General features: G+C 64.2%; 111 protein-coding genes and 2 pseudogenes (2 of these 113 only partly in view). 57 read left to right on the top strand and 56 right to left on the bottom strand.

The window, feature by feature from the left end; genetic code table 11:
• The 5 genes from thrC to AAIH46_RS09880 all read left to right on the top strand — a co-directional run.
• A protein-coding gene (gene thrC, locus AAIH46_RS09860) for a threonine synthase (RefSeq protein WP_430305680.1) crosses the window boundary here: on the top strand, positions 1-1,277 show its 3' portion. 130 nt of this gene lie to the left of the window's left edge; the window shows 1,277 of its 1,407 coding nt (coding positions 131-1,407); the start codon falls outside the window, past its left edge; the stop codon is at positions 1,275-1,277.
• Between the two features lie 28 nt (positions 1,278-1,305).
• Positions 1,306-2,604: a M16 family metallopeptidase gene (locus AAIH46_RS09865; protein WP_430305681.1), complete on the top strand. Its 1,299-nt coding sequence runs from the start codon at positions 1,306-1,308 to the stop codon at positions 2,602-2,604.
• 75 nt (positions 2,605-2,679) lie between these two features.
• On the top strand, positions 2,680-3,291 hold the full coding sequence (locus AAIH46_RS09870; protein WP_430305682.1) for a GNAT family N-acetyltransferase: 612 nt from the start codon (positions 2,680-2,682) through the stop codon (positions 3,289-3,291).
• Positions 3,288-6,191, top strand: coding sequence for an EAL domain-containing protein (locus AAIH46_RS09875; RefSeq protein ID WP_430305683.1), 2,904 nt, complete (start codon positions 3,288-3,290; stop codon positions 6,189-6,191). Before AAIH46_RS09870 ends, AAIH46_RS09875 begins: the two co-directional genes overlap by 4 nt.
• Before the next feature lie 142 nt (positions 6,192-6,333).
• The gene (locus AAIH46_RS09880) at positions 6,334-7,254 is read left to right on the top strand and encodes a DUF1003 domain-containing protein (protein ID WP_430305685.1); all 921 of its coding nucleotides are present in this window, start codon (positions 6,334-6,336) and stop codon (positions 7,252-7,254) included.
• A gap of 31 nt (positions 7,255-7,285) precedes the next feature.
• Here AAIH46_RS09880 and AAIH46_RS09885 read toward each other — a convergent pair whose 3' ends face one another.
• The 3 genes from AAIH46_RS09885 to AAIH46_RS09895 form a co-directional block, all read right to left on the bottom strand.
• On the bottom strand, positions 7,286-8,359 hold the full coding sequence (locus AAIH46_RS09885; RefSeq protein WP_430305686.1) for a zinc-binding metallopeptidase family protein: 1,074 nt from the start codon (positions 8,357-8,359) through the stop codon (positions 7,286-7,288).
• Positions 8,360-8,450: 91 nt separating this feature from the next.
• Positions 8,451-8,642, bottom strand: a complete 192-nt coding sequence (locus AAIH46_RS09890; RefSeq protein ID WP_430305687.1) for a CsbD family protein — start codon at positions 8,640-8,642, stop codon at positions 8,451-8,453.
• A 78-nt stretch (positions 8,643-8,720) separates the two neighbouring features.
• Positions 8,721-9,326, bottom strand: a complete 606-nt coding sequence (locus AAIH46_RS09895; protein WP_430305688.1) for a YqgE/AlgH family protein — start codon at positions 9,324-9,326, stop codon at positions 8,721-8,723.
• 149 nt (positions 9,327-9,475) lie between these two features.
• On the opposite strand from AAIH46_RS09895, the gene AAIH46_RS09900 reads away from it, so the two are divergent.
• The 3 genes from AAIH46_RS09900 (at position 9,476) to AAIH46_RS09910 (ending at position 12,742) form a co-directional block, all read left to right on the top strand.
• Entirely contained in the window at positions 9,476-10,321 is an 846-nt protein-coding gene (locus AAIH46_RS09900) for a protein-disulfide reductase DsbD domain-containing protein (protein WP_430305689.1), read from the top strand.
• Between the two features lie 62 nt (positions 10,322-10,383).
• Complete coding sequence (locus tag AAIH46_RS09905; protein ID WP_430305690.1) at positions 10,384-10,869, top strand: peroxiredoxin; 486 nt, start codon at positions 10,384-10,386, stop codon at positions 10,867-10,869.
• A gap of 184 nt (positions 10,870-11,053) precedes the next feature.
• Positions 11,054-12,742 (top strand): FAD/NAD(P)-binding protein, encoded by a 1,689-nt coding sequence (locus AAIH46_RS09910; RefSeq protein ID WP_430305691.1) that lies wholly within the window; start codon positions 11,054-11,056, stop codon positions 12,740-12,742.
• Here AAIH46_RS09910 and AAIH46_RS09915 read toward each other — a convergent pair.
• From AAIH46_RS09915 to AAIH46_RS09945, 7 genes are all read right to left on the bottom strand, one after another.
• Positions 12,727-13,464, bottom strand: a complete 738-nt coding sequence (locus AAIH46_RS09915; RefSeq protein ID WP_430305692.1) for an MOSC domain-containing protein — start codon at positions 13,462-13,464, stop codon at positions 12,727-12,729. The two genes, AAIH46_RS09910 and AAIH46_RS09915, sit on opposite strands and share 16 nt — an antisense overlap.
• Before the next feature lie 111 nt (positions 13,465-13,575).
• Positions 13,576-13,884, bottom strand: coding sequence for a Dabb family protein (locus AAIH46_RS09920; protein ID WP_430305693.1), 309 nt, complete (start codon positions 13,882-13,884; stop codon positions 13,576-13,578).
• Positions 13,885-13,939: 55 nt separating this feature from the next.
• Complete coding sequence (gene rnhA, locus AAIH46_RS09925) at positions 13,940-14,380, bottom strand: ribonuclease HI (RefSeq protein ID WP_430305694.1); 441 nt, start codon at positions 14,378-14,380, stop codon at positions 13,940-13,942.
• Positions 14,377-15,351, bottom strand: coding sequence for a homoserine kinase (locus tag AAIH46_RS09930; RefSeq protein ID WP_430305695.1), 975 nt, complete (start codon positions 15,349-15,351; stop codon positions 14,377-14,379). The genes rnhA and AAIH46_RS09930 overlap by 4 nt, the downstream gene beginning before the upstream one ends.
• A gap of 116 nt (positions 15,352-15,467) precedes the next feature.
• Positions 15,468-15,836 (bottom strand): VanZ family protein, encoded by a 369-nt coding sequence (locus AAIH46_RS09935; RefSeq protein ID WP_430305696.1) that lies wholly within the window; start codon positions 15,834-15,836, stop codon positions 15,468-15,470.
• A gap of 205 nt (positions 15,837-16,041) precedes the next feature.
• On the bottom strand, positions 16,042-17,046 hold the full coding sequence (gene ispH / locus AAIH46_RS09940; protein WP_430305698.1) for a 4-hydroxy-3-methylbut-2-enyl diphosphate reductase: 1,005 nt from the start codon (positions 17,044-17,046) through the stop codon (positions 16,042-16,044).
• Between the two features lie 163 nt (positions 17,047-17,209).
• Complete coding sequence (locus tag AAIH46_RS09945; protein ID WP_430305699.1) at positions 17,210-17,617, bottom strand: winged helix-turn-helix transcriptional regulator; 408 nt, start codon at positions 17,615-17,617, stop codon at positions 17,210-17,212.
• 71 nt (positions 17,618-17,688) lie between these two features.
• On the opposite strand from AAIH46_RS09945, the gene AAIH46_RS09950 reads away from it, so the two are divergent.
• Entirely contained in the window at positions 17,689-18,513 is an 825-nt protein-coding gene (locus AAIH46_RS09950; RefSeq protein WP_430305700.1) for an NAD(P)H-binding protein, read from the top strand.
• Between the two features lie 6 nt (positions 18,514-18,519).
• Here the strand turns inward: AAIH46_RS09950 and AAIH46_RS09955 are convergent, their stop codons facing one another.
• From AAIH46_RS09955 to coxB, 8 genes are all read right to left on the bottom strand, one after another.
• On the bottom strand, positions 18,520-19,293 hold the full coding sequence (locus AAIH46_RS09955) for an SURF1 family protein (RefSeq protein WP_430305701.1): 774 nt from the start codon (positions 19,291-19,293) through the stop codon (positions 18,520-18,522).
• A complete protein-coding gene (locus tag AAIH46_RS09960) occupies positions 19,262-19,645 on the bottom strand; it encodes a DUF983 domain-containing protein (RefSeq protein ID WP_430305702.1) in 384 nt (127 codons plus the stop codon). Before AAIH46_RS09960 ends, AAIH46_RS09955 begins: the two co-directional genes overlap by 32 nt.
• Before the next feature lie 105 nt (positions 19,646-19,750).
• Positions 19,751-20,626 (bottom strand): cytochrome c oxidase subunit 3, encoded by an 876-nt coding sequence (locus tag AAIH46_RS09965; RefSeq protein WP_430305703.1) that lies wholly within the window; start codon positions 20,624-20,626, stop codon positions 19,751-19,753.
• Positions 20,627-20,682: 56 nt separating this feature from the next.
• Positions 20,683-21,294, bottom strand: a complete 612-nt coding sequence (locus AAIH46_RS09970) for a cytochrome c oxidase assembly protein (protein ID WP_430305704.1) — start codon at positions 21,292-21,294, stop codon at positions 20,683-20,685.
• A gap of 23 nt (positions 21,295-21,317) precedes the next feature.
• Positions 21,318-21,455 carry a hypothetical protein gene (locus AAIH46_RS09975; RefSeq protein ID WP_430306573.1) on the bottom strand — a complete coding sequence of 46 codons (138 nt, stop codon included), beginning with the start codon at positions 21,453-21,455 and terminating at the stop codon, positions 21,318-21,320.
• Entirely contained in the window at positions 21,452-22,408 is a 957-nt protein-coding gene (locus tag AAIH46_RS09980) for a heme o synthase (RefSeq protein WP_430305705.1), read from the bottom strand. The genes AAIH46_RS09975 and AAIH46_RS09980 overlap by 4 nt, the downstream gene beginning before the upstream one ends.
• Positions 22,409-22,473: 65 nt before the next feature.
• Positions 22,474-24,180 carry a cytochrome c oxidase subunit I gene (gene ctaD / locus AAIH46_RS09985; protein WP_430305706.1) on the bottom strand — a complete coding sequence of 569 codons (1,707 nt, stop codon included), beginning with the start codon at positions 24,178-24,180 and terminating at the stop codon, positions 22,474-22,476.
• Between the two features lie 14 nt (positions 24,181-24,194).
• Positions 24,195-25,079, bottom strand: a complete 885-nt coding sequence (gene coxB / locus AAIH46_RS09990; protein WP_430305707.1) for a cytochrome c oxidase subunit II — start codon at positions 25,077-25,079, stop codon at positions 24,195-24,197.
• A 296-nt stretch (positions 25,080-25,375) separates the two neighbouring features.
• Between coxB and AAIH46_RS09995 the strand changes: the two genes are divergently transcribed.
• The 3 genes from AAIH46_RS09995 (at position 25,376) to AAIH46_RS10005 (ending at position 28,031) form a co-directional block, all read left to right on the top strand.
• Positions 25,376-25,975, top strand: coding sequence for an invasion associated locus B family protein (locus AAIH46_RS09995; RefSeq protein WP_430305708.1), 600 nt, complete (start codon positions 25,376-25,378; stop codon positions 25,973-25,975).
• A 197-nt stretch (positions 25,976-26,172) separates the two neighbouring features.
• Positions 26,173-27,588: a metalloprotease TldD gene (tldD, locus tag AAIH46_RS10000; RefSeq protein ID WP_430305709.1), complete on the top strand. Its 1,416-nt coding sequence runs from the start codon at positions 26,173-26,175 to the stop codon at positions 27,586-27,588.
• Complete coding sequence (locus tag AAIH46_RS10005) at positions 27,585-28,031, top strand: bleomycin resistance protein (RefSeq protein WP_430305710.1); 447 nt, start codon at positions 27,585-27,587, stop codon at positions 28,029-28,031. The genes tldD and AAIH46_RS10005 overlap by 4 nt, the downstream gene beginning before the upstream one ends.
• Here the strand turns inward: AAIH46_RS10005 and AAIH46_RS10010 are convergent.
• Together AAIH46_RS10010 and AAIH46_RS10015 are read right to left on the bottom strand one after the other, a co-directional pair.
• Positions 27,989-28,450 carry a type II toxin-antitoxin system HicB family antitoxin gene (locus AAIH46_RS10010; RefSeq protein ID WP_430305711.1) on the bottom strand — a complete coding sequence of 154 codons (462 nt, stop codon included), beginning with the start codon at positions 28,448-28,450 and terminating at the stop codon, positions 27,989-27,991. The genes AAIH46_RS10005 and AAIH46_RS10010 overlap by 43 nt on opposite strands.
• 40 nt (positions 28,451-28,490) lie before the next feature.
• Positions 28,491-28,712: a type II toxin-antitoxin system HicA family toxin gene (locus tag AAIH46_RS10015; RefSeq protein WP_430305712.1), complete on the bottom strand. Its 222-nt coding sequence runs from the start codon at positions 28,710-28,712 to the stop codon at positions 28,491-28,493.
• Between the two features lie 211 nt (positions 28,713-28,923).
• On the opposite strand from AAIH46_RS10015, the gene AAIH46_RS10020 reads away from it, so the two are divergent.
• The gene (locus tag AAIH46_RS10020) at positions 28,924-29,604 is read left to right on the top strand and encodes an HAD family hydrolase (RefSeq protein WP_430305713.1); all 681 of its coding nucleotides are present in this window, start codon (positions 28,924-28,926) and stop codon (positions 29,602-29,604) included.
• A gap of 126 nt (positions 29,605-29,730) precedes the next feature.
• Positions 29,731-30,786, top strand: coding sequence for a polysaccharide deacetylase family protein (locus AAIH46_RS10025; protein ID WP_430305714.1), 1,056 nt, complete (start codon positions 29,731-29,733; stop codon positions 30,784-30,786).
• 27 nt (positions 30,787-30,813) lie between these two features.
• On the opposite strand, the gene pdxH is transcribed toward AAIH46_RS10025, so the two are convergent.
• Positions 30,814-31,428, bottom strand: coding sequence for a pyridoxamine 5'-phosphate oxidase (gene pdxH / locus AAIH46_RS10030; protein WP_430305715.1), 615 nt, complete (start codon positions 31,426-31,428; stop codon positions 30,814-30,816).
• Positions 31,429-31,528: 100 nt separating this feature from the next.
• Here pdxH and AAIH46_RS10035 point away from each other — a divergent pair, with 100 nt between their 5' ends.
• From AAIH46_RS10035 to AAIH46_RS10050, 4 genes are all read left to right on the top strand, one after another.
• The gene (locus AAIH46_RS10035; protein WP_430305716.1) at positions 31,529-31,951 is read left to right on the top strand and encodes an RT0821/Lpp0805 family surface protein; all 423 of its coding nucleotides are present in this window, start codon (positions 31,529-31,531) and stop codon (positions 31,949-31,951) included.
• Between the two features lie 196 nt (positions 31,952-32,147).
• Positions 32,148-33,326, top strand: a complete 1,179-nt coding sequence (locus tag AAIH46_RS10040) for a J domain-containing protein (RefSeq protein ID WP_430305717.1) — start codon at positions 32,148-32,150, stop codon at positions 33,324-33,326.
• Between the two features lie 131 nt (positions 33,327-33,457).
• Positions 33,458-34,276: an enoyl-ACP reductase FabI gene (gene fabI / locus AAIH46_RS10045; protein ID WP_430305718.1), complete on the top strand. Its 819-nt coding sequence runs from the start codon at positions 33,458-33,460 to the stop codon at positions 34,274-34,276.
• A gap of 23 nt (positions 34,277-34,299) precedes the next feature.
• A complete protein-coding gene (locus tag AAIH46_RS10050; protein WP_430305719.1) occupies positions 34,300-34,890 on the top strand; it encodes a histidine phosphatase family protein in 591 nt (196 codons plus the stop codon).
• A gap of 43 nt (positions 34,891-34,933) precedes the next feature.
• Here the strand turns inward: AAIH46_RS10050 and AAIH46_RS10055 are convergent, their stop codons facing one another.
• The gene (locus AAIH46_RS10055; RefSeq protein ID WP_430305720.1) at positions 34,934-35,197 is read right to left on the bottom strand and encodes a DUF1344 domain-containing protein; all 264 of its coding nucleotides are present in this window, start codon (positions 35,195-35,197) and stop codon (positions 34,934-34,936) included.
• Between the two features lie 270 nt (positions 35,198-35,467).
• Between AAIH46_RS10055 and AAIH46_RS10060 the strand changes: the two genes are divergently transcribed.
• From AAIH46_RS10060 to AAIH46_RS10075, 4 genes are all read left to right on the top strand, one after another.
• A complete protein-coding gene (locus AAIH46_RS10060) occupies positions 35,468-38,011 on the top strand; it encodes an EAL domain-containing protein (RefSeq protein WP_430305721.1) in 2,544 nt (847 codons plus the stop codon).
• A 128-nt stretch (positions 38,012-38,139) separates the two neighbouring features.
• The gene (gene aroC, locus AAIH46_RS10065; protein ID WP_430305722.1) at positions 38,140-39,237 is read left to right on the top strand and encodes a chorismate synthase; all 1,098 of its coding nucleotides are present in this window, start codon (positions 38,140-38,142) and stop codon (positions 39,235-39,237) included.
• A 30-nt stretch (positions 39,238-39,267) separates the two neighbouring features.
• A complete protein-coding gene (gene ribB, locus AAIH46_RS10070; protein ID WP_430305723.1) occupies positions 39,268-40,368 on the top strand; it encodes a 3,4-dihydroxy-2-butanone-4-phosphate synthase in 1,101 nt (366 codons plus the stop codon).
• Between the two features lie 188 nt (positions 40,369-40,556).
• On the top strand, positions 40,557-41,063 hold the full coding sequence (locus tag AAIH46_RS10075; protein ID WP_430305724.1) for a DUF1993 domain-containing protein: 507 nt from the start codon (positions 40,557-40,559) through the stop codon (positions 41,061-41,063).
• Positions 41,064-41,170: 107 nt separating this feature from the next.
• Here AAIH46_RS10075 and AAIH46_RS10080 read toward each other — a convergent pair whose 3' ends face one another.
• Positions 41,171-41,590, bottom strand: coding sequence for a GNAT family N-acetyltransferase (locus tag AAIH46_RS10080; protein ID WP_430305725.1), 420 nt, complete (start codon positions 41,588-41,590; stop codon positions 41,171-41,173).
• Between the two features lie 23 nt (positions 41,591-41,613).
• A complete protein-coding gene (locus AAIH46_RS10085; protein ID WP_430305726.1) occupies positions 41,614-42,801 on the bottom strand; it encodes a winged helix-turn-helix domain-containing protein in 1,188 nt (395 codons plus the stop codon).
• Between the two features lie 158 nt (positions 42,802-42,959).
• On the opposite strand from AAIH46_RS10085, the gene AAIH46_RS10090 reads away from it, so the two are divergent.
• From AAIH46_RS10090 to AAIH46_RS10115, 6 genes are all read left to right on the top strand, one after another.
• The gene (locus tag AAIH46_RS10090) at positions 42,960-43,640 is read left to right on the top strand and encodes an energy-coupling factor ABC transporter ATP-binding protein (RefSeq protein WP_430305727.1); all 681 of its coding nucleotides are present in this window, start codon (positions 42,960-42,962) and stop codon (positions 43,638-43,640) included.
• On the top strand, positions 43,634-44,239 hold the full coding sequence (locus tag AAIH46_RS10095; RefSeq protein WP_430305728.1) for a CbiQ family ECF transporter T component: 606 nt from the start codon (positions 43,634-43,636) through the stop codon (positions 44,237-44,239). The genes AAIH46_RS10090 and AAIH46_RS10095 overlap by 7 nt, the downstream gene beginning before the upstream one ends.
• 34 nt (positions 44,240-44,273) lie before the next feature.
• Entirely contained in the window at positions 44,274-44,837 is a 564-nt protein-coding gene (locus AAIH46_RS10100; RefSeq protein WP_430305729.1) for a biotin transporter BioY, read from the top strand.
• Positions 44,838-45,083: 246 nt separating this feature from the next.
• Complete coding sequence (locus tag AAIH46_RS10105) at positions 45,084-45,311, top strand: hypothetical protein (RefSeq protein WP_430305730.1); 228 nt, start codon at positions 45,084-45,086, stop codon at positions 45,309-45,311.
• 39 nt (positions 45,312-45,350) lie between these two features.
• Positions 45,351-45,587, top strand: a complete 237-nt coding sequence (locus tag AAIH46_RS10110) for a hypothetical protein (RefSeq protein WP_430305731.1) — start codon at positions 45,351-45,353, stop codon at positions 45,585-45,587.
• A gap of 66 nt (positions 45,588-45,653) precedes the next feature.
• Positions 45,654-46,547, top strand: a complete 894-nt coding sequence (locus AAIH46_RS10115) for an SAM-dependent methyltransferase (RefSeq protein WP_430305732.1) — start codon at positions 45,654-45,656, stop codon at positions 46,545-46,547.
• A gap of 15 nt (positions 46,548-46,562) precedes the next feature.
• Here AAIH46_RS10115 and AAIH46_RS10120 read toward each other — a convergent pair whose 3' ends face one another.
• Entirely contained in the window at positions 46,563-46,964 is a 402-nt protein-coding gene (locus tag AAIH46_RS10120) for an acyl-CoA thioesterase (RefSeq protein ID WP_430305733.1), read from the bottom strand.
• A 143-nt stretch (positions 46,965-47,107) separates the two neighbouring features.
• Here AAIH46_RS10120 and AAIH46_RS10125 point away from each other — a divergent pair, with 143 nt between their 5' ends.
• From AAIH46_RS10125 to AAIH46_RS10135, 3 genes are read left to right on the top strand one after another with little or no spacing between them, the layout of a single operon-like run.
• Positions 47,108-48,043, top strand: a complete 936-nt coding sequence (locus tag AAIH46_RS10125; protein ID WP_430305734.1) for a histone deacetylase family protein — start codon at positions 47,108-47,110, stop codon at positions 48,041-48,043.
• Between the two features lie 2 nt (positions 48,044-48,045).
• Positions 48,046-48,300 (top strand): exodeoxyribonuclease VII small subunit, encoded by a 255-nt coding sequence (locus tag AAIH46_RS10130; protein ID WP_430305735.1) that lies wholly within the window; start codon positions 48,046-48,048, stop codon positions 48,298-48,300.
• Positions 48,301-48,357: 57 nt separating this feature from the next.
• Positions 48,358-48,483, top strand: coding sequence for a hypothetical protein (locus AAIH46_RS10135; protein ID WP_430305736.1), 126 nt, complete (start codon positions 48,358-48,360; stop codon positions 48,481-48,483).
• A 32-nt stretch (positions 48,484-48,515) separates the two neighbouring features.
• Here AAIH46_RS10135 and AAIH46_RS10140 read toward each other — a convergent pair whose 3' ends face one another.
• Positions 48,516-49,775, bottom strand: a complete 1,260-nt coding sequence (locus AAIH46_RS10140; RefSeq protein ID WP_430305737.1) for an ROK family protein — start codon at positions 49,773-49,775, stop codon at positions 48,516-48,518.
• 190 nt (positions 49,776-49,965) lie between these two features.
• On the opposite strand from AAIH46_RS10140, the gene xylF reads away from it, so the two are divergent.
• From xylF to blaOXA, 7 genes are all read left to right on the top strand, one after another.
• Positions 49,966-51,006, top strand: coding sequence for a D-xylose ABC transporter substrate-binding protein (gene xylF / locus AAIH46_RS10145; protein WP_430305738.1), 1,041 nt, complete (start codon positions 49,966-49,968; stop codon positions 51,004-51,006).
• A gap of 110 nt (positions 51,007-51,116) precedes the next feature.
• Positions 51,117-52,433 carry a sugar ABC transporter permease gene (locus tag AAIH46_RS10150; protein WP_430305739.1) on the top strand — a complete coding sequence of 439 codons (1,317 nt, stop codon included), beginning with the start codon at positions 51,117-51,119 and terminating at the stop codon, positions 52,431-52,433.
• A gap of 13 nt (positions 52,434-52,446) precedes the next feature.
• Positions 52,447-53,232: an ATP-binding cassette domain-containing protein gene (locus AAIH46_RS10155; protein WP_430305740.1), complete on the top strand. Its 786-nt coding sequence runs from the start codon at positions 52,447-52,449 to the stop codon at positions 53,230-53,232.
• A 153-nt stretch (positions 53,233-53,385) separates the two neighbouring features.
• Complete coding sequence (locus AAIH46_RS10160; RefSeq protein ID WP_430305741.1) at positions 53,386-54,345, top strand: TAXI family TRAP transporter solute-binding subunit; 960 nt, start codon at positions 53,386-53,388, stop codon at positions 54,343-54,345.
• Between the two features lie 295 nt (positions 54,346-54,640).
• Positions 54,641-56,758: a TRAP transporter permease gene (locus AAIH46_RS10165; RefSeq protein ID WP_430305742.1), complete on the top strand. Its 2,118-nt coding sequence runs from the start codon at positions 54,641-54,643 to the stop codon at positions 56,756-56,758.
• Positions 56,755-57,141 (top strand): DUF1850 domain-containing protein, encoded by a 387-nt coding sequence (locus tag AAIH46_RS10170; RefSeq protein WP_430305743.1) that lies wholly within the window; start codon positions 56,755-56,757, stop codon positions 57,139-57,141. Before AAIH46_RS10165 ends, AAIH46_RS10170 begins: the two co-directional genes overlap by 4 nt.
• Before the next feature lie 120 nt (positions 57,142-57,261).
• Positions 57,262-58,062, top strand: coding sequence for a class D beta-lactamase (blaOXA, locus tag AAIH46_RS10175; RefSeq protein WP_430305744.1), 801 nt, complete (start codon positions 57,262-57,264; stop codon positions 58,060-58,062).
• Between the two features lie 88 nt (positions 58,063-58,150).
• On the opposite strand, the gene AAIH46_RS10180 is transcribed toward blaOXA, so the two are convergent.
• The gene (locus AAIH46_RS10180) at positions 58,151-60,187 is read right to left on the bottom strand and encodes a DEAD/DEAH box helicase (RefSeq protein ID WP_430305745.1); all 2,037 of its coding nucleotides are present in this window, start codon (positions 60,185-60,187) and stop codon (positions 58,151-58,153) included.
• Positions 60,188-60,388: 201 nt separating this feature from the next.
• On the opposite strand from AAIH46_RS10180, the gene AAIH46_RS10185 reads away from it, so the two are divergent.
• A complete protein-coding gene (locus AAIH46_RS10185; protein WP_430305746.1) occupies positions 60,389-61,312 on the top strand; it encodes a pirin family protein in 924 nt (307 codons plus the stop codon).
• A 104-nt stretch (positions 61,313-61,416) separates the two neighbouring features.
• The gene (gene dxs / locus AAIH46_RS10190; RefSeq protein WP_430305747.1) at positions 61,417-63,336 is read left to right on the top strand and encodes a 1-deoxy-D-xylulose-5-phosphate synthase; all 1,920 of its coding nucleotides are present in this window, start codon (positions 61,417-61,419) and stop codon (positions 63,334-63,336) included.
• 1 nt (position 63,337) lies between these two features.
• Here the strand turns inward: dxs and AAIH46_RS10195 are convergent.
• Both AAIH46_RS10195 and AAIH46_RS10200 read right to left on the bottom strand, forming a co-directional pair.
• Positions 63,338-63,421, bottom strand: a pseudogene (locus AAIH46_RS10195) (AbrB/MazE/SpoVT family DNA-binding domain-containing protein); the annotation flags it as partial.
• 66 nt (positions 63,422-63,487) lie between these two features.
• Entirely contained in the window at positions 63,488-64,450 is a 963-nt protein-coding gene (locus AAIH46_RS10200) for a DUF4424 domain-containing protein (protein ID WP_430305748.1), read from the bottom strand.
• Between the two features lie 205 nt (positions 64,451-64,655).
• On the opposite strand from AAIH46_RS10200, the gene AAIH46_RS10205 reads away from it, so the two are divergent.
• Positions 64,656-64,814 (top strand): hypothetical protein, encoded by a 159-nt coding sequence (locus AAIH46_RS10205; RefSeq protein ID WP_430305749.1) that lies wholly within the window; start codon positions 64,656-64,658, stop codon positions 64,812-64,814.
• A gap of 103 nt (positions 64,815-64,917) precedes the next feature.
• Here the strand turns inward: AAIH46_RS10205 and AAIH46_RS10210 are convergent, their stop codons facing one another.
• A complete protein-coding gene (locus AAIH46_RS10210) occupies positions 64,918-67,008 on the bottom strand; it encodes a methyl-accepting chemotaxis protein (RefSeq protein WP_430305750.1) in 2,091 nt (696 codons plus the stop codon).
• A gap of 266 nt (positions 67,009-67,274) precedes the next feature.
• Here AAIH46_RS10210 and AAIH46_RS10215 point away from each other — a divergent pair, with 266 nt between their 5' ends.
• Positions 67,275-68,051 (top strand): TlyA family RNA methyltransferase, encoded by a 777-nt coding sequence (locus AAIH46_RS10215; RefSeq protein ID WP_430305751.1) that lies wholly within the window; start codon positions 67,275-67,277, stop codon positions 68,049-68,051.
• Positions 68,048-69,307, top strand: a complete 1,260-nt coding sequence (locus AAIH46_RS10220; protein ID WP_430305752.1) for a class I SAM-dependent RNA methyltransferase — start codon at positions 68,048-68,050, stop codon at positions 69,305-69,307. Before AAIH46_RS10215 ends, AAIH46_RS10220 begins: the two co-directional genes overlap by 4 nt.
• A gap of 2 nt (positions 69,308-69,309) precedes the next feature.
• Here the strand turns inward: AAIH46_RS10220 and AAIH46_RS10225 are convergent, their stop codons facing one another.
• From AAIH46_RS10225 to AAIH46_RS10235, 3 genes are all read right to left on the bottom strand, one after another.
• Entirely contained in the window at positions 69,310-69,567 is a 258-nt protein-coding gene (locus tag AAIH46_RS10225; protein WP_430305753.1) for a hypothetical protein, read from the bottom strand.
• Positions 69,568-69,650: 83 nt separating this feature from the next.
• Positions 69,651-70,406, bottom strand: coding sequence for a crotonase/enoyl-CoA hydratase family protein (locus AAIH46_RS10230; RefSeq protein WP_430305754.1), 756 nt, complete (start codon positions 70,404-70,406; stop codon positions 69,651-69,653).
• A gap of 12 nt (positions 70,407-70,418) precedes the next feature.
• Entirely contained in the window at positions 70,419-72,209 is a 1,791-nt protein-coding gene (locus tag AAIH46_RS10235; RefSeq protein ID WP_430305755.1) for an acyl-CoA dehydrogenase, read from the bottom strand.
• 268 nt (positions 72,210-72,477) lie between these two features.
• Between AAIH46_RS10235 and AAIH46_RS10240 the strand changes: the two genes are divergently transcribed.
• Complete coding sequence (locus tag AAIH46_RS10240) at positions 72,478-74,418, top strand: PhoX family protein (RefSeq protein WP_430305756.1); 1,941 nt, start codon at positions 72,478-72,480, stop codon at positions 74,416-74,418.
• A gap of 87 nt (positions 74,419-74,505) precedes the next feature.
• Complete coding sequence (locus AAIH46_RS10245) at positions 74,506-75,504, top strand: transporter (RefSeq protein WP_430305757.1); 999 nt, start codon at positions 74,506-74,508, stop codon at positions 75,502-75,504.
• Between the two features lie 73 nt (positions 75,505-75,577).
• Here AAIH46_RS10245 and AAIH46_RS10250 read toward each other — a convergent pair whose 3' ends face one another.
• From AAIH46_RS10250 to AAIH46_RS10265, 4 genes are all read right to left on the bottom strand, one after another.
• Positions 75,578-76,048, bottom strand: coding sequence for a BA14K family protein (locus AAIH46_RS10250; protein WP_430305758.1), 471 nt, complete (start codon positions 76,046-76,048; stop codon positions 75,578-75,580).
• Positions 76,049-76,254: 206 nt separating this feature from the next.
• Positions 76,255-76,758: a BA14K family protein gene (locus AAIH46_RS10255; protein WP_430306534.1), complete on the bottom strand. Its 504-nt coding sequence runs from the start codon at positions 76,756-76,758 to the stop codon at positions 76,255-76,257.
• A gap of 130 nt (positions 76,759-76,888) precedes the next feature.
• Positions 76,889-77,968, bottom strand: coding sequence for a 2Fe-2S iron-sulfur cluster-binding protein (locus AAIH46_RS10260; protein ID WP_430305759.1), 1,080 nt, complete (start codon positions 77,966-77,968; stop codon positions 76,889-76,891).
• 16 nt (positions 77,969-77,984) lie between these two features.
• A complete protein-coding gene (locus tag AAIH46_RS10265; RefSeq protein ID WP_430305760.1) occupies positions 77,985-79,229 on the bottom strand; it encodes an aromatic ring-hydroxylating oxygenase subunit alpha in 1,245 nt (414 codons plus the stop codon).
• A gap of 414 nt (positions 79,230-79,643) precedes the next feature.
• Between AAIH46_RS10265 and AAIH46_RS10270 the strand changes: the two genes are divergently transcribed.
• Genes AAIH46_RS10270 through AAIH46_RS10280 form a run of 3 tightly spaced genes read left to right on the top strand, consistent with a single transcriptional unit; the run spans position 79,644 to position 82,725 of the window.
• Positions 79,644-80,255 (top strand): DUF6656 family protein, encoded by a 612-nt coding sequence (locus AAIH46_RS10270; protein WP_430305761.1) that lies wholly within the window; start codon positions 79,644-79,646, stop codon positions 80,253-80,255.
• A gap of 48 nt (positions 80,256-80,303) precedes the next feature.
• Complete coding sequence (locus AAIH46_RS10275; protein WP_430305762.1) at positions 80,304-81,284, top strand: L-threonylcarbamoyladenylate synthase; 981 nt, start codon at positions 80,304-80,306, stop codon at positions 81,282-81,284.
• Between the two features lie 10 nt (positions 81,285-81,294).
• The gene (locus AAIH46_RS10280) at positions 81,295-82,725 is read left to right on the top strand and encodes an FAD-binding oxidoreductase (RefSeq protein WP_430305763.1); all 1,431 of its coding nucleotides are present in this window, start codon (positions 81,295-81,297) and stop codon (positions 82,723-82,725) included.
• Positions 82,726-82,746: 21 nt separating this feature from the next.
• Here the strand turns inward: AAIH46_RS10280 and AAIH46_RS10285 are convergent, their stop codons facing one another.
• On the bottom strand, positions 82,747-85,047 hold the full coding sequence (locus AAIH46_RS10285; RefSeq protein ID WP_430305764.1) for a DUF1217 domain-containing protein: 2,301 nt from the start codon (positions 85,045-85,047) through the stop codon (positions 82,747-82,749).
• 342 nt (positions 85,048-85,389) lie between these two features.
• On the opposite strand from AAIH46_RS10285, the gene AAIH46_RS10290 reads away from it, so the two are divergent.
• The gene (locus AAIH46_RS10290) at positions 85,390-85,956 is read left to right on the top strand and encodes a DUF6101 family protein (protein WP_430305766.1); all 567 of its coding nucleotides are present in this window, start codon (positions 85,390-85,392) and stop codon (positions 85,954-85,956) included.
• Positions 85,957-86,016: 60 nt separating this feature from the next.
• Here AAIH46_RS10290 and ubiA read toward each other — a convergent pair whose 3' ends face one another.
• The 4 genes from ubiA to AAIH46_RS10310 all read right to left on the bottom strand — a co-directional run bounded on the left by ubiA (position 86,017) and on the right by AAIH46_RS10310 (position 91,640).
• The gene (gene ubiA / locus AAIH46_RS10295; RefSeq protein ID WP_430305767.1) at positions 86,017-86,976 is read right to left on the bottom strand and encodes a 4-hydroxybenzoate octaprenyltransferase; all 960 of its coding nucleotides are present in this window, start codon (positions 86,974-86,976) and stop codon (positions 86,017-86,019) included.
• Positions 86,977-87,078: 102 nt separating this feature from the next.
• Complete coding sequence (locus tag AAIH46_RS10300; RefSeq protein ID WP_430305768.1) at positions 87,079-88,335, bottom strand: class I SAM-dependent methyltransferase; 1,257 nt, start codon at positions 88,333-88,335, stop codon at positions 87,079-87,081.
• A 148-nt stretch (positions 88,336-88,483) separates the two neighbouring features.
• Positions 88,484-90,799 (bottom strand): Tex family protein, encoded by a 2,316-nt coding sequence (locus AAIH46_RS10305; protein ID WP_430305769.1) that lies wholly within the window; start codon positions 90,797-90,799, stop codon positions 88,484-88,486.
• A 334-nt stretch (positions 90,800-91,133) separates the two neighbouring features.
• Positions 91,134-91,640, bottom strand: coding sequence for a type II toxin-antitoxin system PemK/MazF family toxin (locus AAIH46_RS10310; RefSeq protein WP_430305770.1), 507 nt, complete (start codon positions 91,638-91,640; stop codon positions 91,134-91,136).
• A 23-nt stretch (positions 91,641-91,663) separates the two neighbouring features.
• Here AAIH46_RS10310 and purD point away from each other — a divergent pair, with 23 nt between their 5' ends.
• The gene (purD, locus tag AAIH46_RS10315; RefSeq protein ID WP_430305771.1) at positions 91,664-92,929 is read left to right on the top strand and encodes a phosphoribosylamine--glycine ligase; all 1,266 of its coding nucleotides are present in this window, start codon (positions 91,664-91,666) and stop codon (positions 92,927-92,929) included.
• 106 nt (positions 92,930-93,035) lie between these two features.
• On the top strand, positions 93,036-93,533 hold the full coding sequence (locus tag AAIH46_RS10320; protein ID WP_430305772.1) for a plant virulence effector HPE1-like domain-containing protein: 498 nt from the start codon (positions 93,036-93,038) through the stop codon (positions 93,531-93,533).
• 190 nt (positions 93,534-93,723) lie between these two features.
• On the opposite strand, the gene AAIH46_RS10325 is transcribed toward AAIH46_RS10320, so the two are convergent.
• The 10 genes from AAIH46_RS10325 to AAIH46_RS10370 form a co-directional block, all read right to left on the bottom strand.
• Entirely contained in the window at positions 93,724-94,029 is a 306-nt protein-coding gene (locus AAIH46_RS10325) for a type II toxin-antitoxin system RelE/ParE family toxin (RefSeq protein ID WP_430305773.1), read from the bottom strand.
• Entirely contained in the window at positions 94,022-94,273 is a 252-nt protein-coding gene (locus tag AAIH46_RS10330) for a type II toxin-antitoxin system ParD family antitoxin (RefSeq protein ID WP_430305774.1), read from the bottom strand. Before AAIH46_RS10330 ends, AAIH46_RS10325 begins: the two co-directional genes overlap by 8 nt.
• 59 nt (positions 94,274-94,332) lie before the next feature.
• Positions 94,333-96,612: a glycine--tRNA ligase subunit beta gene (gene glyS, locus AAIH46_RS10335; RefSeq protein ID WP_430305775.1), complete on the bottom strand. Its 2,280-nt coding sequence runs from the start codon at positions 96,610-96,612 to the stop codon at positions 94,333-94,335.
• Positions 96,613-96,723: 111 nt separating this feature from the next.
• Positions 96,724-98,436, bottom strand: coding sequence for a phospholipase D-like domain-containing protein (locus AAIH46_RS10340; RefSeq protein ID WP_430305776.1), 1,713 nt, complete (start codon positions 98,434-98,436; stop codon positions 96,724-96,726).
• Positions 98,437-98,520: 84 nt separating this feature from the next.
• Complete coding sequence (locus AAIH46_RS10345) at positions 98,521-100,470, bottom strand: DUF2207 domain-containing protein (RefSeq protein WP_430305777.1); 1,950 nt, start codon at positions 100,468-100,470, stop codon at positions 98,521-98,523.
• Between the two features lie 73 nt (positions 100,471-100,543).
• On the bottom strand, positions 100,544-101,788 hold the full coding sequence (aroA, locus tag AAIH46_RS10350; protein ID WP_430306535.1) for a 3-phosphoshikimate 1-carboxyvinyltransferase: 1,245 nt from the start codon (positions 101,786-101,788) through the stop codon (positions 100,544-100,546).
• Positions 101,789-101,845: 57 nt separating this feature from the next.
• Entirely contained in the window at positions 101,846-102,397 is a 552-nt protein-coding gene (locus AAIH46_RS10355; RefSeq protein ID WP_430305778.1) for a LemA family protein, read from the bottom strand.
• A 24-nt stretch (positions 102,398-102,421) separates the two neighbouring features.
• Positions 102,422-102,799: a DUF3800 domain-containing protein gene (locus AAIH46_RS10360; protein ID WP_430306536.1), complete on the bottom strand. Its 378-nt coding sequence runs from the start codon at positions 102,797-102,799 to the stop codon at positions 102,422-102,424.
• The gene (locus tag AAIH46_RS10365) at positions 102,754-103,179 is read right to left on the bottom strand and encodes a DUF3800 domain-containing protein (RefSeq protein ID WP_430305779.1); all 426 of its coding nucleotides are present in this window, start codon (positions 103,177-103,179) and stop codon (positions 102,754-102,756) included. Before AAIH46_RS10365 ends, AAIH46_RS10360 begins: the two co-directional genes overlap by 46 nt.
• Before the next feature lie 120 nt (positions 103,180-103,299).
• Positions 103,300-104,250, bottom strand: coding sequence for a glycine--tRNA ligase subunit alpha (locus AAIH46_RS10370; RefSeq protein ID WP_430305780.1), 951 nt, complete (start codon positions 104,248-104,250; stop codon positions 103,300-103,302).
• A gap of 145 nt (positions 104,251-104,395) precedes the next feature.
• Here AAIH46_RS10370 and AAIH46_RS10375 point away from each other — a divergent pair, with 145 nt between their 5' ends.
• Entirely contained in the window at positions 104,396-104,683 is a 288-nt protein-coding gene (locus tag AAIH46_RS10375) for a hypothetical protein (RefSeq protein ID WP_430305781.1), read from the top strand.
• A complete protein-coding gene (locus tag AAIH46_RS10380) occupies positions 104,683-104,997 on the top strand; it encodes a type II toxin-antitoxin system RelE/ParE family toxin (RefSeq protein ID WP_430305782.1) in 315 nt (104 codons plus the stop codon). Before AAIH46_RS10375 ends, AAIH46_RS10380 begins: the two co-directional genes overlap by 1 nt.
• Positions 104,998-105,004: 7 nt before the next feature.
• Here the strand turns inward: AAIH46_RS10380 and AAIH46_RS10385 are convergent, their stop codons facing one another.
• The 4 genes from AAIH46_RS10385 to AAIH46_RS10400 form a co-directional block, all read right to left on the bottom strand.
• Positions 105,005-105,199, bottom strand: coding sequence for a hypothetical protein (locus AAIH46_RS10385; RefSeq protein ID WP_430305783.1), 195 nt, complete (start codon positions 105,197-105,199; stop codon positions 105,005-105,007).
• A 17-nt stretch (positions 105,200-105,216) separates the two neighbouring features.
• Complete coding sequence (locus tag AAIH46_RS10390) at positions 105,217-106,086, bottom strand: S49 family peptidase (RefSeq protein ID WP_430305784.1); 870 nt, start codon at positions 106,084-106,086, stop codon at positions 105,217-105,219.
• Positions 106,087-106,172: 86 nt separating this feature from the next.
• Entirely contained in the window at positions 106,173-106,943 is a 771-nt protein-coding gene (locus AAIH46_RS10395) for a tRNA1(Val) (adenine(37)-N6)-methyltransferase (protein WP_430305785.1), read from the bottom strand.
• A gap of 7 nt (positions 106,944-106,950) precedes the next feature.
• Complete coding sequence (locus tag AAIH46_RS10400) at positions 106,951-107,181, bottom strand: DUF2007 domain-containing protein (protein ID WP_430305786.1); 231 nt, start codon at positions 107,179-107,181, stop codon at positions 106,951-106,953.
• A gap of 105 nt (positions 107,182-107,286) precedes the next feature.
• Here AAIH46_RS10400 and AAIH46_RS10405 point away from each other — a divergent pair, with 105 nt between their 5' ends.
• The 4 genes and pseudogenes from AAIH46_RS10405 to moaB all read left to right on the top strand — a co-directional run.
• A complete protein-coding gene (locus AAIH46_RS10405; protein ID WP_430305787.1) occupies positions 107,287-108,303 on the top strand; it encodes a polyprenyl synthetase family protein in 1,017 nt (338 codons plus the stop codon).
• A 142-nt stretch (positions 108,304-108,445) separates the two neighbouring features.
• Positions 108,446-110,305: pseudogene (locus AAIH46_RS10410) on the top strand (tetratricopeptide repeat protein); the annotation flags it as partial.
• A gap of 174 nt (positions 110,306-110,479) precedes the next feature.
• Entirely contained in the window at positions 110,480-111,361 is an 882-nt protein-coding gene (locus AAIH46_RS10415; RefSeq protein ID WP_430305788.1) for a 4-(cytidine 5'-diphospho)-2-C-methyl-D-erythritol kinase, read from the top strand.
• Positions 111,358-111,480 carry the 5' end (the start) of a molybdenum cofactor biosynthesis protein B gene (gene moaB, locus AAIH46_RS10420; protein ID WP_430305789.1) on the top strand. Its footprint extends 429 nt past the window's final position, so the window shows 123 of its 552 coding nt (coding positions 1-123); the start codon lies at positions 111,358-111,360; its stop codon lies beyond the right edge, outside the window. The genes AAIH46_RS10415 and moaB overlap by 4 nt, the downstream gene beginning before the upstream one ends.

Consider the following 111,480-nt stretch of genomic DNA (forward strand, 5'->3'; position numbering starts at 1 on the left):
AGGACATCCGCGGCCTGCGCGGCAAGTCCTACCAGGAGGTTGCCTTCGAGATCCTGTCGCGCTTCGTCGACGGCGAGATCCCGGATGCGGCGCTGAAGGGCATGATCGACGAGGCCTATGCGACCTTCCGCCATCCGGCCGTCGTTCCCCTGGTGCAGATCGGTGCCAATGATTTCGTCCTCGAGCTTTTCCACGGCACGACGCTCGCCTTCAAGGACGTGGCGATGCAGCTCCTGGCGCGGCTGATGGACTATGTGCTGGCCGAACGCGGCGCGCATGCGACGATCGTCGGCGCCACTTCGGGCGATACCGGCGGTGCCGCCATCGACGCCTTTGCCGGGCGCGAGCGGACCGACGTGTTCATTCTCTTCCCGCAGGGCAAGGTTTCGCCGGTGCAGCAGCGGCAGATGACGACGTCCGGCCAGGCGAACGTCCACGCGCTGGCGCTGAAGGGCAATTTCGACGACTGCCAGGACCTGGTGAAGGCGATGTTCAACGACACGGCCTTCCGAGAGCGCGTCAACCTGTCGGGCGTCAACTCGATCAACTGGGCGCGCATCATGGCGCAGGTGGTCTACTACTTCACCTCCGCTGTGTCGCTCGGCGCCCCCGACCGCAAGGTCTCGTTCACCGTGCCGACCGGCAATTTCGGCGATATCTTCGCCGCCTACGTCGCCAAGCGTATGGGTCTGACGATCGACAGGCTGGTGATCGCCACCAACGACAACGACATCCTGGTGCGGACGCTGAAGACCGGTCGCTACGAGATGAAGCCGGCGATCGCCACCACCTCGCCGTCTATGGACATCCAGATCTCGTCGAACTTCGAGCGGCTGCTGTTCGAGGCCTACGGGCGCGATCCGGCCGCTGTCCGCTCCTCGATGTCGGGACTGCGTCAGTCCGGCGCCTTCGAGATCCAGCCCGAGGCGCTGAAGGCCATCCGCCGCGAATTCCGCGCCGGCCGCGCCAGCCAGAAGCAGGTGGCGCAGACAATCCGTGAGACGCTTGAGGCCACCGGATACCTTCTCGACCCGCACACGGCGACCGGTATTTTCGTCGCGCGCAAGCATGCCAAACCGTCGAGCCCGATGATTACGCTGGCCACCGCACACCCGGCCAAGTTCCCGGCCTCGGTAGAATCCGCTTGCGGAATTCATCCGGCGCTTCCATCATGGCTTGCTGATCTCATGAGCAGGGAGGAGCGCTTCGACCTGCTGGAACCCGAGCTCAAGGCGGTCGAGACTTTCATCGACCGGCATGCCCGGGCGAAAGCGTGATAAGGCCGGAGTGCCGGAAAGACCGATAATGAATGTTGAAATCACCCGGCTGCAATCCGGGTTGACCATCGTGACCCAGAACATGCCGCATCTCGAAAGCGTGGCACTCGGCGTCTGGATCAAATCGGGGTCGCGCAACGAAACCACCGACGAACACGGCATCGCCCATCTTCTCGAGCACATGGCCTTCAAGGGCACCGCGAGGCGCAGCGCCCGCGACATAGCCGAGCAGATCGAGAATGTCGGCGGCGAGCTGAACGCAGCGACCTCGACCGAAACCACATCCTACTACGCCCGCGTCCTCAAGGACCACGTGCCGCTTGCCATCGATATCCTGGCCGACATCCTGACTGAATCCGCCTTCGACGAAGAAGAGCTGGAGCGCGAGAAGCACGTCATCCTGCAGGAGATCGGCGCCGCCAACGACACGCCGGACGACCTGGTGTTCGACCGCTTTTCCGAGGTTGCCTACCGCGACCAGACGATCGGCCGGCCGATCCTCGGCACGCCGGAGACGGTCAAGTCGTTCCGGCCCGACCAGATCCGCGGCTACCTTTCGCGCAACTACACCACCGACCGGATGTTCATCGTCGCGGCCGGTGCCGTCGACCACGACACGCTGGTGAAGCAGGTTGAAGACCGTTTCTCGCTGCTGCCGACCAAGCCTTCGGTGGAACCGGTGTTCGAGCCGGCCCGCTATAGCGGCGGCGAGATCCGTGAAACGCGCGACCTGATGGATACGCAGCTGCTGCTCGGCTTCGAGGGCAAGGCGTATCACATGCGCGACTTCTACTGTTCGCAGATCCTCGCCAACATTCTCGGCGGCGGCATGTCCTCGCGCCTCTTCCAGGAAGTGCGCGAGCATCGCGGCCTGTGCTATTCGGTCTATGCCTTCCACTGGGGCTTTTCCGATACGGGGATCTTCGGCATTCATGCGGCGACCGGCGGTGAAGACCTGCCCAAGCTGGTGCCGGTGATCCTCGACGAGCTTCGCAAGTCGTCGGAGGTGATCCACCAGCAGGAAATCGACCGGGCCCGGGCGCAGATCCGCGCCCAGTTGCTGATGGGACAGGAAAGCCCGGCGGCGCGTGCGGGGCAGATCGCCCGGCAGATGATCCTCTACGGCCGCATCATTCCGAACGGCGAAATGATGGAACGGCTGGAGGGAATTACCACCCAGCGCCTGACCGATCTTGCCGGACGGCTGTTTTTCGATACAGTCCCGACATTGTCCGCCATCGGCCCGATCGAAAAGCTGGCGTCGCTTACGGATATCACGGCGTCTCTCACCTCGCCGGACGACAAGAGGCAGAAGGCTAACGGCTGATCATGCGGCGCGTGCCTCCGGCGCGCCGGGTTGCGCCGGATCCGATCGCGCCGAACGGGGCGGAACGAGACTAGCATGACGAAGTCGGTATTTCGGTTTTTGTCGCGCCAGCCGGAGACGCCCGAACTCTACGGCGACCACCATCTTCTGCGCCTGCCGCGCCAGTCGGACTACCGCTCGTGGTACAAGCTGCGCTCGGAAAGCCGACAGTTCCTGCAGCCGTGGGAACCCAGCTGGCGGCATGACGAGCTGACCGAGTCGTCGTTCCGGGCGCGGGTGACCCGCAATACCCAGGAATTCTCGTCCGGGCTCGCCATCCCGATGCTGCTGTTCCGGCGCGAGGACCAGGCGCTGCTCGGCGGCCTCACGATCGGCTACATCCGTCGCGGCGCCGCGCAGAGCTGCATGATCGGATACTGGATGGGCGAGCGGCATGCCGGCAGCGGTCATATGTTTGCCGCACTCCACCTTGTAGTACCCTACATCTTCACCGGGCTTCAGTTGCACCGCATCGAGGCAGCCTGTATCCCGGAGAACTGGAAGAGCATCCGGCTACTTGAAAAGTCCGGTTTCGAGCGGGAAGGTCTATTGCGCAAGTATCTGAAGATCAACGGAGAGTGGCGGGACCACATCCTCTACTCCCGGCTCGCAGGAGACGACGTGGACAAGGCTCGGACCCCACGATGAACAGGGCCCGCCGCATCTGCAATGTTTTCGCCCGACGACTGGCAGCGCTTGTCTGCCTTCTGCTGATCCTGCCGGTCACCGCCGCCCTCGCCTTCGAGCCGGTGAAGATTTCCCGCGACGACAACGCGCTCGACCTGACCGCGACCACCGACATCTATGCCAACCAGGGCGAGGCCTTCCAGGTCTCCACCGCCGCCGGTGCCGATGGCATCCGCCGCCGCATCGAGGTGCGCGCCAGCACGCCCGGCCACCAGGGTGACTGGGCGGTCTTTGCGCTCGCCAATGTGTCGGAGGAACAGCTGGAGCGCGTCATCGTCGCCCCGCATTTCCGCCTCGTCAACTCGCAGCTGATCTGGCCGGACCTCGGCTCGCTGCGCATCAATGCCATCACCCCGAGCGAAGGCTTTGCGCTCGACCGGATGCAGAGCCCGGATGCCGACGTCTTCCGCATCACGCTCAACCCGGGCGCCGTCGTCACCTTCGTCGCCGAGCTTGCCACCCCCGACCTGCCGCAGCTCTATCTGTGGGAGCCCGACGCCTACAAGGACACGGTCAACTCGTTCACGCTCTACCGCGGCATCGTGCTCGGCATTGCCGGCCTGCTGGCGGTGTTCCTGACCATCCTGTTCGTCGTCAAGGGCACGTCGATGCTGCCGGCGGCCGCAGCGCTCGCCTGGGCGGTGCTCGCCTATATCTGCGTCGACTTCGGCTTCCTGGAAAAGCTCATCAGCATCACGTCCAGCGACGAGCGAATATGGCGCGCCTGCGCCGAGGTGGCGCTCGCCTCATCGCTGGTGATCTTCCTGTTCACCTATCTCAACCTCAACCGCTGGCACGTCCATCTGGGCTACGCGACATTTGCCTGGATCATCGGCCTCGGCCTGCTGTTCGGGGTCGCGATCTACGACCCGTCGATCGCCGCCGGCATAGCCCGCATCTCGCTGGCGCTGACGGCGACCGCCGGCATCCTTCTGATCATCTATCTCGGCTTCAACCGCTACGATCGGGCGATCCTGCTGGTGCCGACCTGGACACTGATCCTCGTCTGGCTGTTCGGCGGCTGGCTGACGGTGACCGGCCAGCTGGACAACGACATCATCCAGCCGGCGCTCGGCGGCGGCCTGGTGCTGATCGTCCTGTTGATCGGCTTCACGGTCATGCAGCACGCCTTTGCCGGCGGCGCCTACCAGCAGGGCCTGTTCTCCGACCTCGAGCGCCAGTCGCTGGCGCTGATGGGCAGCGGCGATACGGTCTGGGACTGGGACGTGGCGCGCGACCGCGTGGTGACGACGCCGGACATCTCGCTGCGCCTCGGCCTGGCGCCGGGCAGCATGCATGGGCCGGTGCGCAACTGGCTGCCGCGTCTGCATCCCGACGACCGCGACCGGTTCAAGGCGACGCTCGACGTACTGCTGGAGCACCGCAAGGGCCGGCTCAGCCACGAATTCCGCATCCGCGCCGAAGACGGCCATTTCCACTGGCTGCAGATCCGCGCCCGGCCGGTGCTCGGCTCCAACGGCGAGATCATCCGCTGCGTCGGCACGATCATCGACGTCACCGAACCGAAGAATTCGGTCGAACGGCTGCTGGCCGATGCGCTGCACGACAACCTGACCGGCCTGCCGAACCGCCAAGTGTTTCTCGACCGTCTGCATTCCGTCCTGTCGATCGCTGCAACCTCGGATGCCGTACGGCCGACGGTGATGGCGATCGACATCGACCGCTACAAGCAGGTCAACGACGCGCTGGGCATCGCCGCCGGCGACAATATCCTGATTGCCCTCACACGACGCCTGCGCCGCCTGCTGAAGCCGCAGGACACGCTGGCGCGGATTTCCGGCGATCAGTTCGGCCTCATCCTGGTGTCCGAGCGTGATCCCGCCAAGGTCGCGGATTTCGCCGAGGCGATCAGCCAGGCGATCCGCGTGCCGATCAATTTCGCCAATCGCGAGGTGATCCTCACCGCCTCCACCGGGCTCTGCTCGTGGGTGGACCAGCAGGAAAACGCGGCCAGCATGCTGGGCGACGCGGAACTTGCCATGTACCGGGCGAAACGCGCCGGCGGCAACCGCGTCGAGCCGTTCCGCCCCGCCTTCCGCAACAACGGCACGCCCGACCGCCTGCAGATCGAGACTGACCTGCGCCGGGCGATCGAGCGCAAGGAGCTGTCGCTCGCCTACCAGCCGATCATCCGGCTCAGCGACGGCGAGATCGCCGGCTTCGAGGCGCTGATGCGCTGGGAGCACCCGAAGCGCGGCACGATACCGCCCAGCGAGTTCATTCCGATCGCCGAGATGTCGGACCTCATCAGCCCGCTTGGCATGTTCGCGCTGGAATGCGCCACCGGCGACCTGATGATCTGGGAGAAACAGACCGGCGAGCTGCCGATCTTCGTCTCCGTCAATCTGTCGAGCGCCCAGCTTCTGAATGCCGACCTCTACAATGAGATCCGCTCGCTTCTGGCGCGCACCCATTGCGACCCGCACCGGCTGAAGCTGGAGCTGACGGAATCGATGATGATGGAAAACCCCGAGCAGGCGCGGCTGGTGCTGAGCAAGCTCGGCGAGACCGGCATCAGCCTGGCGATCGACGATTTCGGCACCGGCTACTCGTCGCTCGGCTACCTGACGCAGTTCCCGTTCGACACGATCAAGCTCGACAAGTCGCTGGTCACCAATGCCGCCGAAAAGGGCGAGGTGCTGCTGCGCTCGGTCATCGCCATGGCCCGCGCGCTGGACATGTCCGTTGTGGCGGAGGGCATCGAGACCGACGAGGATGCCGCCAACCTCGTCAACATGGGCTGCCAGTTCGGCCAGAGCTTCCTGTTCGGCGCGCCGATGGCCTCGGAAGCCGTGCAGCGCCTGCTGAAGGAACGCTTCCCGCTGACCAAGCGCGCCTGACGCCGAATGGTGTCTGTGGCGGGCTAACCTCGCCTGGAGCTCGCGTCAGGCGATCCTCCGTCGTCGGCATTGACTTGCCGGCGGCGCATGCCAGCATGACCATCCTACCGCTCAACCTCCTCCCACATCTGCCGAGGCACGCATGACAGGCCTGGATTCTTTTCCAACCGACGACGCAGCGCCGGCTTCCCCAGCCGCGGGCGAAGCCTTGTCGCAGCCGTCGCTGAAGAACGACAAGGCGGCGAACGGGTCTCCCGGCAAGGAAAAGACAGTCCACGACGCTCTGTCGGGCCTGCCGCTGAAACGCCGCGACGCGGTCGACATCGAGGGATTGAGGCCGGCGCTTACCGACTTCATCCGGCAGGCCCACCCGGCGCTGCCGACGGAGGGTTATGTTCAGCGTCGGACGATCGAGGAATTCCGCAGCCGCTATATAGCCTCGCTGCTGCGCGAGGAGCGCGGCGAACTGACGACGCTGGAAAACGAGGTGCTGGAAAGCCTCGAAAGCCACGATGTGCTGACGGAGAATATCGTCGACGATTATGAGGAAGGCCGCTCGATCGGCGACCGGGTCGCGGATCTGGTGGCGAAGTTCGGCGGAAGCTGGACCTTCATCATCTCCTTCTGCGCATTTCTCGCGGTCTGGATGATGATCAATATCGTCCTCGGCGCCACGGGTGCCTTCGACGCCTATCCATTCATCTTGCTGAACCTCGTGCTGTCGACGGTCGCCGCGCTGCAGGCGCCGGTGATCATGATGAGCCAGCGCCGCCAGGAGCAGAAGGACCGCCTGCGGGCTCTGAACGACTACAAGGTGAACCTGAAGGCGGAGCTGGAGATCCGCCACCTGCATGAGAAGGTCGACCACCTGCTGAACCGCCAATGGGAGCGGCTGACGGAAATCCAGCAGATCCAGATCGAAATGATGCGTGACCAGTCGCGCAAGACGGAGCAGGCGCTGAAGGCCGTCCGAAAGCCGAGGTCGGGTTCAAAGAAGATGCTGTCGCTGCAGCCAAAGGCTCCAGCACCCTCCTCCGCCTTGCCGGCGGAAGAGGAAGACTGATCCCCGACAGGCAGTTTCAGCCTATGCGGGCTTACCGCCCGTCGTGGCCGGCGCCGTGCACCAGGCCGTGGATGAATTCCAGCTTGGCGACCACCGTCGGCGTCAGGATGAACGGGTAGAGATCCGGCATGCCCATCGAGCGGTGGATGCTGTTCATCGCGACGCTGAAGGGGATCCACACTTCGACCAACTGGGCCGCATCGCGAGCCCGATAGGGGTTGAAGGCGACCTCCGATGACAGATCAGCGTGGCCGCGCGGATCGAGCACCATGCCGAACGCCCGCGCCGTTTCCAGCGTGTCGACGATGTGCAGGTAGTGGGCGAAGCACTCGGCGAAATCTTCCCACGGGTGCGAGGCCGCATAGGTGCTGATGAAGTGCTCCTGCCAGTCTGAGGGCTGGCCTTCCTCGTAGTTCTTGCGCAGCGATTCGCTGTAATCGATCGTCTCGTCGCCGAAGGCGAGACGGAAGGGCCCTGTCCGGTCGCGGTCGCGCACCAGCTTGTCCCAGATGTAGTGGCCGGTCTCGTGCCGGAAGTGGCCGAGCATCGTCCGATACGGCTCGTTCATCGAGACGCGGATCTGCTCGCGGGTCGCGTCGTTGGCTTCCGCGGCGCGGATGGCAATGAGGCCATCCTCGTGGCCGGTCATTGCCGGCACCACGGTGCCGTCCGGCTTGATCTCGTCGACCAGGAAATCGAATACCAGGCCGCCTTCCGGGTCTTCCTCGCGGGTCGTGTGCGGCAGATTCCATTTCAGCAGCGAGTAGAACAGATGCCGCTGCGCCTGGCTGATACGCCGCCATTGCAGCAGCCCCGCCTCTGTCGAGGCATCCGGGACGAGCCTGTTGTGGCGGCAGGCGGCACAGAAGGTCTCGCCGCCTTCGGCCGGGACCGTCCAGTTGCAGATGTCGTTGACCTCGTTGGCGCACAGCCGCACCGTGGCGCTGCGGTCGGCGATTAGGTGCCAGTGCCCGTCTTCGCCCTCAGCGAGCGCGTGCATGGCCAGCCGATCGGGCACGAAGGCCAGCCGGTGGCCGCAGTTGACGCAGACGCGATTGTCGAAGTGGATCGACTGGCCGCAGTAATCGCATTCGTAAAGACGCATGACGCGCATCCGCTGAGTTCGAGGCTTCAGATACACAAAACCTGCTCCGGCCGAGACCGGAACAGGCTTTGATCAGAAATTGTAGAAAGGATTAGGCGCGGTCGACGATGTTCTTCGCCGCGTCCTTGACTTCGCCCTTGGCATGCTGAGCCTTGCCCTTGGCTTCCTGGGCATGGCCTTTGGCCTCGAGCGAATGGTTGTCAGTCGCGTCGCCGACAGCCTGCTTGACCTTGCCAGCTGCTTCGTTTGCCTTGCCTGCTACCTTATCGCTCATGCTACCCATCGTCATTCTCCTTGGTTGACCGCCCTTGACAGCGGCTTCGGGAAAACAACGCGGTCACCGTCGCTTGGTTCCGTCGCGTCAGGCGTGACCGGTTTCCCGCGACAGCATCTCCGGACGCACGCCCATCGATGCAAGCGCCCGCTCGTACTTGTCCTCTAGCGTGCGGTCAAAGATCAGTTCCTCGCATGCCGGGCAGTTGAGCCAGCCATTGCTGCCGATCTCGCTCTCCAGCTGACCAGGTCCCCATCCGGCATAGCCAAGCAGCATGGTGGCGCGCTTCGGGCCACGCCCCTCGCAGATGGCGCGCAGGATATCGAGCGTCGCCGTCAGCGAAATGTCGTCGCTGACCGGGATACTGCTCTCGCTGGAAAAGTCGTCCGAGTGCAGGACGAACCCGCGACCGGTTTCTACAGGCCCACCGTTGAGAATCGGGAAGTCGCGGGTGGCGCCGTCCATCATGATGGCTTCCGGCTGCTCGACAAGCTTCAGGTGCAGCAGCACCTCGGTGAACGAGATCGCCTGGGAGCGATTGATGATGAAGCCCATGGCACCTGCGGCCGAATGGGCGCAGATGTAGACCACCGAGCGGTCGAAGTTTCCGTCCTGCATGCCGGGCATGGCGATGAGGAACTGGCCGTCCAGGAAACCGCGCTCACGCTTATCCTTGAGTGTCGCGAATGTCATCGTGCCTCCAGCGTGCAGTAGACCCTTCAAGGGGTCGGGACTGCCTCCAAAGCAAGATGGGGCACACATGTTCATCAATCAACCAAAAATGATCCGCTTTCTCGTCATGTGACTGGCAGTGGTATCGGGGCTCGTCTAAAGCAGCGATCATGGTCCATTCGACATTCAGCCAGCACTTGCGCTCCAGGCTCGGCATCTGCCTTGCAACGGCAGCGCTCTGCCTGTCTGCGTCCGGCAGCATGGCGGCGATGACTGCCTGGGCGGAAAACGAAGGCGGCAGGATGCGCATCGTCGCGCTGCCGCCGACCGCCGACGGCACGGTGCGCGGCGCGCTGCAGATCGAGCCGAAGAGCGGCTGGATCACCTACTGGAAGGAGCCGGGGCAGGCCGGCATTCCGCCGAAGATCACCCTGACATCGGCCGACGGCGCGTCGATCACCGAGATCGGCTTCCCGATCCCCAAGCAGTTCACCGTCGGCGACGTGCGCGACATCGGCTACGACCATCCGGTCGCCCTGCCCTTCACGCTGAAGCTTGCGGCGCCGGACAAGCCGACGACACTGCGCGCGTCCGCCTTCATCGGCCTTTGCCGCAATATCTGCATTCCGTTCCAGGCGGACTTCCGGCTGGAACTTTCGGCAGCCGGGCCGCTGCCCTACCAGGAAAACCTGATCCTCGACGAGGCGATCCGCCACCTGCCGGAAAAACCCTCCAAGGATTTCGCCGTCACTGCCTACACGCTCAGCGACGACCGCCAGAACCTCAGCCTGTCGCTGAAATTGCCGGACGAGACTGCCGTCCCGCAGATCTTCGTCGCCGGCCCGGAAGGCCACGTTCTGCTCGACCAGACGAACGAGAAGCGCAGCGGCGACCGCTACGTCGTCGAGATGCCGGTCGGCAAGCTGCCGAAGAACTACGATCCGCACGGCAAGCGCTGGGACATTCTTGTCGTCTCCGGCGGCCGGGCCATGGAAACCTCGCTTGCCTTCGAGTGAAGCCGGGCTAAATGTGGCGTCAGCGGCGTTGGGCCGCTATCCTTCTTCCTTAGGAGACCAGAATGACGATTTCCGTCGGCGACACCATTCCAGCGGCAACCTTCAAGACCAAGACCGACGAAGGTCGGAGCGACGTGACGACCGAGGCGCTGTTCAAGGGCCGCAAGGTGGTGCTGTTCGGCGTGCCCGGTGCCTTCACCCCGACCTGTTCGCTCAACCACCTGCCGGGCTACCTGGAAAACCGCGACGCCATCCTTGAGCGCGGGGTCGACGAGATCGCCGTGGTTGCCGTCAATGACTGGCACGTGATGGGTGCCTGGGCGGAAAAGACCGGCGGCGCCGGCAAGATCAAGTACCTCTCCGACTGGGATGCGTCCTTTACCAAGGCGCTCGGCCTGGAGATGGACATGTCGGGCGGCGCGCTCGGCCTGCGCTCGAAGCGCTATTCGATGCTGGTGGACGATGGCGTGGTGAAGGTGCTGAACGTCGAGGACAGCCCCGGCGACACGACGGCTTCCGGCGCTGCGGCGATGATCGAGAAGCTCTGAGCGATCCTCTTTGACGACATCGGAAAGCGGCCTTTGAGGCCGCTTTTTTCGTTGGCGAAGGCGTCGAGGACATGGCGCGCAAGAACGATCCGCCACCGTCCGAGGATAAGGAACAAGTGGCCAACCAAAGCATTGACTGATGCAGCACTTCGGGCGGGAGATCCGCCCATCAAGCGGGACACCCATGTCAGACAGAATAGCGATCATCGGCAGCGGACCGACGGGCCTCTACACGCTCAAAACTCTGCTGAATGCCAAAGTTCCCCTGTCCATCACAATTTTCGAGGCGGAAGCCGAACCCGGCAAGGGCACGCCCTACCATCCGGACATCAACGACCCGACGATGCTCTCCAATATCCCGAGCATCGAGTTCCCGTCGCTCACGGAAACGTTGGTCGAATGGCTGGAGCGGCAGGACGACGTCGAGCTGTCGCGCTTCGGCATCCGCCGGGAAACGATCGACGAGCGGGAGTTCTACCCGCGCGTGGTGCTCGGCAACTACATGCGCGACCAGTTTCTGCGGCTTGTCGAACAGGGCACGGCGAAGGGCCATTCGATCGACGTTCGCGAGCGGCATCGGGTGGTCGACATCACCCTGCAGCAGAACGACGTGCTGCTGTCGGTCGAAGTGGCGGACGGATCCTGCTTCGATGCACGCTTCGACCACGTGGTGATGGCGACCGGCCACAACTGGCCGAAGGATACAGAGGTCAAGCCGGGCTACTTCATCTCGCCTTGGCCGGCCTCGGCGTTGCAGACGATCGAGCACGGGCCTGTCGGCATCCTCGGCACGTCGCTCAGCGGCATCGACGCGCTGATGAGCGTGGCGACGGCGCGCGGCACGTTCCGGCTGGATGCGGCCGGCGATCTCCAGTACCAGCCGGCCGTCGGCAGCGAAGCCTTCAAGGCGACCATGATGTCGCGCAAGGGGCTGCTGCCGGAAGCCGACTTCTATTGCCCGCTTCCCTATCTCGATCCGAAAATCTGTCACCAGCAGGCAATCGACGGCTTGATCGCCGCCGGCAGCCAGGGCCTGCTGGACCGCGTGTTCGAACTGTTCCGCCAGGAGGTGGCGCTCGCAGATCCTGATTACGCGGCAAAGATCGGCCTCTCGCAGCTGACCGTCGATACGTTCGCCGAAGCCTATTATGCCGAGCGGATTTCGGCCGATCCGTTCGTCTGGGCGGCGCGCAACCTTGCCGAGGTGGAGTACAATCGAGAGCGCTGCTATACCGTGCCATGGCGCTACGCGATCCTCATCACCCATGAGATCATCGCCCGGGCGGTGCCGCATTTCGACGAGCAGGATCTCGAGCGCTTCCACAAGCGCTTCAAGAGCATCTTCATGGACGACTATGCGACGGTCCCGCTGATGTCGATCCGCCGCCTGCTGGCGCTGAGCCGCGCCGGCAAGCTCGACATCCTGAAGCTCGGCTCAGACTACGAGATTTCGACCGAGGGTGTGGAGCGGGGAGCCGTGGTAACGGCAAACGGCGAGCAGCACGTCTTCTCGGCCTTCATCGACGCAACCGGCCAGGACACGCTGTCGGCGACCGAGCTGCCGTTTCCGACGCTGGTCGCCCAGGGCGGGGTGCGCAAGTCTGCGACGCGCAAGGTGCAGCCGCTGATCCTACCGGATGCGCCGGTCGAGTATGCCCGCACCGGCGGCATCGACATCGACGACAGCTTCCGCCCGCTGGTGCCGGCGCATCTGACCAATCACCTGTACTGTGCGGCGATCTCGTTCCTCTTGCACAAGCATCCGTTCGTGCAGGGGATCACCAGCGCCCACGAGATTGGTGAAACGGTCGCCGAGGCGATCCTCGCCGATGTCGACCGGGTGGAACAGGGGCTGTTTCAGATCTCGGCGTAGACGAGGTCGCCTCTGGCGACCTCCTGCTGTGCCGTTGCACGGGCATAGACGCCGAGATTGCGGGCGTTGTGCCGCATGATGGTGCGCAGCACGACCGGTTCCTCGGCGATTTCCGGCTGTGCCGCCAGCGTCATGCCGCAGCGGCGCGTCCCGTCCGTCACCTCTGCCATCAGACGGCCGATGCGGATGTTCTTGCCGACCCAGTCGTTTTCGACGAAGCCGTCTGCCTCACCCGTATCGACCAGCAGCGTCGGGCGGAAACGCCGGCGGTCGATGGATGGGAGGTCTGCTATGCGCGCAAGTGCTGCCAGTGAGCCGGTGGTGACGATGTGCATGCAGGCCGCGTCGTAGCGGGCGGAGACGACCGGCAGGCGCTGGTCCGTCGCTTGCTTGCCGCCATAGGTGCCGACCATCACCTCGAAGCCGAAATGCGCTCGCAGTTGCTCATGAAGCTTGCGATCGTCGATCCGCAGGTTGGTGCCGTCGGGAAACAGCAGCGAAGGCAGCGCCTCGCCGGCGTAATGGGCCGACAGAAAGAGCGCCGGGCGCCAGCGGGTGTCCTTCTCCGGTGCTGCCGCCAGTCCCGTCTCCGCATCGAACAGCGCGAAATGCCGGTCGCCGGGCAAGCCCTTCGGCATCACCTCCGCCTTTTCCAGCTGCTCGCCGCCGACCGAGGAGACGGGGTAGCGCCAGACCTCGATCACCCTGCCCAGTTCATTCATGCCATATGTCCCGATTTCGACCTGCGCGGTGTTTGTTTACGGACGGCGCAAGCGGTCTTCCCGCGGCGCAACTGTTTTGCTCCGCGCGTGCTGTTGAAGAGCGGCTGCTTCTCAGACCTCGAAGTCGAAGACCATCAGACCGGCAAGCCCGCCATCGCAGGCGGCGACGAGCCGTTCGGCGACCGCCACGTGATTGGCGTGCACGAGATAGGCGTCACGCGCTTCGGCGGTATCGAAGGTGACGACGAAGCCATCGCGGAAACCGCCGCTCAGGCCTTCCGGCGAAACATTCGACCCCGACTTGAAGCCGGTGATGCCTGGGATGATCGACTGCAGCTCGGCGAGCGACGCGAAGAGCGCCTGCTTTTCGTCTGCCGGCAGCGACGCCTTCAGGCGCATGAATACACAGTGCTCGATCATGATGATGTCTTCCTCTCGTCGCGCTTGCTGCGGCAGCCCGTGGTGCCGAGATCCGTCATTTCTTCTTGAACGGCGCCATGCCGAGCCGGGCCAGTTCGTCGGCGCGCTCGTTTTCCGCATGGCCCGCGTGACCCTTCACCCAGTGCCACGTTACCTTGTGACGCTGGTTTGCGACGTCGAGCTGCTGCCACAGTTCGCCGTTCTTCACCGGCTTCTTGTCGGCGGTCTTCCAGCCGTTCTTCTTCCAGCCGAAGATCCACTTCGAAATGCCGTCCATGACATATTTGCTGTCGGTGTGCAGATCAACCTCGCACGGCGTCTTCAGCGTGGTGAGCGCGGTGATCGCCGCCATCAGCTCCATGCGGTTGTTGGTCGTCTCCGCCTCGCCGCCGTACAGCTCCTTTTCAGTGTCGCCATAGCGCAGGATCGCGCCCCAGCCGCCGGGACCGGGATTTCCCGAGCAGGCGCCGTCGGTGTAGATATCGACATGTTTCATCGTGCATCGGCCTCCAGGCCGTATTCGGTCGCCGAGCCGATCGCCCGGTGGAAGCGCAGCTTCTTCAGATATTCGAGCGGGTCCTTCTTCACCACCAGCGCGCCGGCCGGTGTCGTCAGCCAGTCGTAGAGGCGGGTCAGGAAGAACCGCAGCGCCGAGCCGCGGGCCAGGATCGGCAGTGCGTCTGCTTCGGCAGCCGAGAGCGGCCGGACCGACTGGTAGCCGGCCAGCAGCGCCCGGCCCTTGGCGAAGTTGTAGGCGCCGTCCTGTTCGAAGCACCAGGCGTTGAGGCAGATCGCCACGTCATAGGCGAGCAGGTCGTTGCAGGCGAAGTAGAAGTCGATGAGGCCCGACAGGCGATCGCCGAGGAAGAAGACGTTGTCCTGGAACAGATCCGCATGGATGACGCCGGCCGGCAGATCCTTCGGCCAGGCGGCCGACAGGGCATCGAGCTCGCCGCCGATTTCAGCCTCCAGGCCCGCCTGCACCTCGTCGGCGCGCGGTGCCGCCTTCTGCCACAGCCCGACCCAGCCTTCGAGCGACAGGGCGTTTTCCCGGCGGATCTCGAAATCGGCGGCGGCCAGATGCAGCTCGGCAAGCGCCCGGCCGACCTCGTGGCAATGTCGCGCCTCCGGCTTTCTCAGCCACATGCCCTCGAGAAACGAGATCAGCGCCGCCGGCCGACCCGACAGTTCGCCCCACAGCGCCCCGTCGTGGCGCGGCAGCGGCAGCGGGCACGACAGGCCCTTTTCCGCCAGATGCTGCATCAGCCCGAGAAAGAACGGCAGGTCAGCCGCATCGACGCGCTTCTCGTAGAGCGTCAGGATCAGCGGATCCTTCGTGGTGTGCAGGAGGAAGTTGGAATTCTCGACGCCTTCGGCGATGCCCTTGTAGGAGGTCAGCTCGCCGGCATCGTACTGCCCCAGGAAAGTCTTCAGGTCGCTTTCGGTGATATCGGTGTAGACGGCCAAGATCTCGTTCCTGCTGATGCCGGTCGCGACCCGGCGGAGTGGTCACAAGGCATACACAGCCGGATGGCGATGTGGCTAGCCCCCTGCAGCCAGAGACACAGGTTTCGCGAAGTGGATCAGGACGGGCGCCCGGCCGGCGAGCGCACGAAGCGCAGGCGGCACTGGTTGACCAGCCAGCCGACGGCAAGCCCGAGGCAGCAGCCGACCGCCTTGACGAACACGTCGTGCAGGCGCGGGTGACGGCTGGGCTGGATGAACTGCAGGAGTTCGATGAAGGCGGTGCCGGCAACGATGATCGCGGCGCAGAGCAGGAACTGCCGCGGATAGGCGACGACGAAGATCGCCGACAGCAGCGCAAAGGCCAGCGCCCGGTCGAGATTGACCGGCAGGACATCCTGCGGTCGCCAGTCGATCGGCGAGACCGTCGCGAAGACGATGAAGGCGAGCACCAGCCAGGCGGCGGTCTTGAGGATGCGGCTTGTCATGGACCCCATATAAAGGAGCGGCGGCCAAGCGCAATCGGCGGCAGCGCATATGGTTAGCGCGGCAGGTGCCGGTTAAGGCGGATGATGCCGTCGCAGGAAGGGCACTGTGTTCGCCGAACCGCATCCCGGCCCTTCGCTTTAGCTCAGGGCGTTCAATGCTCAAAACGCGCCACTGGCGCCTTTTGCCGGCTACCGCCGTCGCATTTCACCCATTCACCCAGGCCATGTCCTCGCGCGTCAGTTCGACGCTGCGAAGCTCGCGGTTGACGAGGAAATGCTCGTTTTCCTCTGTGGTGATGGCAAGCTCGACCTTGGCGTCAAAACGCTGGCGGAAGGCTTCGATGATCTCGTCGACGATGACCTCCGGAGCCGAGGCGCCGGCGGAAATGCCGAGCGTGCCGATCGGGCCGACTTCGTCCCAGGCGATTTCCGCGGCGCGCTGGACGAGCAGCGAGCGCGTGGCGCCGGCCCGGAGCGCGACCTCGACGAGGCGCTTGGAGTTCGACGAATTCGGCGCGCCGACGACGATGAACAGGTCGCAGCCGGGTGCCGCCTGCTTCACCGCCTCCTGACGGTTGGTCGTCGCGTAGCAGATGCTGTCGGCTGATGGCGCCGTCAGGTTGGGGAAGCGTTCCTGCAGCTTGGCGATGACGCCGGCCGTATCGTCGACGGAAAGCGTCGTCTGCGTGACATAGCCGAGATTGTCGGCATCGATCGGCTGATAGGCTTCCGCATCGGCAATGGTGTCGATCAGCGACACCGTGCCTTCGGGAAGCTGGCCCATGGTTCCGATCACCTCCGGATGGCCTGCATGGCCGATGAGGATCACGTGCCGGCCGAGGCGCTGGTGGCGCATCGCCTGCTTGTGGACCTTCGATACCAGCGGACATGTCGCATCGAGATAGAAGAGGTTGCGGGTCTGTGCATCCTCTGGCACCGATTTCGGCACGCCGTGGGCGGAAAACACCACCGGCTGGGCGCGATGCTCCTCCGGGATCTCATTCAGTTCCTCGACGAAGACGGCGCCCTTGGCTTCCAGTCCCTCGACCACATAGCGGTTGTGGACGATCTCGTGGCGCACATAGACCGGCGCGCCATAGGCCTTGAGCGCCAGCACGACGATCTGGATCGCCCGGTCGACGCCGGCGCAGAAGCCGCGCGGTCCGCAGAGGCGGATGGTGAGGGGTGGTTTCGACACCTGGATGTTCATGAGCGGTCCGGCTGAATGTCCATGTTCGCCCTCATATAGGCGAGCACGCCGCCCGGCGCCATGCAAAAAGGGTGTGATCGGCCAGCAAATGCCGTGAAACCCCCTGTACGCCCGCTGCCTGCTCGCCCGAATGGCGCAGCGGGCGACGAGGATAAGAGGCCGCTCAGACCGTCGGTCGATTGTCGAACGTCGCCTGCGCCGCCTCGATCTCGTGCTTGCTCTGCCGGCTCCAGATCACCAGGGAAGCAACCTGCGTTGCAAAGGAGCGACCGAGCGGCGTCAACTCGTAGGTAACGCTTGGGGGAACCGTCGGCTCGACATGTCGCAGGACATGCCCGTCCCGCTCCAGGCGGCGAAGCGTCAGCGTCATCATCCGCTGCGAGATACCGGAAAGCGCCCGTTCCAGCTCCCGATAGCGGCGTGGGCCTACCGACAGTTCCGCAAGCGTCATCACCGTCCACTGCTCGCCCAGCCGGTCGAGAATGAGGCGTATCCCGCAATCCTCGTGGTCTGGCGCGCCACAGGGCTCCATCGCCGGCTCAAGGCGAACATCGCTGTGCGTATCGGACAAGATTGTGCCTCCTTATGCAGCGTTTCGGATCGGTCTAAAGCCTCGCCAGACCAAACCGAAGGGACTGTTACATGATCTTGATCACCGGTGCATCTGGCCAGTTGGCAACCCTCGTGGCGCAAGCGGCGCGGCGCGCAGGATTGGCCCTCCAGACCGCGAGCCGCGCGTCGGATGCCGACCGCCCGATGGATTTCGACAGGGTCGAGACCCTGGACTTGTCCGGCGTCTCGACGCTGTTGCTCGTCTCTGCCGGTTATGCCGAGGACGATGTCGTCATCCAGCGGCATGGCGCGGTTCTGGAAGCCGCGCGCCGCCACGGCGTGGGCCATGTCGTCTACACCAGCCTTTCAGCCGCAAGCGATCATCTCGGCTTCGCGCTTGCGCACCGCTGGACGGAGCGCGCCGTCAAGGAGAGCGGTCTCGGCTGGACCATCCTGCGCAACGGCCTCTATGCCGAGCTGATCGGCATGCTTGCTGCCCCGCGGGACAGGCGGATCGAGGTGCCCTTCGGCACGGGCATGATATCGGCTGTCGCGCGCGCCGATCTTGCCGACGCGGCAATCGCGGTTCTCCGCGATCCGAAGGCTCATGCGGGGATGACCTACGAACTTGCAGGTATCGCGCCGTTCTCGGTGCCCGATCTCGCCCGGCGGCTTGCCGTCGATTACGCGCCGGTCAGTCTTGCGGCCGAGCGAGAACGGCTGTCCGGTCTGCCGCTCCTGGCGTTTCAGCCGCCCATGCTCCTGTCGATCTCATCGGCGGCCATGGCCGGTTTCCTCAGGGCCGAAACGAGCGATCTCGAGACCCTCGTCCGGCATCCACGCGACGCGCTGGCGGTTGCATGCGAAGCGGCTCGACTGGCAGGCGGCCTGCCGTCGGAGGCTGGGCAGCCGTGATCGCGCTCAGCCGCGGCGGCGCTTCCACCAGAGACTGGCAACGACCGCCACAAGTGCTAAGGCCAGGCCGTACCAGGTGACGGCATACTGCAGATGGCTGTTGGGCAGGTCGAACTGCGTGACTCCACCCTGCGGCCAGCCGCCGGGGTTCTTCACCGTCTCGTCGGCATCGACGAAGAACGGCAGGACGCGAGCCGGATCGAGCCCGGCGGCCGCGACCATTGCCGACCAGTCCTTCCAGTAGAAGATGTTCTTCGCCGGGTCGTTTTCCGGAACCAGCCAGGAGGGTTTTCCCGGCAAGCGGTCGCGCACATAGCCGGTGATCGTCACTTCGCCCGGCACTTGCCCTGGCTCCCGGGTGGCCGGCTCCTTCATCTCGTAGGGCACGAAGCCGCGGTTGACGAGCAGCGACCGTCCATCGGCAAGCCGCATCGGCGTGTAGACGTAGAAGCCGGTTCGGCCCTGATGGGTGGCAAAGAAATGCCGCTCGCCCGCATGGTCGAAGGTGCCAGAGGCCCGCACCCGCAGGTACTCCTGGACGGCTTCTCCCGTCCCGGCGGGAATGGCTGCCAGAAGATCGACGGGAGCGGCTGCCCGGCGCTCGGCGATCTCGGCCAGCAGCTGCTCCTTCCAGGCGAGACGCTGCATCTGCCAGGTGCCGAGCGTTACGAGCGCCGCCAGCAGCGCCAGCACCAGCACGCCAGTGGCAAGCCTTGCGGTACCGCTCATCGGCTTCAAGTCGTCACGCTCAGTCACGGTCGATGCGGCCTTCGCTGGCATTGTGGCGGTACTGGAGGGCGATCAGCACGCCCTTCAGCAGGCGCAGCGTTCCAAGGCAGACGACCACCGCGATCGGCAGGGTGATCAGCAGATGCAGGAGGATCGTCGGGTGGAAGGTGAACTCGAACCACAGGGCAAAGCCGACGACCAGGAAGCCGGCGATGAGCATGACGAACACCGCCGGACCGTCGCCGGAATCGGCAAAGCCGTAGTCGAGGCCGCAGGCGCTGCACTTCGGTCTCACCTTCAACAGCCCGTCGAACAGCTTGCCCTGGCCGCAGCGCGGGCAGGCGCCCTTCAATCCGGCGCGGATCGGGTCCTGGGAGGGGAAACGGGCGTTGTCCTCGTGCATGCTCTGCCTTTCAGGTCGGGACAGCGGTGGCCCCGGAAAGCGGCAGGGGCGGCTTTTCGACCGCCCCTGCCCGATATGCGTTACTTCGGAAGAGTGCCGGCCCGATCAGTGGGCCAGCGGCGCGCCCCAGTCGCCCCAGATGTAGATGGCGAAGAACAGGAACAGCCAGACGACGTCAACGAAGTGCCAGTACCAGGCGGCAGCCTCGAAGCCGAAGTGCTTCTGCGGGGTGAAGCCGCCGTTGATCGCCCGCACCAGGCAGACGAGTAGGAAGATCGTCCCGACGAAGACGTGGAAGCCGTGGAAGCCGGTGGCCATGAAGAATGTCGCGCCGTAGATCGAGCTCTTGAAGTCGAACGGCGCGTGGGCGTATTCGTAGGCCTGCACGAAGGAGAACAGCACGCCGAGTGCAACCGTCAGCGCCAGGCCGTTGATCAGGCCCTTGCGGTCGTTGTGCAGCAGTGCGTGGTGAGCCCAGGTGACGCAGGTGCCAGACAGCAGCAGGATCACCGTGTTGTAGATCGGCAGGTGCCAGGGATCGAGAACCTCGATGCCCTTCGGCGGCCACTGACCGCCGGTAAAGGCAACGCGCGAAGCCTGGATCGCTTCGTTGGCATAGAGGCTGGCGTCAAAGAAGGCCCAGAACCAGGCAACGAAGAACATCACCTCGGAGGCGATGAACATGATCATGCCGTAGCGCAGGTGCAGCGACACGACGCGCGTGTGGTGGCCTTCGCGGCCCTCCTTGATGGTATCCGCCCACCAGCCGATCATCGTGTAGACGAGGATCGCCAGGCCGATGAAGAACAGCCACGGATGGGCAAAGTCGATGCCGAACATGTGGAACTGGCCACCATGCAGGTAGCGCATGTAGCCGACGCCGCCGAAGGTGACGACGAAGGCACCGATCGACGCGAGGAGCGGCCAGATGCTGGGGTCTATGATGTGGTAGTCGTGGTTCTTTTGGTGCGCTTGCGCCATGGTCGGTCCCCGAAGTTTCTCCTCAAGCCTTCCCGCCTGCGCGGGCCGGCCCACTCTCACAGTTTCTTGGCGCTGTCCCCGGCCTTGCCATCGTTCAATCCGGCAACCGGATTTGCCCCCTGGCTCGGATAGAAGGTGTAGGACAGCGTGATATTGCGGATATTCCTGGTCTCTTCCGCCTTGGCGATCTCCGGATCGACGAAGAACACCACCGGCATGTCGAGCGTCTCGCCCGGCTTCAAGGTGGTTTCGGTGAAGCAGAAGCATTCCACCTTGTTGAAGTAGGCGCCGGCTTCCATCGGCGTGACGTTGAACACCGCCATTCCGGTCACCGGCTGCGGCGAGCGGTTGGTGGCGGTGTAGCTGATCTGCACGGTCTCGCCGATCTTCGGCTCGATCGAGCGGTTGACCGGCTTGAACTCCCAGTTCAGGCCGCTCGAGGTGTTGGCGTCGAAGGTGACGCGGATCGTCTGGTCGAGAATGGTCTCGGAATACTGCTCGACGCGTTGCGTCGTGCCGTTGTAGCCGGTCACCTGGCAGAACAGCCGGTAGAGCGGCACCGAGGCATAGGCGGCGCCGACCATGCCGCAGACGAACACCAGGCAGGCGACCAGGATCGCCATGTTGCCGCCGTTGCGGGTGCTGCTTTTCGTCTGTGTGTTGGTCATGGGTTCCTCCTCCCCGCTCCGCTTCAGCTCGGTGTGCCGAGCTTGATCAGCGTCACCACGTAGAAGAGCACCACCAGCGCCGCCAGCACCAGGCCGAGCGCAATGTTGCGTCCACGCCTGGATTTCTTCTGTGCATCGGTGATCTTGACGGTCTCGATCATAGCAGGCCTCCCAACCCGTCGGCGAAGACCTGCCCGTAATGGCTGGCGATGAGCGCCGAGAAGATCGCAAAAAGGTAGAGGACCGAATAGGCGAACATGCGCTTGGCGGCGACCATCTTCTCGTCCCCGTCCGGCATGCGCCAGACGGCGATGGAACAGAGGACGAAGACGGCGCCGAGCACCGCGGCAAAGGCTCCGTAGACCCAGCCGACAAGGCCGGTCATCGCCGGAACCACGCCGACCACCGCGGTCAGCACCGCATAGGCAACGATCTGGTGCTTGGTTGAGCGTTCGCCGGCGACGTTCGGCATCATCGGGATGCCGACCGAACCGTAGTCGCGCATCTTGAACAGCGCCAGCGCCCAGAAATGCGCCGGCGTCCAGAGGAAGATGATCAGGAACAGCACGATGCTGTCGAACGACACGCCGCCCGTCACGCAGGCCCAGCCGATCATCGGCGGGAAGGCGCCGGAAGCACCGCCGATGACGATGTTCTGCGGCGTCGAGCGCTTCAGCCACATCGTGTAGACGACGGCGTAGAAGAAGATGGTGAAGGCCAGAAGGCCGGCGGCGAACCAGTTGATCGCCAGGCCAAGGATGCAGACCGAAAAGGTCGACAGCGTCAGGCCGAAGGCCAGCGCCTCCTGCGGCAGGATGCGGCCATCGGGAATGGGTCGCTTGGCAGTACGGGTCATCACCGCGTCGATATCGGCATCATACCACATGTTGAGCGCGCCGGACGCGCCGGCACCCACCGCAATGCAGAGGATGGCGATGGCGCCGAGCACCGGGTTGATGGAGCCGGGCGCCAGCAGCAGTCCGGCAAATGCCGTGAACACGACAAGCGACATGACGCGCGGCTTCAGGAGCTCGAAGAAATCCCGCGCGCCGGCTTCGGACAGGTAGACCTTGTCCTCGCCGTCCAGGCTTGCGTGATTATCGATGACGGTCATGCGGCAGTCCTGTGCTGTGGTCGACGGCGGCGCGGATTTGAACCCGCGCCACCCTTGTCGTTCGATTACTTGATGCGGGGCAGCTGTTCCCACTGGTGGAACGGCGGCGGCGAAGACAGCTGCCATTCCAGCGTGGTCGCACCCTCGCCCCACGGATTATCGCCGGCGACGCGCTTCTTGGCGAAGGCTTCCCAGACGCTGAAGAGGAAGATCAGCACGCCGACGAAGGAGATGTAGGAGCCGATCGAGGACACGTAGTTCCAGCCGGCGAAGGCATCCGGGTAGTCGATGTAGCGGCGCGGCATGCCGGCAAGGCCGAGGAAATGCTGCGGGAAGAACACCAGGTTCACGCCGATGAACATCACCCAGAAATGAAGGTTCCCCAGGCGTTCGGAATACATGTAGCCGGTCATCTTCGGGAACCAGTAGTACCAGGCGGCGAAGATGGCGAACACGGCGCCGAGCGACAGCACGTAGTGGAAGTGGGCGACCACGTAGTAGGTGTCGTGCAGCGAGCGGTCGAGGCCGGCATTGGCGAGCTGGACGCCGGTGACGCCACCGACGGTGAACAGGAAGATGAAGCCGATCGCCCAGATCATCGGCGTGCGGAACGACAGCGAGCCGCCCCACATCGTGGCAATCCAGGAGAAGATCTTCACGCCCGTCGGCACCGCGATGACCATCGTGGCGAACACGAAGTAGCGCTGCGCATCGAGCGACAGGCCAACCGTGTACATGTGGTGGGCCCAGACGATGAAGCCTACGGCGCCGATTGCCACCATCGCATAGGCCATGCCGAGATAGCCGAAGACCGGCTTCTTCGAGAAGGTCGAGATGATGTGGCTGATGATGCCGAAGCCGGGCAGGATCAGGATGTACACTTCCGGATGACCGAAGAACCAGAACAGGTGCTGGTAGAGGATCGGATCACCGCCGCCTTCCGGCGCGAAGAAGGTCGTGCCGAAGTTGCGGTCGGTCAGCAGCATGGTGATGCCACCGGCGAGAACCGGGAGCGACAGCAGCAGCAGGAAGGCGGTGACCAGCACGGCCCAGGCAAACAGCGGCATCTTGTGGATCGTCATGCCCGGCGCGCGCATGTTGAGAATGGTGGTGATGAAGTTGATGGCGCCGAGGATCGACGAAGCACCGGCGACGTGCAGCGAGAAGATCGCCAGGTCGACGGCCGGTCCGGGTTGGCCCGAGGTGGAGAGCGGCGGATACATGGTCCAGCCGCCACCGACGCCGTAGGCGCCTGCGGGACCTTCGACGAACATCGAAAGCAGCAGCAGCAGGAAGGCCGGCACGATCAGCCAGAAGGAAATGTTGTTGAGCCGCGGGAACGCCATGTCCGGCGCACCGATCATGATCGGGATCATCCAGTTGGCGAAACCGCCGATCATCGCCGGCATGACCATGAAGAAGATCATGATCAGCGCGTGGGCGGTGGTGAACACATTGTACATGTGCTTGCCGCCGTCGAGTGCGGCGTCGCCCTCGAAGCCGTAGACCATGGCCGCCAGCCCGTGGAAGATCTGGATGCCCGGCTCCTGCAGCTCCATGCGCATGGCAACCGACAGAAGACCGCCGATGATGCCGGCGATGATCGCGAAGATCAGATAGAGGGTGCCGATGTCCTTGTGGTTGGTCGACTTGAACCAGCGCTCGAAGAAGCTCAGCTTGTGTTCGTGGTGATGGTCGTGCGCGTGGGCATCATGCGCCGTCAGCGCGTGAGCATCATGCGTATGACCGTCGGTTGCGGAATGTCCAGCCATTGTCCTCGCTCCCCTTACTTGGATTCTGCCGAAGCGACCTGGTCGCCGGACTTCGCGTCAAGCGACGCGACGAGTGCCTTGTAGGCGCCGGGCAGATCCTGGGCGGCCGTAGTCATCCAAGTGTTGTATTGTTCTTCCGACACCACGCGAATGGCGATCGGCATGAAGGCGTGGTCCTTGCCGCAAAGCTCGGAACACTGACCGTAATAGAGACCTTCCTTTTCGGCGCGGAACCACGTCTCGTTCAGGCGGCCGGGAACGGCGTCGATCTTGATGCCGAAAGCCGGCATGGCAAAGGCGTGGATGACGTCGGTCGGAGCGGCGGTAACCAGCATGCGGACGGTCTTGTTGACCGGCAGGACAACCTCGTTGTCGACGGCCAGCAGACGCGGATAGATCTTCGGATCCACCTTGCCGGCGGCGGCGCGATCTTCGTCCTTCAGCATGTAGCTGTCGAAGGCCAGCGGGTTTTCACCGCCTTCGTATTCGTAGTTCCACTGCCACTGCGTCGCAGTCGCCTTGACGGTGATGTCGGGATTTTCCGGCATCGTCAGCTGCGCGTTCAAGAGGTTGAACGATGGGATGGCGAGGAACAGCAGGATCAGCACCGGGCCGAGCGTCCAGGCCACCTCGATCATCGTATGATGGGCGGTGCGCGACGGCACCGGGTTGGCGCTCGCACGATAGCGGACGACGACCCAGACGAGCAGCGCCAGAACCAGCAGGGTGATCGGCACGATGAACCACAGGCTGTAGTGGTTGAACCACTTGATCTCATGCATAATCGGCGTCACCGGCTGCTGCATGTCCACCTGCCACGGCACAGGCTGATCGGCGCCCGCCCCCGAGGCGAACAACAGACAGATCATCGCAGCCATCGCTGCATAGGCTCTGTTCATCACGACTTCTCTCCCCAAGCGTTTGATCTGGATCAGATCGTCACGCATCTTCCCAAGCTACAGGCGTTGGTTCAACCACAGTTTAGCAGCAGCCGCAATATCCGGCGAGGCTTGGCGCCCGCCCGTGTGTGCGGCATTTTTGCCGGCAACCCGCCGGGAGCCGGAAAGCCCGGCGTTTCGGGCGGTCGGCACGGCTCCGCATTTTCGCCGCAGTCGGCTGGAAAGAGGTGGAGGGCTTTTCATTCGCGCTCCCGGCGACAAGAATAGCCAGACTGATTCGAAAGACCGAGGTATCCATGCGTTTCCCAACTCTGTGCGCCGCCGTCGTGGCCGCATTGCTGCCGGGTGTCCTGCTTGCAGGGCCGGCACTGGCCCAGACGGCGCAGCCGGCAGAGAAACAACCGCGTCCGCCAGTACAGGCCGCTCCGCAGGCAACACCGCCGCAGCAGCCGGGCGGCACGCAGCCGGGAACCGTGCGCGGCAGCCACGGCTCGTGGTCTGTGCTGTGCGACAAGCCGGCCGGGGCAACGGTCGAACAATGCGCGCTGATGCAGAACGTCATCGCCGAGGACCGGCCGGAGGTCGGGCTGTCCGTCGTGGTGCTGAAGACCGCCGACCGCAAGGCGCGCATCCTGCGCATCCTGGCGCCGCTCGGCGTCCTGCTGAAGGACGGCATGGACCTGTTCGTCGACAACAACAATATCGGCCGCGCCTACTTTACCCGCTGCTTTTCCGAGGGCTGCTATGTCGAGGTCGAGATCGACGACGAGTTGATGCGCATCCTGCGGGCCGGCAAGAACGCCGTCTTCGCGCTGCGGGAATCGGTGGACCAGGACCGGGTCGGCATCCCGATCGAGCTTGCCGGCTTTTCCGAAGGCTATGACGCGCTGCCTTAAGGCGTGATCGCGCCGGGCAAGCTTGCTTCGGCCTGCCGGCAGACCTACATCGGCCTCCAGACAGTCGGCTTCCGGTCAGGCCATTGCCGCTCAAACCGTCCCGTCCTCTCTTCCCGCATGGGAAGAGCGCGATCCGGTTGATGAGCGGGGTGCCGCCCGGCAAAGCCGAGACAATCCGGCAAGCGGAGCGAAGACCCATGACCACCGACCTGATCAACCTGTTCGATTGCGACGAGACCCGGCTTCGCAAGATTCTTGCGGACGCGCTCGTCGGCGCCGATGACGGCGAACTGTTCATCGAGCACGCGCAGGCGGAATCGCTGACCTTCGACAATGGCCGCCTGAAGGGCGGTTCGTTCAACACCGACCAGGGTTTTGGCCTGCGCGCGGTGGCTGGCGAAGCCGTCGGATACGCGCATGCGGGTGAGCTCTCAGCCTCGGCGCTATCGCGCGCTGCCGATGCGGTGCAGGCCGTCACCCGCGGCTATTCGGGTTCCTACGCGGCCGCTCCGCAGCGCACCAACAAGAAGCTCTACGGCGACGACAACCCGATCGGCACGCCCTCCTTCGAGCGCAAGGCGGCGCTGCTTGCCGAGGTGGATGCCTATCTGCGCGGCAAGGACCCGAAGGTCCGTCAGGTGAGTGCCTCGATAGCCGCCAGCTGGCAGGTCGTCGACATTCTCCGCGCCGACGGCCACCGGGTACAGGACATCCGGCCGATGACGCGCATCAACATCTCCGTCGTCGTCGGCGACGGCGACCGGCAGGAGAGCGGCTCGTTCGGCACCGGCGGACGCATCGGCTTCGGCGATTTCATCGCCGAGGGCAACTGGCAGACGGGCGCCGACGAGGCGCTGCGCCAGGCACTGGTCAACCTGGAAGCGATCGAGGCGCCGGCCGGCACCATGGACGTCGTGCTCGGCAACGGCTGGCCGGGTGTCATGCTGCATGAGGCCGTCGGCCACGGCCTGGAGGGCGACTTCAATCGCAAGAAGACGTCGGCTTTTGCCGGCCTGCTCGGCGAGATGGTCGCAAGCCCTGGCGTGACGGTGGTCGACGACGGCACGATCGACAACAGGCGCGGCTCGATCACCATCGACGACGAGGGAACGCCGTCGGGCTACAATGTGCTGATCGAGAACGGCAGGCTGGTCGGCTACATGCAGGACCGCCAGAACGCCCGGCTGATGGGCATGAAGGCAACCGGCAACGGCCGCCGCCAGGGCTATGCCCACCAGCCGATGCCGCGGATGACCAATACCTATATGCTGTCGGGCGACAAATCCCCGGAAGAGATCATCGCCTCGGTCAAGAAGGGCATCTATGCGGTGTCGTTTGGCGGCGGCCAGGTGGACATCACCTCCGGCAAGTTCGTCTTCGGCTGCACCGAAGCCTACATGATCGAGGACGGCAAGATCGGCCCGGCGATCAAGGGCGCCATGCTGATCGGCAACGGTCCCGATGCCATGAAGCGGGTATCGATGGTCGGCAATGACACCAAGCTCGACACCGGCATCGGCAATTGCGGCAAGGCTGGCCAGTGGGTGCCGGTCGGCGTCGGTCAGCCGCATCTCAGGATGGACCAGGTGACGGTCGGCGGCACGCGGACGTGAGCGACCCGTTTGCGGGAAGCGAAGGCACGAGCGGCAATGCTCTCGTGCCTGAACTTGCCGTCAGCGACTGGCGCGCGAGCCGCGCATTCTATTGCGGGCTGATCGGCTTTGAGGTGCTCTACGAGCGACCCGAGGAAGGCTTCAGCTTTCTGACCCTCGGCGGCGCGCAGTTGATGATCGACCAGATCGGCGTCGGGCGCACCTTCGGCAACGAGGCCACGCTTCAACGACCGTTCGGTCGCGGGCTGAACCTACAGATCCGCATTCACGATGTCGGTGCGGTGCTGCAGCGCCTGCACGATGGCGGCATTCCGCTCTATCTGCCGCTTGAGGAAAAGTGGTATCGGCGCAACGATCACGAGGTCGGCAACCGGCAGTTCGTCGTCGCAGACCCGGACGGCTATCTGCTGCGACTGTTCGAGGATCTCGGACCGCGCTTTTGATCCGTCGGCCTTTCCGGCCGGAACTCGCCCAATCTGCGCCTAGCCGCTTCGGCCAAGAACGCCGAGCGGCTTTGCTGTACGCGTTCCGCCGCACGGTCGACGGCCTCCACCAGGCGCTCATCCATGGAAATGTTGATCCGGATGGCTTTGGAGGGAAGTTCGTAACGGGCAAGGAACAGGGTCCCTGTCTCCAGATCAGCTTGGACTTCAGGATCGCTCCGCAATGCCTCAAGCGTGCGTATGGTCGGCAGGTCGTCGCCGTCCTCCACCATGACGGCGACATGAAACGTCAGCACGTCGTCGGCCTTGCGCAGAGCCTCCTCCTCGCTGTCACCCCCCGTGATACAGCCGGGAAAATCAGGAAATGAAACTCCGAAGCAGCCGTTTTCCTGATGAAGAATGCCGTAGGCGGCAGGCATGTCTTTGCTCCTTTGCTGTCAGCGGCCGGATGGCAGCGGATCACCAATCCCACCCGGCCTGGCGATAGATCGACCGCAGGGTACCCGTCGGCACCTCGCGCACCCCCATATCGAGAGTAACCTTGCCCGGCCTGCCGGGATGGACATACTGGACATGGTCGCCGGGACCATACCGTTCACGCTCCACCCCTCGTCCCGCAATCGCTGCGCAACGTCGCGTGGAGATAGTGGTGTATGTCTCGGCCCCATTGACATTCCCCATGTTGTGTATCCTTACACACAGGAGGAACTCCGTCAACGCGGCTGCAGGCGCTCGCTGGCAGAGCACTACGTCAGTTTAGGCCCGTCTTTTCCGCAATGCGACTTCCTCGGGTTTGCTTCCAATGTGCGCAAGCTGCTAACAGCAAATGGCCAGTCGACACTGGCCGGATGAGGCGACGTCCGACTTCAGTTCCATCGATCCCAAGGATCCCATGACCGTTCTTCCCCGCCCGCCAAAAGCCGTCGTCTTCGATATGGACGGTCTGCTGCTCGACAGCGAAGTTCTCTACCGCAGCTCGATCCTCTCGGCCGCCGTGCAGCAGGGCCTGCCGCTCGGCCCATCGATCTACGAGGGCATGCTGGGACGGCCATGGACCGGGATCTCCGATCTGCTGCGCGAGCATTACGGTCGCGATTTCGACGCCGACGCCTTCCGCGTCGTCTGGCTCGAACACTTCAACCTGCTGCTGGACACCGAGCTGCGGCTGAAGGCCGGCGTCACGGCACTCCTCGACATACTTGACCGGCACGATATTCCGCGGGCGATCTGCACCTCTTCCGGCCATGATCAGGTGCGCCACCACATGCAGCCGCTCGGGGTGCTGGACCGTTTCCACCATATCATCGCCCAGGGCGATTACGCCCGCGGCAAGCCGGACCCGGATCCGTATCTGGCGGCCGCCGACCGGCTGGGCGTGGCGCCGCAGGATTGCCTGGCACTCGAGGACAGTCACAACGGCATCCGCAGTGCCGCAGCCGCCGGCATGATGGCGGTGATGGTGCCCGACCTGCTGCAGCCGACGGATGAGATCCGGGCTTTGTGCGCCTTCGTCGCCGACAGCCTCGACCATTGCTGCACCTTCTTCGACGCTAGAGGCACGCTGCGCGGTTAAGACCGGCTGCATCGCGACAACTTCCTGCGGCAGGCGCGGTTTCGCCACACGCATTTATCAAGACTTAACAGTCTTCACGCTAGCGTGACGTGTATCACTGGGTGAACAGCAGGTTCGGCGAGACGCATGGGCGGAAATCTCGATGCCATATGGCGCCGCGGGGTCAAGCGTGGCCTGATCGCCGGCGGGCTGGAAACGGCCAATCTGCTCGCCCGGCTGGGCATGATGCGCCAGGCGCGTGGCCGCGGCGCGATCTTCACGCTCCATCATGTTCGCCCGTTCCGCGCCCGCCGCATCGAACCGAACGCACATCTTGAAATCACGCCGGAATTCCTCGATGCCGCCATCCGCCGGCTTGCCGAGGATGGCTATGATTTCATTGCGCTCTCAGACGTACCGGACCGGCTTGCCCATCCGCCGGAGCGGCCGTTCGCCTGCTTCACCCTCGACGACGGCTACCGGAACAACAGCCAATACGCGCTTCCGGTTTTCGAGCGCCACCAGGTGCCGTTCACCGTCTTCGTCAACCAGGGCTTTGCCAACCGCAGCCACACGATCTGGTGGGAGACGCTGGCGGAACTGCTGGATGCCGAGAATGAACTCAGCTTCGACTTCGGATCGGGCGAGCAGCGCCTCGCGCTGTCGACTACCCAGCAACGGCTGGACGCCTTCGACCGGTTCGCGCTGTTCATCCAGATGAACGACGAGCAGATCGCCGTCGAAGCGCTCGACCGGCTGGCGCGCCGGCACGGACTGGAGCCGCTGGCGATTACCGAAGCGCTGACCATGGGCCACGAGGATCTGATGCGCCTCAGCCGCCATCCGCTGGCCTCTCTCGGAGCCCATACGGTCAGCCATCGGGCATTGAAGAGACTGTCGGACGAGGATGCCGGAGCAGAGATGCTGCGCTCCGCCGACTGGCTGGAAACGCTGACCGGACAGCGGCCGGAGACGATCGCCTATCCTTACGGCACGCATGCCGCCGTGTCGGAGCGCGAGCAGGCGCTGGCGCTGGCGCTCGGCTTCCGGGTGGCCGTCACGACGCAGCCGGGGACGATCTGCGAACGCTACCGCGACCGGCTGACGGGCCTGCCGCGCATCTCGCTCAACGGCTATTATCAGGAGCCGCGCTACGTGGCGGCCCTGGCATCCGGCATCCCCTTCGCCCTGCACCAGGGCTGAGACGACTTGTAAGCCAACAGTCGGGGCTTAGGGATACATCCGGATCTTCGACCAGCCCTCGCCGTCGCGGCGGAATTCGACGCGGTCGTGCAGCCGGAACTGCCGGTCGTGCCAGAACTCGATGCTTTCCGGCTCGATCCGGAAACCCGACCAGAAGGGCGGGCGCGGGATTTCGCCGATCGCGTAGCGGGCCGTCACTTCGGCGACCGCCTTTTCCAGCGCAAACCGGCCTTCCAGCGGACGCGACTGCTTGGAGGCCCAGGCGCCGATGCGGCTGCCGCGGGCGCGCGACGCGTAATAGGCATCCGCCTCTTCGTCGGAGACGACCGTCACAGGACCACGGACGCGCACCTGGCGGCGCAGCGATTTCCAGTGAAAGCACATGGCGGCCTTCTTCTGGCCGAGGATTTCCTGTCCCTTGCGGCTCTCGAAATTGGTGTAGAAAACAAAGCCGCGCGTGTCGAAACCCTTCAGAAGAACCATCCGGACATTGGGCAATCCGTCGCTATCGACGGTGGCGAGCGCCACGGCATTGGGGTCGTTGATCTCGGATCCCTCGGCTTCCTTCAGCCATTCGCCGAACAGCGCGAAAGGCTCGCTTTCCTGGGTGAAGTCACCGCTTGTTAACCGTTCTTCGGACATATTGACTTAAACGCTCCCGATCTGATCGAGTGAACCCGTGAACCTTTTCCGGATTGGACGCAAGGTGGCTGTGACCGCAAAAACGAAAAAGCAAAGGGGAATGCCGCTGTCGTTCACCGTCAAAGCCGCCCTTCTGATTCTGATGCCGATTTCGGTTTGCGGCTGCACCAGCGGCAGCTTCGACCTGTTCGACAGCACGGCCAAGGTCGACCGCAGCATATCCACCTCGTCGGTGCTGAAGCGCTCGCAGGAGGCCGTCTCGGACCAGGCGACAGTGCTGAACGCGGTCACCTCGACGGATGTCGAAAAGCTTGCCGGCGCCCCCCTCCCCTGGGCCAACACCTCGACCGGCAGCGCCGGCGTCGTCTCGGAGATCCACGAGACGGCTGATGCCGGAACCCGCTGCCGCCGCTTCGTCACCACCCGCCACGCCTATGACGGGATCGCCCAGTTCAACGGCCAGGCCTGCCTCGACGGTACAGGCCAATGGTCGATGATGGACTTCCAGCAGCGGACGAACTGATTACCTTCTGGTAAGCTTAATTGCAGTCTCGCAGATTGCGTAAAAGCATCTTTACCTGTTGAGCCGCTAGCCTCCCCTTGCACAGGCCCATGGACCATGCTCCGCCGACGGAACTGGAACGTGAGCATGGGAGTTGTTTGCGGGCGAGCGTCTCCGATCCGACAGGAGGGCGCCGTCCAGGTAACCGGTGGCTTTTATGCGCGATCCCTATTCAGTTCTTGGCGTCAAACGCGATGCAGCAGTCGACGAGATCAAGGCCGCCTGGCGGTCGAAGGCCAAATCCCTGCATCCGGACCATAACCAGGATGACCCGAGCGCCAACCGACGCTTTGCCGAAGTCGGCCAGGCCTACGAGGTGCTGAAGGATCCGGATCGCCGGCGTCGCTACGACCGGGCGGCGGAAGCCCACCAGACGATCATGCAGCAGCGCGAAGGTGCGCGACAGGCCGAAGAGCGGGCAAAGGCTGCGCGTGCCAAGGCCGAGCAGGTGATGGAAGAGCTGGCGCGGGCGAATGCCCAGCGTGCCCAGGCGCAGGCGGCAGCGGCCTCCGAAGCGCCCGAGGACATCGTCGAGCGGATCTTCGGGCAGACGGCGGAAGCCGCATCCGGGGGCGGCCGGCGTGCCCGCGCGACCTCGGCGCAGCAGGCACACTACCAGACGCAGAGCCGGGCATCGCAGGAACAGGCCGCCCCGGGCCAGGGCCAGCCGGGTAGCCGGACGACCGCACCCGACGGCGACACTGCCGATACCGCCACAACCGGTGATGAGGCACCGGCTGCAAAGCCGTCGGCGCCGCTGCCGCTGCAGGCGATCGAACTCATCACCTCGCTGATGCGGCGCATCCGCGGCGAAGTTCCGCCGCCGGAAAAGGCGCCTGACCTTCTTGCCTCGGCCAACGTCAGCCTTGAGGACGTGCTGAAGCTCAACATCGTCACGCTTCACCTGTCGGACGAGCGCGAGATCCGCTTCCCGCTGGAGGCCGGAATGACCGACGGCGAGGAAGTACGGCTGAAGGGACAGGGACTGCGGCTGGCCGGCATGCAGCGCGGCGACCTCCTGGTCACCGTCCGGATCGGTCGCGACGAGCGATTCCGCGTCGAGGGTCACGATCTGCACACGGCGCTGTCGATCTCGCTCGAAGATGCGGTTCTCGGTGGCGAGCACGAGGTGGAGACACCCGGTGGCCGGATGACCATCTCGGTGCCGGCATGGTCGGGATCCGATCAGTATGTCACGGTTCCAGGCCTCGGCCTGTTGAAAAAGGATGGCGAGCGCGGTGACCTGATCGTCGAACTGCGGGTTCTCCTGTGGGAAAAGCCGGACGCCAAAGTCATCGATCTGATGCGTCACATGCGCCACGGACTGTTTGTCTAGCCGCTTCTCGACGACATCCGGGCCGTGCACCCTTTGTTACGCCGCCTTACATCAGATGATCTTCGTCATGCTTGAACGCTGAGACCGGCTATGCCATAGGCATCCTTCGTCGAAGTCTCAGAGGATAGAGTATGGCTCAGGCAACCGGTCTCATGGCAGGCAAACGTGGCATCATCATGGGTGTCGCGAACAACCGCTCGATCGCATGGGGAATTGCCAAGGCCATTCACGCTCAGGGTGGCGAGGTTGCCTTCACCCATCAGGGAGATGCGCTGAAGAAGCGTGTCGAGCCTCTGGCCGCCGAGATCGGCGCGCTGATGGCCGGCCACTGCGACGTCAGCGACGAGGCGTCGATCGACGAGGTGTTCGCCAACATCGAAAAGCAGTGGGGCAAGATCGACTTCCTCGTGCACGCCATCGGCTTCTCGGACAAGGACGAACTGACCGGCCGCTATGTCGACACGACGCCGGACAATTTTGCCAAGACCATGCAGATTTCCGTCTACTCGTTTACCTCCGTCGCCCGCCGCGCCGAAAAGCTGATGACCGACGGCGGCTCGATGCTGACGCTGACCTATTACGGCGCCGAAAAGGTGATGCCGAACTACAATGTCATGGGTGTCGCCAAGGCCGCGCTCGAAGCCAGCGTCAAATATCTCGCGGTCGACCTCGGCCCGAAGAACATCCGCGTCAACGCCATCTCGGCCGGCCCGATCAAGACGCTGGCCGCCTCCGGCATCGGCGATTTCCGCTACATCCTCAAGTGGAACGAATATAACGCGCCGCTGCGCCGCACCGTGTCCATCGAGGAAGTCGGCGATGTCGGCCTCTACATGCTGTCGGATCTGTCGCGCTCGGTGACCGGCGAAGTTCATCATGCCGACAGCGGCTATCATGTCATCGGCATGAAGGCAGTCGACGCTCCCGATATCTCCGTCGTCAAAGACTAAAAGGCGCAGTTAAGGCAACGGCCGTGCTCATCTACATGATCCGCCATGGGCAGACCGATTGGAATGCCGAAGGCCGGCTGCAGGGGCAGAAGGATATCGGCCTCAACGAGATCGGCCGGGCCCAGGCGCGTCAGAACGGCGCGGCTTTGAGAGACCTGCTTGGCGACGGCGCGCACAGCTTCGATTTTGTCGCCTCCCCCCTGTCGCGTACCCGCGAAACCATGGAACTGGCACGCGCCGCCATCGGCCTTGATCCGCTGCGCTACCGGACCGACGAACGGCTTGTCGAACTGTCGTTCGGCGACTGGGAAGGCTTCACGCTGGACGAGGTTCGCCGTGTTTCACCCGACCGCCTGAAGATGCGCTCGCGCCAGAAGTGGAGCTTCATTCCGCCCGGCACGGATGCCGAAAGCTACGAGATCCTGTCATGGCGGGTGGGCGCCTGGCTGCAGTCGGTCGACAGGCCGACGGTCTGCGTCAGCCATGGCGGCGTGATCCGTTCGATCCTGAAGCTGGTCGGAGGGTGGGACGAGACGGAGGCGGCGAAGTCGGCCATCCCGCAGGACCGGGTACTGGTCATCGACCGCGATCTCGGCAAGGCCGAGTGGCTCTGAGCGGCAGCCCGTTCCGAGCGTCCAAAGAGCGCTTGCCTGGATGTTACTGCGACAGGACCTGCAGGTCGTCGATGACCCGCGTGCCGTCGACGACGGTGTAGAAGACGACGACCTTGACGCCTGACGCCAGCCCGTCGAAATTGAATTCCTCCGGCACCTTGTAGGTCTTCCCGTCGTCCAGCGTCAGGTTCAGCTGCTTCACGTCGATCGACTTGATCGTCGCCTCGACATCCATGCTTTGCGCGCTCCCAGACAGCGGAGACAAGAGGCTTGCAGTGGCCAGCAGGGCGGCAATCAGGATGCGCATCGAAGAGACTTTCATAAACGGGGCAAGCTTTTTGTTTATCAACGGTTTTCTGCCTTCTGATTGTGGCGAAATTTGACCTGATTGATGACAATTTAGCTGCGATTTCCTTTGTGGATATTAACCTTTTCTGCCGTCACCTGTTCCAAGCCCGTCCGTCATGCACAACCGGGACAAGAAATAGGGGAGTAGTTCATGCAGTCCAGCTCAAGGGGAAATTAACTGGCAGTCCCTAGCGTCGGGCCGATCACTGCGCAGTCTCAAGAGAAGGCCTTGCATTTGTTGCCCAAGCTGTCTGCCTCACGGCGCCCGGACCAGGCGTCCGCCAGTTGGCGAAATTCGCTGACGATCGCGCTCGGACTGGCGTCCCTGGGCGTCGCCGGTGGCACAGCGTTCGCCTATGTCGAGATCCAGTCCCACTATGCGCTGCATGCGGCGGCTGAAGGTCAGGCGGGAATAGCGGCATTCGGCGACAGCCTGGCGCAGGACCCACTCTCCTTTCGCTTCTTCCTGATCATTGCAGCCCTTGCAACGATCATTCCGGCATTGATCGGCAGCATCCTGGTAAGGGAGCGCAACCGCCACATCGCCATGTTGAAGGCCCGCGAGGCAAGCCTCCTCGACCTGTCGCAGAAGTTCAACCTGGCGATGGAGACGCCGAACATCGGCATCTGGGAAGTGACGGAGGACAACTACCTGTGCTGGGACGTTCGGGCGGCCATGCTGCACGGCCGGCATATCGATACCGGCACTAGCCGGCTCAACGATTGGCTGCGCTCCGTCTATCCGCCCGACGTCGGGGCGGCCGAAGCGCATTTCTTCACCTGCATCTGCTCCACCGCTCCCTGCGCGCAGGTCTACCGCGTACAGCTTCCGGACGGCGAGATCCGTCACCTGCGTTCGGCCGGCGCCACCTATCGCGGCAGCGACGGCAGTGCCCGCACCACCGGCATCGTCTGGGACATCACCTCCGACATCATGGTCAACCAGACGCTGCGTGAGGCGAAGGAAAACAGCGACATCAAGAACGCCGAGCTGGAGCTGGCGCTCGACGAGCTGTCCAACCGCGAACAGGATCTCGAAGAACTGTCGACGCGGCTGGACCTGGCGCTCGCCTCGTACAATTGCGGCATCTGGGAATGCAATCCGATTACCCGGACGGAAGTCTGGGATGCGCGAATGTGCCAGCTGTATGGCATCCCCCACACCGACGGCCGGATCAGCGCCCAGCAGTGGCTGACGCTTATCCACCCGGAGGACCGGGAGGTCGCCGAGGGGGTTTCGCCAAAGTTCCCGCGGTCGATGCGCGAGACGCTGACCGTGCGCGTGCCGCAGCCGGACGGCAGCATCCGTTTCGTCCGGTCGTTCGGCAAGGCGCACAGCATGCGCGACGGCTCGCTAAAGATCGTCGGCATCGCCTTCGACGTGACCGAAGACATGCGGCTGACGCAGCAGCTGCAAGCCGCCATGCAGGAGGCGGAAGCCAAGAATGTCGAGCTGGAGCAGGCCAAGCACCGGATCGAGCACAACGCTCTGCACGACCCGCTGACGCAGCTCGCCAACCGCCGCAAGCTCGACCTGGAGCTCGACGCGCTGGCCAAGGACAGCTGCGTCGAGCGGCTGCAGGTATCGATCCTGCACCTCGACCTCGACCGCTTCAAGCAGATCAACGACACGCTCGGCCATGCGGCCGGCGACGCCATGCTGATGCACGCGGCGCGCATCCTGACCAGCAGCGTCGACCCGCAGGACGTCGTGGCGCGCATCGGCGGCGACGAATTCGTCATCCTGGTGCGCGACGGCCGCGACGCCGAGGCAATCGCCGAGCTGGCAAATCGGATCATCACCGCGCTGCGCCAGCCGCTCGACTATGACGGATTTTCCTGCCGCTGCGGCGTCTCGATCGGCATTGCCGAGGCGAGCGGCCTGCGCATCGATGCGCGCCGGACGCTGATCAACGCCGACATCGCGCTCTACCGGGCCAAGCGCCAGGGCCGCAATCGCTACGAGTTCTTCACCCACAATCTGCAAGCCGAGATCATCAACCACAAGCGCACCGCCGACGAACTGCTGACGGCGCTCGAGACCAGCCAGTTCGCCACCTGGTACCAGCCGCAGTTCTGCGCAAGGACGATGCAACTGATCGGCGTCGAGGCGCTGGTGCGGTGGGAGCACCCCTATCGCGGCCTGCTGACGCCGGACGCCTTCCTCGACATCGCCGAGGATCTGAACGTCTCGGCCGCCATCGACCAGGTGGTGCTGGAGACGGTGCTGACCGACCAGATGCGCTGGCAGGCGCAGGGGATCGTCGTGCCGCGCGTCTCGGTCAACGTCTCCTCCAAGCGGCTGAAGGACGAAAGCCTGATCGCCACCCTGGAGACACTGGCAATCCGGCCGGGCCAGATCGCCTTCGAACTGGTGGAATCGATCTTCCTCGATGAGAGCGAGGACGTCGTGACGCACAACCTGGCGCGCATCAAGGCGCTCGGGATCGACATCGAGATTGACGACTTCGGCACCGGGCACACCTCGATCGTCAGCCTTCTGAAACTGACGCCGAAGCGCCTGAAGATCGACCGGCAGCTGGTGATGCCTATCCTCACCTCGCCGCAGGAGCGGTCGCTGGTGCGGTCGATCATCGAGATCGCCAAGTCGCTCGGCGTCGAGACCGTGGCAGAGGGCGTGGAGACGATGGAACATGCGGAACTGCTGCGTCGGCTCGGCTGCGACATGCTGCAGGGCTACGCATTCGCTCGCCCGCTGTCGTTCGCGGATTTCACCCAAGCTGCCCGCGGCGGTTTCCCCAAAGCCGCCTGAACACGACACAGCGTCTCCAATCCTGCGCCGTTCGCGGCACAAAAAGGCCTTTCCACCGGTCCCGCTTTTCCACTATGACAGGGCCGCTCAACGTCATGGCGGCCTCGGTTGCCCAACGGTCAGGTCTCATGTCGCATAACACGTTCGGTCATCTCTTCCGCGTCACCACATGGGGTGAAAGCCATGGCCCCGCGCTCGGCTGCGTGGTCGACGGCTGCCCTCCGGGCCTCGCCTTCACCCAGGAGGAGATCCAGAGCTTCATGGACAAGCGCAAGCCGGGCCAGTCCCGCTTCGTCACCCAGAGGCGCGAGGACGACGTGGTCAAGGTGCTGTCGGGCGTCATGCTGTCGGACGATGGCGTGACCATGGTGACGACCGGCACACCGGTTTCCATGCTGATCGAGAACACCGACCAGCGCTCCAAGGACTACGGCGAAATCGCCCGCCGCTACCGGCCCGGCCATGCGGACTTCGCCTATGACGTCAAATACGGCATTCGCGACTACCGCGGCGGCGGCCGTTCCTCGGCGCGCGAGACCGCAGCCCGGGTGGCCGCCGGCGTGCTGGCCCGCAAGGTGCTGCCGGGCGTGACCGTTCGCGGCGCGCTGACGCAAATCGGCCGCCACAAGATCAACCGCGCCAACTGGGACTGGGCACAGGTGGACGAGAACCCGTTCTTCTGCCCGGATGCGCAGATGGTGCCGGTGTGGGAAGAGTATCTCGACGAGATCCGCAAGTCGGGCTCGTCGATCGGCGCCGTCATCGAGGTCGTGGCCGAAGGCGTGCCGGCAGGTCTCGGCGCGCCGATCTACGGCAAGCTCGACCAGGAAATCGCCTCGGCGCTGATGTCGATCAACGCGGTCAAGGGCGTCGAGATCGGCGAAGGCTTTGCCGCCGCCGAACTGTCCGGCGAGGACAATGCCGACGAGATGCGGATGGGCAATGACGGCGTACCGATGTTCCTCTCCAATCACGCCGGCGGCGTGCTTGGCGGCATTTCGACCGGCCAGCCGCTCGTCGCGCGGTTTGCCGTGAAGCCGACCTCGTCGATCCTCACCGAGCGCCTGTCCATCGATGCAGACGGCAACAATGTCGATGTCCGCACCAAGGGCCGCCACGACCCGTGCGTCGGCATCCGTGCCGCACCGATCGGCGAGGCGATGGTGGCCTGCGTGCTTGCCGATCATTACCTGCGCGACCGCGGCCAAACCGGCCGTCAGCGGTAGCCCGGCTCCAGACAAAATAGGATCAAGACAATGCCGTTCGATCAGAAGCGCGTCGCCGACGCCATCCGTGCCTTCGAAGCAGGCGAGATCGTTGTCGTCACCGACGACGACGATCGCGAAAACGAAGGCGATCTCATCGTCGCCGCGGTGCACTGCACGGCCGAAAAGATGGCCTTCATCGTGCGCCACACATCCGGCATCGTCTGCACGCCGATGCCGCGCGAGGAGGCCAAGCGCCTCAACCTCAACGCCATGGTGGCGGAAAACGACAGCGCCCACACGACGGCCTTTACCGTCAGCGTCGATTTCAAGCACGGCACGACCACCGGCATTTCCGCCGACGACCGGACGCTGACCGTGCGCAACCTCGCCAACCCGAATGTCGGCCCCGCCGACTTCGTCCGCCCGGGCCACATTTTTCCGCTGATCGCCCGCGAGGGCGGCGTGCTGATGCGCTCCGGCCATACGGAGGCTGCCGTCGACCTCTGCCGGCTGGCCGACCTGCCGCCGGTCGGCGTGATCAGCGAGCTCGTCAACGACGACGGCACCGTCATGCGCGGCCCGGACGTCACGGCCTTCGCCGAAAAGCACAGGCTGCTGCAGGTCTCGGTTGCCGACCTCATCGCCTACCGCCAGCGCAAGGAAACGCTGATCGAACTGCAGTCGAGCTTCGACATGGCAACGCCGATCGGCCCGGCGACGGCGCATGCGTATTCGCTGCCCTGGGATCCGATGCAGCATCTGGCGGTGGTGTTCGGCGATATCCGCGACGGCGTCGACATTCCGGTGCGCCTGCATCTGGAAAACGTCGCCAGCGACGTGTTCGGCGATACCCGCTCGATCGAGCGCTACATGGACCGGATCGCCGAAGAGAAGCGCGGCGTGATCATCTACCTGCGCGAGGGATCGGTCGGCGTCGGCCAGAAGGGCACCAATCGCCGCTCGCGGATGGGCACGGAAGATCACGGCAATGCGCAGGTGCGCGACAGCGAATGGCTCGAGATCGGCCTCGGAGCCCAGATCCTCAAGGATCTCGGCGTCAGCTCGATCAAGCTGATGACGAGCCGCGAGCGGCATTATGTGGGGCTCGAAGGCTTCGGCATCCGGATCGGCGAGACCGTCATCCTCTGACACCCGGCAGACGGCAATCCAGCCGGGAGTTTCACCTGGCAGCCGGTTGTGGGCAAGCCATGGGGCTAGCCTGGATCGGCGCGGTCAGACAATCGCAGTCCGACCACTTGCGCGGCTCTCGCCGCACTCCCACTTGTCCGGCTGCCGGCAGCACCGGACAAACGACGTTCTCTTTCAAGGAAAATTTGATGTCAGTGACACTCTACGAGGTGAGCGTGCCGGTCTTCATCCGCGGCCTGGGCAACCTTTCCGCCATTCTGGAGAAGGGACGCGCCTTCGCCAAGGAGAGCGGGCTTGCCGACAGCGACCTGCTCGAAGCTCGGCTCTTTCCAGACATGGGCAACCTGATCGCGCAGATCCAGCGGGCGAGCGACACGGCAAAGTTTGCCGCTGTCCGCGTCGGCGAGGTCGAGAACGAGTCGATGCAGGATGACGAACAAAGCTTCGACGACCTGCAGGCGCGCATCGCCAAGACCATCGCTTTCCTCAAAGCCGTACCCGCTGCATCGATGGACGGACGCGACGACGCGATCGTCGAGGTGAAGTCCGGCGGCGGCGTCCGCACCTTTACCGCCCGCGACTACGTGCTGGGCTTTGCCATCCCCAACTTCTTCTTCCACGTGACCACGGCCTACGCGCTGCTGCGCCACAAGGGTGTGCCAGTCGGCAAGATGGATTATCTCGGCCGTTCGTAAGTAACTGCGTCGAGGGAAGGCTTCGGCACCAGAATAACTTCCAACGACACCGCCTGACGGCGGCTGTCAGGAACTCCAGCGGGCGGCATCTGCCGCCCGGTCGCCCCTCACCTGGCGATCTTCATCGCCATGCCGACCGATCGCGGCGCGGTTTCCTCGAAACCGAACTGGGCGTAGAGGCGATTGGCCGGCACGTCGGCGATCAGGCTGACATAGGCGGTGGCCGGCGCATTGTCCCGCAGGTATGCCACCAGCGCCGCCATGATCCGCTTGCCGAGCCCCTTGCCCTGGTGCTCCGGCAGAACCGCAATGTCGGTGACCTGGAAGAAGCAGCCGCCGTCACCGATGATGCGACCCATGCCGACGATATGGTCATCCTGGACGACGCGTACGCCGAACAGCGTGCCCTTCAGCCCGATGGCCGCGGCTTCCACCGAAAACGGCGTGAGACCGGAAGCCTGGCGCAGGTGCAGGTAGTCGTCGAGCGGTGGGAAGCGGTCTTCGACATCATAGCCGGTGGTGTCCAAGGCAGTCTCCTCTTCCGGAATTCTCATCCAAGCCAGCCGTCGAGATAATCGATCCGCTCGACACCGGTAAATCTCGCAAGCCTTCCAAGCTCCGCATCGAGCTTTTCCAGGCGACCGGTGGAGGCGCGCACGCCTTTCTCCCACCAGATCCGCCTGACCTGCAGGACGCCCGCCTTGCGATCCGCCTTCATGTCGATGCGGCCGACCATCCGCGTGCCCTCGAGCAGCGGAAACACATAGTAGCCGTATTGACGCTTCGGCTCGGGCACGAAGACCTCGATCCGATAGTTGAAACCGAACAGCCGCTCGGCGCGGTCGCGGTCGCGCAGCAGCGGGTCGAAGGGGCTGAGAACCCGCAGCCTCGCCGGCGGCTCGGGCGGATCGATGAGCGTCGGCAGTTGCTCGGCAAAGCCATGCGACAGTCGCTGCCGGCCGTCGGCGGTGCCGAGCATCACGTCATCGAGTTCGTCGCGGTGCTCCGCCAGCCAGGCCTTTGCCTCCAGTGGCGTCACCAGATCCCAGAATGCGGCAATCTCGCCGGATGTGGCAAAGCCCAGCCGCGTCAGCGCCGAGCGGCAGGCCCAGTCGACGAAAGCCGGATGATCGACCTCGGTCTCGAAGTGGTCCGGCGGGATCACCCGCTCCGCCAGGTCATAGACCTTCTGGAAATTGACGCGTCCGCTGATCGCCACCTTGCCGGTATGCCAAAGATATTCGAGTGCCGTCTTGGATGGATGCCAGTTCCACCAGCCGCCCGACGTGTGGCCTTCTGCCTTGACCTCGCGCGCCATCACCGGGCCCCTGTCGCGGATGCGCTGGTGGGTGTCCTCGAAGGCGGAATCGTAGCCCTCCCCCTGCCAGCGGCCCCAGTTGGCGCGGATCCGCTCCTCGCGGCGGAGAAAGCGATGCTTCCAATATGGAAAGAAGGCCGACGGGATGATCGCCGCGTCATGGGTCCAGTGCTCGAAGAGCAGCCGGTCCTTTTCGAGCAGCGCCGTCAGGTCCTCGCGGCGGTAGGTCTGGTTGCGCGAGAACAGGATCTGGTGGTGCGCCCGCTCGACCGTCTGGATGCTGTCGACCTGGACGAAGCCGAGCTCCTCGATCAGCTCGTACAGTCCCTGCCGGCCAAGCTGCCGGTTCGGCGGACGCGACAGCCCCTGCCGCTCAAGGAAGATCTTTCGCGCTTGGCCGTTGTCGATCAGAATCGCCATCCGGGAAAGCTAGCCGACGTTCGCCGTTTGTTCAACGGCAAACCTCCGGCCGTCACGATGCGCGCAGAGGGGGCGCCCTCCCGAGGAATTCTGCGCATCCTTCCCCTCCCCGCCGACCGGGTCTATAGAGGCGGCACGTCCAGGGGGCTTTACCAACCGTGCACATCATCTTCGACAGAGCGGAGCTGCGCTACGGCGAACGGATCGCGCTGAAGCCGCTCAGCCTGGAACTCTTAGAGACGCGTATCGGCGTCATCGGCCTCAACGGTTCCGGCAAGACCAGTTTCGCGCGGCTTGTGAACGGACTGGCCAAGCCGACCGCCGGCCGGGTGACGCTCGACGGGCTCGACACCGTCGCCGATGCCAAACCGGTGATGGCGGCGACCGGCTTCATCTTCCAGAACCCGGGCAATCAGATCATCCTGCCGATCGTCCGCGACGACATCGCGCTCGGACCGAAGAGCCGCGGCCTGAAGGGCGCGCCACTCGATGCGGCTGTCGATGCGGTGTTGCACCGGTTCGGCATTTCCGAGATCGCCGCGCGACGGCCGCACGAGCTTTCCGGCGGCCAGTTGCAGCTCGCAGCGCTTGCCGCCGTCGTCGTCAACCGGCCGCAGCTGATCCTGTTCGACGAGCCGACGAACCAGCTAGACCTGAAGAACCGGGGCATGGTGAAGGCGGCCATCGACGGGCTGGAAGAGCAGGCGATCGTCATCAGCCATGACCTCGACCTGGTGCGCGATTTTGCCCGGGTCCTGGTCTTCCACGAGGGGACGCTTGCCTTCGACGGACCCGGCGAAACAGCGATTGTCCGATACCGCGAGATCGCCGGATGCTGACCAGCCTCGACATCGACGGCGATACCTGGCTGCACCGGCTGCCGGTCCGTCTGAAGCTTGCAGCGCTGGTGGTCATCAGCATCGGCCTGTTCCTCGTCGAGCGGCCGCTGCCGCTGGGCGCTGCTGCCGGTCTCGGCGCGTTCGTTTACGTCCGGCTGGGCATGCGACCGGGCGAGGCCTTCCGGCGGATCCGCCCGGTGCTGTTCACCATCGCCATCCTTGGCCTCTTCAACCTGGTCTTCCTGCCGGCCGCCGAGGCGCTGGCAAGCGTGCTGCGGCTGGTCGCCCTGCTGCTTGCCGCGGCAAGCGTCACCGCAACGACGACGATCGCCGCCTTCATCGACACGCTGACGGCTCTTGCCCGGCCCCTGGAGCGCCTCGGCCTGCTGAAGGCCGCCGATGTGGGCCTTGCCTTCGGCCTGGTGATGCGCTTCGTGCCGGAAATCCACCTCCGCTACGCCCGCCTCAAGGAGGCGCACCAGGCGCGCGGCGTGCCCGTGCGGCTGCACCGGCTGCTGGGGCCGCTGATCATCTCGGTGCTCAAGGATGCCGACGCCATTGCCGAGGCGATTGACGCACGCGGCATTCGTGGTCAGTAAGATGACCGAAGTTCAGTCGCAAGGATCCAACTCAATGACCACCAAGGACCTCGTCTTGTCAGCCCTGTTCACGGCGATCATCGTCGTGCTCGGCCTGATCCCGCCCGTCACGCTCGGCTTCATTCCCGTGCCGATCACCGCCCAGTCGATGGGCGTGATGCTGGCAGGCTGCATCATCGGCGCACGGCGCGGCGCTCTCGCCTACGTGCTGCTGGTTGTTCTGGTGGCGATCGGCCTGCCGGTGATGTCGGGCGGCCGCGGCGGGCTCGGCGTGCTGATGGGGCCGACGGCCGGCTACATCCTCGGCTGGATCATCGGCACCTTCGTCACCGGCCTCATCGCCGAGCGCCTGGTGCGCGAAAACCAGTCGGCAGCGCGGCAGGTGGCCGGCTTTCTTGCCGCAAGCCTGATCGGCGGCGTGGTCGTCGTCTATGCCATCGGCATTCCGTGGGTTTCGTTCGCTGCCGGTACGCCGCTCGACAAGGTGCTGCTCGGGTCGCTGGCCTTCATTCCAGGCGATATCCTGAAGGCGGCGATCGCGTCGCTTGCGGCCCGTGCGGTGATGGTCGGCTACCCGCTGCTGCCGCAGCGCGCCTGACGCCACCACAAACTCCCTGATATCCCAAGGGGCGTCCGCACGAGCGGGCGCCCCTTTTTCGTTGGCAAACTGCCCTGCCACCGCTTACAACCTCCGCTTGAACATTATTGCGCCAGCAATTTCCGATTTACAACCTTTGCGGATCATGACCATAGTGCTCGCGCATAACGTTTATCTCCGCGGGCCTGCAACTTACGGCCCTTCCAGCTCCGGGCGGAACAAACAATCGGCAACGGGAGACATGACATGAGCAACAAGGAAGTGGCCCGATTCATGGTCGGGATGTCGATGGATGCAGGCGCGCTGAAGCGCTTCCACGCCAATCCGGATGCGGAGATGCGGCGCTTCGGCATTTCCGAAGCCGCGGCCAAGGTGATCAAGAGCAAGGACGCGCCGGCGATCCACAACGCCATCCGCGAGAACTTCGCCAGCGCCGATGCCGACATCGTCAACATCCTCGTGGTGGTCCTCTGAGGTCATCCGTCCTCACACCGAGCGCAAAGGAATTTCATCATGCCCGCCATCGATAAACTTCTGGTCAGCATCGCCACCGACGGAACGACCGCCAAAAAGTTCCGCGACAACCCGCAGGCCGTCATCGCCGCCGCGAACCTCTCGCCGATCGAGGAGTCGGTGCTCCTGTCGCGCGATCCGAACATGATCCAGTCGGCGCTTCACTCGGCCGCCCTCAAGGGCAGCCTGAAGGCCGCCGCCGATGACACCGTCTGGACCGTCATCGTCATCCTGTAGGCAGCCCCGCAGGGTCGCCTGCTTCGACGAGCAACCGGCCCTGCTCTCATCGACATGGAGAACAGCATGAGCGTGATCGAGATGGAGCGCGTCCATCCCGCAGGGGAAAACCCGGTCGAGAACCGGGCGGAGACCGGCTTCCTTGCCGTGGTCGGCGTCGGCATCAAGCTTGCCGCCCAGACCAGCCTTGAAGCCAAGGCACATATCGAGGCGGCCGACCGGGTGTTCTACCTGGTGACCGATCCGGGCACCGAATACTGGCTGAAGTCGCTCAACCCGACGGCGGAATCGCTGCAGCCCTTCTATACCGGCCGCGACAGCCGGCTGACGACCTATCTCGACATCACCGATTACCTGCTCGAGCACGTGCGCCGCGGCCTCAACGTCTGCGCGGTGTTCTACGGCCATCCCGGCATCTTCGTGTTTCCCTCGCACCGGGCGATCGCGCGGGCCCGGCTGGAAGGATTTCCGGCGGTGATGCTGCCGGGAATTTCGGCTGAGGACTGCCTGTTCGCCGATCTCGGCATCGACCCGGCGCGCAAGGGGTGCCAAACCTTCGAGGCGACCGATTTCCTGATCTTCCACCGCACCTTCGATCCGCGCAATGCGCTCGTGCTGTGGCAGGTCGGGGTCCTCGGCGAAGTCGGATACAAGATCTCGCTGTCGCCGGACAAGCTTCAGGTCCTGGTCGACCGGCTGCTGGAGTTCTATCCGCCGGACCATCCGCTGACGGTCTACGAGGCGGCACGCTATCCGGTCTGCGACCCGCTGATCCTGCCGACGACGCTGACCGGTCTCGACGTCAGCATGATCAGCAGCATCTCGACGATCTACATTCCGCCGATCGAACAGCGCAAGCCCGACCTCTACGTGGCGGCGAGGCTCGGCATTCCGGCAGATTTTATCAAGCGACGCTTCGAGCTGACCGACGAGGAGATCGAGCGGCTGGGGATCGACTGACCCCGGCGGCATCGCTCAATCGAGGTAGCGATAGAGCCAGTCGCGCAGTTCCTCGGGAAGCTGGGTCGGGGAACCTGTCTGCGGATCGCAGGCGGACCAGGCGATCTCGGCCTCCGCTGCGAGCTCCTCGCCGCGGTACATCTGTACGGCGAAGGCGGCCGACTTGCCGCCGATCTTGCTGACCTTCACCCGCGCCTCGACGGCGTCACCCAGATGCAGAGGCTTGAGCAGGCTGCAGGCGACCTTGGCGACGCAGAAGGCCGGATCACTCTCTTCGGCTTGGCGGGCATTCCAGAAGCGCGACACCGCCTCCTCGGCATAGGTCACATAGGCAGCGCTGTGCATTTCGCCGCGCATTCCGACATCGCGGAACGGCACGTCAAACCGGTAGGGCGTCATTTCACCTGCCTGTGCCACGCCAGCCTCGCTTGCGGTTTCACTCATTTAAGCGGAGTTGCCGACGATGAACAAGCGGCACGGAGAGCCTCCTGCTTGAAATGCGCTACGGTTTGCGCCATCTCGCCTCGAACCGCCCCATCCGGCGCGGCAGGAGCCGATGCATGACCACCCGCCTCTACGAGAACAAGATCTTCCTGGAGCACACGACGCCTGCCGGTCATCCGGAGCGTGCCGACCGGCTGCGGTCGCTGGCGATCGCCCTCGAACATCCGAACTTCGGCCAGCTCGAGCGGATCGAGGCGCCGCAGGCAAACGAGGATGCGGTGATGCTGGCGCATCCGGAGAGCCATTTCCTGTCGGTGATGCGGCAGGTGCCGGAAGAGGAAGGCGAGATCCATCAGCTGGAATCCGACACCTATCTCAGCTCCAGGAGCCTGGCTGCGGCACTGACCGGCATCGGCGGGGCGATGGCCGCCGTCGACGACGTGTTCACCGGCAAGGCCGACAACGTCTTCGTCGCCTCGCGTCCGCCCGGCCACCACGCCGAAAAGTCCAAGGCGATGGGCTTCTGCCTGTTCAACAACATCGCCATTGCCGCCCGCCATGCGCAGAAGACCTATGGCGTCGAGCGCGTCGCGATCGTCGACTGGGACGTGCATCACGGCAACGGCACCCAGGACATCTTCTGGGACGATCCGTCGGTGCTGTTCTGTTCGACCCACCAGATGCCGCTCTATCCCGGCACAGGCGCCCGCGACGAGACGGGCACGAAAAACAACGTCGTCAACGCGCCGCTCGCCACCAATGACGGCAGCGAGCATTTTCGCGACGCGTTCAAGAGCCGCGTGCTGCCGGCAGTCGAAAACTTCCGCCCCGACTTCCTGCTAATCTCGGCCGGCTTCGACGCCCACCACCGCGATCCGCTGGCGCAGATCAATCTGACCGGCGACGATTTCGACTGGGCGACCGGCAGACTGATGGAAATCGCCGGGAAATACAGCGGCAACCGGGTCGTCAGCCTGCTGGAAGGCGGCTATGATCTGGAAGGTCTCGCCGAATCGGCGGGCATGCACATCATAAGACTGATGAAAGGCTGAGAATGGCGGAGAACGCGGAAGTCCTGGACGTGAGCGCCTATACGTTCGAGAAGGCGGTCGCCGAGCTGGAGAGCATCGTCGCGCGCCTGGAGCGCGGCGACGTGGCGCTGGACGAGTCGATCGCCATCTACGAGCGCGGCGAAGCGCTGAAGAAGCACTGCGAGAAACTGCTCAACGCCGCCGAGAACCGTATCGAGAAGATCCGCCTGGATCGCGCCGGAAACCCGCAAGGGGTCGAACCGCTCGACGGCAACTGATCCCGGCATCATCTTCTTCCTGTCGGAACCAAAACGAGCCCAAGTCGTTGACGGGGCATGGCAAAAGACACCGGATCCAAAGCCCGCAACGGGATGCTCACCTTCGTCATCACCATCTTCGCGCTCGCCCTCGTGCTGGCGGCCGTCTACATGATCGGCTTCACGCCGGGCGAGACGAACTGACGCCGAGGCTCACCACCCGGCGGTAGCTGACGTCAGCGAAGCGCCGTCACCCGCTGATCCACCGCCGCCAGCGCCCGGTCGATATGACCGTCCGACACCAGCGTCGCCTCGTCCGCGTCGATCTCGATGTGCGGCAATCCGTTGAGGCGGACGTGAAGCGACTGGCGCAGACCCTCCTCGATACCACCGGACAAGAGGTCGTAGAACCGCGTGCCGGGGCCGGTCACGCAGATCGGCATGTCCTCATGCAGGCTTAGAACCCGCGACAGGCCCTGGCCCAGCGCCAGCCCCGCCTGGCGAAAGGCGTACTGCGCCATCCGCGCCCCCTGGCGTGCCGACTGGGCAATCTTTTCGAGCTCCGGCAGCGGCACGAACTTTGCCGGGATCGTATCGAGCGGAACCTGGAAGGCGAGCCGGAGGATGCCGTAAAAGCCGGCCGTTGCCTCGATGCAGCCGCGCGAACCGCAGCGACAGAGCCGATCGTCGACGGCATTCAGCATGTGCCCGAAGTTCGGCGCCGTTACAGCAAGCCCTCCCCTGCCATCCGGCCGCGCGATGCCAAGCCCGATGCTGTGGCCGAGCGACAGGGTTACGAGGCCGGAGAAATCCGGCGCCTGGCGGTCGGCCAGCCGCCGGCTTGCCTGCGCATGCGCGACCAGCAGCGTCTCGTTGCTGATCGAGAGTTCGGCGCCGGGGAGATCCTGCAGAAGAAGCGAGAAATCCACCACGCGCTCGCCGAACACCGGCGACCAGACGAGCCGCCCTCCATCCGCATCGACGATGCCCTTGCTGCTGAGCGACAGGGCCGCGAGATCCTGCGGCTTCAGACGCGAACGCTCCAGCAGTCGCTGCAGCGCGGCGGCCAGTTCGGCCAGGAAGGCAACTGGCGTTCCGGAGAGATCGCGACGGGCGCTGAAGCGGTCGATCAGCGTGCCGTCGTAATCGGCGAGCGCATAGTGCACCACGTCGGAGGAGATCTGCACGGTTGCCGCATAGGCGAACGAGCGCCGCCTTGCAAACAGCACCCGCGGCCTGCCGCGACCGCCCGACATGGTCTGTTCCTGGCGTTCGATGACCCCGGCGCGCTCCAGATCGGCGGTGACCGCCGTCACCGTCGCCGAGGCAAGGCCGGTCACAATCGACAGATCGGTATGGGACTGCGGGCCGACACGGCGAAGCGCTGACAGAACCGCAAGCAGGTTCTGCCTCCGCAGCTGTTCAGTGCCCGGTTTGGCTGTGCCGGCAAGGCCGGGCGGTTCGCCTGAGCGTTGAACGGAAGCGACGGTGGGCATGTGTACTCGAAGCGGCTGATGCGCTGAAAAGCATGGTGTTGACAGCTGGAACAGCATCTGACAGATATTTTCTCGACTGTCGAGAAAAACTATCTTTTCTCACGGATCGGGGGTTCGGTCGACGGTTTTACCGGCGGGTCGCAGCGGACGAGGAGGTTCGCCGGCTCGCTTTCACTCGGGAGGGTTTGAAATGAATTCCATCATGAAGCTGATGGCCTGCGCGGCCGTCATCACATCCGTGCACGTCCCCGCCTCTGCTGCCGACATGGTCGTCGGCGTCTCCTGGTCGAACTTCCAGGAAGAGCGCTGGAAGACCGACGAAGCGGCGATCAAGGGCGCACTCGAAGCTGCCGGCGCCAAGTACATCTCCGCCGATGCGCAGACCTCGGCCGCCAAGCAGCTGACCGATATCGAGAGCCTGATCTCGCAGGGTGCCAATGCGCTCATCGTGCTGGCGCAGGATTCCGGCGCCATCGGCCCGGCCATCGAGAAGGCCGCCAACGAGGGCATTCCGGTCATCGGCTACGACCGCCTGATCGAGAACCCCTCGACCTACTACATCACCTTCGACAACAAGGAAGTCGGCCGCCTGCAGGCCAAGGAAGTCTTCAAGGTCAAGCCGGAAGGCAACTACGTCTTCATCAAGGGCGGTTCCACCGATCCGAATGCCGACTTCGTCTTCGCCGGCCAGATGGAAGTGCTGAAGGCCGCCATGGACAGCGGCAAGATCAAGAACGTCGGCGAGGCCTATACCGACGGCTGGAAGCCGGAGATTGCCCAGAAGAACATGGAGCAGTTCCTGACCGCCAACAACAACAAGGTCGACGCGGTGGTTTCCTCGAACGACGGCATGGCCGGCGGCGTGGTCGCGGCTCTGGAAGCCCAGGGACTTGCAGGCTCGGTGCCGGTCTCCGGCCAGGACGGCGACAAGGCCGCCCTCAACCGCGTCGCGCTCGGCACCCAGACCGTATCGGTGTGGAAGGACAGCCGCCAGCTCGGCCAGAAGGCCGGCGAAGTCGCCGTGGCGCTCGCCAAGGGCACCAAGATGACCGACCTTCCCGGCACGCAGAAGTTCAAGGGCGGCTCCAAGGGCATCGAGATGAACTCCGTCTTCCTGACGCCTCTCGCCATCACTAAGGACAATCTGAACGTCGTGCTCGACGCCAAGTGGATCTCCAAGGGCGAGCTTTGCCAGGGCGTGAAGCCGGGCGCCGTGGCTGCCTGCAAGTAAGCAGCCGCGACCGGAAGGCCACCCATTTCTGACCGGCTGGACGCCGCAAATTCGTTTGCGGCGTCCTTGCCCCCACGTGGCCAAGACAAAATAAGGGGAGTTGAATACCTATGGCGGACCACACCATCGCCACGCCGGCGAGCAGTACTGCGCGGCCGGCACGCGGAACTCTCTGGCAGCGTTTCTTCCATTCAACGGAACTCGACACTCGCCTGCTCGGCATGGTGTTCGCCCTCCTGGTCATCTGGATCGGCTTCCACATCCTGTCGGGCGGGCTGTTCCTGACGTCCCGCAACCTGTGGAACCTGTCGGTGCAGGCAGCGTCCGTCTCGGTGATGGCGACGGGCATGGTGCTGGTCATCGTCACCCGCAACATCGACCTGTCGGTCGGTTCGATCCTCGGCTTCGTCGGCATGATCATGGCCATCACGCAGACCAAGTACCTGCCCGGCCTGCTCGGCTTCGATCACCCGCTGACCTGGATGCTGACGCTGGTGGTCGGCCTTGCGCTTGGGACCGCGATCGGCGCCTTCCAGGGCATGATCATCGCCTTCCTCGGCGTGCCCTCCTTCATCGTCACCCTCGGCGGCCTGCTGGTCTGGCGCGGCGCGGCGTGGATGGTCACGAGCGGCGCCACCGTTGCGCCCATGGACACCACCTTCCGGTTGATGGGCGGCGGCGCCGATGGCTCGATCGGGGCGACGGCCAGCTGGGTCGTCGGCATCATCGCCTGCGCGTTCATCGTCCTGTCGATCCTCCACTCGCGCCGCCAGCGCAAGCGCTTCGGCTTTCCGCTGAAGCCGATGTGGGCGGAATACTTCATCGGTATCGTCGGTTGCGGCGTGGTGCTGGCGTCGGTGCAGGTGCTGAACAGCTACTACATGCCGGTCAACCTCGCCCGCCGCTACGCCGAGGCCAACGGCATCGCCTGGCCCGAGGGCGGGCTCAACATTCCACTCGGCATCGCCAACCCCGTGCTCATCGCGCTCGGCATTGCCGTGGTGATGGCCTTCATCGCCAACCGCACCCGCTTCGGCCGCTATGTCTTCGCCATCGGCGGCAATCCGGAAGCCGCGGTGCTTGCCGGCATCAAGACCCGCTGGGTGACGGTGCGCATCTTTGCGCTGATGGGGGCGCTCTGCGCCGTCGCGGCTGCGATCTCCACCGCGCGCCTGAACGCCGCGACCAATGCGCAGGGCACGCTCGACGAACTCTATACGATCGCCGCAGCCGTGATCGGCGGCACGTCGCTTGCCGGCGGCATGGGCACGATCGCCGGAGCGGTTCTCGGCGCGGTGGTCATGCAATCCCTGAATTCGGGCATGGTGCTGCTCGGCATGGATGCCCCGCTGCAGAGCATCGTCATCGGCATGGTCCTCGTGCTGGCCGTCTGGCTGGACACCGTCTACCGCGCCCGCGCCCGCTAGGAGGAGTTGAGATATGACGCAACAACAGACACCTCTCGTGGAGATGCGCGGCATTTCCATCTCCTTCGGCGGCATCCACGCAGTGGACAGCGCCTCCGTCGATCTCTACCCCGGCGAAGTCGTCGCGCTGCTCGGCCACAACGGCGCCGGCAAGTCGACGCTCATCAAGATCCTCTCCGGCGCCTATCGGCGCAGTTCCGGCGAGATCCTGATCAATGGCGAGCCGGTCGACATCAACAATCCCCGCGACGCGAAACAGCACGGCATCGAGACCATCTACCAGACGCTCGCCGTCGCCGATAACGTCGATGCGGCCGCCAACCTCTATCTCGGCCGCGAGCTGCGCACCCCCTGGGGCACGCTCGACGACGTGGCGATGGAGGCCAAGGCCCGCGAGGTGATGGGCCGCCTGAACCCGAACTTCCAGCGTTTCAAGGAGCCGGTCCGGGCGCTGTCCGGCGGCCAGCGGCAGTCGGTGGCGATTGCACGGGCGATCCTGTTTGACGCGCGCATCCTGATCATGGACGAGCCGACGGCGGCACTCGGTCCGCAGGAGACCGCGCAGGTGGGCGAACTGATCACCCAGCTGAAACGCGAGGGCATCGGCATCTTCCTGATCAGCCACGACATCCACGACGTGTTCGATCTCGCCGACCGGGTGTTCGTGATGAAGAACGGCAAGATGGTCGGCCATGCGCGCACGCAGGACGTCACCAAGGACGAAGTGCTCGGCATGATCATCATGGGCAAGGTGCCGCCGGGCGCGGTGGCCGGACCGGGCGCCATGCAGATGGCGTGACGTCGGCGACGACGGGCCCTTTCATGGAGCGGCTGCGGCAAGATTGCCGGAGCCAATCCGACAATGGTTCTTTAGTCGAAGCATAGAACAATTGACCCACCCCGCCCCAGGCGCCATGATGCGACCGGGAGAAATGACTTGGGAGGGTCAATCATGAAGCATTCCGCCATTCGTTCGATCATGGCAGGCGCCGTGGCGCTGACGTCGCTGGCATCCGCCACGTCGACGCGCGCCGCCGATTTCATCAACGTGCTGACCGGCGGCACGTCCGGCGTCTATTACCCGCTCGGCGTGGCGATGTCGGAAATCTACGGGCAGAACATTTCAGGCGCGCGGACCCAGGTGCAGGCAACGAAGGCCTCGGTCGAGAACCTCAACCTCTTGCAGGCCGGCCGCGGCGAGATCGGCTTTGCGCTCGGCGACTCGGTCAAGATGGCCTGGGAAGGCAACAAGGAAGCCGGCTTCCCCGGCAAGCTGGACAAGCTGCGCGGCATCGCCGCCATCTATCCGAACTACATCCAGATCGTCGCCGCCAAGGATTCCGGCATCGTCTCGCTTGCCGACCTGAAGGGCAAGAGCCTGTCGGTCGGAGCGCCAAAATCCGGTACCGAGCTCAATGCGCGGGCGATCATGGAAGCCGCCGGCATGACCTACAAGGATCTCGGCAAGACCGAGTACCTGCCGTTCGCCGAATCCGTCGAGCTGATGAAGAACCGCCAGATGGACGCGACGCTGCAGTCTGCCGGCCTTGGCGTCGCCTCGATCCGCGACCTGGCAAGCTCGGTGCCGATCAACGTCGTTTCCGTCCCGGCGGATGTGGTGACGAAGATCGGCGCGCCGTACCTCTCGGTCATCATCCCCGCCGGCACCTATGACGGCCAGACCGCCGACGTGGAGACGGCAGCCGTCGGCAACCTGCTGATCACCCATTCCGGTGTGTCGGACGAGGTCGCCTACCAGATGACCAAGCTGCTGTTCGACAACCTGCCGAAGCTGACGGCGGCGCATGCCGCCGCCAAGGCGATCGACCCGAAGAAGGCGCTGGAAGGAATGCCGGTGCCGCTGCATCCGGGCGCCGAGCGCTACTACAAGGAAATCGGGCTGATCAAGTAAGGGGGCGCATCCTGCCCTGCTCGATACCGACGCAAGGCGAATGAATGACTTGAAGACCCCCTCTGGCCTGCCGGCCATCTCCCCCACAAGGGGGGAGAAGATACGCGGCTCCTTCCTGCGCGACATGGCTATGAGACGCTTGGGGCGCCGCCGGCGCGGCAGGTTAGCCCCTCCCACCTGTGGGGAGGGGTTGGGGAGGGGTCTTCTGCTTCCTGACGAGTTAACCCTCATCCGGAAGACGAATGGCAGGCCAGTCGGGAACACGGCCTTTGAACATGAACCGGCAGGAAAACGCATGACACAGACACTGGTGGAAGCCGAAGCGCAGGCACAGACGGCAGAAGAGCACATCGAAGGCCTGCCGGCAGGCTTCGGCGAAGGGCTGGCGGGCCGGGTGGCGTTCTGGATCGCCTTCACCTTCTCGTTGTTCCAGCTGTGGACGGCCGCCTACGGCACGCTGGCGAGCCAGGTGGTGCGGGCCATGCATGTGGGCTTCCTGCTGCTCCTCGGCTTCGTGCTTCTCGGCAATCTCGTCGCCAAGACGACGGCCGGTCGACTGTGGTTCTGGTCACTCGGCGTCGTAGGTTTTGCCACCGGCCTCTACAACTGGATCTTCTACGAGGAGCTGATCCTGCGCTCAGGCTTCCTCACGCATGTCGATCTGGCGGTCGGAACCATCGTCATCCTCCTCGTCTTCGAAGGCGCGCGGCGGCTGATGGGCCTGCCGCTGACGGTGATCTCCGGCATCTTCCTCCTCTACTGCTTCTTCGGCCAGTATTTTCCCGACCCCTTCGTCCATCGCGGTTATGACTACGAGCAGATCATCGAGCATTTCGGCTTCGGCACCGAAGGCATCTACGGCACCCCGATCTACGTCTCGGCCGCCTACATCTTCATCTTCGTCGTTTTCGCCGCCTTCCTAGAGCGCGGCGGCATGCTCGGCCTGTTCAACGATTTCGCGCTCGGCCTTGTCGGCTCGTGGAAGGGCGGACCGGCGCAGGTCTGCGTCATGTCCTCGGCGCTGATGGGCACCATCTCCGGTTCGGGCGTCGCAAACGTGGTGGCGAGCGGCCAGTTCACCATTCCGCTGATGAAACGCTTCGGCTTCCGCTCCGCCTTCGCCGGCGGGGTGGAGGCGACATCGTCGATGGGTGGGCAGATCATGCCGCCTGTCATGGGCGCCGTCGCCTTCATCATGGCCGAAACGCTGAACGTGCCCTATGCCGACATCGTCAAGGCAGCGCTGATCCCGGCCGTCCTCTATTTCGGCGTCTGCTTCTGGATGGTCTATCTGGAGGCCGGCAAGGCCGGGCTTGCGGGGCTGGCCAAGTCGGAGCTGCCCAATCCGTGGCTGGCCGTGAAAGAGCACTGGCCGCTGATCCTGCCGCTCGCGGCGCTCGTCTACCTGCTGTTTGCCGGCTATACGCCGATCTTTGCCGGCACGATGGGCCTGGCGCTCGTCGTGGTGCTGCTGCTCGGCATGCCGCTTGCCGCGCGCATCGGGCCGCTCGCCTTCCGCATCGTCTTCTGGCTCGCCATCGGCCTTGCCGCCAGCGCCTTCCTGAAGTTCGGCGTCAACATCCTGGTGCTCCTGATCCTCGCCATGATCGCCGCCTGCTTCTTCGTGAAGGGCGGCCGCGAGACGCTCACCATCTGCCGCGACGCGATGGCGGAAGGCGCCAAGAACGCCCTGCCGGTCGGCATTGCCTGCGCCATCGTCGGCATCGTCATCGGCACGCTGACACTGACCGGCATCGCCTCGACCTTCATCGGCGCCATCATTCGGATCGGCGAGACGCACCTGTTCCTGTCGCTGGTGCTGACGATGATCACCTGCCTCATCCTCGGCATGGGCATCCCGACGATCCCGAACTACATCATCACCTCGTCGCTGGCCGGCCCTGCCCTCCTGGAGCTCGGTGTGCCGCTGATCGTCAGCCACATGTTCGTCTTCTACTTCGGCATCATGGCCGATCTCACGCCGCCGGTGGCGCTTGCCTGCTTTGCCGCCGCACCGATGGCCAAAACCTCCGGGCTGAAAATCTCGATCGAGGCGACGAAACTTGCCACCGCCGGCTTCGTCGTGCCGTTCATGGCCGTCTACACGCCGGCGCTGATGCTTCAGGACGCCGGGCCTATGGCCGCCACCTGGGGTTATCCGGTCGAGGTCGCCTACGTCTTCACCAAGGCCTGCTTCGGCATCGCGCTCTGGGGCATGGCGGTGGTGGGCTTCCTGCGCGCCCGGATGAGCGTTGTCGAGCGGCTGATCGCCTTTGCAGCCGGCGCAAGCCTCGTGATGGCCCTGCCGTGGACCGACGAACTGGGCTTTGCGCTCGGCATCGCGCTCGTCGCCTATCATGTCCTGCGAACCCGCCGGCCGAAGCGCCTCGATCCGGCGGCCGGCACGGCATGAGCCTCTGCATCGCTGCAGCCGGCAAGACGGTGGCGATCGCCGCCACCACCTTCACGCTGTCCTGGACCCACTCGATCGAGAAGGTGGAATGGCGCGAGAGCTACGCCGTCACCGAGCATGGGCTTGTTCCGAGCGAAGCTGCGGTGAAGGGATCCGGCGCCGGCATGGAGCCGGGTGCCGGTGCAGTGCTCCGGGACGGCTGGTGGGTGTGGAACCCGCCTGCAAAGCCCCTGCCCCGGCTGGTGCTGGCGGCCTCGGGCGCGACCGGCGCCGGCTGGCGGCTCTGCCATTCCGGCGGCTGCGTCGAACTCGGCGCCACCTCCGGAGACGAGACTGTGGTGAGACGTTGCGCCGAAGACGGGCCGGCCGACCCTGTTCGATAGCCGGAGCCCAAGGAGACAGACCGCCGCTGCGAGATCGCCGGGGGATAAGGGCGGCGGACGCCCTCATTCGGTCATCAAGTCTGCCAAGATGCCGCCGATCGTTCCCTCGAAAGGTAGCCCATGCGTTCAATCCTCCCCCTCGTCCTCCTCGGCGGCCTTGCCGCACCCGGTGCCCACGCCAAGGCCCTCTGCACGCTGGTGGCGGATGCCGAAAGCGCCCGCGTGCTCGTGCAGGAGGGGCAATGCGAGGAGCGCGTGACGCCGGCCTCGACCTTCAAGATTGCGCTGGCCGTCATGGGCTACGACGCCGGCTTCCTGAAGGATGCGACGCATCCGGTGCTGCCGTTCAAGAAGGGCTATCCGGACTGGGGCGGTGCGGCGTGGAAGCAGTCGGTCGACCCGACCTCATGGCTGAAGAACTCGGTCGTCTGGTATTCGCAGCAGATTACCAAGACGATCGGCGCACCCAAGCTGACGGGTTACGCCCGCAGCTTCGGCTACGGCAATGCCGATTTCTCCGGCGATCGCGGCAAGAACAACGGCCTCGAACGGTCGTGGATAGCCTCGTCGCTGAAGATTTCGCCCGTCGAACAGGTGGCTTTCCTGCGCAAGTTGCTGGACGGCAGTCTGCCGGTTGATCGCGAGGCGACGGCAAAGACCATGGCGATCGTCGAGAAAACAACCGCCGAGGACGGCTGGATCATCCACGGCAAGACCGGCATGGCCTATCCGCGCAAGGCCGATTACAGCTTCGACGAGGAACATCCGTGGGGTTGGTTCGTCGGCTGGGGAGAGAAGGACGGCAGGCGCGTGGTGTTTGCGCGGCTGGAGCAGGACGAGCGCAAGATGTCCGATTCGCCCAGCCAGCGGGCCAAGGCAACGATGATCTCGACACTGCCGCGGCTCCCGGCTCAGCCGTAGATCCAGGCGTAACGGCTCCGACCATTCAGTGTCGGAAAGGGCTGGCCGCAGGTGCTCGCGGCCAGCCGATGCTCACGATCGGCCGTGCTTACGACCAGCGGTCAGGCTTGCCGTTGGCCTTCTTCGGCTTGCCCTTCTTGGCGAAAGGCTTGCCATCCTTGGCAGCAGCCGGCTTGCCGCCATCCTTGGCGAATGGCTTTGCGCCGTCCTTGGCGAAGGGCTTGCCTTCCTTCTTGAACGGCTTGTCCTTGAAGGGGCGATCGCCGGCAGGCTTGTCGCCGGCGGATTTTTCCTTGTACGGCTTGTCCTTGTAGGGCTTGTCGAAGCTCTTGGTCTCGCCGGCATAAGCGGGCTTGGCCTTCGGCTTGCCCTTCGACCAGTCGTCGCGCCCGCCTTCGCGGGGAGCGGCGTCACGCGGCGGACGGTCCTCATAGGACTTCTTGACGTAGGGCTTGGCTTCCGCCTGGCGCGACATGTCCGGCATGCGGTCGAGACGCGTCACGCGGATACCGCGCTCCAGCGTCTTGTTGGCGCCGATCGCCTCGACGAAACTGTCGACATGCGCCTGCGAGATCTCGACGAAGGTTTCCTCCGCCTGCATCTTTATGGCGCCGATTTCCGACTTCGTGAGATTGCCGTTGCGGCAGAGCATCGGGATCAGCCAGCGCGGCTCGGCATTCTGCTTGCGGCCGACGGACAGCGAGAACCAGACGGACGGGCCGAACTCGCCGCGCGGCGTGCGGGGCGTGCTCTCGAATGCCGGACGACCGGCATCGCCTTCACGCGGCTTGCGGGCGGCGCCCGGCTGGACGGTGACCTCGATCAGGTCTTCCGGTGCCGCATGCTTGGCGCGGTGCAGGTTGACGAAGGCGGCAGCCAGCTTCTCGGCGCCGTAGGTTTCGACCAGGCGGGCAACCAGATCCTGCTCGTCCTCACGCGGCGCTTCCTCGAACACCGGATCGGCGAGCAGCCGTTCCTGGTCGCGGGAAATTACCTCTTCGGCAGACGGCGGCAGCGCCCAGGCGGGCGTCACGTCGGCGCCGCCGAGGATGCGTTCGGCCTTGCGGCGCTGGTTGATCGGCACGATCAGGGCGCTGATGCCCTTGTTGCCGGCACGGCCGGTACGGCCCGAGCGGTGCAGCAGGGTTTCGGAATTGGTCGGGATATCGGCATGGATGACGAGTTCGAGGCCCGGCAGGTCGATGCCGCGGGCGGCCACGTCAGTTGCGATGCAGACGCGGGCGCGTCCGTCGCGCATGGCCTGCAGCGCGTGGGTGCGCTCGTTCTGCGTCAGTTCGCCCGACAGCGCGACGACCGAGAAATTGCGGTTGCTGAGGCGCGCGGTCAGGTGGTTGACGCCGGCGCGCGTCGAGCAGAAGACGATGGCGTTCTTCGCCTCGTAGAAGCGCAGCACGTTGACGATGGCGTTCTCGCGGTCGGCCGGCGAGACAACCAGCGCCCGGTATTCGATGTCGGCGTGCTGCTTTTCCTGCGCGGCGCTGGCGATGCGCACGGCATTGCGCTGGAACTGCTTGGCAAGCTTGGCGATGCCGGCCGGGACGGTTGCCGAGAACATCAGCGTCCGGCGCTCGGCGGGTGCTGCTTCGAGAATGAATTCGAGATCCTCGCGGAAGCCGAGATCGAGCATCTCGTCTGCCTCGTCGAGGACGGCGACGCGCAGCTGCGACATGTCGAGCGCGTTGCGGCGGATGTGATCGCAGATGCGGCCCGGCGTGCCGACGACGATATGGGCGCCGCGCTCCAGCGCCCGGCGCTCGGAGCGGATGTCCATGCCGCCGACGCAGCTGGCAATGACGGCACCGGTCAGCTCGTAGAGCCAGTCGAGTTCGCGGTTGACCTGCATGGCGAGCTCGCGGGTCGGTGCGATGACGAGTGCCAGCGGCGCGCCGGCGGGGTCGAACTTTTCCGCCCCTTCGAGCAGCGAGGAGGCCATGGCGATGCCGAAGGCTACCGTCTTGCCGGAGCCGGTCTGGGCCGAAACCAGCGCATCGGCATGCGCGAGCGCCGGATCCAGCATCGACTGCTGGACCGGCGTCAGGGTTTCGTAACCGCGTTTGGACAACGCCTTGGCAATCGCCGGGACGGCGTCATTCAGTTCTGACATGTATTTGTCTTTCGGAGTATCTGGCGGAGTTGCAGGCGCATTTTCGCGCGGGGCCGCATTCGTCGCGGCGCATCTGCGCTCTCCCTACTCACTTGCGCCGGAATTGTCAAAGTCCGCGGCGATGTGGGCGATGCCGGCGTTTTTTCCTGTCGTCGCCGCAGACGACGGGTTACGCTTTCCCGAACCGACGCGGAGAGCCCCATGTCCTTCTTTCCTGGAACCGATCCCGAACCCGGCGATGCCTTTGCCTGCGATGCCATCGAGAACCTGATCATCCCGCGGTCCAGCGACATCGGCGGCTTTTCGGTGCGCCGGGCGCTGCCCAGCCGCAAGCGGCGGCTTGTCGGGCCCTTCATCTTCTTCGACCGGATGGGACCTGCCGTGCTGCGGGCCGACGAGGCGCTGGACGTCAAGCCGCATCCGCATATCGGTCTGTCGACCGTCACCTACCTGTTCGACGGCGAGATCAAGCATCGCGACAGCCTCGGCACCGAGCTGGTGATCCGGCCCGGCGACATCAACCTGATGACTGCCGGGCGCGGCATCGTCCATTCGGAGCGGACGCCGGAAAACCTGCGCGGCCACCCTCTGTCGATGTCGGGGCTGCAGACGTGGCTGGCACTGCCGGACGACAAGGAAGAGATCGACCCGGCCTTTGCCCACACCGCCCGCGACGAGATGCCGACGATCGAGCTTGCCGGCGTCTCCGGCCGGGTGGTGATCGGCGCGCTCGACGGGCTGTCCTCGCCGGTCCCGACGCTGACCGATACGCTCTATGTCGATCTCAGCCTCGATGCCGGCCGGCGCTTTCCGTTCTCCGCCGTCCACGAGGAGCGGGCGATCTACATTCTCGCCGGTTCGGTGGTGGTGGCGGGCGATCGTTTCGCCGCAGACCAGTTGCTGGTCTTTCGCCCCGGCGACGAGATCACTCTGGAGGGAGGGCCGCAAGGCTGTCACCTGATGCTGTTCGGCGGCGCTGCGCTCAATTCGAAGCGCTACATCTGGTGGAACTTCGTCTCGTCGTCAAAGGAACGCATCGAGCAGGCAAAACAGGAGTGGCGAACCGGCCGCTTCGACATCGTTCCGGGGGACGAAGAAGAGTTCGTGCCTTTGCCTGCCGGGTGAAATCCTATAGAAGCGCCGCTTTGTGACACTTGAATTAGCCGCTTTCTTTCTCATCTTCAGAGGAAGGAAAGGCTCCGCAGAAAGAGCAGAAAAGGCCATCATTCGTGACATCTAGCCCCAAGACGCCGTTGCTGGACAAGGTGAACCTGCCGGCGGACCTGCGCAATGTCGAAGACCGCGAACTGCCTCAACTGGCCCGCGAACTGCGCGACGAGATGATTGATGCGGTGTCCAAGACCGGTGGCCATCTGGGCGCGGGGCTCGGCGTGGTGGAGCTGACGATCGCCATCCACAAGGTGTTCAACACGCCCGACGACCGGCTGATCTTCGATGTCGGCCACCAGTGCTACCCGCACAAGATCCTCACCGGCCGCCGCGACCGGATCCGCACCCTGCGCGCTGAAGACGGGCTGTCCGGCTTCACCAAAAGGGCGGAAAGCGAATACGACCCGTTCGGTGCGGCGCATTCCTCGACATCGATTTCGGCCGGCCTCGGCATGGCAGTTGCTGCCGGCCTGTCGAAGACGCCGCGCAACGTGATTGCCGTCATCGGCGACGGCGCGATGTCGGCGGGCATGGCCTACGAGGCGATGAACAATGCCGGCGCGCTCGATGCGCGGCTGATCGTCATCCTCAACGACAACGACATGTCGATTGCGCCGCCGACGGGTGCGATGAGCGCCTATCTGGCGCGTCTGGCTTCCGGGCGCACCTACATGGGCATGCGCGAGATCGGCAAGAAGCTGACCGCCTATCTCGGCAAGAATGTCGACCGCGCCATTACCCGTGCTGTCGAGCACGCCCGCGGCTACGTGACCGGCGGCACGATGTTCGAGGAGATGGGTTTTTATCACATCGGCCCGATCGACGGCCATTCCTTCGAGCACCTGCTGCCTGTGCTGCGCAACGTGCGCGACAACGCGCAGGGCCCGGTGCTGATCCATGTGGTGACACAGAAGGGCAAGGGCTACGCGCCGGCGGAAGCCGCTGCCGACAAGTATCACGGCGTCAACAAGTTCGACGTCATTACCGGCGCCCAGGCGAAAGCCAAGCCCAATGCGCCGAGCTATACGAGCGTGTTCGGCGATGCGCTGGTGCAGGAGGCACGGCTGGATGACAAAATCGTCGGCGTCACCGCCGCCATGCCGTCCGGCACCGGGCTCGACAAGCTGCAGGAGCTTTATCCGGCGCGCACCTTCGACGTCGGCATTGCCGAGCAGCATGCAGTGACGTTCGCCGCAGGCTTGGCAGCCGAAGGCTACAAGCCGTTCTGCGCCCTCTATTCGACCTTCCTGCAGCGCGGATACGACCAGGTGGTCCACGACGTGGCGATCCAGGGTCTGCCGGTACGCTTCCCGATCGACCGCGCCGGTTTCGTCGGCGCCGACGGGCCGACGCATGCGGGCTCCTTCGACACAACCTTCCTGGCCACCCTGCCGGGCATGGTGGTGATGGCCGCCGCCGACGAGGCGGAGCTGAAGCACATGGTGCGCACGGCGGCTGCCTATGACGACGGCCCGATCTCGTTCCGCTACCCGCGCGGCGAAGGTGTCGGCGTCGAAATGCCGGAGCGCGGCGAGATCCTGCAGATCGGCAAGGGCCGCGTCGTCAAGCAGGGCGCCAAGGTGGCGCTGCTGTCGTTCGGCACGCGGCTGGCCGAATGTCTGCTGGCGGCCGAAGACCTCGACGCGGCAGGTCTGTCGACCACGGTTGCCGATGCGCGGTTTGCAAAGCCGCTCGACCATGACCTGATCCGCCAGCTTGCCGCCCATCACGAGATCGTCGTCACCATCGAGGAAGGCGCCGTCGGCGGCTTCGGCAGCCATGTGATGCAGTTCCTCGCCAACGAGGGGCTGCTCGACGAGGGCCTGAAGGTTCGCTCGCTGGTGCTGCCGGACGTATGGATGGACCAGGCGAAGCCCGAGGTGATGTATGCCAAGGCCGGGCTCGACCGCGCCGGCATAGTCTCGACGGTGTTCAAGGCCCTGGGCAAGACGGTCGTCGGCGTCGGCGCTGCGGGGTAACCACCTCGCTTCCCGGAACGATTCCCAGCAGATCGCGGACCGCTTTCGGGATCGTGACCTGCCCCTTCGATGTGACTGTCGTCATGGCCGATGCCTCGTAGTACCTCTGTGAAGACAGGTATTCCTACCGGCGACCAGCTTCAAGTCCACTTCACTCCCCGGCCACCAAGAACAGCACGTCCAGCTCCTGTTCCGGCGTGAAATCCTCCGCCTCCATGACGAAGGTCGTCGGGCCGGTCTTCCTGACGCCCTTGCCGCAGAAGCTAACGAAGTCTCGTGGGTTCTGCTTGTCGATGGTCAGTCTGAACCGTTTGATCGGGCCGGACCAGTTGGCACCGGTTGTCAGGATGTAGGAGAGCCACTGCTCGGTATAGTGCGGGCCGGCGGATTTCGCCGCCGTTGCTTCGAGCTTGGTGGCCGTCTTCATGAAATCTGGGTCGATGCAATAGCGCTTGGCATAGTCCTCGTAGGAAGCGGCCGGCTTGCCGTCGCCGATGAAGCTCATGGCAACCGTGCCGCCGACACTCGGCGTGTAGCGATGGCTGACCTTCACCGGCTTGCCCGCCGGAAACCTGGTTTTCCACCAGTAGACCGAGCGAAGCGTCCAGATCGGCGCGAGATCGAAACCCTGGATGATGCCTTGAGCGATCCACTCCGCCTTGACCTCGGGAGCGAGGTTTTCCAGTGCCGCCGCCGTTCTCCGACTATAGGGCAGGAGCGGAATAGCGTGGGCCAGCAGCGCTTCGGTGCGATCGATGCCTTGCGCAATCACCCGCTGTTGCAGCTGCGGCTCGATCCTGCGTCCATCCTGGACGACGGAGAAGCCAAGGAAATTGTCGCTCTCGGCATCGCCATAGGCGACATCACTCTGGGCGCCGCCGACAATGTCCGGCATCGGGAAGGCGATGATGCTGTCGATATCGGTGTCGGCGCTGCTGCGAAAGACATAGTCGACGCTGATCTCGGTCCGCGAGATCCGCAGCTCCTCCTCCTCCATGGCGATCTCGGACGTCTCGACATAAGTCAGGCCGCCGGTCTTCAGCTCGGCCGTCGTATCGTTGGCCACGGCCGGCGCGGCTGCCAGCAGCGCGATCAGGCAGGCAAGATATTTCATCGACAGCATCCCCCAAGATGTTTGCAGCAACCTAGAGCATGTCGGGCGCGGATGTGTAGCGGTTTTGCGAACGCTACTCGCTTCGTTCCTGACGAAGCTGGAGGCCGGCTTGCGATTTGCCGACTTCATCCTTACATAGGCACTGGGAATGCGATGGCGGCCCGCACAATGCCAGGGCCAGGATCCGCCTATTTAAGGAAATATTATGGTAGAGAAGAACGCCTCTGCGTCCAACGACGCATATGAGCCCAAGACTTTGGCGAAGAAACACCGGATCACCTTGGAAGAAGCGAAGCAGATCATCGCTGAACATGGTCAGGACCGTAAGGCGGCAGACAAGGCCGCTCGCCGCATCGCAGCCTAAGCGATTGCGGACAAAAAAGGCCTCTGCCGGAGCCCGGCAGAGACCTGTAGACGGCTAAAGTTGCCTGACGCCCGACCACGGGTTGGGCCGGGGCGCCGTAGCCTCAGAACTCTTCCCAGTTGTCTTCGCTCGGCTTTGCCGGCTTTGCGCTGCCGCCGAAGGCCTTGGCGAGCGACGAGTGCAGGACGCTGGCGGGCGAGGCAGCCGGACGCGAGGTCGCCGTTGCAACCACGGGTCCGCGGCCGATCGTCGAGCGGGCGACGGACTTGCCGCCAGGCGCGCCTGACGAACTTACCGAGCCTGCCGAATGTGCCGGCCGGGCGACGGATGCGCCACCCACCTGCGGCCGGGCAGCGGTGCCGGGTGCGGCAAACGCACGGGCCGTCGACGCCGAGCGTTCGGCGGTCCGGCCACCCAGCTTGAACTGGCCGAGCAGTTCGTCCAGCGCGCCGGCTTCGCGGGCCAGCGAGTGGCTGGCGGCCGTCTGCTCTTCCACCATGGCGGCGTTCTGCTGGGTATCCTGATCCATCGAGCTGATGGCGCTGTTGATTTCCTGCAGTCCGGTCGACTGCTCGCGCGCCGAAACCACGATCGCCTTGATATTCTCGTTGATCCCGCCGACTTCGGCGACGATCGCCTGCAGCGCCTGGCCAGTTTCGCCAACCAGCGATACGCCGGCATCGACCTGCTGGCTGGAGGTGGTGATCAGGCCCTTGATCTCCTTTGCAGCATTGGCGGAACGCTGCGCCAGTTCGCGGACTTCCTGGGCAACGACGGCAAAGCCCTTGCCCGCATCGCCCGCACGCGCCGCCTCGACGCCGGCGTTCAGCGCCAGGAGGTTGGTCTGGAAGGCGATGTCGTCGATGACCGAGATGATGTTGATGATCTCGTGCGAGGACTTGGAAATACCTTCCATGGCGACGACCGCACGGCGCACGACGTCTCCCGACTTTTCCGCCTCGACGCGGGCGCGCTCGACGCGCAGGCCGACATCCTCCGCACGCTTGGCGGAATCCTTGACCGTCGTCGTCACCTGCTCAACCGCGGCAGCCGTCTGCTCGACGGAGGCTGCCTGACGCTCGGTACGCTTGGCCAGATCGTCGGCAGCGCTGCGGATCTCGGCGGCACCGGCATTGATCGCCGAAGCATTGCTGCCGACCCCCTGCAGCGCCTGCTGCAGCTTTTCCAGCGCAACGTTGAAATCGCCGCGAAGCCGGTCCAGCCGCTCGGTGAAAGGACGCTCCAGACGGTAGGCGACATCGCCGTCGGCGAGCTTCGACAGGCCCTCGGCCAGTGCGTTCATGGCGAAATCGATCTCGGCCGCCTCATGCGCCTTGCGCTGGTCGTTGCTGCGGCGCTCTTCCTCGGTCGAACGACGCATGTCGTCGGTCTCAAGCGACAGGCGCTGTTTCTCGATTGCGGCATCCTTGAAGACCGCGACGGCCTTGGCCATCTGGCCAACCTCGTCGCCACGATCCAAAGCAGGCACATCGATCGCATGATTGCCGGCGGCAAGCGCCGACATGGCGCGCGTCATGCCGATGATGGGCGTGACGATTGCCCGCGACAGGAGCCAGATCAGCGCCACGGCGATGATGCCGGCAACCGCGCCACCGATCAGCAGCGTCCAGAGGACGGCCGTGTGTGCCTGCGCCTGCTCGTCGACCTTTGCGGCGGTGAGCGTGGCGATCTGGCCCTTCAGGGTCTGCGAGGCGGCGCGGAATTCGTCCAGCTGCTGGAACCGGTCGCCGGCCTGCTTGACCAGCGTGTCGATGTCGCTGCCGGAGACCAGCTTGCGCTGCTCGACCAGCGGAGCAACTGCCTGCGCCTGGAAGGCATCGGCCGCGCGGCGCATTTCGGCAAGCGTTGCGCTGATCGCCGTTTCGCCCCGTGCGGCGCGACTTGCCCGCTCCAGCGCCGAAACGGTGCCGTCGCGCTCCGCCGTGATCAGGTTCAGCATGTCGTTGCTGCCAGACAGCAGATATCCGCGCAGGTGAAGCGCCTGTTCCAGCTGCAGTTCCATGGCTTCGGATGCAGCGTCGGCGATCGTTTGCGCCTCGACGAGGCCGCGCGATGCATCGGCCGACTTGAGGCCCTGCCAATAGACATCGGCTGACGCCAGCAGGCACACGGACATCAGCGCCAGAAACGTGCCGATCAATTTCTTGTTCAGGGAAAGGTTCTTCAATGTCATGGGGCACCGGTCAAAAATGCGGTCGTTAAGGTGCCCGTAGAGAATGCGATGGACCTTAAGATAACGTTGAATGTGCATGCTTATTCGCAGCCATAGAGGATCACTTTTGCATTAAAATGCTGTGTGACGACGGGCGCTCGTCAGCAGGCTTGATCTTCGTCAATTCCGCAGACATCGGCGATGCCTTTCCCGCGGACAGCCGGCCAATCGCCGCCCCGATGCGGAATCCGCTTGCCTGATCGATGCCGGAACGGCATTGACGGCATATGACGTCTCATTCTCCCCAAAGACTGGACCAGTTGCTGGTCAACCGCGGCCTTTTTGCTAGCCGGTCGCGCGCCCGCGATGCCGTTCTGCGCGGCACCGTCAAGGTAAACGGCCAGACGCTGCTCAAGCCGAGCCTCGTGGTACCGCCGAACTCCGTCTTCACCATCGACGATCCGGCCCAGGACTACGTATCGCGCGCGGCGCTGAAGCTGGTCGCGGCGCTCGATCATTTCGGCCTCGATCCCGCCGGCCTCAGCTGCCTCGACATCGGCGCCTCGACCGGCGGCTTCACCGAGGTGCTGCTGAAGCGCCAGGCAGCCCATGTTGTGGCGATCGACGTCGGCCATGGCCAGATTCACGACCGGATTGCCGGCAGCCCACGGGTGCTGAGCCTGGAAGGCCTTAATGCCCGCGCCCTGACGCGCGACGACATCGGCGACGATGACATCGGCATGGTGGTGTCCGACGTGTCGTTCATTTCGCTCAAGCTGGCACTGCCGCCGGCACTCGACATGGCCGAGCCGGGCGCCACCTGCGTGCTGCTGGTCAAGCCGCAGTTCGAGGCTGGCCGCGATTTCGTCAGCAAGGCCGGGCTGCTGAAGGATCCGGACACCGCGCCGGCGGTTGCCGCCGAGCTGGAACGCTGGCTGGTCGAAGACATGGGCTGGGAAAGTCTCGGAATGATCGCCTCGCCGATCGCCGGCGGTGACGGCAACCAGGAATACCTGCTCGCCGGCCGCAAGCCTCTCGATCCCTCCGACGGACAGGCGCAATGAGCACGCAGACCGTGACGATCGCAAGCCTCGGCGCCCGCGGCGACGGGGTCGCGCATGATGCCGACGGACCGGTGTTCGTGCCCTACGCGCTGCCCGGCGAAACGGTTGCCATCGCCCGGGTGAAGAACGAAGGAACGATCATGTCCTTCGCCAGCACCTCGCCGGATCGGGTCCAGCCGCCGTGCCGGCATTTCGGCCCGGACGGTGATGGCGGTGCCTGCGGCGGCTGCACGCTGCAGCACCTGGCCAAGTCCCCTTACAATGCCTTCAAGCGACAGGCGCTGATCAACGCGCTGAAATCGCAGGCCCTGGCCTTGCCGGCCGAAGACGCGGTGGATGACACCATCGAGGCGCATCCCGGACAGCGGCGCCGCATCGTGCTGACCGTGCGCCGTCGCGACGGAGATCTGGTGATCGGCTTCAACCAGGCCGAAACGCACTATGTGGTGCCGACCGTCGAATGTCCCATCACGTCCGCCGGGATCGTCTCCCGACTGGACGCTCTGAAGATGATCGCCCGCGCCAGCGGCTGCGACGTCTTTCGCATGGTGGTCACCGAGACCCTCACCGGGCTCGATGTCTCGCTGGAGGGCGTGCAGGGCGGACTTGGCGAGCGGGCACGCCGCAACGTCACCGACACCGTCATCAGGCTGCGCGGTATTGCCCGGGTGTCGATCAACGGCGAAATTCTGATCGAGCCGGAAAAGCCTATGCTCGATTTCGGCGGCGCCCGCGTCGTCATCCCGCCCGGCGCCTTCACCCAGGCGACACGCGAGGCCGAAGAGGCCATGGCGGCGCTGGCGATCTCGCATATCGGCAAGGCGAAGCGTGTCGCCGACCTGTTTTCCGGCATCGGCACCTTTGCGCTGAGGATCGGCCGCTCGGCCGCCGTTCACGCACTGGAATCCGATGAGAAGGCGGTAAAGGCGCTGGATCAGGCGGCGCGCACCGCCAAGGGTCTGAAACCGGTGACGGTGGAGCGGCGCGACCTGTTCCGCCGGCCGATGACGCCGCAGGACCTGAAGCCGTTCGATGCCGTCATCTTCGATCCGCCGCGTGCCGGCGCCGAAGCGCAGTGTCGCGAGCTGGCAAAATCGTCGGTGAAGCGGATCGTCGCCGTCAGCTGCAATCCGCTGACGCTGGCCCGTGACCTCGCGATCCTGACGGCCGGCGGCTACCGCATTACCCGGGTCGCGCCTGTCGACCAGTTTCTCTGGTCGTCGCATGTGGAAGCCGTGGTGCTGCTGGAGAAGTAGGTCTACCGGCCAAGCTGCAGGGTGCCGCTTCCGGTGACGTTGTCGCAGCGGCAGCGACCGCCGACCCGGCCTTCGCTCGCCCTGCAGACTGAGGGGGTGCTGCGGTCGGCGCTGCGCGGGGCTGGCACGACGCAGACGTAGCGCTGGCGCTGGCGGTCGTCATTACCGCTGTAGACGCGGGTGTTGGGCCCGGACGTCTGCGCCAGGGTGGCCGTGGGGGCAAGCAGCAGCAGCGCGAGTGTCGCGAACAACCTGACCATGGTTCTGTCCTTTCGGAAGTGGGATGTCGTCGCCGCCATCCTTGGCGCCGAGCCATTAACGCGCGGTGAACCGGCTGGCGGCGCTACCGCTTGAGGAAGGCTTCGAAGGCGGCGCGCGCCTCGGCGCTCTTCAGCTGGGCGGAAAAATGCACCATTTCGGCATCGATGCGCGACAGCACCTCGCCGGTATTACCGCGTACGAGATTGCGGGCGATCTTCATCGCGCCGGCAGGTTTTGCGGCAAGCCGGCCAGCCAGCGCCAGCGTCTCGGTTTCCACCTCGGCGGGCGTCACGACCTTCCAGATCAGGCCGGCACCGCGGGCCTCGTCGGCGGAAAATCCCTCGCCCGCAGCCAGCAAGGCAAACGCCCGCTGATGGCCGGCGATGCGCGGCACGAGAAGACTGGAGGCGGCTTCCGGCACCAGCGCCAGATCGACGAAGGGCGTCTTGAACAGGCTTCTATCGGAGGCGATGGTCAGGTCGCAGTGCAGATGGAGCGTCGTGCCGATGCCGATCGCCAACCCGTCGACGCCGGAGACGAGAGGCTTGCCGCAGGTAGCCAGCGCCTTCAGGAAATCCACCGCGGCCGGCGGCTCATTGCTGCCGGACATCGCATAAGCGAGAAAATCGGCCATGTCATTGCCGGCCGAAAAGCAGCCGTCGCTGCCGAGAAAGACAATTGCTCTCACGGCATCGTCGTTTTCGGCATCCTCAAGGGCTGCCGTCATGCGGCGATACATGTCGGCGGTGATGGCGTTCTTCTTCTCCGGCCGGTTGAGGCGGATCAACAGGACGCCCGGATGGGCCTCGGGGCGTTCGATGAGGATGTGGTCGGTCATCTCTTCCTCTCCTCAGGCAAACAATACGCGCGCGGCCGCCAGGCTTTCGGCACCGTTGACGACCCGATCCTTCAGCGCCGCAGTCTCGGCGATGAGGTTTTCGGCGGCAAACCGGCAGAGCAGCAGGCGCTGGTCGCGGCCGGCTTCACCGGTCACCAGAGCGCCCTTGGCGAGATAGACGCCGGTGAGCGCCAGCCCGAAAAGCCGCTGGTAGGGCGTCGCACCCGAAAGCGCAGCAGCGACATTGCCGTCCGCCAGCCGCGCCAGCAGCCATTCGGTTGCCTCTTCGAGATCGGCAAGGCTTGCCGTCAGCCGCTCCGCGGTGGTGCCGAAGCCGACATCATTGGCGGAACGAACCTGTTCGGCGATGTCTTTCAGGTCTGCGATGAGGCCGCGCACCTGGTTGCCGTCCGACAGCGGCAGCTTGCGGGTGACGAGATCGGCGGCCTGGATGCCGTTGGTGCCCTCGTAGATCGGCGCGATGCGGGCATCCCGCCACAGGCGGGCGGCACCGGTCTCCTCGATGAAGCCCATGCCGCCATGCACCTGGATGCCGAGCGAGGCGACATCGACGCCGGCATCGGTGGCAAAGCTCTTGGCGATCGGCGTCAGGAGGGCGGCGCGCTCCGCCCACTGCCTTGCCTCGTCGCCTTCGGAATGGTGGCCCATGTCGGTTGCGTGGGCGCAGGTATAGCAAATGGCGCGGGCGCCTTGCGTCAGCGCCTTCATGGTCAGCAGCATGCGGGCGACGTCCGGATGCTCGATGATCGGGCTCATGCCCCCCTTGTCGCCCGAACCGGACCAGCCGGGCGCCTTGCCCTGGGTGCGCTCGCGGGCATAGGCGATCGCCTTCTGGGTCGCCGCCTCGCAGATCGCCACGCCCTGCATGCCGACGGCGAGGCGCGCATTGTTCATCATCGTGAACATGCAGGCGAGGCCGCGGTTCTCCTCGCCGATCAGGTAGCCGAAGGCGCCTGCCTCCTCGCCGAACCGCCCGTCGCCATAGATCATCGTGCAGGTCGGCGAGCCATGGATGCCGAGCTTGTGTTCCAGCGAATGGCAGTGAAGATCGTTGCGGGCGCCCGGCGCTCCGTCGGCGTCCAGCAGAAATTTCGGCACCAGGAACAGCGAGATGCCGCGCGTTCCGGCCGGCGCATCCGGCAGCCGCGCCAGCACCAGATGGATGATGTTGTCGGTGATCTCGTGATCGCCCCAGGTGATGTAGATCTTCTGACCGAAAATCCGGTAACTGCCGTCGTCGCGGCGCTCGGCGCGGGTTTTCATCACGCCGAGATCCGAGCCCGCATGCGGCTCGGTCAGGTTCATCGTGCCCGTCCACTCGCCGGAGATCATCTTCGGCAGATAAGCGGCCTTCAGCGCGTCGGCTCCATGCACCGTCAGCGCCTCGACAGCCCCCATGGTCAGCGTCGGACCGAGCGCAAAAGCCATCGATCCCGAATTCCACATCTCCAGAGCCGCGACGTTGAGCATGTGCGGCAGACCCTGGCCGCCGAAATCCGGATGTGCGGCAAGACTGTTCCAGCCGCCCTCTGCCCAGTGGCGGTAGAGCGCGTCCCAGCCATCCGGGACGACGACCTTGCCATCGACCAGCCGCGCGCCCTGCGTGTCGCCGACGGCTCCCAGCGGCGCGACCTCTTCGGAGGCGAAGCGACCGGCCTCCGAAAGAATGGCATCCACGAGATCGTCCGAAAGATCACCGAGCCTGCCGTCGTCCAGGGCCTTTGCGAGACCTGCGACATGCTTCAAGGTGAACGCAATATCCTCAACCGGTGCCCTGTACATCGCATGCTCCTCCGCAGTCACAGGCAGTGGCCGCGCACTCCCCTTCCCCGGATGCGCGTGGCCGACTAGTGCTGTCCGGGCTAATTGATTTTTACGTAAACGTCAACGTTCGCGCCACCGCACGCTCCGTCGCCGTCTGCCTCAGCAGGACGGTTTGGTTGGGGATGCAAGACGGCTGACACGCTTCTGCCGGCGCACGTCACATGCCTGTCATCGCTGCCGCGGTAACCGTCAGGGCCCTACCTCAATCAAAAGGATGGAGACCAAGATGAGCCAGAACGAGATAAGCAAGACGGACGAGACCGGGATCGACAAGAGCCAGCTTTCCTGGGACGCATGGGATGAACTGCAGACCCCGCCGCCTGCCGAAACCGAGTTCGATCGCGTCGTCGCGCGCGCCGTGTCGCGCCGCGGCTTTCTCGGCAGCATGGTGGCCTTCGGATCGGCTGCGGCCGCGCTCGGAACGCTCGGCAACCTGATGAGCTCCACCTCCGCCGAAGCCCAGCAGGCTGCCTCGCGCATCCCGTTCAAGCCGGTGCCGATCTCCACCGACCATACGATCCACGTGCCGGAAGGCTATGGCTGGAAGCCGCTTGCCAAATGGGGCCAGCCGCTGTTTTCCAACGTCTCCGACCTCGATCCGGCGAACGGCGTCAGCCTTGAGAATTCCGACAAGGTGTTCGGCGAGAACACCGACGGCATGGAACTGTTCGTCATCGGCGATCATCAGGTGATCGCCATCAACCACGAATACGTAAACCCTGACATCAACCTTCCGCATCGCGAAAAGGGCAACCCGCAGAACATCGATGAAGTGCGCATCCTGCAGAACATGCAGGGCGTTACGGTGATGGAAGTCGCCGAAGGTGCAGATGGCTGGCAGATCGTGCTCGACAGCCCGTTCAACCGCCGCATCCACCACAACACGCCGATGAAAATCACCGGCCCGGCTGCCGGCTCCGACCTCATCAAGACCGCCGCGGATCCCAACGGCACCGACTGTCTCGGGACGTTCAACAACTGCGGTGCCGGCCGCACGCCGTGGGGCACCTACCTCACCTGCGAAGAGAACTTCAACGGCTACTTCGGCACCACCGACGCCGCCTTCAAGATGCCGGACGACTACAAGCGCTACGGCATCGCCGCCGAGACCCGCTACGCCTACGAGAAGTTTGACGAGCGCTTCGACGTGGCGAAGAACCCGAATGAACCGCGTCGCGCCGGCTATGTCGTCGAGATCGATCCCTCCGACGCCAAGTCCGTTCCGGTGAAGCGCAGCGCGCTTGGCCGCATCAAGCACGAAAACGCGGCCGTCGTGGTGGCGCGTGACGGCCGGGTGGTCGTCTACATGGGCGACGACGAGCGCGGCGAGTTCCTTTACAAGTTCGTCTCGAACGGCATCTACGTTCCGGGCGGCGAGACCTCTGGCCTGCTCGACGACGGCACCCTCTACGTCGCGAAATTCTCCGACGAAGGCACCGGCGAATGGCTGGCGCTGACGCCCGAGACGACCGGCATGAAGATGGACGAAATCTGCGTCTTCACCCGCCAGGCGGCCTCCAAGGTCGGCGCGACGACGATGGACCGTCCGGAATGGGTGGCGATCAACCCGGTTGCCATCGAAGCCTACTGCGCGCTCACCAACAACAGCTATCGCGGCGTCTCCAAGGACGGCAAGCCGCGCACCAATGCCGGCGGCGAAGTCCTGGCACTGAACGCCGCCAACCCGCGCGAGAAGAACGAGTACGGCCAGATCGTCCGCTGGTATCCGGAGAATGCCGACCACGCCGACAGCAAGTTCAAGTGGGACCTGTTCGTCATGGCCGGCAATCCGACCGTCCACAAGGACAGCTATGCGGGTTCGAGCAACATCAACGAAGGCAACATGTTCAATTCGCCGGACGGGATGATGTTCGACTCGACCGGCCTGTTGTGGATCCAGACGGATGGCGAGGAAACCAACGAGGGCAACTTCGCCGGCCAGGGCAACAACCAGATGCTCGCAGGCGATCCGGCAACCGGCCGCATCGAGCGTTTCCTGACTGCACCGAAGGGTGCCGAAGTCACCGGCCAGACATGGTCGGCCGACAAGCGCACCCACTTCGTCGGCATCCAGCACCCCGACGCACCGTTCCCGGACGGCGAAGGCAAGCTGCCGCGTTCGACGGTCATTGCGGTCAAGCGCAACGACAACGCAATGATCGGCTGATCCTGCTGATTAACGAGGGTCGCGTCGGCGAGACCGGTGCGACCCTCGACCGCTTTCAGCGGCCGCTTTTCTAAGGAATACCTTTTCATGCTGCCCATCGTGCAGTCCGTGCCGGGCCTCGTGTGGGCCTACCGCTTCCATACCGAGGATGGCGCCTGCCAGCGATTTCCGCCCGATATCGGCCGGGACGACCTGCTGAAGGCTGGCGGCGACTTTCTGTGGCTCCACCTGAACCTTGCCGACCAGCGGCTGGCGACCTTTCTCGACACGTTCCCGGCGCTGCCTCCGGCAGTCGTTGCCGCGCTCACCACCCACGAGACGCATGCCTCGATCACCCTTGACGACGGCATGATCTACGGGACGCTTGTGGATTTCCAGCGCGAGTTCGACGCCGGGACCCGCGACATCGGCTGGCTGCACTTTGCCGTCTGCCAGGGGCTGATCGTCACCACCCGGCTGCAGCCGCTGCGCTCGATCGACCGCGTGCGCGCCTCCGTCGAGAAGAACCCCGCCCGCTACCGGGTGCCGATCGACATCTTCGAGACCATCGTCGCCGAATTCCAGCGGACGATGATCACGCTGGTTCTCGAACTCACCGAGGAACTCAACCAGATCGAGGACAGCGTCTACGACAACACTTCGCGCGACGAGCGGCGGCGGCTGGCGCCCGTCAGGCGCACCGTCGTGCGGCTTCACCGGCACCTGCGCACCGTGCTGGCACTCATGCGGCGAGCCGGCGCATCCGACGAGGATGACATGCCGCCGGGGTTCGACGATGTCGCCGGGCGTCTGACAAGCAGGCTCGAGGCGGTGGACCATGACGTTTATGCGCTTCAGGAGCGTGCCCGCCTGCTGCACGAGGAAATCGATTCCAAGCTGAGCTCGGAGACCAACCGCCACCTCTACATCCTGTCGCTGATGACGGCGTTTCTTCTGCCTCCGTCGCTGGTCACCGGCTTCTTCGGCATGAACACGTCCGGCCTGCCGCTCGCCGGCGGCGGCCACGGGACCTTCTTCGCCTTCGGCTTCATCGGCCTGTCGATCCTCGGCGCCTGGTGGCTGCTGCGGCGCGCCGGCATTCTTTGAAGCGGCGGGCGGCGGAACAAAAAAGCCGCCCGGCGGAACCGGGCGGCTGGTCGAATGAGCTCCGTTCAGGATCTCAATAGTAAGGCGATACGCAGGTCTGGCGCGGACCGCTGTACGGCTGGAAGGTGTTCGAGTAGCTGTCGTACGAACGATAGCGGCCAGCGCAATATTCGTAGTGGCGCGGGTTGATGCCCGAGCGGGCCGGAGCCGGTTCGACATAACGCGGCTGGGCGGCGATCGCACCGCCGATCAGCGCGCCGGCGCCGAAGGCTGCGAGCGGGAACCAGTAGCCGTTGTGGCGACGATAGCCCGGACGGTAATCCCGATAGCCGCGATGACCGCCGTAATAGCCGCCCCGACGATATCCGTCACCGCGCCAGTGGCCGCCACGCGGTCCATCGCGCCAGTACTGTACCTGCACGACGTCCTTTTCCACCTGCGGTGCGGCAGCGATGGGCATCGCCGCCTGCGACGGCAGGATGGAGGCCGCCAGCATCGCGGCTGACAGGCCAATGATCGAAAGCCTGTTGAACAGCTTGGTCATGATCGATCTCCAAATCCTGATTTCGTGGATCATCCGGCGCCCGGGACGGCTTGTCTCGCCACGAGGCCGGCAATGGGAAGACGCTAGGGCTTTTCACCTGAACCGCCGATTAATGGCCTGTTCATCCTGCCAGAACCGGCTTCACGTTGAAGTGAAACGCCCGGATCTTCGCGAGATCCGGACGCCCAGGTTCAAATCGGTCTGGCTCAGTACGGCGAATTGCAGATGCGACGCTCGCCACGGCTGTTGGCCACGTAGGTGTTGTCCGAAGCGCGGTACGTCTTGTAGCGCTGTTCACACCAGGACACATGCGAATTGCCGTAGGATGCACGCGGAGCCGAAGACACCGCACCGCCGATCAAGGCGCCGGCACCGAAGGCTGCCAGCGGGAACCAGAAGCCGTTGTGGTAGCGATAGCCCGAGCGGCGCTCACGGTAGCCACGGTGGCCATTATAGTAGCCATCGCGGGCGAAGTGACGGTTGTTCCAGCGGCGGTCGCCGCGATCCCAGCGATCACCACCACCAATGCGGCCGCGAACCCACGGAAGGCGCTGCTGGTCGCCACGCTCCTGGCTGAACTGCACGTCGGTTACCGGCGCGCGGTCTGCGGCCTGCGGCACGGAAGCGAACGGCATGGCCTGCGCCGGGGCGAGACCGGTCAGCGTCACGGCAAGCGCCGTGGCCATCGCGGCCAAGTTCTTCCTGATCATACCCATGGTGTTTCCTCATTTTGCTTGTTTGGTCTTTAAACGCAAAAATGCAGGCATAGGTTCCAAGGCACGCAGTGCGGCCCGCGGCGGCGGACGGTCCGAAGCGGACAATCGAGGTGCTGGCTTTCGCCTAAACCTCGATTTCGATGTCGCCTTTCGGACGCGAACAGCAGGCGAGGATGTAGCCCTCCTCGATCTCCTCGTCGAGGATGCCGCCGCTATGGTTCATGTCGACGGATCCAGACAGCAGCATGACGCGGCAGGTGCCGCAGAGGCCCGATTCGCAGGCGGCGCCGATGCGCACGCCATTGGCCCGGGCGGTCATCAGGATCGTCTCACCAGGCTTGCTGGCCACCTGCTTGCCGGCCAGCGCAAAGGATACCATTGCCGGGGTCTCGCCATCGGCCAGCGCCGTCGCCTCGTCCGCGACCGTCGCCAGCACCGGCTGGAAGCTTTCCTGGTGATAGCGGCGCATGTCGAAGCCGGCGCCTTCAAGAGCCGAGCGGACGGCAGCCATGAACGGCTCGGGTCCGCAACAGAAGATCGTCCGGTCGAGGAAGTCCGGCGACAGAAGCGAGATCTTGGCCCGGTCGATCATGCCCCGCAGTCCAGACCAGGGCTCGGCCTTGCCGCAATGCTCGACGATGAAGCCGAGATTGAGGTGCGGCATCAGCCGCGAGAGGTTCTCGAGTTCGTGGCGGAAGATGATTTCCGACGGCGAACGGGCGCAATTGATGAACACGACGTCCGAGCGCGGCGTGCGGTCGCTCATGTCGCGGGTCATCGACATCATCGGCGTGACGCCAGACCCCGCCGAGATGAACAGGTACTTGTCGCCCGGGTGCTTGACGCAGGAGAAGTCGCCCAGCGGCCCGTAGGCGCGGATCTTCACACCCGGCTTGAGGTTGTCGAACATCCAGCGGGTGCCGATGCTGTCCTTCTGCGCCTTGACGGTGACCGCCATGGAATAGGGCCGCGACGGGCTGGAAGACAGGGTATAGGTGCGCATCACCGGCTCGCGGGCGACCGGCAGTTCCAGCGTGACGAACTGGCCCGGCAGGTAGCGGAACCAGACCGGCGCCTCGGCCCTGAAGGTGAAGGTCATCACCTCCGGTGCCTCCACCGTCGCCGACGTACATTCCAGCAGATGCAGCCGGTCGTTCCACGGCTGCATCTGGTCGAGATGCGGATAGCTCACGGCCATGTTCATGTCAGTCACCGTCGGTTCAGGCTACAGCGGAAAGCTTCGCCTGGTCACCCTGCAGGCGGTTGGTCATGAAGGTCGTGTACCAGTCGACGAACTGCATGACGCCGCCTTCGTGATCGGGCGAATAGGGTCCCGGCTCGTAGGCCGGCGATCGGATCCCGAAGGCGTTTTCCTCAACGATCGAGCGGTCCTGGTCGTTGGTCATGTTCCACACATGCGTCAGTTCCTCGAGGTCGTAATCGACGCCCTCGACAGCATCCTTGTGGACCAGCCAGGTGGTGGTGACGGCGGTCTCCTCCGCGCTGATCGGCAGCACGCGGAAGGAGATGGCGTGGTCGCCCAGCATGTGGTTCCAGGTGGTCGGATAGTGGAAGAGCAGCATGGTGCCGATATGGCTGATCGGCACGTCATCAGACAGCGGCCGGCGGACCGCCCGCTTGCCGGACATGGTGTAGCTCTCGGCATCTTCGATCAGCGGCATGCGCGCGACACGGAACTGGCCGGTCTCGTGCATCGAGAAGGCGCTCGGCAGGCCGGCGGCCTCGCATCGCTGCCAGTGCTCGGAGATGAACGGGTCGTCGCCGGCACCCTGCACGCCGGTGGCCGTCGGCGCTTCCGGGTAGGTGCGGCAGAGCTCGGGATGGTTGCTGGCGCAATGGTAGCATTCCCGGTTGTTTTCCCAGACCAGCTTCCAGTTGCCCTTCTCGATGATCGTGTTCTGGTGCGCGACCTTCGCCTCGGACAGCCGATGCGGCGCCATGTAGGGCTCGATCATGGCGCGCACCGGCGCGAAATCCGGTGCCTGTTCGGCTAGGCAGATGAAGATGTAGCCGCCGACCGTCTCGCAATGCACCGTCTTCATGCCGAACTGCGACTTGTCGAAATCCTCGCCCATCTGGCGGGCAAAGACCAGCGACCCGTCGAGGTCGTAGGTCCACTGGTGGTAGGGACAGACGAGCTTTGCGGAGGCGCCGCGCTCGGCGGTGCAGACGCGATGGCCGCGATGCCGGCAGGTATTGTGGAAGGCGCGGATCTGCTTGTCTCGGCCGCGCACGATGACCACCGGGTAGTCGCCGATCTGAACGGTGAAATAGTTGCCGGCGCGGCCGATCTCGCAGTCATGGCCAACGAACAGCCAGTCGCGGTACCAGATGTTCTCCATGTCGATACGGAAGTAGTCCGGGTCGATGTAGAACGGCTGCTCCAGGCTGTAGCCCGGGCGGTGGTTCTTCAACTGCCGCAGCATCGAATTGCGAGTGTCCATCTTCCGTTCCTGTCGACGCGACGCATGGATCATCGGCCGGGCAGACGCCGAAGCGCCGTCCGAGGATGCCTCCATCCTTCAAACTGCATGCTGGCGGGGAGCCCAGCCGTAGCCGGTCTGCCCTTCATCTCGGCCGGTTCTCCCCAGACGGGAGCGGCGCATGAGACTATCTATAACCGAATCTGGGCCGCCCCGCTTAGTATGCAATGCGACATGCGCTTCCGCAAAGACGACACCTGCGACATGCGCCCGTAGCCGTTGCTTGGTTTGCTTTCGCAACTCACCCACATGCCCGTAAAGCAGAGCCCACAACGCATCGGCGAATTTAAGCTTCCCGACATGGACTGACGGGTTGGCAAGCGGTCGTTAAGGATGTCCCCGTAGGATCGGCGCGTTCACGGGAGCCGAAGCGCATTGCAGCAGAGGACAAAGCTCAGATATTTCGAGACGAGGCCGCCTGTCCTGCAGGCGCCCAACCTGAAGCCGACGGCGCATTCGGAGTTCCTGCGCACCGGCCGGATCTCGCGGCGCAGCCAGGACTGGCTGGAAGACGAGCGGCGCTACCTCACCTATGAGGAAGTCGGCGAGCAGACCGAGCGACGATTGTCGGCAGCCGGCGAGAACGCCTATGAGCGCATCAATGCCTTCCATACATCGATCCGCTTCCCGAAGGTGCTGTTCAGCCGGTCGCTCGATGAGCGGCCACATCTCGGCTACTGCCATGTGACGGCAGCGCGCAGCCATATGGGAGCCGGGGAGCCCGTCGCCTGGTCGTTCTACATCTGCAATTTCCTGTCGGACGTCGGCGGCGCCGAGGATTTCTTCCGGCACATCCGCACCCAGTACGGGCGCATGTATTTCGCCGTGGCGATCGAGCCGGAAGAACGCGGCGGCACGCGTATCAGCCGCAGCATTCGCGACAACGGCCTGCTGTTTCGCACCAGCGATCCGATGGAAGCGCTTAAGAACGTGCTGCTGCTCGGCACCAGCGACCAGGATCTGCGCGAGATGATCCGGCAGATCTGACGGGAAAGAATTGCGCTGCGGCCCGGTTTGGCGCTATGCACCGGCACCATGGCAGCGCGCGTCATCGACATTGCGAAGGATGAAGGCCTGGCGGTAAGAACCGCCTGCGAACTCCTGTCCGAAGGGCTTCCGGTGGCGATCCCGACGGAGACCGTCTACGGCCTTGCGGCCGACGCCACGAACCCGGCGGCCGTCGCGCGCATCTACGAGACCAAGGGCCGGCCGCGTTTCAACCCGCTGATCTGCCATGTGGCGGATCTGGAGATGGCGGAACGCTACGGCGTCTTCGATCCATTGACGCGAAAACTCGCCGAAGCCTTCTGGCCGGGACCGCTCACCCTCGTCGTGCCGCTCAAGGCCGGTTGCGGCATCCATCCGCTGGCGACCGCCGGGCTCGACACCGTCGGGCTTCGCGTGCCGCGCGGGTTTGCAGCGGCGGTGATCCGCGCCTTCGACCGGCCGCTTGCAGCGCCGAGCGCCAATACCTCCGGCAGGATCAGCCCGACCTCGGCAAAGCATGTGGCGCAGGATCTCGGCGACAAGCTCTCTCTCATCCTCGACGGCGGCGCATCGCTGGTCGGCGTCGAATCGACCATCCTGCGCGTCGAGGGCGACCGGCTGCGGCTGCTGCGGCCGGGCGGCGTGGCCGCGGAAGACATCGAGCATCTGACCGGTCTCCGGCTTGAGCGGCAGGACGGCCCCGCCCCCGCCATCGAGGCGCCGGGCATGCTTGCCTCCCACTACGCGCCATCGGCTGCGGTGCGGCTCGATGCCACCGATGCCCAGCCGGGCGAAGCGCTTATCCGGTTCGGCGGCCGGCCGACGGCGGGAACCGAGACGGCGGCGGCCGTGTTCGACCTCAGCCCCGGAGGCGACCTGGCCGAAGCGGCAATGAACCTCTTCGATACGCTGAAGCGTGCCGATGCCGTCGGTGCGACACGGATTGCCGTGGCGCCTGTTCCGGACCATGGTCTGGGAGAAGCGATCAACGACCGGCTGGCGCGGGCGGCGGCACCACGGGATAACTAGGAGTTCTGGCATGGACATCAGCGGCCCTTCCCCCGATCTCCTGTCGCGCTTTGCAGCGATCGTCGGCGACGCCCATGCGGTGACCGACGTCGACACGCTGGCACCGCGGCTGACCGAGAACCGCGGCCTCTACCACGGCCACTCCCCGATGCTGCTGAAGCCGGGATCAACCGAGGAAGTGTCGCAGATCCTGAAACTTGCCAGCCAGACGCGGACGGCTGTGGTGCCGCAGACCGGCAATACCGGGCTGGTCGGCGGCCAGACGCCGAGCGAGGACAACACCCAGCTTATCCTGTCGCTGGAGCGGATGAACCGGATCCGCGACGTCGATCCGATCGCCAATGTGCTGGTGGCCGACGGTGGCTGCATCCTTGCCGACGTGCAGGCGGCGGCCGATGCGGTGGGCCGGCTGTTTCCCCTGTCGCTCGGCTCTGAAGGCTCGTGCCGGATCGGCGGCAATCTTTCGACCAATGCCGGCGGTACGGCTGTGCTCGCCTATGGCAACATGCGCCAGCTGTGCCTCGGGCTCGAAGTGGTGCTGCCGACGGGCGAGATCTGGGACGGGCTGCGCCGCCTGAAGAAGGACAATACCGGTTACGACCTGCGCGACCTGTTCATCGGCGCGGAAGGCACGCTCGGCGTCATCACCGGCGCCGTCTTGAAGCTGTTCCCGAAGCCGGTCGGCCACCAGGTGGCGTTCGTCGGCCTTGCTTCACCGGACAAGGCACTGGCGCTGTTCGAGCGCGCCTCCAACCTTTTCGGCCCGGCATTGACCGGCTTCGAGCTGATGCCGCGGATCGGCATCGACTTCACCACCCGCCACATTGCCGGCGTCCGCGATCCGCTTCCTTCGCGCCATGACTGGTACGTGCTCATCGACATCTCGACCACGGATTCGGCTGAAACCGCGCAGACGATGGTGGAAACGCTGCTCGAACAGGGGCTGGAGGCAGGGTTGGTCGAAGACGCGGTGATCGCCTCCTCGGTTGCCCAGCAGAAAGCCATCTGGCACATGCGCGAAAGCATGTCGGACGCCCAGAAGCCGGAGGGTGGGTCGATCAAGCACGACGTGTCGGTGCCGATCTCGAAGATCCCGGCGTTCATGGCGGAGGCGGAAAAGGCCGTGCTGGCGGCCATGCCCGGCGCCCGCGTCTGCGCCTTCGGCCATCTCGGCGACGGCAATATCCATTACAATATTTCCCAGCCGGTCGGCGCCGACAAGGCCGAGTTCATCTCTCGCTGGCGCGAGATCAACGCCATCGTTCATGCGATCGTGCTGAAGGCCGGCGGCTCGATCTCCGCCGAGCACGGCATCGGCCAACTGAAGCGCGACGAACTGGCGCAGATACGCCCGGAGATCGAAATGGACCTGATGCGGCGCATCAAGCATTCCTTCGACCCGGCCGGGATCATGAACCCCGGCAAGGTCATCCGGTCCTAGTAGCCGGGCAGACGCGACGCGTCAGCGGTTCTGGGCGAGCGACGTCAGGAGGTCGGCGCTGATCGATCCGCCACTGCCGGCGCCGGTCAGGATGGAGAGCGCCGAGGTGCTGGCGCTGGAGTTTTCCAGGTCGTACATCACGGTGAACTTGCTGATCATCTTGGATACCATGTCGGAATCCTGGAGATCGGTCAGCGTCATGTACTTCTTGACGAGCTCCGCCTGCTTGTCGACGTCGAGATTGCTGAAGCTGTCGGGCAGCTGGAAGCTGACGCGGAAGAATTCGAGAAGCGCCGTATCACCCAGAATATCGTAGGCGCTGGTGATCGATTTCGACATGCGCTCGAAATACAGCGCCAGCCGGACGCCGTTGTTCTCCTCGCCCTGCTGCTGCTCCAGCGTCTGGCGGTCGTACTTGTTCTGGGTCTCGTAGATCTTGCCGAGCGACTGTGCACCCTGGTCGTTGACGTCAGACAGCTTGCCCTTGGCATCGAAATTGAAGGTCCCGAGGATTTCGCCCCAAACGTCCGCCTGCTGGTTGACGAAGCTCTTCGGGTCGTTGAGGTCGGAGGCGAAGATCTGCTTGAGGAAATCCTTCGACACCCTGGTCGGGTCGACGTCGTAGGCGGTCAGCAGCACATTGACCAAGCGGTCGTCGTTGATGAAATCCGAGGCAGACTGGATGCTCAGCATCTTCTGCGAGTAGTAGCCCGTCTCAACCTTGGCATCGGCACGCGCCTTGTCCCGCGCATCGTCCTCGAGGAAGCGCGCCATCTTCACCGTGTAATCGGAGGCGATGGCGGTGATCGTGCCCTGTGACTGGGCGGTCAGCGGGGTCGTGACGTTGCCGTCCCTGGTGAAGTTGAAGGCCTTGGCCAGCGTCAGGTAGCGGTCGTCCTTCAGGGTGTAGACGAAGCTGTTCGGGTCATCCAGATCGCTCTTCAGCACGCGGCTGATCGTGTAGGAAGAAACCTCGTCCGGATCGATGCCGACGGCCTTGAGGGCGAACTGGTAGACGTCCTGCTTCGTCAGGAACTCATCGACCGAATCGATATCCGAAATGGCCGTGCGGTAGAGGGTCGCCGCCTTCTCGTCGGCGGCGTCCTGCACATCGTTGTAGCGGCTGAAATAGTTGCTGGAGGAGAGTGCCGCCTGCTGCGTGGTCTGGGCGCTGCCGGCTTCGACCGTGCCGTCGGTGCCGAAACTGAAGGCCTTCGCCAGCGCCATGTATTCCGGATGACTGCCGCTGAAGCGATTGACGTAGCTGTTGGGATCGCTGAGGTCGCTCGTCAGGATCTGCTCGACGGTGGAGCGAACCACGGTGATGCCGGTGAGGTTGAAGGCCGTCGTGACGTAGTTGTAGAGCCGCGTATCCGCCGTCAGCTGCTCGACGTTGGTGAGCGTCGCCATCTTGCTCTTGAAGTAATTGTCCTCGCTGACCGCGCTGGCGGTGGAGACGCGATCCTGCCTGCTGAGATAGAGGCTGTTGATTGCCGTCTTCTGGTCGTTCGTCTGGGCGCCGTCGGCGGGCGACCTGCCATCAGACTGAAACTCGAAGGCGTCGGCGATGTCGTAGTACTTCTGGATCGAGCTGAGCTGTGCCTGATAGCCGGCAATCTCGGTGTTGATCCTGTTCTTGTCGGCCTCGGTGGTGGCGGCTGCCAGACGCGTGCGGGCATCGGTGACCTGGGTGTTCAGCGTCTCGCGCTGCGGGCCAAGCGTCTGGTTGATGTAGCTTTGGCTGTCGCCGGTGTCGCTCGACAGTGCCCCGGCCACCAGCGAACGCGAATAGTAGCGCTCGTCGATATCGAAGCTTTTCAGCAGGTAGCCGCGCAGCCGGTCGTTGCCAAGCATCTCGTCGACCGAACCGACCTCCTTCATCATCGCGTTGAAGTAGTTGGTCTCGGTGGTCACGGCGTCGCCTTCGCTGACCATCGTCTGATTGTAGAGATCGACCATGGCATCCACCTGGGTGGAGGACTGGGCGGTCTTTTCGTCCGAGGAGAAGTTGAAGGCGGACGCGAACTCGCGGTAGCGGTCGTCGGTCAGCTTGTTGGCAAAGCTGTTCTCGTCGGTCAGGTCGCTTTCCAACACCTTGCGCATGAACGCCTTGGCATAGGCCATATCGCCCAGGCCGAAGGCCGTCATGGCGTAGGAATAAAGCCGGTAATTGTCCATGAAGTCATCGACCGACGTCACCTTGCCGATGTTCGTCTTGTAGTACTCGGCATCGCGGGCAACGATGTTCTGATTGGAGACGCGTTTGAGGCTCGCCTGCATGTCACGGCTGACAAGATCATAGCTGAGGTAGGTCGATACCATAGCGGGGGAGCCTCTCGTTCACCCAGGCGCGTTCGTTGCGGCGCGCAGCATAGCCCGGACACGCTTAAAGAATTGCTCCTCAATTTCGCACGGCAGGCTTGTCCCGAACTGACGCGGGAGCGTTTTCTGTTTTGCCTCAGCACACTCCGGCCGCTGTTCACAGAACGGAAACCCTGACGACTTTGATTTCGGTAACCAACTGAAGATGCTGGAATTTCTTAACCGCGATTTTTAAGCGGTTCTGGAAAGCGCCGCCCTATGTTCGGGCCATCAGAGGACGGAAAGTCCCGGAAAGAAAGCCAATGAAATCGGCTCTCAGGTAAAACAAGGGTAGCATTCGAGATGACAAATACGGTTCTGAAACCCTCATGGGCAGGTGCAACGTTGCGGCTCGATCCGTCGCGTTTTCCCCAGCAGATCACGTACGGGCTGCATGATGCCGCCGGCGATGTCACGATCACCATCGACGAACGCGGCGCAGTCCTGCGCAAGATACTGCCGGGAAGCGGCCTGCCGCTTTCCTTCGCTCTTCCGGCCCGCGCCTTCAAAGGGGTCGCGGCCCGTGCCATCGATCACGGTAACGGCGAGGTCACCGTGACCCTGGAGCTGCATCACGAGGATGCGGACCTATGCATTCCGCTGCTCGTCGCGCATGATCTCTGCGATATCGCCGCCGACTGGCGCAGCTGGTCGGAAGCCTTCCGCATCCCGATGCTGATGGTCGAAGCCGATGGCGTTGCACGTCCGCTGGAAAACCATCTGGGCGAGTTGCGCACCCACACGGTCAAGCAGCGCCGCCGCCACTCCTACTTCGCCGCCCGCCGGCCACGCTTCCTCGTCCGCCGGACGACCGGCAGCCTGGGCGTGGCGATGAAGATCGAGGGCAAGGAGATCATCGCCCGGCGCTGATCCGTTTCGCACTACCTAGAACCGCATTCGAGGCCAGGCTTAGCGCCTGGCCTCCTGCGTTCAACCGTAGCTGACGAGAGAGGCCGCAAGGCCGAGGAAGATCACCCCGCCGACGCGGCTGTTGAACTTGAACAGCCTGAGACACTGGTCGGGATTGTCGATGTCGATGATCAGCACCTGCCAGGCGAACATCAGGCCGGCCAGCAGCAGCCCGAGATAGCCCAGGACGCCGACCTCAGCGGCGATGAAGGCGAAGACGAAGAACACCAGCGCCGCCCCGTAGATGATGCTCAGCCAAACCTTGGTGTGCTCGGCGAACAGCCGGGCAGTCGAACGCACGCCGACCAGCGCGTCGTCCTCCTTGTCCTGGTGCGCGTAGATCGTGTCGTAGCCGACGGTCCAGGCGATCGCTGCAAGATAGAGCCAGACAGGCGCCCACGACAGCTCCCCGAACACGCCGGTCCAGCCCATCAGCGCACCCCAGGAGAAGGCGAGGCCGAGGAAAAACTGCGGCCAATCGGTAAACCGCTTGGCAAAGGGATAGATGGCAACGATCAGCAGCGAGGCAAAGCCGAGCATGATGGTGAAGCTGTTGAACTGCAGGAGCACCAGCAGACCGACCAGCGCCTGGCCGACGAGGAAGACCTTTGCCTGCAGCCGGCTGACGCGGCCGGAGGGCAGCGGACGCGAACGGGTACGTGCGACCGCCCCATCGATCTCGTGGTCGACGAGGTCGTTATAGGTGCAGCCTGCACCGCGCATGGCGACGGAACCGAGGAAGAACAGGAACAGGTGCGTCAGCTTCAGTTTCAGCGAAAAGCCGCCGTCGGGTGCTACATCGGCATTCGCCGCCAGCGCCGCCGACCAGAAGCACGGCCACATCAGAAGCTGCCAGCCGATTGGCCGGTCCCAGCGGGCAAGCTGGGCGTAGGGCCAGACCCAACGCGGCAGCGCCTGATAGACCCAGTTGTCGGAAGGCGCGTCGGCGACCCGGCCGGTGATATGCTGAGAGCGTTTCATGGCGGCAAGTTCTAGTGATTTTCCCAGCTGGACGAAAGCGCCCGGCTGCATGAATTTTTGTTGCGATACTGCCTCCCGCGACCGGCCAAATCCGACTGAATCTCAGAACAGGAACGGCTCCAGCGGCTTGCGCATCACCTCGAATTGCTTCAGCGCCGCCTCGCGCTCAAGGATGTAGTCGCGATTGTTCGGCACGCCATCGCGGGCCTTCTTCAGCTGGATCTGGAAGATGAAGAAGTTCTCGTGGGTGAAGGCCATCTCAGAGCCGGCAAGATAGAATTCCCACATGCGGAAGAAGCGTTCGTCATACAGCGCCACCGCCCGCTCCCGGTTGGCAACGAAGCGCTCCCGCCAATGCCGCAGCGTGGTACCATAATGGACCGGCAGGATCTCGATGTCGGAAATCAGCAGCCCGGCCTTTTCGATAGGCGGCAGGACTTCCGACAGGGCCGGGATGTAGCCGCCGGGGAAGATGTATTTTTCGATGAACGGGTTGGTGACGTAGGCGATGGTCGGCTGACCGATCGAATGCAGCAGCATCACGCCGTCATCGTCGAGGACCTCATTCACCTTGCCGAAGAAGTTCGAATAGTTGGTCCGCCCGACATGTTCGAACATGCCGACCGAGACAATCCGGTCGAACTTCGTCTGTGGCTTCAGATCGCGGTAGTCCTGGAGTTCGAAGCGGACCCGATCGGTCAGGCCCCGCCGTTCCGCCCGGTCGCGGGAGATCTTCAGCTGCTCCTGGCTGAGCGTGATGCCGGTGACGTCGACACCGGAGGATTCGGCCAGATACATCGCCATGCCGCCCCAGCCGGAGCCGATCTCCAGCACCCGCTGGCCCGGATTTGGCATCAGCTTTGCGGCAATATGGCGCTTCTTGGCCAGTTGCGCCTCGTCCAGCGAAATGCCGGGCGGATTGAAATAGGCGCAGGAGTATTGCCAGTCCTCGTCGAGGAACAGCGAGAACAGCTTTTCGCTGAGATCGTAGTGATGGGCGACGTTGCGGCGATTGTGATTGACCGGCACGCGATTGCGGAACTGGGCCACGAGCATGCGCGAGAGGCCGCGCCAGATCATCCCGAAGGTCAGTCCTTCGCTGAGGGTATTATCCTTCACCAGCGCCAGGAACTCGTAGATGTCGCCGTCCTCGACGATCATCCGGCCGTCCATGAAAAGCTCGCCGAGCTTCAGCGCCGGATCGGCGGCCAGCTCCTCTTCCGCCTTGTCGTCGGTAAAACGCAGGGACAATCTGCGCCCTCCGCCCTGCCCGAACCTCTGCATGCCATCCGGGCCGCTGACCGTCAGCTCGCCCACCCTGATGATTTTCGCCAGCAACTTCCGCAGGGATGAGGCCACGTCTACCTCCGATACTAAGCTTGCCTTACTAACCGAAATCTACTGCCTTCATTCCCGGAGACAAGCGAATTCTTGACGCAAAAGCGCCGTAAGGCAACCGCCGCCGAACATCGTCCAGCCGGCTAAGTTCGCATCGGATAAGACTAAATTAGCGCCGCTTCATTGCCTCGGCGAGCGCGGCTCCGAGGCCGCCCATCTGCGGCGTCTCGGGACGCGCAGGTTTGGCGTTGGCGTGTCGCATGGCATTGGCCGAGCCACGCGGCTCGCGCATCGACGGCGCTTGTGCCTCACCGCCATCCTTGCGCATCGTCAGTCCGATGCGCTTGCGCTTCACATCCACCTCGACGACACGCACCTTCACGACATCGCCGGCCTTGACCACCTCGTGCGGATCCTTGACGAAACGATCGGCAAGCTGCGACACGTGCACGAGGCCATCCTGGTGGACGCCGATATCGACGAAGGCACCGAAAGCCGCCACATTGGTGACCGTGCCTTCCAGCATCATGCCGGGCTTCAGGTCGGTGATCTCGTCAACACCCTCGGCGAACGTCGCGGTCTTGAAGCTCGGACGCGGATCGCGGCCCGGCTTTTCCAGCTCGGCGATGATGTCCTTCACCGTCGGCAGGCCGAACGTCTCGTCGATGAACTGCCGCGGATCGACGGATTTCAGCGCCGCGCTGTCGCCCATCACCGAGCGGAGGTCACGGCCGCAGGCGGCGACGATCTTCTTGGCCACTCCATAGGCTTCCGGATGCACGGAGGATGCGTCGAGTGGTTCCTTGCCGTTCGGAATGCGCAGGAAGCCGGCGCACTGCTCGAAGGTGCGCGCGCCAAGCCTCGATACCTTCAGCAGGTCCTTGCGGCTGGCGAACGGCCCGTTCTCGTCGCGGTGGAGGACGATGGCATCGGCGATCGACCGTGTCAGGCCGGCGACGCGGGCAAGCAGCGGCGGCGATGCCGTGTTGAGATCGACGCCGACGGCGTTCACCGCATCCTCGACGACCGCATCCAGGGAGCGGGACAGCTTGTTCTGGTCGACGTCGTGCTGGTACTGCCCGACGCCGATCGACTTCGGCTCGATCTTGACGAGTTCGGCGAGCGGATCCTGCAGGCGGCGCGCGATCGATACGGCGCCGCGCAAGGACACGTCGAGGCCGGGAAATTCCAGCGCGGCGAGCTCGGAGGCTGAATAGATCGAGGCACCGGCTTCGGAAACGATGACCTTGGTCGGCTTCTTTGCGGCTGCCGGCAATTGCGCCAGCATGTCGGCCACCAGCTTTTCCGTTTCGCGGCTGCCGGTGCCGTTGCCAATCGAAATGAGGTCGACGTCGTGCTTGCGGATGAGGGCCGCCAGTTCCGTCTGCGTGCCGCGCACGTCGTTCCTCGGCGGGAACGGATAGACGGTGGTGGTTTCGAGCAGCTTGCCGGTGCCATCGACGATCGCCACCTTGACGCCGGTGCGGATGCCCGGATCAAGTCCCATGGTCGGACGCGAGCCGGCGGGTGCGGCCAGCAGCAGGTCCTTGAGGTTGCGGGCAAACACCCGGATCGCCTCTTCCTCAGACCGTTCACGCAGTTCGCGCATCAGGTCGAGCGACAGCGACATCGACAGCTTGACGCGCCAGGTCCAGCCCGCGACCTCCATCAGCCAGCGGTCGGCCGGACCCTTGTCGCCGATGGCGAAGGCCCCGGCAATCATCCGGTGCACGGGCTTCACCGGCGACGGATCGTCCTGATCGACCTCGATGGTCAGTGTCAGCATTTCCTCATTCCAACCGCGCAACATGGCAAGCGCCCGGTGCCCGGGCGTCGACGCCCAGCGCTCCGTGTGGTCGAAATAGTCGGAGAACTTGGCGCCGGCCTCCTGCTTGCCGTCGACCACCCTGGCCTTCAGCATCGCCTTGTCGCGCATGTGCTGGCGCAGGCGCTTCAGGAGATCGGCATTCTCGGCGATGGTCTCGGCAACGATATCGCGGGCGCCATCGAGCGCCGCCTTCACGTCGACGACGTCTGCCGACAGATAGGCCTGCGCCAGCTGCGCCGGATCGGCGGCGCGGTTGGCCCACAGCGCTTCGGCCAGCGGCCCAAGTCCACGCTCGCGGGCAATCTCCGCCTTCGTCCGGCGTTTCGGCTTGTAGGGCAGATAGAGATCTTCCAGCTCGGCTTTGGTTGTCGCCCGGGCGATCTTCAGCGACAGCTCGTCGGTCATCTTGCCCTGGCCGTTGATGGAATCGGCGATCGCGGAGCGGCGGGCCTCCAGCTCGCGCAGGTAGACCAGCCGTTCGGCGAGATTGCGCAGCTGCGTATCGTCGAGCCCGCCGGTCACTTCCTTGCGGTAGCGGGCGATGAACGGCACCGTCGCGCCCTCGTCCAGCAGTCCAATGGCGGCGATCGCCTGATCGGCGCGGGCATTGATCTCCGTGGCGATGGTGGAAGCGATGGAGCGAATGTCAGCGGCCATGAATGTCTCTTGTCCTGGTCTTCTCGGGTGCCGGGGTCCTGGGTGGCGCGGACCATAGCTGCGGAATGGGGCCGGGCAATCGACTTCGGCGCTGCCTCCACAGGAAAGCGAACCGCACCCTATAGCTGGCACCCCCGTCTAGCTAGCAGGTGGCATGGGAATGATATGGGCAAATATCAAAAAACCCCGCCGAAGCGGGGTTTTGCAGACGCTTCAGCCGATTTGCGATCATCATACTGAAGCGGCCGTCTTGCGACGGACTTAATTGCCGGAGCGACCGGCGACGTGCTGAATATGGCGACGACGGGCTGAACAGTCAAGATCGGGGCCGTCATCACAGCCCAAGACCAGCGCGGACGCAGGCTCTCACGCTCTCCATCGAGCGGTCATCGAGACAGCGTAGATCGTAGACGCGCTGTCCGTCCTCTGAATGGGAAAACAGCAACCGCAGTCGGTGAAAGGCGACAGTCAGCACGATGTCGCCTTTCACCCACATCAGCGGCGATGTGTAAGGATGCGGTAGCGGCGGATCGAAACTCAGCTGCAGGTGATGCGCAAGCGCGGGCACCGGTGCTGTGGTGCTCAGAGGAACAATGGTACAAAGCGAGGCCCGACCCGGGATCGGCGGAGACAGAACAATGGCTGGACGTCGCTTTACCATCTCCGGCGGACGAAAACCTTCCGAGAGGTCTACTCTAACAATGGTGCCCGGAACGGGATGACGCACTACAGTCACACGGGCACTCCTTTTCCCAGATATACTATGGGTTGCTTGCGGGGCGGGATCAACACTCTTTTGCAGCTTGACCTTTGCCGCCCATCCCCTTAACCGCCGGGGCACCTTTAAAAACCATGGGGGCGACAGTGAAGGTTCTTCTGATCGGATCCGGCGGCCGCGAACACGCGCTGGCCTGGAAGCTCGCGCAGTCGCCGCTTCTGACGAAGCTCTATGCCGCGCCCGGTAATCCCGGCATCGGCGAAGAGGCTGAACTCGTGGCGCTGGACGCTGAAGATCATTCAGCCGTCATCGCGTTTTGCCGCGACACCGCGATCGACTTCGTCGTCGTCGGCCCTGAAGCGCCGCTGGTCGCCGGACTTGCCGATGATCTGCGTGATGCCGGCTTTGCCGTCTTCGGACCCTCCAGGGCTGCCGCGCAGCTGGAAGGCTCCAAGGGCTTCACCAAGGACATCTGCGCCCGCTACAACATCCCCACCGGCGCCTACCAGCGGTTCACCGCCGCCGAACCGGCAAAGGCGTATGTGCGCGAACAGGGCGCGCCGATCGTCGTCAAGGCCGACGGACTTGCCGCCGGCAAGGGCGTGACGGTGGCAATGACGCTCGACGAGGCACTTGCCGCCATCGACGACTGCTTTGCCGGCGCCTTCGGCTCAGCCGGCGCCGAAGTGGTGGTCGAGGCCTATCTGGACGGCGAGGAGGCGAGCTTCTTCTGCCTGTCCGATGGCAAGACGGCGCTGGCGCTCGCAACCGCCCAGGACCACAAGCGCGTGGGTGACGGCGACACCGGACCGAACACCGGCGGCATGGGCGCCTATTCGCCGGCGCCGGTGATGACCGACGAGATGGTCGCGCGGACAATGACGGAGATCATCGAACCGACGATCCGCGGCATGGCCGACAGCGGATTTCCGTTCACCGGCGTCTTCTTCGCCGGCCTGATGATCACCGAGAAGGGCCCCGAACTCATCGAGTACAATGTGCGTTTCGGCGATCCGGAATGCCAGGTGCTGATGATGCGGCTGAAGAGCGATCTGCTGCCGATCCTGTACGCCGCTGCCACCGGAACGCTGGACCAAGTGAGCGCCGAGTGGCGGGACGACGTGGCCCTGACGGTGGTTATGGCCTCCAAGGGATATCCGGCCGCCTACGACAAGGGCACGCCGATCCGGCATCTTCCGGCCGGCGGCGAGACGGGCAAGGTTTTTCACGCCGGAACGGCGATGAAGGATGGACAGCTGGTGGCGACCGGCGGCCGGGTGCTCAACCTGACGGCCACCGGCCGCACGGTCGCGGAAGCCCAGGCACGCGCCTATGCGCTGGTCGATCAGGTGGAGTGGGAGAACGGCTTCTGCCGTCGCGACATCGGCTGGCAGGCGATCGAGCGCGGCTGAGCAGCGGCCCGCGCAGCACGATCTTTACCCGGCGTTAACTTCGTCCCCTGACCGGATGGAAAGGAAGACACGGTAGCATTCCCGAACTTCAACCGGGGGTCGACCGATGTACAGCCATGTCCTGACAGTCCTCGCAGCGTTTGCAGCCTCGCCTGCGGCCGCATCCTCCGTCGAGATGTGGTCAACGATCCCGATCGCCAATCCGCCCAGCATCACCACCATGACCTGCACCGCCTGTGCACCGGTGACGGCTCCCGCCGAACCGGAGGGCGAAAGCCTGCCGAGCCTGGCGCAAGGCGAGCAACGGCTTTCGGTGGAAGACCGCAACGGCACGCCGACGCTGGTGCGGACCGAGGCCTGGATGGGCGGCTCGCCCGTGACCTTCGTCAGCGTTAATCCTGTCTGGGTGGAAACGGAAAAGGGCGTGCTTGCCGGCCGCGACGGCACGCCGGCAAAGGGTGATGGCGTCGACCTGCAGGCCACCACCTCGGCGGTCGCCCCGGCTGCCGCAGCAACGGAGGCTTCCGAGCCGGCCCGTATCGCACCGGTGGCGGATACCTCGGAACCGAATTTCTCGACCTACGAGCTGCGCCCGACCCGCTGAGTGCTAACTCTTCCGGCGCCGAACCCGTCTCTGCGGTGTCTCGGTGCCCGGGGCGGCACGGATAGGCTGCCTGCTAGCTCCGGGCAGTGACCGACCCACCGGCCTTCGTCGTGCCACCGTTCCAGATGCGGGTGCTTCCGCGGATTACCGCTGGCATCATAGCCACGGCTGACTAGAGTTCTGGCAGGCATCATTCGGATGGATCCAGGTGCCGGAGAGCATCGCTTTTTTCGTGCAGGATCCGGACAACCTCCACCGACCCATTCGGCACCACAACATAGAAGACGATGTGTGAACCTGCCCGCCGACGGCGATATCCTAAACCTGCAGGGCCGAGCGCCTGGCCAGACAGTGGTTGTTCGCCGATCTGCCTAATGACCTGCAGCAATCGCTGCAGATAAAGCTCTGCCTGGGCTTGCGACCAGTGTTTGCGCGTGTATTCACCGATTTCAATGAAATCGCTTTCGGCACTCGGTCGGAGCTGAACGTCAGCCACGCTTTTTCCAAGCTTCCCGCACAGATGCCATCATCGCGTCGGGATCGAACGGGCGGGGCTCGCCGCTGTTCTCACCCTCGATCAACAGCGCGCGAAGCTTTCCATACTTCGCGTGGTCTTCCTCGAGCAGGCGCAAGCCCGCTTCGATAACGGCCTGCGGCGAGGCGAAACGGCCGCTTTCGACTTCGCTCTCAACGAAATTCGCAAAGGGTTCGCCAAGGGTTATCTGGACGGGCTTGTTCATCGGCACAATCCTACCGGCTCCACGCTATGAGGATAGCACGAAGCCGGTGAAGAGTGAACTTAACCGGCGATCTTCGAGAAATCGGCGACCGTCGCCGTTGCCTCGCGGATGGCCTTCAGCAGCGCCAGGCGATTGGCCCGGATCGCTGCATGCTCGTCATTCACCAGTACATCCTCAAAGAACCGGTCCACCGGACCGCGCAGCTTCGACAGCGCCTCCATCGCCGAGCGGAAGTCTTCCGTGGCAACGGCCTGCGAGGCTTCCGCGGTGGCCGTGGTGATGGCTGCAGCCAGCGCCTTTTCCGCATCCAGCTTCAGCAGTTCCTCGGCCACACCGTCGGCGACGACCGTGCCCTTCTTCTCTTCGGCGGCGAGCAACTGCGTGGCGCGCTTGGTGCCGGCCAGCAGGTTCTTGCCGTCTTCCGAGGTGATGAAGGCGGTCAGAGCCTCGGCGCGGCGGGCAACCAGCAGCAGGTCGTCGGCATCCGGCGTCAGAACGGCATCGATGATATCGTGGCGGGCGCCCATGTCGCGCAGGTAGACTTTCAGGCGGTCCTGGAAGAAGGACAGGAGATCGGTGGCAATGGCCGGCTGCGCAGACACCTCCGGGAAGGTCTCGTTGATATAGCTGTTCTGCGCCAGTGCCTGCTCTTCATCGGTTTCAGGCGCCTGACCCTTCGGTGCCGACATCACCAGCGGCAATGCGAGATCGAACAGCGACAGCAGGTTCAGCCGAACCTTCCGTTCCAGAATAATGCGCACGACGCCGAGCGCCGCGCGACGCAGCGCATAGGGATCCTTGGAGCCGGTCGGCTTTTCGTCAATCGCCCAGAAACCGATCAGCGTATCGAGCTTGTCGGCGAGCGCGACTGTAATCGCCGCCTTGTCCTCCGGCACGCGGTCGGACGGACCCTGCGGCTTGTAGTGGTCCTCGATGGCAATCGCCACACTTTCGTCCTCGCCCTGCAACGCGGCGTAGCGCCGGCCCATCAGGCCCTGCAGTTCGGGGAACTCACCGACGGCCTCGGTGCGCAGGTCGGCCTTGGCGAGCACGGCGGCGCGATCGGCGAGCGTTTCATCAGCCCCGACGATCGGCGCCAGGTTTTTCGCCAGCGCCTGGATGCGCTTCACGCGCTCGCCCTGCGTGCCGAGCTTGGCATGGAAGGTGACGTTCAGCGCATCGAGCTTTGCCATCCGCTGGTCGAGCGGCTTCTTGAGATCAAGGCCGAACTTTTCGGCTGATGCCTCAAGCGTCGGAAGATCCGGCAGGTCGCCCTGGTCGCGGGTCCAGAAATGCTTTGCGTCCGACAGGCGGGCGCGAACGACCTTGCCGTTGCCGTGGACGATTTCCTTGCCGCCATCCTTCGCCTCGATGTTGGAGACGAGGATGAAGCGGTTCGACAGGCCTTCCGCGGAGCATTGCGGCCGGGTGACGAAACACTTCTGGTTGGTCTTGATGGTGAGCCGGATGATTTCAGCCGGGATCTGCAGATACTCTTCCTCGAAGGTGCCGATCAGCACGTGCGGCCACTCGACGAGGCCGGAAACCTCTTCCAGCAGGCCTTCGTCTTCGACCAGATCAAGACCGTTGGCGAAAGCGAGATCGCGCGCATCGTGGAGGATCACATCCTTGCGACGGTCCGCATCGAGCATGACCTTCGCTTTTTCGAGGCTTGCGGCATAGTCATCGAAGCGGCGCACGGTGATGGCTTCGGGCGCATGGAAACGGTGTCCGTAGGTGACATTGGAGGCGGTGATGCCATCAACGTCGAAGCCAATGACCTGGCTCTCGTCATGCTCGGGGCCGAAGACGCAGACGATCGACTGCAGCGGGCGGACCCAGCGCAGGCTTTCCGACCCCTTGCCGTCGATGCCGGCATAGGAGAGCCCCTTCGGCATGGAGGCGGCGCCGGAGCGCATGTCGACCGGCCAGGGGAAGGACCGGATGATCCGCGGCATGACATCGGCAATGATGTCTTCCGCGGCACGGCCAGGCTTCGAAATGACGGCGACATAGAAATCACCCTTCTTCGGATCGCTGACCACCTGCGCCTCGGAGACCGACGACAGGCCGGCGCCGCGCAGAAACCCTTCGATCGCCTTTTCGGGCGCGTCGGTGCGCGGACCCTTGCGCTCCTCGCGCTGATCGGCGGAGCGCGCGGTCAGGCCGCGGACATCGAGCGTCAGCCGGCGTGGCGTCCAGTACTCGCGAGCGCCCTCGTAGGTCAGGCCCGCCTCGACCAGCGCGTCGGTGACGAGCTTGCGCAGATCGCCCGCCGCCTTGCGCTGCATGCGTGCGGGGATTTCCTCGGAGCGGAGTTCGAGAAGAAGATCAGGCATGGCTACTCGGCTTTTTCTTGGATTTAGCGTTGCCGGGACTTAGCAAGGCATGGCGCAAAAGTCATCCATGAAAGCGCTGCCAGCGCCGCCCAAGGGGCGGACACGTCGCATTCAGCGGAACAGTTCGCGCATCCGGTCGTGGTAGCTGCCGTGCTTGAAATAGCTCGCCACCCAGCCATCGGTGGGATCGAGGATCGCCGCCTTGCGCGGGTCGCCACGTTTCTGCAGGGCAAGCTTCAGCGCTACGGTGCGAAAGTAGAGGTGGTTGAACAGCCGCATGTATTCGTTGACATAGATTTCAGCGACATGGCGGAAGGCCGGTCCGCGCATCAGCATCATGTTCTCGTCGTTGCCGGTCACCGAGGGATCGGAGAAGTTCGCCGAGCCGGAGAAGATCTGCGGATCGTCGGACAGGGCATCGATCAGCATGATCTTCGTGTGGATATAGAAGATGTTGCCCTTTGCACGGAAATGCTCCTCCGCCCTGAACCATTCGTCGAGGCCATGGCCGTTCAGCTTCAGCGCGATCGCCTGGCTGTTGAGCTTCGAGCCGAGGGCGATGCGGGTGTCGCGGTCGCTTTGCAGCGTCGCCTGATCCTGCGCATTGCCGTCCGGCTTTTCCATCAGGATGAAGCGGACGAAATCCTTGTCCTCGGCAAATCTCTTGACCAGCTGATCGGCAACGCCGAAGGCGGCGGTAAACATGACGCTCGACGATGCCTGCCCCATGCGTTCGGCGATCCACTCCAGCAGGCCAGGCTTGCGGGGCGAAAACACCGCCTGCAGGGTATCCACGGGCAAGGCCCCAGCCGGATCGGGAAAGGTCTGGCTGTTGAAGGCCTTGAATTCTGTCGTGCGGGGATCCGTCGCGAGCTTGCGGAAATAGAGTTCGTAGGTCTGGGCCAGAGCCGGATCGCGGACGATATGGGTGACATTGCTCTGGCCGAGAAAACCGGAGGGCGTGAAGTTGGTCGATCCGGTGAGCACCTGGCGCGGCACGCCGTCCTCCAGAAGGACGATGAACTTGTTGTGCGGTATCTTGGAGAAGTTCGTGCGTGGATGCAGCACGACATTGGCCGTCTGGTCGAACCTGGTTGCCTGGATTGCATCGAGGTTCTGGCGGCTGGTCGAATTGAGCACCACGCTGCCATCCGTCTTGCGGTCTCCGGCGTCGTAGCAGACATGCACCTTGGCGCCGGTGCCGGCGGCGATCTTCAATGCCTCGATCACCGGTGAGTAGACGAATTCGTAGGCCGCCACGTGCAGCTCGAAGCGGCTGCTGCGGGCCTGCGCGATGAATGCGAGAACCGCCTCCAGAAGGCCGCGCGACAGCCATTTCACCTTTTCATTGGTCGGGTCGCTCTGCTCGGCTTCCGTCGGGCCGACATTGCCGAACAGTTCCGCGAAGGCCTGGCTCGGTATGGCGCCGCGGTTGAAGTAGACGCCGTGCATGGCATCCTGGGCGTTTGCCGTCGTCACGTCCAGCTCGATCTCCGGCCCATAGATGAGCGTCGATGGCGTGCCGTAGACCGCCTGTATGACATAGCTGTAGCGGGTTGCCGGCTGAGCGCTGTAATCCCCCCACTGGAAATCCTGGATCGGATGCTCACGCGTGGATTTTCGCTCGCCGGGATGCGGATCCGGATGCGTCTCCTCGAAAAATTTGAAGCCCCGCATCCAGGCGATGTCGCCTGTCGGCTTGCGCCGTCCGAGCGTGAAGCCGAGGAGGCCCTCGCGTGCCTCGGGCGTCGCATCGAAGCCGAACAGCACGGTATAGGAGCCCGCGATCGGCCTTACAGTGATCCCTGCCTTCTCAACCCGCATGACACATCCCCCATAGCAATACATACTATAGATTTAGTTCATGTCGCCATCATGTCTTGCGAGAATTCGCGTGGACCGGCCTCTTTACCACCCTCCTCCGCCACCACCGCCGCCGCCGCCGCCTGAGGAGCCACCGCCCGACGAAAAGCCGGAGGACGAGGACGATGCCTTGGGCGTCGGGATCGTCGAGGCGATGGTCGAGGCCATCGACGAGGAAAACCCGCCGATGCGATCGCCAAAGCCGCCGCCATAGGCACCACTGTACCAGCCGGGTTGATAGGCCGCCGCAGCCGCACCGGCCGCAGCCGTTGCCAGCCATGTCTCGAAGGCGCGGCTCCAGGGCTTTTCGACACCGAGCGCCACGGCATAGGGCAGCAGCTTTTCGAAATGCGTCGGCGACATGGTCGGGGCGCCCGCCATGTTCATGCGGTCCTTCTCGGCAAGCGTCAGGTAGGTGCGCAGTCCCTCGATGCCGGCTGACAGCTTGGCGCCGAGCGGCGTCGGTGCACCCATCAGGAAGAAGAACATCACATTGGCGAGCACGATGCCGCCGACCGCCACCAGCAGCGGCCAGTGATCGCGACCGCCGAGTTCGGCAAACATCGCGACGATCGCCCCGGCCATGACCGAAAGCGCGACAAGGCCGACAAAGCCGAGGAAGATGATGGAGACGATCTTCGACAGCAGCGAGCGTCCGCGACGAAGCCGCTTGCCGAAGGAGACGGCAAGGACCCCGAAGATGACGGCCGACACCGCTGGCACCAGAAGGATGCCCATCATGTCGGGCTCGAGATTGCCGAACACCAGAAGCGCCAGGATGGCTGCCACGCTGAGCGCCACGCCGCCGACGATATAGCCGACATTGCCATGGTAGTATTTGCCGCGATGTTCCTTCTCGATCGACTTGCGGAACTCCTGGCCCAGCGTTTCGACGCGACTGCCATTGTCCGCATCGATCACCAGGACGTCACCCGGTCCGCCGATCGACTGCAACAGGACCGCCTGCCCGGGGGGCAGATCCTTGCGGTTCGCCTTGTCGGTGCGGCGAATGGTGATTGACGCATCGAGGTCTTCCAGCGTCACGTGGCCTTTGACCGCGAGATCGAGCGCGCTCGCGGCAAGTGCCGTCCAGCCGCCGCCGGAAAAGCCCTTGTTATCGACATAGTTGACGAGTGCCGGCGACAGGCCCTCCGGCGCATCCCAGCGCGGAACGACAACGCCGCCCTCCGGATCCCGCCCGACCCGGCGCCAGTTGACCGAGTAGTAAAGCAGCACCAGTGCCAGGCCACCGAGGGCGATGATCGTGCCGATGTGGTCGCGCCACCACCAGCTGCGCTGCTGCTCGGCCGACGGAGGCTGGATGACGCCCTTGGGGATGGAGGCGACGATGGTCAGTCCCTCGCCCGCACCGAGCATGCCGGTGGCTTCAAAGTTCGCCTCATCGCCGCTCACGGACATCCGCGCGGCGCTCTCGGTCGAGCCGAGCGGTCCCGTGTAGACGGCGGTGCGCCCGACACGGGCACCGTCCGGCAGCGTCACCGTTGCCGAGGCCCGCGCGATGCGGAACATCCAGCCGTTGCCGGTGACGTTCCAGTAGAGTTCGTCGTGATCGTCGAAGTAGCGGATCTGCCGGTCGGTGCGATAGGTGAAGACGTAGGTGTGCGCACCGTTGCTCAGAAGCACGTCTGGCGAACCGGCATACACGCGCACGCCACCTGTAATGCTCTCCGTGCGGAACGGCTCGTCCTCGCCATCGCGGGTGAGCGATAGCATTTCGAAATCGACGCGTACCGTGCGACCATCGGCATCCTGCATGGTCAGCGGAAAATCGCGAAAGATGCCGCGCCGGATGTTTTCGCCCTCGGCATTGACGGTGATCGTCTCGGCGACCGTCAACTGGCCGTCAGTGGCGATCTCTATGTCGGAGTGGTAGGCGCGGATGTATTCCTCCGCCGCGGCGGTTCGCGTCAGAAGCGGCAGGCAGAGAATGACGGCGAGCACACCTGCCAGGCCGCGACCAGAGAACCACCGCATCGGGATTTGTTCCTTACGTCATGTGTTGGAGCCGGACGGCGCCGAAGCAGGGAGATGAATAGAAGCCGCGGCCTTACGTGTAGGTGACGCCGAGCGATGCCATGGCATCCCAATAGTCTGGATAGGTTTTCGCCACGCAGTCTGGGTCGAGGATGGTGATGCCGCCGATCTTCATGCCGGCCAGTGCGAAGCTCATGGCGATCCGGTGATCGGCAAAGGTGTCGATCTCGGCCGGCAGCGTCTGGCCGGCAAGCGTGGGATCCGCGGCAATGATCAGATCGTCGCCCTCCTCCGTCGCGAGGCCCTGCCGGATAGTGTTGAGACCGGTGGACACGGCGCGGATGCGATCGCATTCCTTGACGCGCAGGTTGGCGATGCCGACGAAGCGCACCGGCGTTTCGTTGAAGGCGGCGAGAACCGCGATGGTCGGCACGGCATCCTGCATCTGGCTGCCATCGATGACGTCAGGCATGTGCGGAAAGGCGGCGATGATATCGTAGGCCTTGGCATCCGGCTGGGTGAAGGCATCGGCCGGCGTGCCGATGTCGATCGAACCACCGGTCAGCACCTCGGCAGCCCACAGATAGGTGGCGGCCGAGGCATCCGGCTCGATGTGGAAATTGGTGGCGGTATAGCCCGTCGGCCGGATCCGCCAGACGGATGGCGACGGCTGCTCGACCTCAGCCCCGAAGGCTCGCATGGCGGCAAGCGTCAGGTCGATATAGCCCCGTGCGCCAATATCGGCGCCGGCAAGCTCGATCTCGAAGGGTTCGGCGGCGCAGGCGGCTGCCATCAGCAAGGCCGAGACATACTGGCTGGAGAGCCCCGCATCGATGACCACGCGGTTGGCCGAAAACGCGCCCTTCGCGTCGATGGTGACCGGTGGGCAGCCTGTGGGCGCCTCAACAGAGACGCCCAGCGATTGCAGCGCCTCGACCAGCGGCAGGATCGGCCGCTTGCGCATGTGCTGGTCTCCGGCGACCACGTAGCGGCCGCGGCCGAGCGCCACGGCAGCGGTGAGGAAGCGCGTCGCGGTGCCGGCATTTCCGAGAAACAGCGGCTCGGCCGGCGCCTTGAGTTCACCGGTGCCGGTGACGACGAAGGTCGTCGCATCCGGCTCGTCGACCGTCACGCCCATCGCCCGCAGCGCCTGCGCCATATAGCGGGTGTCGTCGCTCTTCAGCGCGCCCGTCAGCAGGCTGGTGCCGCGAGCAAGACCTGCCAGCAGCAGCGCGCGGTTGGTGATCGATTTCGAGCCGGGAGGGCTGACGCGCCCCTGCAGCGGCTCGGTGACGGGGCGGATGGTCAGTCTGTCGATGCTCATGTCAGTCTAAAGCTCATGATCGGGCGCGCACGGCCCCGGCAAATGCGTGGATCAGAATTGGACCGCGGGAACGGCACGGTCGGCCTCGTTGGTGATCTCGAAATACGGCTTCTTGGTAAAGCCGAACTGGTTGGCGACGAGGTTGGACGGAACGCTCTCGACCTTGACGTTGAGATCCCGAGCGGCACCGTTGTAGTAACGCCGCGACATCTGCAGTTCGCCCTCGATGGTTTCGAGCGAGGCCTGCAGCTCGGAGAAGTTCTGGTTGGCCTTGAGATCGGGATAGGCTTCCGCGAGCGCGAAAAGCCTGCCGAGTGCCTGGCCAAGCAGGCCCTCTGCCTTGGCACGACCGGCGACATCATCGGCCGGCACCGCCTGCGCGTTGTTGCGCAGAGCCACGACCTCCTCGAACGTCGCTTTCTCGTGGGCGGCGTATCCCTTGACCGTCTCGATGAGGTTGGGGATCAGGTCTGCGCGACGCTTCAGCTGCACATCGATCCCGGACCAGGCTTCCTCCGCCATCTGCCGCGACTTGACCAGTCCATTGTAGATGAAGACGACGTAAAGCGCGACGAGTACGGCGATGCCGAGAATGATGTACATGAAGCGGTCCTTTATCTTTTAGCTTCAACGCTGATCGCGTCTTCTTGACTGGCAGGACGGACAGTAACAGTCGCCCTCCTTTACATCCCGACGATGGACCAGCCCATGAATAACACCGCCATCGGCGTCAAACTTGGGTATCAGCGGTTCAAAGAAGCGACCGTCCAGAAACTCGTAGCGCCGCCACGTCGCATAGGCAACCAGATCAGCAAGCTGGACCAACCGGGAAGCGCGCGAGTCGACGAACAAAGGCACTTCTGCGAGATTTCGATAGCTTCCCCACCGCCCACCATTGACCCGAAAATGCCGAGACAATGCCTGCAACGGCTGCTCATGTTTCGTCTCGTCCATGATGATCAGCCCGCGATGCGCTTCATTCGTCCTATGGTAGTTGCGCTGCAGGAATAGGTTAAAACGATTACAGAGCTCTTCGAATGCGAGGGAAACCGGGTCCTCGGGGCAACCGCAGCCTTATCCACCGCTACGGCGAACAACCGGACGCCCGAATTATGTTGAAGGCAATACAGCGCGTCATTGATCATCCGCTCGCGGTGAGCACGCTCCCGAATGGAGCGCCACAGCGCGCCCCTGCCGCTGTACATCGGGCTACCATGAAGCTCGATATCGTCGCCCGGGCCGAGGCCGAATGCGGCAACGCAGTCGTCGACAGCTTTGATGAGGTGATAAATGCTGCGTTCGAAAATCGAAACGCCGCCCAAGACGAAATATCTTTCATCGGGGTTTTCGACGTGCCCAGAGTCATCCACATAAAGAATATGCATCGGACCGCCAATAAAAAGGCAGCCGAGTGAGACATATGCCTCAGCGAACCGCAAATAAGCAGCTCTCTCAACCGCACGTTTTATATAGTTGGAACGTCCGTGGCCGTCAATGACCGCCGATCAGGCCGCTCTCTCAACGTTGATGCCGCCGGCATCGGTCAGCAGGAATGCCTCGCCGCAGGCCTTGGCAAGCGTGCGAACCCGCAGGATGTAGCTCTGCCGTTCGGTGACCGAGATCACGCCGCGGGCATCCAGCAGATTGAATACGTGGCTGGCCTTGATGCACTGGTCGTAGGCCGGGAAGACGCATTTGTGGACATGACCGGCATCGCCGGGTGCGCCGGCTGCCAAGAGCGCCAGGCACTCCTTTTCCGCATCCTCGAAGTGGCGCAGCAGCATATCGGTATTGGCGAACTCGAAGTTGTGGCGGGAATACTCCTGCTCGGCCTGCAGGAAGACGTCACCGTAGGAAATCTTCTCTTCGCCTTCGCGGCCATTGAAGTTCAGATCGTAGACATTGTCGACGCCCTGGACATACATGGCGAGGCGCTCGAGGCCGTAGGTCAGTTCGCCGGCGACCGGCGAGCATTCAATGCCGCAGACCTGCTGGAAATAGGTGAACTGGCTAACTTCCATGCCGTCGCACCAGCATTCCCAACCAAGGCCCCAGGCGCCGAGTGTCGGGCTTTCCCAGTCGTCCTCGACGAACCGCACATCGTGCAGCAGCGGATCGAGACCGATCGCCGCCAGCGAGCCGAGGTAGAGTTCCTGGAGGTTCGACGGGTTCGGCTTCAGGATCACCTGATACTGGTAGTAGTGCTGCAACCGGTTGGGGTTTTCGCCGTAGCGACCATCCGAGGGGCGCCGCGACGGCTGCACATAGGCGGCTTTCCATGGCTTGGGGCCGAGCGCCCTCAGCGTGGTGGCCGGATGGAAGGTACCGGCGCCGACCTCCATGTCGTAGGGCTGGAGAACGGCGCAACCCTTGTCCGCCCAGTAGGCGTGCAGCGTCAGGATCAGCGCCTGGAAGGAGCGCTTCGGGTCCATGTGCGGGGCAAGTGTCTGGGTCATGGCAAGCGTCTACGTGGATTGAAGGATGCGGACGAGTGCCACGCACCGCAGATAGCGTCAAGGATTTATGCAGCCGGTGCGTCCGCCCCCTGCCTCGATCGGGAATTCGTGCTATGCCTGTCGCCTGAGCACCGGGACTACGATCATGAACGTCAAGAACACGATCACGCTGTCGGACCGCTATCTTCGCCACGCGGAGAAGCTCGTCGAGGATGGCCAGTTTCCATCGATCGACAAGGTCGTCGAGGCCGGCATCGACGAGTTGATACGCGCGGACGAACTCACGCCGGAACAGAACGATGCGGTGACCCGCATGGGCGGCGAGATCCGCCGAAGGCTGGATGGACCTCGGGAAGATTTCATCCCTTGGGATGGTGAAGCGCTGGCGAACCGGATCAAGGCGAAGCTCGACGACAAGTACCAAGGCCGCTGATGCGATATGGCATTATCCGGCACAGGCTCATCGAAAGGGACCTGCTGGAGATTACCGACTATATCGCGTCATACGCAGGCCTTGCGGCGGGCAAGGCGAAGGTCGAACAGATAACGGAGTTTATCTCTCGACTGGCAGACGATCCTAAGATTGGCTCGCTTCGTGAAGAGCTGAGACCCGGACTGCGCGCCATCCCTGTGGCAGAAAAGGCCGTCGTCTGCTTCACAGTCGATGACGAGACCCGCACCATATTCATCATAGGCATAAGCTATGCAGGCAGCGACTGGAACGCGAGGGTAAAGGAGAGACAGTGAGTGGGTGTCACTCCTCGTCGCTCTTCCTGACGCGATATTCGCCGGTCGCCGGATCCTTTTCCAGGGTTCCCATGGCACCGGTCTGCTGCTCTCGCTCTTCCTGCCGGCGCCGGTGCGCGAGCTTCTGCGCATCGGAAATGAAGCGGCGGTAGAGATACCAACCGCCGCCGATGAGCACCGCCAGAAACAGAAGCTGCGCCATGTTCCCCCTCCCAGGTGTCAGAGCCCGTAACGGCTCCACAATGCCCGTTCTTCCAGGCTTGCAGCAAGCCCGGTGGCGGCCGACACGGCAAGTTCGGCAGCGTTGTCCATTCCGCCGCCGAGGATGCTCGGCAGCCGCCGGCCGAGCAGACTGCGGGCGCCGCCGACCAGTTCGAGCTTCGTCTGCGGTCCGAAACGCCGCTTCAGCACGTCGCGCATCTCGCCGGCGCCGTCGACAAGGCCGAGCTCGACGCCGCGCAGACCGGTCCAGAACAGGCCGGAAAAGATCGTCGCATCATCCGCCAGGCGCTCGCCGCGGCGGGTCTTCACCATGTCGATGAAGACCTTGTGGATCTCCAGCTGCAGCGTCTTCAGATATTCGATATCCGACTGCTTTTCCGGCTGGAATGGATCGAGGATGACCTTGTTTTCGCCGGAGGTGTAGACGCGGCGCTCGACGCCGGCCTTCTTCAACAGCTCGGGGAAACCGAAACCGCCGGATACCACGCCGATCGACCCGACGATCGAGGTCGCGTCGACGAAGATCTCGTCGCCGGCAAGCGCGATCATGTAGCCGCCCGAAGCCGCGACGTCCTCGACGAAGATCAGCACACGCTTGTTCTTCTCTTCGGCAAGCGCCCGGATGCGCTGGTAGATCAGCCGCGACTGGACCGGCGAGCCACCCGGCGAGTTGATCGAGATGGCAACGACCGGAGCGTCCTTCTTGGAGAAGGCCTTTTCGAGGGCTCCTGCAGAGGTTGCGAGATTGAGCGCCGGACGAAGCTGGCTGCCGCCTGTCATGATCGCGCCATGCAGCCGCACGACCGGAATCGTCAGCCCTTCCTTGCGCAGTCGTTTCGGCAAGAGCCGCTTCAACATCCCAGCCATTTCATCTCCTGTTTCAATAGGTTCTTGCGGAGATGTAAGCTGCGGTGGAGCCGGCGCAATGGCAGACGCCATAAATTCCGCGTCATTCAGCGGCCTTCGCGGTGGTAGGCGGCGCGGCCGTTGTTGAGATCGTCGACCTGTTGGGTGAATGGGTGGCCGGCACCATCGTGCATGAAAAGCGGGGCCCGTATTGCGAGGCGCGAGCGCGATCCCTTGATCGCCGTCACCAGAAGACGAATGGCGCTTTCGCCGGGGCGCGGGTGGATGGCCGTCAGTTCCAACCCGCCGAACCGGTTGCCGCAGGCGGCGATGATCTCGGCCACCGATTGCGGCCGGGCGATCAACGACAGCTGCCCGCCGGGCACCATGATGGCAGCGGCGGTGCGGATCCAGCTGTCGAACAGGTTTTCGGTCATCGCATGCGCCTGCGCCTTCAGCTCGTCCGGCGTCGTGCGGTCGCGGCTGTCGTTGAATGGCGGGTTCATGATCACGTGATCGAAGGCATTGTCGGGCAGGCCCGCCTCCATACGCGCCTTTCCGCGCAGCGTCACGTCCGCCTCCACCACCTTTGCCCGCGGGCGCAATACAGCATTCTCAGCGAGTTCCAGCGTCCGTCGCGCATAGCCGGCCATCAGCGGAGAACGCTCGACCAGCGTCACCTGCGCCGCGTCGAGACGGGCGGCCACGCCGAGACCCGCAGCGCCGGCACCTGCGCCGAGGTCCGCCACGCGTATCGCACCCTCACCGGTCACCAGCGATGCCAGCAGCATCGCATCCATGCCGGCGCGATGACCGCCGTCCTTCGGCTGCAGCAGATGGAAGCGTCCGCGGTGGAAGGCGTCGATCGTGTCGGTCATTGGCGTGCTACTCGTCACCGTCCCGAAGCTCGGCCGCCAGGCCGGCATCGGTCATCAGCCGCCGTGCCTCGTCGTACCGCTCGGCCTCCACCAGCAGCCGCTGCGGCAAAAGGCCCAGGGAACCTTCGAGGATGCTCATCGATTGGTCAGCCACCAGGCAATGGATGCCGGCATCCTTGAGAAGGCTCGTCGCGAAGGACAGGACCACCGCATTGTTTGTGCGGATCAATTCTTTCATTGCGTCGAACCACTTCAATTGTCGGTCATGAGGAACATTGGCACTTGCCGCAGCCAACGCCCCTTTCTATTGTCCGCCGCAAAACTTGAACAGGAGGCCGGATCGTTGGGCGTCGTTATTCCGCTCGAAGAGGGCAAAAGCAAGCAGGCATCCGTCCAACCCCTGGTCGACCTGACCAAGGCGGACATGGACAGGGTGAACCAGCTTATCCTGTCAAAAGCCGGTTCCGACGTACAGATGATTCCGGAAGTCGCCAACCACCTGATTTCGTCGGGTGGCAAGCGCCTGCGGCCGATGCTGACGCTCGCCTCGGCGGAGATGTTCGGCTATTCCGGCGAAGGCCACATCAAGCTCGCCACCAGCGTCGAATTCATGCACACGGCGACGCTGCTGCACGACGACGTAGTCGACGAGAGCGACCTCAGGCGCGGCAAGTCGACCGCCCGGATGATCTGGGGCAACCAGGCAAGCGTGCTGGTCGGCGATTTCCTGCTCGGCCAGGCGTTCAAGATGATGGTCGAGGTCGGCTCGCTCGACGCGCTCGACGTGCTGGCGACGGCCGCCTCGGTGATTGCCGAGGGCGAAGTGCTGCAGCTTTCCGTCGCCAAGAACATGGAGACGACGGAAGACGACTATCTGTCGGTCATCCGTGCCAAGACGGCGGCCCTGTTTGCCGCCGCCGCCGAAGTCGGGCCGATCATCGCCGGTACGGACCGGGCTACCCGTGCGGCGCTGAAATCCTACGGCATGAACCTCGGCCTTGCCTTCCAGCTGGTCGACGACGCGCTGGACTATGGCGGCAAGGCAGCCGATCTCGGCAAGAACGTCGGCGACGACTTCCGCGAGGGCAAGATCACCCTGCCGGTCATCCTCTCGTATCGCCGGGGAAGCGAAGAAGACCGGGCGTTCTGGAAGACGGCCATCGAACAGAGCGAGAGCAGCGACGCGAACCTCGAGCGGGCGCTCGGGCTGATCACGCGCTACAACGGCCTGTCCGATACGATTGCCCGCGCCAAGCATTACGGCGCCATTGCCCGCGACGCGCTGTCGCCGCTTCCGGCCTCCGCCCACAAGGCGGCGCTGATGGAAGTCATCGATTTCTGCATCGAGCGCGTAAACTGACGACGGAGCGGCGAAAGCCGCTCTGCCGCCGCCTTCAGATTCTTGCGGACCTGCTCCAAAAAAGCCATTCTATGGTGAATCATCGGCGCAGGATTCATGGCGGCCACAGGGCCGCCCTCAGCTTTTCATGAGAGGCACCTTCATGCGGCAGAAATTCGCCCTTCGTCTGCTATCCAGCGCGACGTTCGGGGCAGCTCTTATCCTGGCATCCGCAGCGCTCCAGCCAGCCGCCGCGCAGGACAAGCCGGTCACCGAGGCGCCGATCTTCTCCTCCGAAAAGGTGAATACCTTTTCCGGCGCTTTCCTCGCCGCCCGCACGGCGGATGTCGACCACGACTATTCGACCGCCATCGCACTCTACGAGAAGGCGCTGCAGTTCGAGCCCGCCAATATCGACATCCGCGAGCGGCTGATGATTTCGCTGCTGATGAACGGCCAGTTCGACGAGAGCCTCAGGCATGTCGAGGCGCTGAAGGATGACGACGCGGTGGAGCGGGTGACGACGATCGTCCGCGGGCTCGATGCTATCCGCAAGAACGACAATGCCAATGCCGAGAAGATCCTCGCCTACAAGGGCGCCAACGATCTCGACCGGCTGACGCATGCGTTGCTGATCGGTTGGGCGAAAGTCGGCGCAGGCAAGGGTGCCGACGCCGTCAAGTCGCTGAAGAGCCTCAAGGGCCCCGACTGGTTCAAGGTGTTTACCGAATACCACATGGGCGCCATGGCACTGGTTGCCGGCGACGCGCAGCTGGCGCGTACCCACCTGACCACTGCGATCACCAACCAGGAAGCCGTCGCCACCACGCCCGACACCTTCATGAGAGCGGTGATGGCGCTCGCCCGGCTCGAAGCATCGCAGGGCAACAAGCAGAAGGCGCTGGACGCGATCTCGGTCGCCGAGCGGCTGATCTCCAACTACGCGCCGCTGAAGGCGCTGCGCCAGAGCATCGAAAAGGGTGAGAAGCCCGAGCAGCAGGTGACGACGGCAACCCAAGGGGCAGCCGGCGTGCTGTTTGCCATTGGCAGCGCGCTGAACCGCCAGGGCGCCGAGGAAATGGTGTCGCTCTACCTGCAGATCTCCCATGCACTCGATCCGCAGAGCGCCGATACGCTGATCCTGCTCGGCGGCATCGCCGAAAAGCTGGAACAGCCGAAGCAGGCGATCGAGCTTTACGGCCGGGTTCCGGAAGGCTCGCCGATGCGCCGGATCTCCGAGCTACAGCTCGGCCTGACGCTTGCCCAGACGGGCGAAGTGGATGCGGCGCGCGAGCACCTGCGCAAGCTGATCGAATCCGATCCGAGCGATATCCGCAGCTACATCGCCTATGGCAGCGTGCTTTCCGATGCCAAGGACTATGCCGAGATGGCAAAGACCTACGACAAGGCGGTCGAAGTAATCGGCCCGGTGCCGCAGGCATCCGACTGGTCGGTATTCTTCCAGCGCGGCATCGCCTATGAGCGCCTGAAGGAGTGGGACAAGGCCGAGCCAAGCTTCCGCAAGGCGCTGGAGCTCAATCCCGAACAGCCGCAGGTGCTGAACTACCTCGGCTATTCCTGGGTCGACATGGACCGCAACCTGGAAGAAGGCTTGGCGATGATCCGCAAGGCCGTCGAGCTGCGTCCGGACGACGGCTACATCGTCGATTCGCTCGGCTGGGCCTATTACCGGCTTGGTCGCTACGACGATGCGGTGACGGAACTGGAGCGCGCCGTGCAGCTTCGCGCCGGCGACGTGACGATCAACGACCATCTGGGCGATGCCTACTGGCGGGTTGGCCGCAGGCTGGAGGCCACCTACCAGTGGCAGCGGGCGCTGACCATGAAGCCGGAATTGACCGATGTTCCGAAGATCGAGCAGAAGATCCGCGATGGCCTGGCAGATGCCGGACCGCCGCCGGTGCAGACGGCCATGGCAACGCCTGCCGCCACCGTTCCAGCCGCGCCCGCTGCCGCCGAAGCTCCCGCCGCCGAAGCGCCCACCGCAAAGCCGCCTGCCGAGCCGGCCACCTATACGGTCGGCGATGGCGACACGCTGTGGAAGATCGCCAATGACGCGCTGGGTGACGGCGACCGGGCCAAGGAGATCATCGAGATTAATCCGGAGCTGAAGCGCAATCCCAACCGGCTCCACCCCGGCCAGGTGCTGAAGATTCCGGCCACCGGCAACTGAGGCATGGGCGAACAGGTCGTCGAGAAGGCAGGCGCGAAGATCAACCTCGCGCTGCATGTGACGGGCCGGCGTGCCGACGGCTACCACCTGCTGGACAGCCTGGTGACCTTTGCCGGCCACGGCGACGACCTGTCCTTCGCTGCCGCGACCGAAGACCAGTTTCTGCTGTCCGGACGGTTTGCTTCAGGCCTCGCCGATGAGCCTGGGAACCTGGTGCTAAGGGCGCGTGACCGGCTGCGGCAGTGGCTGACCGATGCCGGCCAGGCCGCACCGCCAGTGCGCATCACGCTTGCAAAGGCGCTTCCCGTCGCCTCCGGCATCGGTGGCGGATCGGCGGATGCCGCCGCGGCACTGCGCGGGCTGATGCGCGTGTGGAACGCGACGCTGCCGGAACCCCACCTCTCGGACTTGGCGCTGTCGCTCGGCGCCGACGTTCCCATGTGCCTGGCCGGCCGGCCAGCCATGGTGCGCGGCATCGGCGAGCAGTTGTCGTCGGTTGCCCTGCCGGCCTTCGCCATGGTTCTGGTCAATCCGCTGATCGCCGTCTCGACGCCGGGTGTTTTCCGGTTCCTGACGCGGCGCGACAACCCGCCGATCCCCCCTCTTCCCAGCTCAACAGATCTTGGCGACTGGATCGCTTTTCTCAAGACCCTGCGCAACGATCTGGCGGCGCCAGCGCAGGATCTGGTACCCGAGATCGCCGAGACGTGCCGGCTGCTGGAGGAGAGCGGTGCGCTGCTTGCCCGGATGTCGGGCTCCGGCGCCACCTGCTTCGGCATCTATCCGGACATGCTCCACGCAGAGGCTGCAGCAGCACGGCTGGCAGCCGCGCATCCCGGTGCCTATATCCAGGCGACAGAAACACTTGCCGGAGAGACGCCATGAGCCGGATCGACGAGAGCCGCCCCTTCCTCCCCGTCGGGATCGCAGTGCTGACCGTGTCCGACACCCGCACAACTGCAGACGACAAGTCCGGCGACACACTGGTGCAGCGGATCGAAACG

Origin of the sequence: Rhizobium sp. 0TCS1.26 (genome assembly GCF_050455525.1) — a bacterium.
Classification (GTDB): domain Bacteria; phylum Pseudomonadota; class Alphaproteobacteria; order Rhizobiales; family Rhizobiaceae; genus Neorhizobium.

Coding starts and splice junctions, on each gene's coding strand:
- AAIH46_RS09865 (WP_430305681.1), top strand. CDS start 1,306: ATGAATGTTGAAATCACCCGGCTGCAATCCGGGTTGACCATCGTGACC.
- AAIH46_RS09870 (WP_430305682.1), top strand. CDS start 2,680: ATGACGAAGTCGGTATTTCGGTTTTTGTCGCGCCAGCCGGAGACGCCC.
- AAIH46_RS09875 (WP_430305683.1), top strand. CDS start 3,288: ATGAACAGGGCCCGCCGCATCTGCAATGTTTTCGCCCGACGACTGGCA.
- AAIH46_RS09880 (WP_430305685.1), top strand. CDS start 6,334: ATGACAGGCCTGGATTCTTTTCCAACCGACGACGCAGCGCCGGCTTCC.
- AAIH46_RS09885 (WP_430305686.1), bottom strand. CDS start 8,359: ATGCGTCTTTACGAATGCGATTACTGCGGCCAGTCGATCCACTTCGAC.
- AAIH46_RS09890 (WP_430305687.1), bottom strand. CDS start 8,642: ATGGGTAGCATGAGCGATAAGGTAGCAGGCAAGGCAAACGAAGCAGCT.
- AAIH46_RS09895 (WP_430305688.1), bottom strand. CDS start 9,326: ATGACATTCGCGACACTCAAGGATAAGCGTGAGCGCGGTTTCCTGGAC.
- AAIH46_RS09900 (WP_430305689.1), top strand. CDS start 9,476: ATGGTCCATTCGACATTCAGCCAGCACTTGCGCTCCAGGCTCGGCATC.
- AAIH46_RS09905 (WP_430305690.1), top strand. CDS start 10,384: ATGACGATTTCCGTCGGCGACACCATTCCAGCGGCAACCTTCAAGACC.
- AAIH46_RS09910 (WP_430305691.1), top strand. CDS start 11,054: ATGTCAGACAGAATAGCGATCATCGGCAGCGGACCGACGGGCCTCTAC.
- AAIH46_RS09915 (WP_430305692.1), bottom strand. CDS start 13,464: ATGAATGAACTGGGCAGGGTGATCGAGGTCTGGCGCTACCCCGTCTCC.
- AAIH46_RS09920 (WP_430305693.1), bottom strand. CDS start 13,884: ATGATCGAGCACTGTGTATTCATGCGCCTGAAGGCGTCGCTGCCGGCA.
- rnhA (WP_430305694.1), bottom strand. CDS start 14,380: ATGAAACATGTCGATATCTACACCGACGGCGCCTGCTCGGGAAATCCC.
- AAIH46_RS09935 (WP_430305696.1), bottom strand. CDS start 15,836: ATGACAAGCCGCATCCTCAAGACCGCCGCCTGGCTGGTGCTCGCCTTC.
- ispH (WP_430305698.1), bottom strand. CDS start 17,046: ATGAACATCCAGGTGTCGAAACCACCCCTCACCATCCGCCTCTGCGGA.
- AAIH46_RS09950 (WP_430305700.1), top strand. CDS start 17,689: ATGATCTTGATCACCGGTGCATCTGGCCAGTTGGCAACCCTCGTGGCG.
- AAIH46_RS09955 (WP_430305701.1), bottom strand. CDS start 19,293: ATGCCAGCGAAGGCCGCATCGACCGTGACTGAGCGTGACGACTTGAAG.
- AAIH46_RS09960 (WP_430305702.1), bottom strand. CDS start 19,645: ATGCACGAGGACAACGCCCGTTTCCCCTCCCAGGACCCGATCCGCGCC.
- AAIH46_RS09965 (WP_430305703.1), bottom strand. CDS start 20,626: ATGGCGCAAGCGCACCAAAAGAACCACGACTACCACATCATAGACCCC.
- AAIH46_RS09970 (WP_430305704.1), bottom strand. CDS start 21,294: ATGACCAACACACAGACGAAAAGCAGCACCCGCAACGGCGGCAACATG.
- AAIH46_RS09975 (WP_430306573.1), bottom strand. CDS start 21,455: ATGATCGAGACCGTCAAGATCACCGATGCACAGAAGAAATCCAGGCGT.
- AAIH46_RS09980 (WP_430305705.1), bottom strand. CDS start 22,408: ATGACCGTCATCGATAATCACGCAAGCCTGGACGGCGAGGACAAGGTC.
- ctaD (WP_430305706.1), bottom strand. CDS start 24,180: ATGGCTGGACATTCCGCAACCGACGGTCATACGCATGATGCTCACGCG.
- coxB (WP_430305707.1), bottom strand. CDS start 25,079: ATGAACAGAGCCTATGCAGCGATGGCTGCGATGATCTGTCTGTTGTTC.
- AAIH46_RS09995 (WP_430305708.1), top strand. CDS start 25,376: ATGCGTTTCCCAACTCTGTGCGCCGCCGTCGTGGCCGCATTGCTGCCG.
- tldD (WP_430305709.1), top strand. CDS start 26,173: ATGACCACCGACCTGATCAACCTGTTCGATTGCGACGAGACCCGGCTT.
- AAIH46_RS10010 (WP_430305711.1), bottom strand. CDS start 28,450: ATGCCTGCCGCCTACGGCATTCTTCATCAGGAAAACGGCTGCTTCGGA.
- AAIH46_RS10015 (WP_430305712.1), bottom strand. CDS start 28,712: ATGGGGAATGTCAATGGGGCCGAGACATACACCACTATCTCCACGCGA.
- AAIH46_RS10020 (WP_430305713.1), top strand. CDS start 28,924: ATGACCGTTCTTCCCCGCCCGCCAAAAGCCGTCGTCTTCGATATGGAC.
- AAIH46_RS10025 (WP_430305714.1), top strand. CDS start 29,731: ATGGGCGGAAATCTCGATGCCATATGGCGCCGCGGGGTCAAGCGTGGC.
- pdxH (WP_430305715.1), bottom strand. CDS start 31,428: ATGTCCGAAGAACGGTTAACAAGCGGTGACTTCACCCAGGAAAGCGAG.
- AAIH46_RS10035 (WP_430305716.1), top strand. CDS start 31,529: ATGCCGCTGTCGTTCACCGTCAAAGCCGCCCTTCTGATTCTGATGCCG.
- AAIH46_RS10040 (WP_430305717.1), top strand. CDS start 32,148: ATGCGCGATCCCTATTCAGTTCTTGGCGTCAAACGCGATGCAGCAGTC.
- fabI (WP_430305718.1), top strand. CDS start 33,458: ATGGCTCAGGCAACCGGTCTCATGGCAGGCAAACGTGGCATCATCATG.
- AAIH46_RS10055 (WP_430305720.1), bottom strand. CDS start 35,197: ATGCGCATCCTGATTGCCGCCCTGCTGGCCACTGCAAGCCTCTTGTCT.
- aroC (WP_430305722.1), top strand. CDS start 38,140: ATGTCGCATAACACGTTCGGTCATCTCTTCCGCGTCACCACATGGGGT.
- ribB (WP_430305723.1), top strand. CDS start 39,268: ATGCCGTTCGATCAGAAGCGCGTCGCCGACGCCATCCGTGCCTTCGAA.
- AAIH46_RS10075 (WP_430305724.1), top strand. CDS start 40,557: ATGTCAGTGACACTCTACGAGGTGAGCGTGCCGGTCTTCATCCGCGGC.
- AAIH46_RS10085 (WP_430305726.1), bottom strand. CDS start 42,801: ATGGCGATTCTGATCGACAACGGCCAAGCGCGAAAGATCTTCCTTGAG.
- AAIH46_RS10095 (WP_430305728.1), top strand. CDS start 43,634: ATGCTGACCAGCCTCGACATCGACGGCGATACCTGGCTGCACCGGCTG.
- AAIH46_RS10100 (WP_430305729.1), top strand. CDS start 44,274: ATGACCACCAAGGACCTCGTCTTGTCAGCCCTGTTCACGGCGATCATC.
- AAIH46_RS10105 (WP_430305730.1), top strand. CDS start 45,084: ATGAGCAACAAGGAAGTGGCCCGATTCATGGTCGGGATGTCGATGGAT.
- AAIH46_RS10110 (WP_430305731.1), top strand. CDS start 45,351: ATGCCCGCCATCGATAAACTTCTGGTCAGCATCGCCACCGACGGAACG.
- AAIH46_RS10115 (WP_430305732.1), top strand. CDS start 45,654: ATGAGCGTGATCGAGATGGAGCGCGTCCATCCCGCAGGGGAAAACCCG.
- AAIH46_RS10125 (WP_430305734.1), top strand. CDS start 47,108: ATGACCACCCGCCTCTACGAGAACAAGATCTTCCTGGAGCACACGACG.
- AAIH46_RS10130 (WP_430305735.1), top strand. CDS start 48,046: ATGGCGGAGAACGCGGAAGTCCTGGACGTGAGCGCCTATACGTTCGAG.
- AAIH46_RS10135 (WP_430305736.1), top strand. CDS start 48,358: ATGGCAAAAGACACCGGATCCAAAGCCCGCAACGGGATGCTCACCTTC.
- AAIH46_RS10140 (WP_430305737.1), bottom strand. CDS start 49,775: ATGCCCACCGTCGCTTCCGTTCAACGCTCAGGCGAACCGCCCGGCCTT.
- xylF (WP_430305738.1), top strand. CDS start 49,966: ATGAATTCCATCATGAAGCTGATGGCCTGCGCGGCCGTCATCACATCC.
- AAIH46_RS10150 (WP_430305739.1), top strand. CDS start 51,117: ATGGCGGACCACACCATCGCCACGCCGGCGAGCAGTACTGCGCGGCCG.
- AAIH46_RS10155 (WP_430305740.1), top strand. CDS start 52,447: ATGACGCAACAACAGACACCTCTCGTGGAGATGCGCGGCATTTCCATC.
- AAIH46_RS10160 (WP_430305741.1), top strand. CDS start 53,386: ATGAAGCATTCCGCCATTCGTTCGATCATGGCAGGCGCCGTGGCGCTG.
- AAIH46_RS10165 (WP_430305742.1), top strand. CDS start 54,641: ATGACACAGACACTGGTGGAAGCCGAAGCGCAGGCACAGACGGCAGAA.
- AAIH46_RS10170 (WP_430305743.1), top strand. CDS start 56,755: ATGAGCCTCTGCATCGCTGCAGCCGGCAAGACGGTGGCGATCGCCGCC.
- blaOXA (WP_430305744.1), top strand. CDS start 57,262: ATGCGTTCAATCCTCCCCCTCGTCCTCCTCGGCGGCCTTGCCGCACCC.
- AAIH46_RS10180 (WP_430305745.1), bottom strand. CDS start 60,187: ATGTCAGAACTGAATGACGCCGTCCCGGCGATTGCCAAGGCGTTGTCC.
- AAIH46_RS10185 (WP_430305746.1), top strand. CDS start 60,389: ATGTCCTTCTTTCCTGGAACCGATCCCGAACCCGGCGATGCCTTTGCC.
- AAIH46_RS10200 (WP_430305748.1), bottom strand. CDS start 64,450: ATGAAATATCTTGCCTGCCTGATCGCGCTGCTGGCAGCCGCGCCGGCC.
- AAIH46_RS10205 (WP_430305749.1), top strand. CDS start 64,656: ATGGTAGAGAAGAACGCCTCTGCGTCCAACGACGCATATGAGCCCAAG.
- AAIH46_RS10210 (WP_430305750.1), bottom strand. CDS start 67,008: ATGACATTGAAGAACCTTTCCCTGAACAAGAAATTGATCGGCACGTTT.
- AAIH46_RS10215 (WP_430305751.1), top strand. CDS start 67,275: ATGACGTCTCATTCTCCCCAAAGACTGGACCAGTTGCTGGTCAACCGC.
- AAIH46_RS10220 (WP_430305752.1), top strand. CDS start 68,048: ATGAGCACGCAGACCGTGACGATCGCAAGCCTCGGCGCCCGCGGCGAC.
- AAIH46_RS10225 (WP_430305753.1), bottom strand. CDS start 69,567: ATGGTCAGGTTGTTCGCGACACTCGCGCTGCTGCTGCTTGCCCCCACG.
- AAIH46_RS10230 (WP_430305754.1), bottom strand. CDS start 70,406: ATGACCGACCACATCCTCATCGAACGCCCCGAGGCCCATCCGGGCGTC.
- AAIH46_RS10235 (WP_430305755.1), bottom strand. CDS start 72,209: ATGTACAGGGCACCGGTTGAGGATATTGCGTTCACCTTGAAGCATGTC.
- AAIH46_RS10240 (WP_430305756.1), top strand. CDS start 72,478: ATGAGCCAGAACGAGATAAGCAAGACGGACGAGACCGGGATCGACAAG.
- AAIH46_RS10245 (WP_430305757.1), top strand. CDS start 74,506: ATGCTGCCCATCGTGCAGTCCGTGCCGGGCCTCGTGTGGGCCTACCGC.
- AAIH46_RS10250 (WP_430305758.1), bottom strand. CDS start 76,048: ATGACCAAGCTGTTCAACAGGCTTTCGATCATTGGCCTGTCAGCCGCG.
- AAIH46_RS10255 (WP_430306534.1), bottom strand. CDS start 76,758: ATGATCAGGAAGAACTTGGCCGCGATGGCCACGGCGCTTGCCGTGACG.
- AAIH46_RS10260 (WP_430305759.1), bottom strand. CDS start 77,968: ATGAACATGGCCGTGAGCTATCCGCATCTCGACCAGATGCAGCCGTGG.
- AAIH46_RS10265 (WP_430305760.1), bottom strand. CDS start 79,229: ATGGACACTCGCAATTCGATGCTGCGGCAGTTGAAGAACCACCGCCCG.
- AAIH46_RS10275 (WP_430305762.1), top strand. CDS start 80,304: ATGGCAGCGCGCGTCATCGACATTGCGAAGGATGAAGGCCTGGCGGTA.
- AAIH46_RS10280 (WP_430305763.1), top strand. CDS start 81,295: ATGGACATCAGCGGCCCTTCCCCCGATCTCCTGTCGCGCTTTGCAGCG.
- AAIH46_RS10285 (WP_430305764.1), bottom strand. CDS start 85,047: ATGGTATCGACCTACCTCAGCTATGATCTTGTCAGCCGTGACATGCAG.
- AAIH46_RS10290 (WP_430305766.1), top strand. CDS start 85,390: ATGACAAATACGGTTCTGAAACCCTCATGGGCAGGTGCAACGTTGCGG.
- ubiA (WP_430305767.1), bottom strand. CDS start 86,976: ATGAAACGCTCTCAGCATATCACCGGCCGGGTCGCCGACGCGCCTTCC.
- AAIH46_RS10305 (WP_430305769.1), bottom strand. CDS start 90,799: ATGGCCGCTGACATTCGCTCCATCGCTTCCACCATCGCCACGGAGATC.
- AAIH46_RS10320 (WP_430305772.1), top strand. CDS start 93,036: ATGTACAGCCATGTCCTGACAGTCCTCGCAGCGTTTGCAGCCTCGCCT.
- AAIH46_RS10330 (WP_430305774.1), bottom strand. CDS start 94,273: ATGAACAAGCCCGTCCAGATAACCCTTGGCGAACCCTTTGCGAATTTC.
- glyS (WP_430305775.1), bottom strand. CDS start 96,612: ATGCCTGATCTTCTTCTCGAACTCCGCTCCGAGGAAATCCCCGCACGC.
- AAIH46_RS10340 (WP_430305776.1), bottom strand. CDS start 98,436: ATGCGGGTTGAGAAGGCAGGGATCACTGTAAGGCCGATCGCGGGCTCC.
- AAIH46_RS10345 (WP_430305777.1), bottom strand. CDS start 100,470: ATGCGGTGGTTCTCTGGTCGCGGCCTGGCAGGTGTGCTCGCCGTCATT.
- AAIH46_RS10355 (WP_430305778.1), bottom strand. CDS start 102,397: ATGTACATCATTCTCGGCATCGCCGTACTCGTCGCGCTTTACGTCGTC.
- AAIH46_RS10365 (WP_430305779.1), bottom strand. CDS start 103,179: ATGCATATTCTTTATGTGGATGACTCTGGGCACGTCGAAAACCCCGAT.
- AAIH46_RS10370 (WP_430305780.1), bottom strand. CDS start 104,250: ATGACCCAGACACTTGCCCCGCACATGGACCCGAAGCGCTCCTTCCAG.
- AAIH46_RS10375 (WP_430305781.1), top strand. CDS start 104,396: ATGAACGTCAAGAACACGATCACGCTGTCGGACCGCTATCTTCGCCAC.
- AAIH46_RS10380 (WP_430305782.1), top strand. CDS start 104,683: ATGCGATATGGCATTATCCGGCACAGGCTCATCGAAAGGGACCTGCTG.
- AAIH46_RS10385 (WP_430305783.1), bottom strand. CDS start 105,199: ATGGCGCAGCTTCTGTTTCTGGCGGTGCTCATCGGCGGCGGTTGGTAT.
- AAIH46_RS10390 (WP_430305784.1), bottom strand. CDS start 106,086: ATGGCTGGGATGTTGAAGCGGCTCTTGCCGAAACGACTGCGCAAGGAA.
- AAIH46_RS10395 (WP_430305785.1), bottom strand. CDS start 106,943: ATGACCGACACGATCGACGCCTTCCACCGCGGACGCTTCCATCTGCTG.
- AAIH46_RS10400 (WP_430305786.1), bottom strand. CDS start 107,181: ATGAAAGAATTGATCCGCACAAACAATGCGGTGGTCCTGTCCTTCGCG.
- AAIH46_RS10415 (WP_430305788.1), top strand. CDS start 110,480: ATGGGCGAACAGGTCGTCGAGAAGGCAGGCGCGAAGATCAACCTCGCG.